General features: G+C 61.9%; 105 protein-coding genes. 43 read left to right on the top strand and 62 right to left on the bottom strand.

Annotated features, from left to right (window positions below):
* Positions 1-150 precede the first annotated feature (150 nt).
* Positions 151-1,029 (top strand): helix-turn-helix transcriptional regulator, encoded by an 879-nt coding sequence (locus tag QD208_RS06630; RefSeq protein WP_225347976.1) that lies wholly within the window; start codon positions 151-153, stop codon positions 1,027-1,029.
* Between the two features lie 9 nt (positions 1,030-1,038).
* Here QD208_RS06630 and QD208_RS06625 read toward each other — a convergent pair whose 3' ends face one another.
* The 7 genes from QD208_RS06625 to QD208_RS06595 form a co-directional block, all read right to left on the bottom strand.
* Positions 1,039-1,758 (bottom strand): amino acid racemase, encoded by a 720-nt coding sequence (locus tag QD208_RS06625; protein WP_225347975.1) that lies wholly within the window; start codon positions 1,756-1,758, stop codon positions 1,039-1,041.
* Positions 1,759-1,899: 141 nt separating this feature from the next.
* A complete protein-coding gene (locus QD208_RS06620; protein WP_043332797.1) occupies positions 1,900-3,180 on the bottom strand; it encodes a TRAP transporter large permease in 1,281 nt (426 codons plus the stop codon).
* Between the two features lie 4 nt (positions 3,181-3,184).
* Positions 3,185-3,742, bottom strand: coding sequence for a TRAP transporter small permease (locus QD208_RS06615; protein WP_153635640.1), 558 nt, complete (start codon positions 3,740-3,742; stop codon positions 3,185-3,187).
* Between the two features lie 135 nt (positions 3,743-3,877).
* A complete protein-coding gene (locus QD208_RS06610; protein WP_213114127.1) occupies positions 3,878-4,816 on the bottom strand; it encodes a TRAP transporter substrate-binding protein in 939 nt (312 codons plus the stop codon).
* 168 nt (positions 4,817-4,984) lie between these two features.
* Positions 4,985-6,193, bottom strand: a complete 1,209-nt coding sequence (locus tag QD208_RS06605) for an aminotransferase class I/II-fold pyridoxal phosphate-dependent enzyme (protein ID WP_153635638.1) — start codon at positions 6,191-6,193, stop codon at positions 4,985-4,987.
* A gap of 9 nt (positions 6,194-6,202) precedes the next feature.
* Positions 6,203-7,519: a histidinol dehydrogenase gene (hisD, locus tag QD208_RS06600; protein ID WP_153635637.1), complete on the bottom strand. Its 1,317-nt coding sequence runs from the start codon at positions 7,517-7,519 to the stop codon at positions 6,203-6,205.
* Positions 7,520-7,647: 128 nt separating this feature from the next.
* A complete protein-coding gene (locus QD208_RS06595; RefSeq protein WP_054556003.1) occupies positions 7,648-8,661 on the bottom strand; it encodes a D-cysteine desulfhydrase in 1,014 nt (337 codons plus the stop codon).
* Positions 8,662-9,068: 407 nt separating this feature from the next.
* Here QD208_RS06595 and QD208_RS06590 point away from each other — a divergent pair, with 407 nt between their 5' ends.
* Positions 9,069-9,974 carry a LysR family transcriptional regulator gene (locus QD208_RS06590; protein WP_043332806.1) on the top strand — a complete coding sequence of 302 codons (906 nt, stop codon included), beginning with the start codon at positions 9,069-9,071 and terminating at the stop codon, positions 9,972-9,974.
* A gap of 108 nt (positions 9,975-10,082) precedes the next feature.
* Entirely contained in the window at positions 10,083-10,301 is a 219-nt protein-coding gene (locus QD208_RS06585; protein WP_043332808.1) for a TIGR02450 family Trp-rich protein, read from the top strand.
* 178 nt (positions 10,302-10,479) lie between these two features.
* Here the strand turns inward: QD208_RS06585 and QD208_RS06580 are convergent, their stop codons facing one another.
* The 14 genes from QD208_RS06580 to QD208_RS06515 form a co-directional block, all read right to left on the bottom strand.
* On the bottom strand, positions 10,480-11,664 hold the full coding sequence (locus QD208_RS06580) for a pyridoxal phosphate-dependent aminotransferase (protein WP_043332811.1): 1,185 nt from the start codon (positions 11,662-11,664) through the stop codon (positions 10,480-10,482).
* Between the two features lie 2 nt (positions 11,665-11,666).
* Positions 11,667-12,341, bottom strand: a complete 675-nt coding sequence (locus tag QD208_RS06575) for a TetR family transcriptional regulator C-terminal domain-containing protein (protein ID WP_225347973.1) — start codon at positions 12,339-12,341, stop codon at positions 11,667-11,669.
* Positions 12,342-12,443: 102 nt separating this feature from the next.
* The gene (locus QD208_RS06570) at positions 12,444-13,193 is read right to left on the bottom strand and encodes a class II aldolase/adducin family protein (RefSeq protein ID WP_197738731.1); all 750 of its coding nucleotides are present in this window, start codon (positions 13,191-13,193) and stop codon (positions 12,444-12,446) included.
* Between the two features lie 124 nt (positions 13,194-13,317).
* Positions 13,318-14,274 (bottom strand): NAD(P)-dependent oxidoreductase, encoded by a 957-nt coding sequence (locus QD208_RS06565; protein WP_043332815.1) that lies wholly within the window; start codon positions 14,272-14,274, stop codon positions 13,318-13,320.
* Positions 14,275-14,576: 302 nt separating this feature from the next.
* Complete coding sequence (locus QD208_RS06560) at positions 14,577-15,449, bottom strand: DMT family transporter (RefSeq protein ID WP_209443786.1); 873 nt, start codon at positions 15,447-15,449, stop codon at positions 14,577-14,579.
* A gap of 434 nt (positions 15,450-15,883) precedes the next feature.
* On the bottom strand, positions 15,884-16,990 hold the full coding sequence (locus tag QD208_RS06555) for an NADH:flavin oxidoreductase/NADH oxidase (protein WP_043332817.1): 1,107 nt from the start codon (positions 16,988-16,990) through the stop codon (positions 15,884-15,886).
* Between the two features lie 215 nt (positions 16,991-17,205).
* A complete protein-coding gene (gene bla, locus QD208_RS06550) occupies positions 17,206-18,183 on the bottom strand; it encodes a class A beta-lactamase (RefSeq protein WP_084589318.1) in 978 nt (325 codons plus the stop codon).
* 167 nt (positions 18,184-18,350) lie between these two features.
* Entirely contained in the window at positions 18,351-18,632 is a 282-nt protein-coding gene (locus tag QD208_RS06545) for an amphi-Trp domain-containing protein (protein ID WP_054555998.1), read from the bottom strand.
* 20 nt (positions 18,633-18,652) lie between these two features.
* On the bottom strand, positions 18,653-19,945 hold the full coding sequence (locus QD208_RS06540) for a metallophosphoesterase (RefSeq protein WP_279836263.1): 1,293 nt from the start codon (positions 19,943-19,945) through the stop codon (positions 18,653-18,655).
* 279 nt (positions 19,946-20,224) lie between these two features.
* Complete coding sequence (locus tag QD208_RS06535) at positions 20,225-20,965, bottom strand: histidine phosphatase family protein (protein WP_225347971.1); 741 nt, start codon at positions 20,963-20,965, stop codon at positions 20,225-20,227.
* A 135-nt stretch (positions 20,966-21,100) separates the two neighbouring features.
* Positions 21,101-22,093, bottom strand: a complete 993-nt coding sequence (locus QD208_RS06530) for an NUDIX domain-containing protein (protein WP_052384349.1) — start codon at positions 22,091-22,093, stop codon at positions 21,101-21,103.
* A 2-nt stretch (positions 22,094-22,095) separates the two neighbouring features.
* The gene (locus tag QD208_RS06525; protein ID WP_052384350.1) at positions 22,096-23,289 is read right to left on the bottom strand and encodes an HprK-related kinase B; all 1,194 of its coding nucleotides are present in this window, start codon (positions 23,287-23,289) and stop codon (positions 22,096-22,098) included.
* Positions 23,286-24,188 carry a GAK system ATP-grasp enzyme gene (locus tag QD208_RS06520; RefSeq protein ID WP_043332107.1) on the bottom strand — a complete coding sequence of 301 codons (903 nt, stop codon included), beginning with the start codon at positions 24,186-24,188 and terminating at the stop codon, positions 23,286-23,288. Before QD208_RS06520 ends, QD208_RS06525 begins: the two co-directional genes overlap by 4 nt.
* Positions 24,181-25,980 carry an aminoglycoside phosphotransferase family protein gene (locus tag QD208_RS06515; protein WP_043332109.1) on the bottom strand — a complete coding sequence of 600 codons (1,800 nt, stop codon included), beginning with the start codon at positions 25,978-25,980 and terminating at the stop codon, positions 24,181-24,183. Before QD208_RS06515 ends, QD208_RS06520 begins: the two co-directional genes overlap by 8 nt.
* 258 nt (positions 25,981-26,238) lie before the next feature.
* Between QD208_RS06515 and QD208_RS06510 the strand changes: the two genes are divergently transcribed.
* Positions 26,239-27,465 carry an alpha-hydroxy acid oxidase gene (locus tag QD208_RS06510; protein WP_279836260.1) on the top strand — a complete coding sequence of 409 codons (1,227 nt, stop codon included), beginning with the start codon at positions 26,239-26,241 and terminating at the stop codon, positions 27,463-27,465.
* Positions 27,466-27,654: 189 nt separating this feature from the next.
* Here QD208_RS06510 and QD208_RS06505 read toward each other — a convergent pair whose 3' ends face one another.
* Positions 27,655-29,088, bottom strand: coding sequence for an FAD-dependent oxidoreductase (locus QD208_RS06505; RefSeq protein WP_225347970.1), 1,434 nt, complete (start codon positions 29,086-29,088; stop codon positions 27,655-27,657).
* 230 nt (positions 29,089-29,318) lie between these two features.
* On the opposite strand from QD208_RS06505, the gene QD208_RS06500 reads away from it, so the two are divergent.
* Together QD208_RS06500 and QD208_RS06495 are read left to right on the top strand one after the other, a co-directional pair.
* Positions 29,319-30,155: an FCD domain-containing protein gene (locus tag QD208_RS06500; RefSeq protein ID WP_225347969.1), complete on the top strand. Its 837-nt coding sequence runs from the start codon at positions 29,319-29,321 to the stop codon at positions 30,153-30,155.
* Between the two features lie 93 nt (positions 30,156-30,248).
* A complete protein-coding gene (locus tag QD208_RS06495; RefSeq protein ID WP_225347968.1) occupies positions 30,249-31,526 on the top strand; it encodes a Zn-dependent hydrolase in 1,278 nt (425 codons plus the stop codon).
* A 126-nt stretch (positions 31,527-31,652) separates the two neighbouring features.
* Here QD208_RS06495 and QD208_RS06490 read toward each other — a convergent pair whose 3' ends face one another.
* The 5 genes from QD208_RS06490 to QD208_RS06470 all read right to left on the bottom strand — a co-directional run bounded on the left by QD208_RS06490 (position 31,653) and on the right by QD208_RS06470 (position 36,884).
* Positions 31,653-32,414 carry a M15 family metallopeptidase gene (locus QD208_RS06490; RefSeq protein ID WP_225347967.1) on the bottom strand — a complete coding sequence of 254 codons (762 nt, stop codon included), beginning with the start codon at positions 32,412-32,414 and terminating at the stop codon, positions 31,653-31,655.
* 6 nt (positions 32,415-32,420) lie between these two features.
* Entirely contained in the window at positions 32,421-33,698 is a 1,278-nt protein-coding gene (locus QD208_RS06485) for a TRAP transporter large permease (protein ID WP_107334940.1), read from the bottom strand.
* Positions 33,695-34,261 (bottom strand): TRAP transporter small permease, encoded by a 567-nt coding sequence (locus QD208_RS06480; RefSeq protein ID WP_225347965.1) that lies wholly within the window; start codon positions 34,259-34,261, stop codon positions 33,695-33,697. Before QD208_RS06480 ends, QD208_RS06485 begins: the two co-directional genes overlap by 4 nt.
* Positions 34,262-34,478: 217 nt before the next feature.
* The gene (dctP, locus tag QD208_RS06475) at positions 34,479-35,507 is read right to left on the bottom strand and encodes a TRAP transporter substrate-binding protein DctP (protein ID WP_043332119.1); all 1,029 of its coding nucleotides are present in this window, start codon (positions 35,505-35,507) and stop codon (positions 34,479-34,481) included.
* A 408-nt stretch (positions 35,508-35,915) separates the two neighbouring features.
* Positions 35,916-36,884 (bottom strand): LysR family transcriptional regulator, encoded by a 969-nt coding sequence (locus QD208_RS06470; RefSeq protein WP_244995109.1) that lies wholly within the window; start codon positions 36,882-36,884, stop codon positions 35,916-35,918.
* A gap of 437 nt (positions 36,885-37,321) precedes the next feature.
* Between QD208_RS06470 and QD208_RS06465 the strand changes: the two genes are divergently transcribed.
* The 7 genes from QD208_RS06465 to QD208_RS06435 all read left to right on the top strand — a co-directional run bounded on the left by QD208_RS06465 (position 37,322) and on the right by QD208_RS06435 (position 44,719).
* Positions 37,322-38,224, top strand: coding sequence for a LysR family transcriptional regulator (locus tag QD208_RS06465; protein WP_064503238.1), 903 nt, complete (start codon positions 37,322-37,324; stop codon positions 38,222-38,224).
* A gap of 176 nt (positions 38,225-38,400) precedes the next feature.
* Positions 38,401-39,201 carry a putative hydro-lyase gene (locus QD208_RS06460; protein WP_279836258.1) on the top strand — a complete coding sequence of 267 codons (801 nt, stop codon included), beginning with the start codon at positions 38,401-38,403 and terminating at the stop codon, positions 39,199-39,201.
* Positions 39,202-39,394: 193 nt separating this feature from the next.
* Complete coding sequence (locus tag QD208_RS06455) at positions 39,395-40,441, top strand: TRAP transporter substrate-binding protein (RefSeq protein ID WP_225347963.1); 1,047 nt, start codon at positions 39,395-39,397, stop codon at positions 40,439-40,441.
* A 206-nt stretch (positions 40,442-40,647) separates the two neighbouring features.
* The gene (locus tag QD208_RS06450; RefSeq protein ID WP_054555982.1) at positions 40,648-41,253 is read left to right on the top strand and encodes a TRAP transporter small permease; all 606 of its coding nucleotides are present in this window, start codon (positions 40,648-40,650) and stop codon (positions 41,251-41,253) included.
* Entirely contained in the window at positions 41,253-42,533 is a 1,281-nt protein-coding gene (locus QD208_RS06445; protein WP_043332137.1) for a TRAP transporter large permease, read from the top strand. The genes QD208_RS06450 and QD208_RS06445 overlap by 1 nt, the downstream gene beginning before the upstream one ends.
* 114 nt (positions 42,534-42,647) lie before the next feature.
* Complete coding sequence (locus QD208_RS06440; RefSeq protein WP_052384353.1) at positions 42,648-43,331, top strand: DUF2848 domain-containing protein; 684 nt, start codon at positions 42,648-42,650, stop codon at positions 43,329-43,331.
* Positions 43,328-44,719 (top strand): amidase family protein, encoded by a 1,392-nt coding sequence (locus QD208_RS06435; RefSeq protein WP_279836256.1) that lies wholly within the window; start codon positions 43,328-43,330, stop codon positions 44,717-44,719. Before QD208_RS06440 ends, QD208_RS06435 begins: the two co-directional genes overlap by 4 nt.
* A 129-nt stretch (positions 44,720-44,848) precedes the next feature.
* On the opposite strand, the gene QD208_RS06430 is transcribed toward QD208_RS06435, so the two are convergent.
* From QD208_RS06430 to QD208_RS06400, 7 genes are all read right to left on the bottom strand, one after another.
* Positions 44,849-45,277 (bottom strand): RcnB family protein, encoded by a 429-nt coding sequence (locus tag QD208_RS06430; RefSeq protein WP_175090282.1) that lies wholly within the window; start codon positions 45,275-45,277, stop codon positions 44,849-44,851.
* A gap of 417 nt (positions 45,278-45,694) precedes the next feature.
* Complete coding sequence (locus tag QD208_RS06425) at positions 45,695-46,132, bottom strand: RcnB family protein (RefSeq protein WP_279836255.1); 438 nt, start codon at positions 46,130-46,132, stop codon at positions 45,695-45,697.
* A gap of 215 nt (positions 46,133-46,347) precedes the next feature.
* Positions 46,348-46,743 carry a VOC family protein gene (locus QD208_RS06420; RefSeq protein WP_279836254.1) on the bottom strand — a complete coding sequence of 132 codons (396 nt, stop codon included), beginning with the start codon at positions 46,741-46,743 and terminating at the stop codon, positions 46,348-46,350.
* Positions 46,744-46,900: 157 nt separating this feature from the next.
* Positions 46,901-47,914 carry a zinc-binding alcohol dehydrogenase family protein gene (locus QD208_RS06415; RefSeq protein WP_175090284.1) on the bottom strand — a complete coding sequence of 338 codons (1,014 nt, stop codon included), beginning with the start codon at positions 47,912-47,914 and terminating at the stop codon, positions 46,901-46,903.
* A 336-nt stretch (positions 47,915-48,250) separates the two neighbouring features.
* Positions 48,251-49,417 carry an L-dopachrome tautomerase-related protein gene (locus tag QD208_RS06410; RefSeq protein ID WP_279836253.1) on the bottom strand — a complete coding sequence of 389 codons (1,167 nt, stop codon included), beginning with the start codon at positions 49,415-49,417 and terminating at the stop codon, positions 48,251-48,253.
* 138 nt (positions 49,418-49,555) lie between these two features.
* Positions 49,556-50,284 carry a glycine betaine ABC transporter substrate-binding protein gene (locus QD208_RS06405; RefSeq protein WP_175090286.1) on the bottom strand — a complete coding sequence of 243 codons (729 nt, stop codon included), beginning with the start codon at positions 50,282-50,284 and terminating at the stop codon, positions 49,556-49,558.
* A 118-nt stretch (positions 50,285-50,402) separates the two neighbouring features.
* Positions 50,403-50,693: a putative quinol monooxygenase gene (locus tag QD208_RS06400; protein ID WP_175090287.1), complete on the bottom strand. Its 291-nt coding sequence runs from the start codon at positions 50,691-50,693 to the stop codon at positions 50,403-50,405.
* Positions 50,694-50,815: 122 nt separating this feature from the next.
* Here QD208_RS06400 and QD208_RS06395 point away from each other — a divergent pair, with 122 nt between their 5' ends.
* Entirely contained in the window at positions 50,816-51,718 is a 903-nt protein-coding gene (locus QD208_RS06395; protein WP_043332149.1) for a LysR family transcriptional regulator, read from the top strand.
* 151 nt (positions 51,719-51,869) lie between these two features.
* On the opposite strand, the gene QD208_RS06390 is transcribed toward QD208_RS06395, so the two are convergent.
* Positions 51,870-52,856: a LysR family transcriptional regulator gene (locus QD208_RS06390; RefSeq protein WP_279836251.1), complete on the bottom strand. Its 987-nt coding sequence runs from the start codon at positions 52,854-52,856 to the stop codon at positions 51,870-51,872.
* A 201-nt stretch (positions 52,857-53,057) separates the two neighbouring features.
* Here QD208_RS06390 and QD208_RS06385 point away from each other — a divergent pair, with 201 nt between their 5' ends.
* The 3 genes from QD208_RS06385 to QD208_RS06375 all read left to right on the top strand — a co-directional run bounded on the left by QD208_RS06385 (position 53,058) and on the right by QD208_RS06375 (position 56,577).
* A complete protein-coding gene (locus QD208_RS06385; protein WP_192838113.1) occupies positions 53,058-54,407 on the top strand; it encodes an aspartate aminotransferase family protein in 1,350 nt (449 codons plus the stop codon).
* Positions 54,408-54,548: 141 nt separating this feature from the next.
* A complete protein-coding gene (locus QD208_RS06380; RefSeq protein WP_043332153.1) occupies positions 54,549-56,039 on the top strand; it encodes a CoA-acylating methylmalonate-semialdehyde dehydrogenase in 1,491 nt (496 codons plus the stop codon).
* A 226-nt stretch (positions 56,040-56,265) separates the two neighbouring features.
* The gene (locus QD208_RS06375; RefSeq protein WP_043332154.1) at positions 56,266-56,577 is read left to right on the top strand and encodes a putative quinol monooxygenase; all 312 of its coding nucleotides are present in this window, start codon (positions 56,266-56,268) and stop codon (positions 56,575-56,577) included.
* Positions 56,578-56,689: 112 nt separating this feature from the next.
* Here the strand turns inward: QD208_RS06375 and QD208_RS06370 are convergent, their stop codons facing one another.
* Entirely contained in the window at positions 56,690-57,898 is a 1,209-nt protein-coding gene (locus tag QD208_RS06370; protein WP_279836249.1) for a glutamate carboxypeptidase, read from the bottom strand.
* Between the two features lie 288 nt (positions 57,899-58,186).
* On the opposite strand from QD208_RS06370, the gene umuD reads away from it, so the two are divergent.
* The 3 genes from umuD to QD208_RS06355 all read left to right on the top strand — a co-directional run bounded on the left by umuD (position 58,187) and on the right by QD208_RS06355 (position 60,761).
* Complete coding sequence (gene umuD / locus QD208_RS06365; RefSeq protein ID WP_043332158.1) at positions 58,187-58,648, top strand: translesion error-prone DNA polymerase V autoproteolytic subunit; 462 nt, start codon at positions 58,187-58,189, stop codon at positions 58,646-58,648.
* 8 nt (positions 58,649-58,656) lie between these two features.
* A complete protein-coding gene (locus tag QD208_RS06360) occupies positions 58,657-59,931 on the top strand; it encodes a Y-family DNA polymerase (RefSeq protein ID WP_043332341.1) in 1,275 nt (424 codons plus the stop codon).
* A gap of 245 nt (positions 59,932-60,176) precedes the next feature.
* Positions 60,177-60,761, top strand: coding sequence for an NAD(P)H-dependent oxidoreductase (locus tag QD208_RS06355; RefSeq protein ID WP_043332160.1), 585 nt, complete (start codon positions 60,177-60,179; stop codon positions 60,759-60,761).
* Positions 60,762-60,907: 146 nt separating this feature from the next.
* Here QD208_RS06355 and QD208_RS06350 read toward each other — a convergent pair whose 3' ends face one another.
* From QD208_RS06350 to QD208_RS06340, 3 genes are all read right to left on the bottom strand, one after another.
* Positions 60,908-61,750, bottom strand: coding sequence for a helix-turn-helix transcriptional regulator (locus QD208_RS06350; RefSeq protein ID WP_043332162.1), 843 nt, complete (start codon positions 61,748-61,750; stop codon positions 60,908-60,910).
* A gap of 182 nt (positions 61,751-61,932) precedes the next feature.
* Positions 61,933-63,423 carry an aldehyde dehydrogenase gene (locus QD208_RS06345; RefSeq protein WP_279836248.1) on the bottom strand — a complete coding sequence of 497 codons (1,491 nt, stop codon included), beginning with the start codon at positions 63,421-63,423 and terminating at the stop codon, positions 61,933-61,935.
* A gap of 65 nt (positions 63,424-63,488) precedes the next feature.
* Positions 63,489-64,745, bottom strand: coding sequence for a Zn-dependent hydrolase (locus QD208_RS06340; RefSeq protein WP_052384357.1), 1,257 nt, complete (start codon positions 64,743-64,745; stop codon positions 63,489-63,491).
* Between the two features lie 284 nt (positions 64,746-65,029).
* On the opposite strand from QD208_RS06340, the gene QD208_RS06335 reads away from it, so the two are divergent.
* The 3 genes from QD208_RS06335 (at position 65,030) to aguA (ending at position 69,116) form a co-directional block, all read left to right on the top strand.
* Complete coding sequence (locus QD208_RS06335; protein WP_082388492.1) at positions 65,030-66,478, top strand: aminotransferase; 1,449 nt, start codon at positions 65,030-65,032, stop codon at positions 66,476-66,478.
* A 162-nt stretch (positions 66,479-66,640) separates the two neighbouring features.
* A complete protein-coding gene (locus QD208_RS06330) occupies positions 66,641-67,969 on the top strand; it encodes a Na+/H+ antiporter NhaC family protein (RefSeq protein WP_225996407.1) in 1,329 nt (442 codons plus the stop codon).
* Positions 67,970-67,979: 10 nt separating this feature from the next.
* A complete protein-coding gene (gene aguA, locus QD208_RS06325; RefSeq protein WP_052384358.1) occupies positions 67,980-69,116 on the top strand; it encodes an agmatine deiminase in 1,137 nt (378 codons plus the stop codon).
* Positions 69,117-69,226: 110 nt separating this feature from the next.
* Here aguA and QD208_RS06320 read toward each other — a convergent pair whose 3' ends face one another.
* The 4 genes from QD208_RS06320 to QD208_RS06305 all read right to left on the bottom strand — a co-directional run bounded on the left by QD208_RS06320 (position 69,227) and on the right by QD208_RS06305 (position 74,225).
* A complete protein-coding gene (locus QD208_RS06320; protein ID WP_215824300.1) occupies positions 69,227-71,392 on the bottom strand; it encodes a TonB-dependent receptor in 2,166 nt (721 codons plus the stop codon).
* On the bottom strand, positions 71,389-72,918 hold the full coding sequence (locus QD208_RS06315) for a PepSY domain-containing protein (protein WP_279836245.1): 1,530 nt from the start codon (positions 72,916-72,918) through the stop codon (positions 71,389-71,391). The genes QD208_RS06320 and QD208_RS06315 overlap by 4 nt, the downstream gene beginning before the upstream one ends.
* A gap of 108 nt (positions 72,919-73,026) precedes the next feature.
* A complete protein-coding gene (locus QD208_RS06310; protein ID WP_279836244.1) occupies positions 73,027-73,503 on the bottom strand; it encodes a hypothetical protein in 477 nt (158 codons plus the stop codon).
* Entirely contained in the window at positions 73,500-74,225 is a 726-nt protein-coding gene (locus tag QD208_RS06305) for an SCO family protein (RefSeq protein ID WP_279836243.1), read from the bottom strand. The genes QD208_RS06310 and QD208_RS06305 overlap by 4 nt, the downstream gene beginning before the upstream one ends.
* Positions 74,226-74,503: 278 nt before the next feature.
* Between QD208_RS06305 and QD208_RS06300 the strand changes: the two genes are divergently transcribed.
* Positions 74,504-74,926, top strand: coding sequence for a glyoxalase/bleomycin resistance/dioxygenase family protein (locus tag QD208_RS06300; protein WP_043332174.1), 423 nt, complete (start codon positions 74,504-74,506; stop codon positions 74,924-74,926).
* A 152-nt stretch (positions 74,927-75,078) separates the two neighbouring features.
* Here QD208_RS06300 and QD208_RS06295 read toward each other — a convergent pair whose 3' ends face one another.
* Positions 75,079-75,516, bottom strand: a complete 438-nt coding sequence (locus QD208_RS06295; RefSeq protein WP_279836242.1) for an Sbal_3080 family lipoprotein — start codon at positions 75,514-75,516, stop codon at positions 75,079-75,081.
* A gap of 285 nt (positions 75,517-75,801) precedes the next feature.
* A complete protein-coding gene (locus QD208_RS06290) occupies positions 75,802-76,569 on the bottom strand; it encodes an extensin family protein (RefSeq protein WP_240548748.1) in 768 nt (255 codons plus the stop codon).
* Between the two features lie 288 nt (positions 76,570-76,857).
* Here QD208_RS06290 and QD208_RS06285 point away from each other — a divergent pair, with 288 nt between their 5' ends.
* Positions 76,858-77,889, top strand: a complete 1,032-nt coding sequence (locus QD208_RS06285) for an LLM class flavin-dependent oxidoreductase (RefSeq protein ID WP_043332177.1) — start codon at positions 76,858-76,860, stop codon at positions 77,887-77,889.
* 172 nt (positions 77,890-78,061) lie between these two features.
* Here the strand turns inward: QD208_RS06285 and QD208_RS06280 are convergent, their stop codons facing one another.
* On the bottom strand, positions 78,062-79,693 hold the full coding sequence (locus tag QD208_RS06280; RefSeq protein ID WP_043332179.1) for a BCCT family transporter: 1,632 nt from the start codon (positions 79,691-79,693) through the stop codon (positions 78,062-78,064).
* Positions 79,694-80,249: 556 nt separating this feature from the next.
* Here QD208_RS06280 and QD208_RS06275 point away from each other — a divergent pair.
* Positions 80,250-80,561, top strand: coding sequence for a hypothetical protein (locus QD208_RS06275; protein ID WP_043332181.1), 312 nt, complete (start codon positions 80,250-80,252; stop codon positions 80,559-80,561).
* Positions 80,562-80,735: 174 nt separating this feature from the next.
* Here the strand turns inward: QD208_RS06275 and QD208_RS06270 are convergent, their stop codons facing one another.
* A complete protein-coding gene (locus QD208_RS06270; protein WP_279836240.1) occupies positions 80,736-81,473 on the bottom strand; it encodes an HAD family phosphatase in 738 nt (245 codons plus the stop codon).
* Positions 81,474-81,745: 272 nt separating this feature from the next.
* On the opposite strand from QD208_RS06270, the gene QD208_RS06265 reads away from it, so the two are divergent.
* Positions 81,746-82,534, top strand: a complete 789-nt coding sequence (locus QD208_RS06265) for an OBAP family protein (RefSeq protein WP_279836239.1) — start codon at positions 81,746-81,748, stop codon at positions 82,532-82,534.
* A 153-nt stretch (positions 82,535-82,687) separates the two neighbouring features.
* On the opposite strand, the gene QD208_RS06260 is transcribed toward QD208_RS06265, so the two are convergent.
* The gene (locus QD208_RS06260) at positions 82,688-82,876 is read right to left on the bottom strand and encodes a DUF3008 family protein (RefSeq protein ID WP_043332182.1); all 189 of its coding nucleotides are present in this window, start codon (positions 82,874-82,876) and stop codon (positions 82,688-82,690) included.
* 218 nt (positions 82,877-83,094) lie between these two features.
* Here QD208_RS06260 and QD208_RS06255 point away from each other — a divergent pair, with 218 nt between their 5' ends.
* Entirely contained in the window at positions 83,095-84,543 is a 1,449-nt protein-coding gene (locus tag QD208_RS06255) for an amidase (protein WP_279836238.1), read from the top strand.
* Positions 84,544-84,769: 226 nt separating this feature from the next.
* Here the strand turns inward: QD208_RS06255 and QD208_RS06250 are convergent, their stop codons facing one another.
* Both QD208_RS06250 and QD208_RS06245 read right to left on the bottom strand, forming a co-directional pair.
* Positions 84,770-86,611, bottom strand: a complete 1,842-nt coding sequence (locus QD208_RS06250; RefSeq protein WP_240548746.1) for a dipeptidase — start codon at positions 86,609-86,611, stop codon at positions 84,770-84,772.
* A gap of 261 nt (positions 86,612-86,872) precedes the next feature.
* Positions 86,873-87,763 carry a LysR family transcriptional regulator gene (locus QD208_RS06245; protein WP_043332186.1) on the bottom strand — a complete coding sequence of 297 codons (891 nt, stop codon included), beginning with the start codon at positions 87,761-87,763 and terminating at the stop codon, positions 86,873-86,875.
* 134 nt (positions 87,764-87,897) lie between these two features.
* Here QD208_RS06245 and QD208_RS06240 point away from each other — a divergent pair, with 134 nt between their 5' ends.
* The 3 genes from QD208_RS06240 (at position 87,898) to QD208_RS06230 (ending at position 92,485) form a co-directional block, all read left to right on the top strand.
* Complete coding sequence (locus QD208_RS06240) at positions 87,898-89,013, top strand: 4-oxalomesaconate tautomerase (RefSeq protein ID WP_043332189.1); 1,116 nt, start codon at positions 87,898-87,900, stop codon at positions 89,011-89,013.
* A gap of 183 nt (positions 89,014-89,196) precedes the next feature.
* On the top strand, positions 89,197-90,330 hold the full coding sequence (locus QD208_RS06235) for a tricarboxylate transporter (protein ID WP_240548745.1): 1,134 nt from the start codon (positions 89,197-89,199) through the stop codon (positions 90,328-90,330).
* Between the two features lie 175 nt (positions 90,331-90,505).
* Entirely contained in the window at positions 90,506-92,485 is a 1,980-nt protein-coding gene (locus tag QD208_RS06230) for a tripartite tricarboxylate transporter permease (RefSeq protein ID WP_043332191.1), read from the top strand.
* A 125-nt stretch (positions 92,486-92,610) separates the two neighbouring features.
* Here the strand turns inward: QD208_RS06230 and QD208_RS06225 are convergent, their stop codons facing one another.
* Complete coding sequence (locus QD208_RS06225) at positions 92,611-93,558, bottom strand: helix-turn-helix transcriptional regulator (protein ID WP_279836236.1); 948 nt, start codon at positions 93,556-93,558, stop codon at positions 92,611-92,613.
* Positions 93,559-94,078: 520 nt separating this feature from the next.
* Here QD208_RS06225 and QD208_RS06220 point away from each other — a divergent pair.
* The 3 genes from QD208_RS06220 to QD208_RS06210 all read left to right on the top strand — a co-directional run bounded on the left by QD208_RS06220 (position 94,079) and on the right by QD208_RS06210 (position 96,727).
* Entirely contained in the window at positions 94,079-95,266 is a 1,188-nt protein-coding gene (locus tag QD208_RS06220) for a CNNM domain-containing protein (protein ID WP_064503239.1), read from the top strand.
* 252 nt (positions 95,267-95,518) lie between these two features.
* Complete coding sequence (locus tag QD208_RS06215) at positions 95,519-96,364, top strand: enoyl-CoA hydratase/isomerase family protein (protein WP_043332193.1); 846 nt, start codon at positions 95,519-95,521, stop codon at positions 96,362-96,364.
* Between the two features lie 120 nt (positions 96,365-96,484).
* The gene (locus tag QD208_RS06210) at positions 96,485-96,727 is read left to right on the top strand and encodes a YdcH family protein (RefSeq protein ID WP_043332194.1); all 243 of its coding nucleotides are present in this window, start codon (positions 96,485-96,487) and stop codon (positions 96,725-96,727) included.
* Positions 96,728-96,815: 88 nt separating this feature from the next.
* Here QD208_RS06210 and QD208_RS06205 read toward each other — a convergent pair whose 3' ends face one another.
* A complete protein-coding gene (locus QD208_RS06205; protein ID WP_043332362.1) occupies positions 96,816-97,595 on the bottom strand; it encodes an NYN domain-containing protein in 780 nt (259 codons plus the stop codon).
* A gap of 110 nt (positions 97,596-97,705) precedes the next feature.
* Positions 97,706-98,584, bottom strand: coding sequence for a LysR family transcriptional regulator (locus tag QD208_RS06200; protein WP_215824299.1), 879 nt, complete (start codon positions 98,582-98,584; stop codon positions 97,706-97,708).
* Here QD208_RS06200 and QD208_RS06195 point away from each other — a divergent pair.
* Positions 98,559-99,953 carry an oxidoreductase gene (locus tag QD208_RS06195; protein ID WP_346428202.1) on the top strand — a complete coding sequence of 465 codons (1,395 nt, stop codon included), beginning with the start codon at positions 98,559-98,561 and terminating at the stop codon, positions 99,951-99,953. The genes QD208_RS06200 and QD208_RS06195 overlap by 26 nt on opposite strands.
* A gap of 133 nt (positions 99,954-100,086) precedes the next feature.
* On the opposite strand, the gene arfA is transcribed toward QD208_RS06195, so the two are convergent.
* The 6 genes from arfA to QD208_RS06165 form a co-directional block, all read right to left on the bottom strand.
* Positions 100,087-100,266, bottom strand: a complete 180-nt coding sequence (arfA, locus tag QD208_RS06190) for an alternative ribosome rescue factor ArfA (RefSeq protein ID WP_215824297.1) — start codon at positions 100,264-100,266, stop codon at positions 100,087-100,089.
* A 137-nt stretch (positions 100,267-100,403) separates the two neighbouring features.
* Entirely contained in the window at positions 100,404-101,060 is a 657-nt protein-coding gene (locus QD208_RS06185) for an HAD family hydrolase (RefSeq protein ID WP_215824296.1), read from the bottom strand.
* Positions 101,057-101,989 (bottom strand): phosphodiesterase, encoded by a 933-nt coding sequence (locus tag QD208_RS06180; RefSeq protein WP_215824295.1) that lies wholly within the window; start codon positions 101,987-101,989, stop codon positions 101,057-101,059. Before QD208_RS06180 ends, QD208_RS06185 begins: the two co-directional genes overlap by 4 nt.
* Positions 101,990-102,172: 183 nt before the next feature.
* Positions 102,173-102,340: a hypothetical protein gene (locus QD208_RS06175; protein WP_153635554.1), complete on the bottom strand. Its 168-nt coding sequence runs from the start codon at positions 102,338-102,340 to the stop codon at positions 102,173-102,175.
* Positions 102,341-102,518: 178 nt separating this feature from the next.
* Entirely contained in the window at positions 102,519-103,877 is a 1,359-nt protein-coding gene (locus QD208_RS06170; RefSeq protein WP_279836232.1) for an ammonium transporter, read from the bottom strand.
* Positions 103,878-104,229: 352 nt separating this feature from the next.
* On the bottom strand, positions 104,230-106,671 hold the full coding sequence (locus tag QD208_RS06165) for an aminomethyltransferase family protein (RefSeq protein WP_279836229.1): 2,442 nt from the start codon (positions 106,669-106,671) through the stop codon (positions 104,230-104,232).
* 266 nt (positions 106,672-106,937) lie between these two features.
* Between QD208_RS06165 and QD208_RS06160 the strand changes: the two genes are divergently transcribed.
* Entirely contained in the window at positions 106,938-107,870 is a 933-nt protein-coding gene (locus QD208_RS06160; protein ID WP_052384365.1) for a histidine kinase, read from the top strand.
* Between the two features lie 42 nt (positions 107,871-107,912).
* On the opposite strand, the gene QD208_RS06155 is transcribed toward QD208_RS06160, so the two are convergent.
* Genes QD208_RS06155 through QD208_RS06145 form a run of 3 tightly spaced genes read right to left on the bottom strand, consistent with a single transcriptional unit; the run spans position 107,913 to position 110,636 of the window.
* Positions 107,913-109,202: an ISL3-like element ISPpu12 family transposase gene (locus QD208_RS06155; protein WP_004574636.1), complete on the bottom strand. Its 1,290-nt coding sequence runs from the start codon at positions 109,200-109,202 to the stop codon at positions 107,913-107,915.
* Between the two features lie 21 nt (positions 109,203-109,223).
* Positions 109,224-109,736 carry a signal peptidase II gene (lspA, locus tag QD208_RS06150; protein WP_003821921.1) on the bottom strand — a complete coding sequence of 171 codons (513 nt, stop codon included), beginning with the start codon at positions 109,734-109,736 and terminating at the stop codon, positions 109,224-109,226.
* Between the two features lie 3 nt (positions 109,737-109,739).
* Positions 109,740-110,636: a cation transporter gene (locus QD208_RS06145; RefSeq protein WP_004364974.1), complete on the bottom strand. Its 897-nt coding sequence runs from the start codon at positions 110,634-110,636 to the stop codon at positions 109,740-109,742.
* Positions 110,637-110,731: 95 nt separating this feature from the next.
* On the opposite strand from QD208_RS06145, the gene cadR reads away from it, so the two are divergent.
* The 7 genes from cadR (at position 110,732) to QD208_RS06110 (ending at position 115,050) form a co-directional block, all read left to right on the top strand.
* A complete protein-coding gene (cadR, locus tag QD208_RS06140) occupies positions 110,732-111,139 on the top strand; it encodes a Cd(II)/Pb(II)-responsive transcriptional regulator (protein WP_007148576.1) in 408 nt (135 codons plus the stop codon).
* 93 nt (positions 111,140-111,232) lie between these two features.
* Positions 111,233-111,634 carry an ATP-binding protein gene (locus tag QD208_RS06135; RefSeq protein ID WP_279836227.1) on the top strand — a complete coding sequence of 134 codons (402 nt, stop codon included), beginning with the start codon at positions 111,233-111,235 and terminating at the stop codon, positions 111,632-111,634.
* A complete protein-coding gene (locus QD208_RS06130; RefSeq protein ID WP_279836225.1) occupies positions 111,631-111,915 on the top strand; it encodes a response regulator transcription factor in 285 nt (94 codons plus the stop codon). Before QD208_RS06135 ends, QD208_RS06130 begins: the two co-directional genes overlap by 4 nt.
* The gene (locus QD208_RS17665; protein ID WP_347881992.1) at positions 111,915-112,595 is read left to right on the top strand and encodes a LuxR C-terminal-related transcriptional regulator; all 681 of its coding nucleotides are present in this window, start codon (positions 111,915-111,917) and stop codon (positions 112,593-112,595) included. The genes QD208_RS06130 and QD208_RS17665 overlap by 1 nt, the downstream gene beginning before the upstream one ends.
* Complete coding sequence (locus QD208_RS06120; protein WP_279836223.1) at positions 112,592-112,912, top strand: hypothetical protein; 321 nt, start codon at positions 112,592-112,594, stop codon at positions 112,910-112,912. The genes QD208_RS17665 and QD208_RS06120 overlap by 4 nt, the downstream gene beginning before the upstream one ends.
* A complete protein-coding gene (locus tag QD208_RS06115; protein ID WP_279836220.1) occupies positions 112,875-113,465 on the top strand; it encodes a PAS domain-containing protein in 591 nt (196 codons plus the stop codon). Before QD208_RS06120 ends, QD208_RS06115 begins: the two co-directional genes overlap by 38 nt.
* Before the next feature lie 175 nt (positions 113,466-113,640).
* Positions 113,641-115,050: an NAD(P)/FAD-dependent oxidoreductase gene (locus tag QD208_RS06110; RefSeq protein WP_279836218.1), complete on the top strand. Its 1,410-nt coding sequence runs from the start codon at positions 113,641-113,643 to the stop codon at positions 115,048-115,050.
* Positions 115,051-115,343: the final 293 nt, after the last annotated feature.

Genomic DNA, 115,343 nt, shown 5'->3' with positions numbered 1-115,343 from the left:
CTCGCAGCGATCGTGAAATGGGGTAATGGCGGGACGACACCCAAGAGATGAGTCCGCGCACAGAGTGAGGCTAGCTTAATCCCCTCGCCCACTGCAGAATTGAGCCATCATGACATCAGATCACTGAAATCAGACAATCTGCGAGCCGCCATGTCAGTGACCACACCCGCCCTACCGTCATCGCCCGGGGTCAGCACCCGTGGCCCCGATCAGGTGCCCTTCTCCAGCAGCGTCTGCGAGCACGACCCGGACATCTACGAGATTCCGGCCAGCGCACTGCATGTCGAGACCGGCCAGCAGGTGATGGAGGTGCCGATCCACCAGCATCGCAAGGGACAGCTGGTGATCGCCCTGCATGGCGTGGTGACCAGTCGCGTACCGGAAGGTCTGTGGATGGTGCCGCCGCACAGCGGGGTCTGGATTCCCGGCAACCTGCCCCACAGCAACCACCTGACCCGTGGCGGCCGCGTCTGCCACCTGTTCATCGAGCCCGGTGCGCTCGAGATGCCAAGCCACAGCTGCACGCTGTCGATCTCGCCCCTGCTGCGTGAGCTGGTGTTGCGCCTGGCGGAGCTGCCCCAGCCGTATCCTGAACAGGGGCCGACCGCGCGGCTGGTCGGTGTGCTGCTGGAAGAGCTGGCCTGCATGCCCAGCGAACGTCTGCACCTGCCCTTGCCCGAAGACCCGCGGCTGACCCGCATCAGCGATGCCCTGATCAAGACCCCGGACGACCGACGCACCCTGGCCGAGTGGGCAGGCGAACTGGCGATGAGCGAACGCACCCTCGCCCGGCTTATCCAGCGTGACACCGGCCTGAGCTTCAGCCGCTGGCGTCAGCAACTGCACCTGGTGGTGGCGATTCGCCTGCTGGCCGAAGGCATGAGCGTGCAGCGCGTCTCGGAAGACGTCGGCTATCAGTCCGTCAACGCCTTCATCAGCATGTTCAAGAAGCTGCTCGGCACCACGCCCGCCCGCTACCTGCAGGAACGCGAGCAACGCCGCTCGGGCAGTGGCATGGGCGGCGCGTGACGGCGTCGCTTACTGAGTGGCCGCCTGTGCCACGCTGACGGCCAGCGCTTCGACGGAATCCACGATCGGCAGCCGGTCATCGAGCAGATGGCTGATAATGGAGAGCTCGGTGCAGGCCAGCACCAGCACATCGGCTTTCTGCGCCACCAGGTCAGCAGCTGCCTGACGGAAGGCTCCCCCGACGGCGTCATCACTCACCTGGCCTTTCTTGACGCTGCGGATCACCTCCAGCATCGCGTCCTCATCCTGGGGATAGGCCAGCGACAGGCCACGCGTCGCGATGAAGCCTTCGTAAAGGCCAATCTTGCGCAGTGCCGGGGAACACAGCATGCCGACACGTGCGCCCGGCCACTGCGCCGCCACCCGGTCCAGGGTGCGCTCGACGATATGCCACACCGGAATCGAGACGGCGTCCTGCGCATCCTGCCAGTAGTAGTGGGCGGTGTTGCAGGGCATGACCAGAAAATCACACCCGGACTGCTCCAGTCGCTGGGCCATTTCCGCGATGGCAGGCCCCGGAGAGACATCGCCCCCTTCCAGCAGAGCCTTGATGCGCGACGGCACCTTGGGATTGTTGTCGACCACCATGTGTACATGGTCGATGTCATCCTCGGCCGGTGTGGCCTGGATCACCTGCTGCATGAAGGCCACCGTGGCATCCGGCCCCATGCCGCCCAACACGCCCACGACGATATGTTCTGCGCCCGAGGCGTCATGCGAGCTGCTCATTGGTCGTTCTCCGACAAAACTCTCACTGAAGATCAAGGCTCGAGAGGATGGCGACGTGGCCGGCATCCTCTCGAGAAACTGTTTCATGAGGCACTGTTCACGAAGGGCTGTGTTTACGAGCCACAGCCCTCCGCTGCGCCGCTAGAAGCCCATCATGTCCGGCAGCCACATCGTCAGCTGCGGCACGAAGGCCAGCAGCAAGGCGATCAGCACCATGGTGCCGACCAGCGGCAGCGCCCGCACCGAGATCTTCTCGATGGACACATTGGCGATGCTGGAGCTGATGAACATGTTCTCGCCCAGCGGCGGGGTCGAGAAGCCGATCCCGAGACTCACCACCAGCACGATCCCGAAGTGCACCGGGTCGACGCCCAGCTCCACCATCACCGGCAGCAACACTGGCGTGACGATCATGATGGTGGCCAGAATCTCGATGAACATGCCGACGATCAGCAGGAAGGCGATCACCAGCACCCACACCAGCCACAGGCTGTCGGTGATGTTGAGGATGCCCTGGGCGATCATGGCCGGAATGTGGTGCTCCACCAGGATGCGACCGAAGGCGGTGGCGGTGAACATGATGATCAGCACGCGACCGGTCAGCCAGGTCGTGTTCTGGAAGGCTTCATTCAAGCCCAGCAGCGAGGACTCCTTGTGAATGAAGACACCGACGAACAGCGCATAGAAGATCGAGACGACGGCGGCTTCGGTCGGTGTGAAGAGGCCGCTGTAGATGCCGCCGAGGATGACCACCGGTGCCATCAGTGACCAGAAGCCTTCCTTGAGCACCTTGAAGACACGCGCCTTGTCGTACGGCTCGCCCTGGGCCTGATAGCCGTTGCGCTTGGCGGTGATGTAGTTGGCGATCATCAGGGCCGCCCCCAGCATGATGCCCGGGATGACACCCGCCATGAACAGCGCCGAGATCGACTCGTTGGCGGTCACCCCGTAGATGACCAACGGCATGCTGGGCGGAATCACGACGCCCAGTCCGCCAGCAGTGGCGGTGATCGCCGCCGGATAGCTGCGGCCGTAGCCACGTTCGATCATCGCCGGGATCACCAGCATGCCCACGGCCGCCGTGGTCGCCGGCCCCGAGCCGGAAATGGCACCGAAGAACATGCAGGCCATCACCGCCGCCGCCCCCAGGCCACCTGCGGCCGGGCCCGCCAGCTCTTCAGCGATACGAATCAGACGCCGCGCGATGCCGGCGTCGCCCATCAGGGCGCCCGCCAGAATGAAGGACGGCAGTGCCATCAGCGGGAAGGAGTTGATCGCCGAGAACGCCAGCTCCACCAGCGAGGTGATGTCATCACCACTGACGACATAGACCGCCATGGACGCCACCCCAAGGGCAACGACGATGGGTGAGCCCAGAAACAGCAGTGCACCGAACAGAGAGAACAGAATAGTCGCGGCCATGGCATCAGCCTCCCATCTTGGCGGTGCGGGTGTCATCGGCGGCATCCGGGGCCGCTTCCGTGATGCGCTTCACTTCCTCGTCGTCCACGTTGCCGGGCTCGATGCCTCTGACCAGCTTGAGGAACTGCACCTGCACTACGCGAAAGGCCATCAAGGTGAAGGCCACGGGGAAGATGTAATAGACGTAGGCGAGTGACCAGCCGAGCGCCGGTGACTCATAGGGAAACTCGGTGAGAAGCCCGATCAGATCCAGGCTCTTGTAGGCGATGATCAGGCTGAAGAGCGCCCAGATGAGGTCGACGAACAGCAGGATGGCGTTGGCCACCTTGCGCGGCAGCAGATTGATATGGGTCTGCAGCCGATTGTGGGCACTCAGGTGAGCCGCGTGCGCAGCCCCCAGGAAGACGAACCAGACGAAGGCGTAGCGTGCCAGCTCTTCCATCCATGCCATGCCGATACCGAACACGACACGCAATACCACTTGGGAAAACAGCAGGAGTACGAAGACCGCGAGCAGAAAGCGGCAGGCGTAATCCTCGATATTGTTCAATCTGGCCAACATGCGAGCCTCCTTCACGATGAACTGTGAGAGGGATACCAGCACTGTCTGGTATCCCTGCTCGATAGCATTGAACGCAGCGGGGGTCGCTCAGGCGTCATTCACGCTGACGCCGCGAGCGACCCCGCCCACTCGGGCTCAGTGGCCCAATGCTTTCTGCAATTCGTCGAAGGATTCCTTGCCGCCGATCTCTTCATAGAACTGCGGCCAGACTTCTTCCTTGGCAATGCTGATCCACTTGTCCTCGTCGGTCAGCTGGGCGGACTGCACCCCTTCAGCTTCCATGGCAGCACGCGCCTGAGAGGCCTCGGTCAGCTGGAATTGAAGCGCATAGAGCTGGGCTTCCAGGCCGGCGCGATCGATGATCTCGCGCTCCTCGTCAGAGAGCTTGTTGTAGGTACGCACCCCCATGACGATCGGCTGCAGGGAGTACTGGTAGTGGACCTCGGTCAGATACTTCTGCACTTCCTGGAACTTCATCGTGTAGTTGACGATGTCCGGGTTGTCCTGGCCATCGATCACGCCCTGCTGCAGACCGGTGAAGACTTCCGGCCACGACATGCTGATCGGGCTGGCGCCCCAGGCCTGATAGGTGGCGAGCATGATCTTGTTCTGCGGCACACGGATCTTCATGCCTTCAAGGTCTTCCAGCGACGTCACCGGACGCTTGGAGTTGGTCAGATAACGGAAGTTGGAATACAGCCAGCTGACGATGTGGACGCCGGCCTGTTTCTCGGCGATCTGGTTCCATTCATCCGCCAGCGGGCCGGTGGTGGCCTTGACGGCATCCGCATGGCTACGCAGTGCATAGGGCATGGTGAGCGCGCCGAGGCGCGGCGCGTAGGGCGTCAGATTGCCGACGCCGATCAGCGCGAAGTCCAGCTTGCCGATGCGCGTGTCCTGGATCATGCCGGTCTCGGAGCCCAGCTGACCGCCCGGGAACAACTCCACCTGCATCTCGCCATCGGAAAGGTCCTCGACCAGTTCCTCGAAGCGCTGTGCAAGCGCGCCCTGATCCGAATCCATCGGATCGCCCATGCCGACCTTGAAGGTCTTCGCCTGAGCGGTCGCTGACATCGCCAACATCACTGCGGTTGCCAAGAGAGCTTTATTGAACATTGTTATTACTCCACTGGTTGCGGGTCCGCATGGCCTGTCATCAGGACATGCGGATTGAAGATCATGTGGCTTTCAAAGCGTTATCGTTATGGGTTCATCCCCGTCACGTGCTGCCGCCGGGCATAGTCACGCGACGGTCGAGACAGGTCGTGCACTGTGCAGAGCGTCCAGGATCAAGTCCGCGATGACCTCACAGTCCTGCACGTCAAAGGTCAGCGGGAGACGCAGATCACACAGCGTCGCCAGCACCCGGTCGGCATTGGGCACTGCACGATGGCTGCCCAGATAGGCCCAGCTGTCGTAGCGGCTGGTGTAATCCTCCGGCAGCGGCTTGCCGTACCATTTCACCGGCAGCCCACGCGCTTCACAGCCTGTGATGAAGGCGGCGATCTGCTCGTGGGAGCACTGCGCCAGCGTGAACTGGATGGAGCTTCCGACGTAGCCTTCCAGCGGGCCACGCAGGATGGGCGTGACGCCCTCCATGGCCGCGAGCCGGTCCTGCATGCGGGCATAGAGGGCATTCCAGCGCTCACGACGCTCTGCCAGCTCCCCCAGTTGCGGGCGCAGGATGGCGGCACGCAGATTGTCCATGCGACCACTCATGTTGGGGGTCTGCAGGCGCGCCTCAGCAAAGCTCTCCGCGGCCGGCGCCGCCAGGTGGCGGTCGTACAGCATGTAAGAGCCCGACAGGATGATGGCGCGTCGCATCACCTCGTCATCGGCGGTCGCCAGCAGGCCACCCTCACCGGAATTGACGTGCTTGTAGGTCTGGGTGCTGTAGCAGCCGACCTTGCCGAAGGTGCCGCTGGGCTTGCCGTCGTAGCTCGCGCCCATGGTATGCGCGCAATCCTCGATCACCGTGATGCCGCGGCTGTCGCAGACCTGCATGATCGCGTGCATGTCGCCGATATGGCCGCGCATGTGCGAGAGCATGAAGAAGCGGGCCCCGCTCTGATCGGCCGCGCGTGCCAGATCCTCCGGATCGACCGTGGTGTCCTCGAGGATGTCCACCAGCACCGGCTCGCCACCGGCGGCGACGATGCTGCCGGGCACCGGGGACAGGGTGAAGGCGTTGCACAGCACCTTGTCACCGGCCTCGAGTCCACAGGCGCGCAGCGCCAGCTGCAGGGCATAGCCGCCGGAGGCACAGGCCAGCGCATGGGGAATGCCCAGACTCGCCGCGAATTCCTGTTCCAGCAGCGCCGTTTCGCCCTGCTCGCCTTCCGCCAGGTTGTAGCGATGCAGGCGACCACTGCGCATCACGGCAACGGCAGCCTCGATGGCGGTGTCGGAGATGGCTTCCTGCTGGGTGAATGACTTGGCAAAACGACGCATGTGGCCTCCTCAATAACGCTTCTGGGCATAGACGGGGAAATCCCAATCCTGCTCGGGGAAGTATTTGGTGAGGCGCCAGTCACAGGCACGCGCATGGCCTTCCATCCCTTCGGTGCGCGAGATGCGCGAACCGATGGCACTGAACTTGAGGTTGGCTTCGGCACTGAGCTGTTGCGTGGTCAGTACCTTCATGAACTTGTGGACATTAAGACCGCCGGAGTAGCGACCGGCGCGCTTGGTCGGCAGGATGTGGTTGGTGCCGGAACACTTGTCACCGTGGGTGACGGTGCTGCCTTCGCCCAGGAACAGAGAGCCGTAGTTGCTGAGGTTCTGCTTCCACCATTCAAGGTCCTCACACAGCACCTGCAGGTGTTCGCAGGCGTACTGATCACTGACCTGGACCACTTCTTCGCGGGTGTCGCACAGGATGACTTCGCCGTAGTCGCGCCAGGCGGCGTGGATGACCTCGGCGTTGGGCATGTCGTTGCCGACCAGCGGCACCAGCTCGATGACGCGGCGCGCGACCTCTTCACTGGTGGTGAACAGCCAGACCGGTGAGTTCGGGCCGTGCTCCGCCTGGGAGACGAGATCCACCGCGATGGTCATCGGGTCTGCGGTGTGATCGGCGATCACCGCCGATTCGGTGGGGCCGGCGAAGACGTCGATGCCGACCTGCCCGAACAGCAGGCGCTTGGCTTCAGCCACGAAGGCGTTGCCCGGGCCGACGAGGATGTCGGCTTCGCGCCCGCCGAACAGACCGAAGGCCATGCTGGCGACCGCGTGAACGCCGCCCATCTCCAGGATGCGGTCGGCACCGGCCACATGCATGGCGTAGGCCACCGCCGGATTGATGCTGTCACCGCGCGGTGGCGAACAGGCTGTGATGTACTTGACGCCGGCGGCCTTGGCCGTGGCGACGCTCATCAGCGCCGAGGCGGCATGCGCGTAGCGTCCGCCCGGCACGTAGCAACCCGCGGCATCGATGGGCAGCACGCGCTGCCCCAGCACGACACCCGGCTCGGTCTCGATCTCGAAGGATGTCAGGCTGTCGCGCTGCGCTTCGGCGAAACGACGGATCTGGCGATGGGCGAAATCGATATCGTCCTTGACGCTCTGCGGCACGCTTTCGATCAGCGTGGCCAGCTTTTCCTCGCTGAGGACGAAATCGCCGCTCCAGTTGTCGAACTTCTCGGCATACATGCGCACGGCGTCTTCACCACGCGAGCGAATGTCCTGCAGCATGTCCTGGACGATGGCCGTGGTGCGCTGATCTTCCTCTGCCACGCCGTCGGCTGCTTCAGCCAGCTTGAGGTGTCTGATTGTCATTGTGATTCCCCGAAAACTGCTGTGATCATCACGCTCCCCTGCCAGCTGGGCCGGGGAGCGTGTCGTTACGGGATGCGTCAGTCACGCCGCTGTCGACAGGCGGGACGCATCACTGGCCGCAAACGCTATCAGGCCTGGTAATCCGCGAAGTTGAAGGCATCCGGGTAGCCGAACAGAGCCACGGCACCGCCGGTGTGCAGGAAGACCACGTTCTCGCCTTCCTTGAAGTGCCCCTTGCGCACCAGGTCGATCAGACCGGCCATGCCCTTGCCGGAGTAGACCGGGTCCAGCAGGATGCCTTCCTGCTGAGCCAGCAGCGTGACGGCCTCGACCATGCTTTCGGTCGGAATGCCGTAGCCTTCACCGACGTAATCGCAGTTGGCGACGACATCTTCACGCTTGACCACATCAGACAGGCCCAGCTTGGCTTCGGTCTTCTGTGCCAGCGCGAAGACATTGCCTTCCTGCTTGTCCTTCGGGGCCCGCACGCCGATGCCGAGCACCGGAATGCCGGAGTTGCAGGCGGTCAGGCCCGTCACCAGACCCGCCTGGGTCCCGGCGCTGCCGGTGGCGTGCACGAGGTGATCGATCTTGAGGCCCATGTCGTTGGCCTGGGACAGTAGTTCGAGGGCGGCATTCACGTAACCCAGCGCGCCGATCTCGTTGGAGCCGCCACCCGGGATGATGTAGGGCTTCTTGCCCTTGCCGATCAGCTTGTCGGCCAGCGCTTCCATCTCGGCGGCCATGTCGGCACCGCCTTCACGCTTGGCGACCGTCGCGCCATGCAGCTGGTCGAGGAAGACGTTGCCGTTGTAGTTGTAGCTGCGGTCGTCGCTGCCGGTACGGTCTTCCAGCAGGATGTGGCACTCAAGGCCCAGCTTGCAGGCAGCGGCAGCGGTCTGACGCGCATGGTTGGACTGGGTAGCGCCCTGGGTGATGATGGTGTCGGCGCCCTGCTCCAGCGCGTCTGCCATCAGGAATTCCAGCTTGCGAGTCTTGTTGCCACCGGTGGAAAGCCCGGTGCAGTCATCACGTTTGATCCAGAGACGCGGCCCACCCAACAGCTTGCTCAGGTTGTCCATCGGCTCCAGCGGAGTCGAGAGGTGACCAAGGCGAACACGGGGAAAACGGGACAGATGCATACGAGCCTCCAGGCGAGTCATTGTTGTCATAGGGGGTTACTCTCATAACGACGTTCGTCGAATGTGTGACATCACTCCGGCACGCCGCCGAGCGGTCTTCTCAACAGTAAGCCGCGATTCTCGCCAGTCCCAATGCCATGTTTCTCAAAGTTTGTTACTTTTCTGCATGACCAGCTCTTTGCTCTTGTCCGACTCAGGCATCCAGAAGATCGTCATGCCCGCGACGCCGACCGGCAGTCATATCCATTGCCTGTGGCCTGTGGCCCCTGGCCCTTCGGCGCTGCCCTACCATTGACGAACCATGGATGGTCCATGCTCCGGGGGTGTGCGTGCGGGCTTCACCCCAACAAGCACTCGGTGCATGATGGCCGACCTCCAACAACAACCGACATCTCCTCAGGCGACGCATGAAGATCGAATGGATCGAAGACTTTCTCGCATTGATCGAGGCCGGAACCTTCTCGCTGGCAGCCGAGAGACGCAACGTGACGCAACCCGCCTTCTCGCGCCGGATACGGCAGCTGGAAGAGTGGCTGGGCGTCGAGCTGGTCTATCGTCAGTCGCAGCGCATGATCCTCACCGAGCACGCGCTGGAATATGAGCAGGAAATGCGGGAATGGCTGGCGCGGCTCTACACGTTGCGCAGCCGCCTGCGCAGCGAGGCCCGCCAGGGGCCGAAGGCAATCATCACCACCCAGCACACCCTCACCGTCAGCTATCTGCCGCGGTTGCTGCGCTATTTCCGGCACAACTCCCCCGAAGCCGGACTGCAGGTGAAATCACTGGATCGCAGCGAATGCCTGCAACTGTTCGAGCATGATCAGGCAGACCTGCTGCTGTGCTCAGAACTGCAGGGCGCGCCGATCTTCGATGACAACGGCGACACCCAGCGCATCTCGCTGGGGCTGGAGCGGCTGCTGCCGGTGTGTGCTCCGGACGCCCAGGGGCGCCCCCTGCACCTGCCGCGCAGTGACCAGCGCCTGCCCTTGATCGCCTATGATCCGGAGAGTTTTCTGGGCCAGATTCTGGCCTCGCCCTACCTGATGGACCTGCAGCGCGCCCAGGACATCGACATCATCTGCGAGACGTCCTTTACGCTGGGCATTCGTGAACTGGTGATGGCCGGATTGGGAGTCGGTTGGCTGCCCCACGGCCTGATCGAGGATGATCTGGAGAGCGGCAGACTGGTCTCGCTATTGGATGATCTGGGCGGCCCGACCCTCGAGGTGGCCTGCTATTGTCGCCGTGGCAAGCACAGCGCGGCGACCGAGTCGCTGTGGCAACTGCTCAACGAGAGCCCACCTTCGGTGTAAGCCCACCTGGCGCTCACCTGTCTGCTGGGCTCTGACTTGACCAGCACTGACTTGACTGGCACTGACTCGAGCAGCACGCAGCTGCCAACCGTTTCTTGAGGAACCAGCATGAATCGCATCAACCCCGACAAGCTGTTGCAGAGCAAATGGACCGCCGTGTCGCCCCGGGAGCGTGAGCGCCATTTCATCGTCACACGCTTGATTCGTGATGAGCAGGACGAACATGTGGTCGAGGTCGTGTTGCAGGCGGTGCTGACACGCAGGGATTACACCCTCGCCTGGCGCGAGCTCAAGGCAGATGATGTCTGGCAGATGGGCTGGAAATGACGGGCTGGAAATGATGACCTGACTTGAGCATCGCTGAACGCAGAAACGCCGCCCTCGGGCGGCGTTTCTGCGTCTACGCAACAGAGGGTGAGACGGATTGAAGCCTGATCTTGACTGGCCTTGCCTTGCCTGGCCTTGCCTGGCCTTGAGACTGACCGAAAGTCACTGAGAAAAGATCTCAGGCCACGACCTCGGCTTCCAGCTGGTCACACAGCAGCGCCATGCGCTGCACCGCTTCCAGCAGGCTGTCGTCCGGCACGGTCAGGGCGACACGTACCAGCGGCGTACCGCAATCACCGAAGACGCTGCCGGGCATCACCGCCACCTGCTGCTGTTCCAGCAGCCGCCAGGCGAATTGCTCACCGTTCAGGCCGGTGCGTGAGACATCGACCATCAGGAACATGCCGCCCTGGGGCAGGCTGGAGGACAGCTGCGGGATGGCCGCCAGCGCCTCGTGGACCAGACGCGCGCGGCGCCCGAGAGAGTCGCGCAGACGCTCGGTGGTATCGAAATCCCCGCGCAGCGCGGCCTCGGTCATGTCGGCGATGAAGGGCTGGTTGCCGAACAGCATGGTTTCCGAGACAGGCAACAGCCGACGGCAGAATTCCGCCGAGCCGATGGCCCAGCCACTGCGAAAACCGGTGGCAGCGTGACTCTTGGAGATCGAGGACACCACCACGGTGCGCTCACGCAGTGCCTCGATTTCCAGCGGCGAGACGAATTCGCCCGTGAAGATCAGCGCTTCATAGACCTCATCGCAGACGATCCACAGATCATGCTCGCGACATAGCGCGCCGATATGCTCGAGGGTCGTTCGGTCCATCACCGCCCCGGTGGGGTTGTGCGGCGTATTGAGCAGCAACACACGGCTCTGCGGCGTGATGGCCGCGGCCAGATCGTCTGGCTGCAACACGAAGCCATGCTCCATGCGCAGCGGTACCGGCTGCAGGTCACCGCCGGCGCCGCGGATCACGCCCTCATAGGTCGCGTAGTAGGGGTCGCCGGTCAGTACGCCGGCCCCCTCCTCCACCAGCGCCAGCATCACCGCGAACAGCGCCGTCTGCGTGCCGGGGAAACACAGCACGTTGTCTGCACTGATCTCGGGCATGCGCGCGGCGTAGCGCTCGGCCAGTGCCGCGACCAGCCCCGGTTCACCACGGCTATCGGAGTAGCGGGTACGGCCAGCCCGCAGCGCCTCGACACAGTGCTCGACCAGGGCCGGGTGCGTGGCGATATCCGGCTCCCCGATGGTCAGCTCGATGATCGGCTCGCCGGCCTGGATACGCTGGCGGGCGGCGCTGTGAACGGCCCATTTGTCACCGCCCAGATCACTCAGTCGTTCGGTAATGGTGGCGTAGCGCATGCTCAACTCCTGTGAGGTGGGGGTGATGTCGTGATAGCGACGTGCTCAAGCAAGGTGCCCTGTGGCAGCCGCAGAATGCCCTCTGCCGCCCGCATGGCGATCGCGGGCAGCCGCTCGACCGGATAGAGGCCGTGTTCCAGCCCGCCTTCCAGCCACAGGCCATCGATCAAGCCATTGAGGGCGATCGCCTGCTCCTGACATTCGCTCTCGGTGGCGGGCAGCGCGTGGGCACTCAACACCGGCTGGACCAGCTGTGCGAGCAGATCGAGAAACTCGCGATAGGTTTCCTGGTGCACCGCCGAATAGCTGGCATCGTGGCGTACCCGGCCGATGAAGGTCGCCCACAGGGAGATCTTGTGGGCGGCCAGGTTGGGCTGCGTGAGACTCGCCGCAATGAAGCGCGCCAGACGACACGCCGGGGATTCATCACTGGCCGGGCTGGCATCGGCGATATCGGAGGTCAGCTGGCCCATCATGTAGGCGTAGGCGGCCCGCACCATGTCGTCCTTGGTGCCGAAATGGTGGCGTATCAGTCCGGGCGAGACCCCGGCAGCCTCCGCCACGCGGCGCACGCTGGCGCCGGCCAGACCGTGCTGCGCGACACAGCTCAAGGTGGCTTCCAGCAGGTCGCGACGACGCTGATCCTGGGAAAGCCGCTGGAATGCCTTGCGACTCATCGTGATGTCTCCCGTCCGGTCGCGGGCCCGCGCATCAGGCACGCGATGGCCTCTCGAACGACGATGCCTTCCACGACGATGCCTTCAACAGCGCGCCTGCTATTAACAACGATAATCACAGCCAAGGCTCTCCAGCAGTCGCAGATGAGACTCCCACTCCAGCGCCAGATCTCCCTCCTCGTGGATGGCCATGTCGTACTGGCCGACCACATGCTCACAGATCTCCGGCGAGAGGCGGCGCACCGGCTGGCCCATGGACAGAGTCGCGACCTGGATCTCGCAGCTGCGCTCGAGATAGAACATGTTGTTGAACATCTCGGCGGCAGAGGCACCGGTGGTCAGCAGGCCATGATTGCGCAGGATCAGCGCCGGATTGTCGCCAAGGCTCGCCACGATGCGCTCGCGCTCATCCAGATCCAGCGCGATACCCTCGTAATCGTGGTAGGAGACGCGGCCATGGAACTGCAGGGCGATCTGATTCAGAGGCAAGAGCCCTTCTTCCAGACTCGACACCGCCACACCGGCGCGGGTATGGGTATGCATGATCCAGCTGGCTGAGTGACTTGCCGCATGAATCGCCGAGTGAATGGTGAAACCGGCCGGATTGACCCGCGCGGCGCTGTCATCAACCTTCTGGCCGTTGACGTCGATCTTGACCAGCGAGGACGCCGTGATTTCCTCCCAGCGCCAGCCGTAGGGATTGATCAGAAAATGTCCTTCCTCATCCGGCACCCGCGCCGTGATGTGGGTGTAGATCAGGTCGGTCATGCGATAGTGCGCTGCCAACCGGTAGCAGGCCGCCAGGTCCAGGCGTGCTTGCCACTCCGCGTCACTCATGGTCGATGCCGGCATGTTGCTGTCTCCTGTGGTCACGATGTCGCTGTCTGGGGTCGGGAAAGGCTCGGCTGAGCCTTGAGAGGCATTGAAGCGTCCACCTTTGGGCCTCAATCGCTGCGGGTTTCAAGCGCTGCGGCCCTCAATAGCCGCGCTGGCGATCCACGCCCAGCGTGAGCGGCAGGCCATCGCGCAACTCACGCGCCGTGGCCACCACCTGTTCGGCCACCACCTCGGGGAGCGAGTCACTGGCCACGTGCGGCGTGATGCGCAGGCGCGCGTCCTGCCACCAGCGGTGAGTGGGCGCCAGCGGCTCCTCGCGGAAGACATCCAGCGTCGCGCCTGCCAGTTGCCCCGCGTCGAGGGCGGCTTCAAGGTCCGCTTCCACCAGGTGCTCGCCGCGACCGATCTGCACCAGCCAGGCGCCACGGCGCAGTTGAGCAAACAAGGCAGCATTCAGCACGTTCTCGGTCACCGGGGTCAGCGGCAGGATATTGATCAGGTAATCGGCACCGTCGGCCGCCGCCATGACGGCAGCGTCACCGGTCAGGTAACGCACACCCGACACCGGCGCGGCTGGTTCGCTGCGACAGGCGACCGTCACCGAGAATCCCAGGGTCGACAGCGAAGTGACCACGGCGCGCCCCATGCTGCCGTGGCCCAGCACTGCCACCTGTGCCTTCTCTGGCGCACGCATTGCCAACGGCTGCCATTCGCCACGCGTGGCATTGTCGGCCATGACGGCAAATTCGCGCTCGCGATGCAGTACCTCGTGAGCGGCGAAACCGGCCATCAGATACGCCTGATGCGGGTCGCGCACCCGTGCGACCTGAACCTCGGCCGAGAGCCCCGGATGCCCCAGCAGGGCATCCACCCCCGCCGCGATCGACATGGCAAGCCGAAGATTCGGGTACGGCGCGAAGGCGTCCTCCCCCGGCTGCCAGCAGATGGCGAACCGCACCTCGCTCGGGTCCTCGATCTCATGCGGATGACGCAGTACGACATCGTCGCCCAGCTGGCGCAGTGCTTCACCGTAGACGCTGTCCAGGTCCAGGGATTCACTCAGATAGACACCCAGAATCGGGGCTTGGCTTGGCATTGGCTCTCCTTGTGACACGACTGGCAGCGAGTGGGTTGCCATGGATTTATCCTCACTATTACACACTCGTATAACTACTGCCAACCGTCACGTGCTCCCCTGCTCTCTCATCGCCTTGCCAATGCCTTGATCGACGGGGTGTTGCCGTCACCGCACTGTTCTGGAGGAAACATGCGCGCCACAACGACAAAAGGAGAGGCGCAAGCGCCTCTCCTTTCTCATGTGTCATCTGGTCGATGGTGCAAGCTGGCATCAGCGGTGATGACAGCCTGCCGCTGCCAGCCTGATGGCAGCGAGGGGATTCACAACGAGGCCACCTTCGCCACTGGCGGGCGCTGCTTGCCCTGGGTGACGATGTAGATACCGCTTGCGACCACGATGGCGGCGCCCAGCAGGGTCATGGCATCGAGGCTTTCCCCCAGCACCATGACGCCGAGCGCCAAGGCAAACAGGACGCGGGTATAGCGAAATGGCGTGACCACCGAGACCTCGCCCTTGCGCATGGCAATCGTCAAGGCGTTGTAGGCGATGACCCCGAGTATCACGGCACCCACGATCAGCCAGGTCGCCTCGGGCGCATACGCAAGCGGGGTCTGCTGGTAGAGAGCGATCAGCCCCCCCGCCGGAATCAGGGCGAGAAAGCCATAGATGCCGAGCTGGACGTTGGACAACGACGCCGGCGCGCCGCGCGTCGCCAGGTCCCGTCCGGCGAAGCCGATCGTGCTGATCACCGCAAACAGTGAGGTCATGTTGAAGCTGTCGAGGCCTGGGCGCACGATCAGCAGCACGCCAATGAAGCCGACACCGATTGCCAGCCAGCGCTTGCGGCTGACGCGCTCCCCGAAGAACAGTGCCGCCCCGGCCACCACGACCAGCGGCGTCGCCTGCAGGATGGTGGAGGCAGTGGAAAGCGGCATCAGGGTGATGGCGAGGGCGAAGCTGCTGCGGGCGATGATTTCACAGATGACACGCACCAGAATCGGACGCGAGAAGATCGCCGCAGGCATGAGGGACTCACCGCGCAGGCAGGTCAACAGCATGAAGACCAGCATGCCGCCGAGACCGAACAGCATCAGGGTGATACCGGTCGAGGTATGCCCCGCCGCCAACTTGAACAACAGATCCTCCACCGCGAATGCTGCCATCGCGATGACCATGAAAACACTACCACGCATATTGTCCACTCACGCCCCCTTGGTCTTTCAAGTCACATTCACCAGACGGTCTGGCGGCCAGGATCAAGCGCGTATCGCGCTGCAACATCACCCCACGGCAGGCAGCGGGTCCGCTTGATCATCGGTGGCATCGTCCCACCATCACGCCATCAAGTCTTGCACCCTGCGCGTGAGGAGAAACAGGCGCGATTGCCGCAAAGACGCGTTTCAGACCCCCCCATGATGGCGCAAGGCCACGCTATCCGGCACTCGAGTGATGCGCTGGCAGCGCTCTTGTTAGACGAAAGATATGGCGTCAGGCGCCCGGCGCGCTCGAATCTGAACGTCAAGGAAAGCCAGAACTTCACGGCAAGCCTCGCACAGCAAGACGCCCGCGATCAGCGAGCGGGAGCTCGTGAACGCGGGCGTCAATCCTCAATGTCTCTTCACACGGCTCAGTCCTGTTGATTCTCCAGCAGCGACTTCAGGCCATGCGGCTGGCAACGCAGGTACTGGGGCGCAGCCTTGACGGTGTCACCCAGCGCAGCGGCCGCGTGCCACGGCCAGCGCGGGTCGTAGAGGATGCCACGCGCCAGCGCGATGGCATCGGCACGCTCGTTTGCCAGCAGGTCTTCGGCCTGCTGCGGCTCGGTGATCAGGCCAACGGCAATCACCGGCATCTTCACCTGCGCCTTCAGGGCCTCGGCGTGCGGCACCTGATAGTTGGGCGCTACCGGAATCTGCTGCTGCGCGCTGAGCCCGCCACTGGAGACATGCAGATAGTGGCAGCCACGACGGTCCAGCGCCTTGGCAAGTTCGATGCTCTGCTCGAGGTCCCAGCCGCCCTCGACCCAGTCCGTCGCGCTGATCCGGATGCCCAGCATCACGTACTGCGGGATCGCGGCCCGCACGGCGTCAAAGACCTCTAGCGTCAGACGCATGCGGTTCTCGAGTGAGCCACCGTAGTCATCGTCGCGCTGATTGCTCAACGGCGACAGGAATTCGTGCAGCAGATAACCATGCGCCGCATGCAGCTCGATGCCGTCCAGGCCGATGTCGACGGCGCGCTGTGCCGCCGCCACGAAGTCCGCGATGGTGCGGCGGATCTGCTCGCCACTCATCGACTCGGGGAGCGGCCCGCCTTCGCTGAAGGGAATCGCGCTGGGGGCAAGTACCTGCCAGCCATTGTCGTTGCCGGGCGCGATGGCAGCACCGCCCTCCCAGGGCTTCTGGCAGGATGCCTTGCGTCCCGCATGACCGATCTGCACCGCCAGCGGCATCGGTGAATAGCGGCGGATACGCTCGACAACTCCCTGCATGGCTTGCTGGCATGCCTCATCGTAGAGTCCGACATCGCCATGGGTGATGCGCCCTTCCGGGGCAACGGCGCTGGCTTCGAAGATCAGAAGCCCAGCTCCGGACTGGGCGAGATTGCCAAGATGCTGATCATGCCAGGCCTGCATCTGGCCCTCCTCGGCGGAGTACTGACACATGGGCGCGATGATGATGCGATTGTCCAGCGTGAGCGGGCCGAGGGTGAGAGGTGAAAACAGTGTGGACATGGAGTTCCTCTGGAGGCAGACAGGGCGGGTTCGGCAAGGCGCAGGCGCGAACATGGCGAGAAGGTCCGTGCTGCCAAAGCCGATGCAGTGCAAGCACAATGCGGGCACCGGGCAAGCGCCACAAGCGCAAGCTGGCCGTGATGACGGCAACGCTGAGTTGCCCATGCTTCACGCACGCCCTGCCAGCGCCCCACCATCAGCGACTCGCCTCAGCATCAGCGACTCGCCTCATCCTCCAGCACTTCCTTGACCAGCAGACGCCCGACATCGGCAATCGCGGCATTGCGTGCTGCCAGTTCCGCCTCGCTTTCGGTCAGATAGACCGCCACGATCAACGGGGCACGCAACGGCGGCCACAGGATGGCAACGTCATTGTTGGTGCCATACCCCCCGCCGCCGGTCTTGTCCGCGATCTGCCAGTCATCGGGCAAGGCCGCCCGCAGCTTGTCATCACCGGTGGTGTTGGCCAGCATCCAGCCCTGCAGAGCCAGGCGCGATGGCTCGCTCAGCGCATCCCCCACCAGCAGTCGCTGCAGGGTAGCCGCCATCGCGTGCGGCGTGGTGGTATCGCGCGGGTCACCGGGAGTGGCCTCATTGAGCGCCGTTTCACGTCTATCCAGCCGCGTGCTGTCATCGTCCAGGCGCCGCAGATAGGCCGTCAGTGCGGCAGGACCGCCAAGGGTGTCGAGAATCAGGTTGCCCGCGGTATTGTCGCTGGTCGTGATGGTGGCATGGCACAACGCCTCGAGCGTCAGGCCTCCATCCCGGGTGTGGTTCTCGGTGATGGGGGAATAGGTCACGAGGTCCGCCGGGCGAATCTCCACCTTGCGTGACAACGATTCCTGGCCTTCGTCCACCCGGGAGAGCATATGACCACAGGCCAGCACCTTGAAGGTGCTGCTCATGGGGAAGCGCTCATCCCCCCGCCAGCTGAAACGGGTGCCATCGGCGGTATCCAGAACGGTGACACCGATTCGCGCGCCGACCTCTGATTCGATGGCCTGAATGGCCGACGCCGAGAGCGGCTTGTCAGCGGCCTGTGCGCCCAGCGGCAGACAGGCAAGCGCGGCGGCGGCCAGCCACTGTTTCCAGCACCTTGAAGGCCTGACAGCAAGCTTTACCGCAAGGCTGGAAGAGTGCAATGGAGACGAGCGGTGATCGGCACCGCACAGGCGCTGAGGGGATGAAGGCATCAATGACATGTCCTGATCATGGGGAGCGGTCGTGTCGCAGCAGACACAACCAATATGCAGCATGCTACATGTACCATAGCCGCTTAAGCGCGGGTATGCCGGCCATCTCACTACGGGCCGCGGACTGGCAGAGACTTGATCTGGATCAATGCCAGCGCACGCTGCCCTCACTCATCGAGAACCTTGAGCGTCTTGTTGCGCTTGGCGCCGGGCTTGGCATGCCATGACAGGCGAATATCGAGGCGATGATGATCATCCTCTCGCCGCGCCGTGACCTTGAGGGTCATCAGGCCGCGCGGTGCCAGCCGAATCTCGCCGTCCTCATCGCGAAATGACAGCAGCCCCTTGCCCAGCCCCTTGATGATGGCCTTGAGAATGTCCTGAACGCCATCGATGGACTGCAATGATTCATGTCGGAACAGCGACTTGTCCTGCTTGTCGTCTTTCACCTGCCTCTCCTGTGCGTGTTTCAGGGCGCGTAGACCTTGACCTCGGGATGGTCATTGCTGATGCCGACGATGCGTCCACAGGCTTCTATCAGCGTCGCCCCCATGCCCACGCCATCCAGCCCTTCCTTGCGGCGTGAATTACGATCCAGGGTGACGTCGCCCTCGATATGCAGAAGGCCGTGGCGCCAGCCCAGCTGCTGGCCCGCCTGATGATTGACGTGACCATGCATCACGGCACGAATGCCAACCTTGTGCAGGCGCTTGACGCCTGCGGCGCTCAGCACCATGTCGCTCTTGCGATATTTGGTGCGCAGTACATTGGCCAGCTCACCGTAATAGAAGGTGAACGGGTCTTCGCGCAGGATGCGCCGGAATTCCTGATTGACCTGCGAGACCTTCTGGCGGCCGAGTCGTCTGGCGAAGGCATCATCCACGCCTGCATGGACATGCAGGAAGGCGCCACTGCGATAGGCAAGGCGCATCTCGTCGAAGAACCAGGCAAAGCGCCCGCCGGGCTTGAGAAACAGCTCGTGGGCCTTGAGCGCGGCGGCATAGGTCTGGCGCAACGAGAGACCGTGTTTCTCACAGGCATGCTCGAAGCCATCGGCCTTGGCGCTCAGGCGAGTGATCTCCTTCTCCAGCGCCTCCCCCTTGAGCACATGGCCTGCCGATTTGCGAAACTGCTCCGCCCAGTCCGGCCCCGGGTACAGGCACCGACGACACTCACTTCGCGAGGGAATGCTCTTCATCGCCCGCGGTCTGTCCGCCAGGTAGTGATCGAAGACTTCCTTGAGCAGCGCCAGCCCCTTGGCGCCCATGCGCACGAACAGATGATCAGTACGCGCCGAATCATCATGACTCAGCCGCATCAGCGCCAGCATCAGCCGCATGTCGTGATTGCCCGCCAGCAACTTGAGACGCGCCCCGCTGCGCATCAAGGTGCGCAGGGCTTCCAGCAGCTCCAGATTGCTGGGGCCCTTGTCGAGGCAATCACCGCCGATGACGAAGACGCTGCGCTTGCCCCGCGCCGTCAATACCAGGTGGTCCCGCGAGGTCAGGCGCACACCGCCACTGGCCACCAGAGATGCGATGAAGGCTTCCGCGTCGGCATGCGCATCGGAGATGAAGATGACATCGCGGCGTGGCCAGTCCTTGCTGCCCAGCTTGCGAGCGGCGCGGGACACCTTGTCACCGGCGCGCAGGTGCTGATGTGTCTCGGGCCACTGAGCCGCGTGACTGGGTAGCGCCTTGAGATAACGCGTCGGGCCTCGGTAACGCGGTACGGCGTCGCTCATGGGGGGACTGAGGGTCATTGGGCTATCTCCTTGTGGCATCTGCTTGCCTCGTTGAACTCACCGGCTTGTGGCAAGCAAGCGCCTTGCCGCTCCTTGGGGCCCATCCGGGGGAATGTGGAATGAGGTCACGGGCACAGGGCGACAAGCTTATGACCGTTTGATCACAGAAAGATGACAGGCCCGTATCACGCTGATGCGCTGGCCTGCTTCTCTGCTGTCAATGACTCCGCCCATCCCCTGCTCTCCAGCACCCCGCCCGCTCTCTGCACTTCAGTACCCCGCCGGCTGGCCGCCAACTCAGTCCTGCGCGGGCTCGTGACGCTGGCGCACCTTCCACTCGCCAGCCACATGCCGCCATGACCCAGGCGGAGTTTCCTCGATGACCACCGGCCGCGCATGGTGCATGCTCAGCCCGGCAATCTGGTCGAAGTCCAGCACGCCCAGCAGATGCGCCGCATGGCGCAGCGCTGCGCCATGGCCGACGACCAGCGTCAGCGTGGCGCCCGATGTGGGGGGGGATGTGGGAGCCGAGACAGAAGGTGTTGAGGAAGCCGGTAGCGAAGCAATGAAGTCGGCCACCCGCTGACCGGCCTGCATCAGGGATTCAGCTCCCGGCAGCGGCAGGCGAAAGTGGCTGTTGGATTTCCAGTCGGCCGGCAGGAAATCCACGCGCGGGTCATGACGCACCGCTTCGGCGATCTGTGCCGTGGTCAGATTGGCGGCGCTGCCCAGACTGCGCTCCCACAGGGCATCATGTGCCATGAGCGAGAACTCACGCTCTGTCCTGTCACCCATGACCTCGTTCATCACCTGCGCCGTCTGCCAGGCACGCAACAGGCTGGAGGCATGTACCGTGCTGGCCGGTTGCCAGCCATGTGCCTGACACAGCGTCAGCACTTCCTCGGCTCCCTCACGCGCCTGACGCTCACCGCGACGGGTCAAGGGAAACGGCTGCAGCGCGCTCGGGGTATCAATCTGCTGGTGATAATCGGCATGACGAATCAATGCCACACGTCGAATTGTCGGTTCATCAGTCATCGGCCGTCGCTCTTCCCGTCTTCACTCGGTATTGATTCATGCTGGCGGTCCTCGCCATGCGTCGCCTCGTACGGTGCTAGTGGCGCCAATGGAGCTTATGGAGCTGATGGAGCTAAAGGCGCCAGTCTCCCGCACTCACGTCGCCTGGCGCGACTGCTCAAGCCGTGCCAGCAGCGCCATGGCGGCGTGCCCCATCTCGTGGTTCTTCAACAGGCTCGGCACGACCTCCGCCGCCACCCAGCGCCGACTGCGATGCGGCTCCTCCCGCTCGCTCTCTTCCTGCTCATGCACGACTCTCACGGCGTGCAGACTAGCGGCGACAGGAGCGCCCCACTTCTCGTAACTGAATTCCAGCGCTGCGTGGTCCAGCGCCTCCGCCTCAATGCCCGCTTCCTCGCGGGCTTCCTTGAGCGCGGACTCAAGCGGACTCATGCCCGGCTCGACGATCCCCTTGGGCAGGCTCCAGTGACGATTGGAGGAAGAGCCGATCAGCAGCACCTCCCACTGGGCATCTTCGCCTTCCCCCTGCAGACGACAGGGCAGGACGGCCGATTGACGGTAGTAATAGGCGGGGCGTTCGCGGCGCTCCTCACCGGCCGGGAATGGCCAGGGGAAGCCATCCGGCAAGGCACGCACGCGCTGGATCAGCTCCAGGCTCATCTGACCGGAGCGCAGGTCTTCCCAGCGCCCCTCGAAGGTCAGCTTGACCACCGCCGCCGTCGGCAGCAGCTTGGTCTCCTTGGGCGGACGCGGCCGCTTGCCGGTCAGCCAGACCAGCGCATCTTCCAATGCCGGGTTATGGCCGATGATCATCAGTCGCTGCACGCTGTCCGGGCAGGCGCGCACCGTCTTGAGCAGCGGCGCCTCGTCCTCGCAGTAAAGCGCAGGCTTGAGCTCGATCATGTCGACGCCGAGGCCCATCGACTTCACGCACTTTTCAGCCGTGGCGCGCGCGCGAAGGGCCGGCGAGCTCAGGATGGCATCCGGTACCAGCGCCTCCTGGGCAAGCCAGGCCCCCATGCGCTGGGCGCCGCGCTTGCCGCGCTCCTTGAGGGGTCGATGGAAGTCGTCAGCTGCCACTGACCAGTCCGACTTTCCGTGGCGCATCAACAGCAGTTCACGACGCATGTTCAAGCCTCCAGCAAGGGGGTCAGGTGGTTCTCGACCAGCGCGGCGAAGTCCACGCGCCCGGTCACCTCAAGCACGCGGGTTGCCGCCAGGCGCTCCAGATACGGCGCGGGATCAAGGCTTGCGCCATTGGGCACGAAACGGCCATCCCGCTGCTGGTGGAAGGGCCCCGGTGTCTTCATCACCGCGCGTATCAGCGCTTCGCTGCGGCTGACCTCGACCTCGCGCACCTCGAGTGGCGCCTCGCTGCCGCGCGTCCAGTTGAGTATCACCATGGCTGCAAGCTCGCCACTGGCGCGGATACGCCCGGGGCCGTAGACGTCCTCGATGATCAGATCGTGCTTCTCTTCGAGATCCCACAGCGCTTCTTGCGGCATCGCTTCATAGCCTGCGATACGTGCGGGGTCCAGCAGCGGGCGCAGACGCGGATTGTTGAGCATGGTGCCGGGATTGATGCGTGGCAACTTGGCGACGCCGCGGGCACGCAGCGTTCCCTCCCGCCCGGGGCGGTCCAGGAACAGCCGGTCATTGCTGATGAAGTCGAACTCGGGATTGTCGAGCGCCTTCACCATGGTGGTGGACTTGCCGCCGCCGGAGAAGGCGGCGATGGCCACCGCGCGATCGCCCTTCGACAGCGCCGATGCGTGACAGATCAAGCCGTCATTCTGCTGCAGATGCGACATGTGCAGATTGAGCAGGAAGTTGATCACCTGGCTTTCATTGTCTTCACAGGGCCCGAACGCCAGGTTGTGGTCGTTGCTGCGCAGAAAGGCCATGCCCGTGCGCACCTTGTGAATCAGGCGCCCGTCGGCCAGGTCGATAATGGCGTCCTTGCGGCGTGTCTTGCCGGGCTCCGGCATCCAATCGACGAAGGCCTCGGGCACGATGCCGAGTCTCGCTGCCGCTGGCGTGTCCTTGAGGGCCGGCGCCTCGAGCACATGCACGAGCCTGGCTCCCCTCGGCACATTGTCGAGCGCCACAATGCGCGCGCAATGGCGAAAATATGTCGCCAGACGTTGCAGCAGCCGTGGCATGTCCGTCTTCACGCACAGGCGAAAGTCATCCACCTCGAACAGTAGCGCCTCGCTCAGGCACTGGCGCGACGGCGTCAGCGCCGTGAAGCAGGCGGCGGCCGTCCACTCTGCAAAGGGCAGCGTGGCAAGGCTGGCCGGGCTGTCACAGGTCGTCGCGCTCATGCCAGACACTCCATCACGTGATCGAGATAGGCGGTGGCCGCATCGACACCGGCACCTTCCAGCGCGCCGCGGAAGCCGCCGAAGGCCGAGACTTCGAAGATGATCGGGCCATCGTCGGTCAGCGCGACATCGACGGTGGTGAAGTCGAGCTTGAACGGCGCCTGGGCACGCTGCGCCAGCGCGATCAGCTCCTCGGAGGGCTCGAAGGGCGCGTACTTGCCACCGGCGTGGATGGTGGTATTCCAGGCATCGCCCCCACTGACGCGGGCGTAGCTGCACAGATAACGGCCCCCGACGAAGACCATGCCGTAATCCTGCCCCGGCAGGTCGAGGCGCTGCTGCAGATACATCATCGGGTGCTCGGCGGCGAACTCACGCACGGCAGCTTCCAGCGCGGCATCATCGCCGGTGTCCTCGATGATGCACATGCCCCGTGCCTTGGTGGAGAAAAGCGGCTTGAAGACGGCGGCCTTGAAGTGCTTGACGGCCTCGCAGGCCGTCGCCACGTCTTCGGTGACCAGTGTGGCCGGCATCGGGATATCGGCATTGGCCAGCGTGACGGTGCAGCTCAGGCGGTCGATCAGGCGAATCATGCTCTCCGCGCTGCTGAAGACGCGCACGCCCCTGGCTTCGGCGACGCGCAGCAGCTCCAGGCGGTCCAGGCTGCCCGGGGAATATTCCGCGCTGATCTTCTTGACGATCAGGGCATCCAGCTCGGTCAGGTCATGACGCACCCCGGCAGAGTCACGGAATTCGAGGCAGTTGCGGGACAGGTCCAGCGAGACGGCCGCCATGTCGATCACGAGACGAAAGCCCGTCCGTGCTTCGATGGCATCCGCCAGCACCTCGGTCGACCACTTGCCGGGAATACCCACGACGCCAATCTTGAAATCAGTCAACGAACAACTCCTCCAGGGGAATACGGTAATCGGCCGGCCGTTCAGGGTCGGCGCCAAGCACATGCTCGAGTATAAAGCGTGCGCGGTTGAACATGCGCCCTGCCAGCCCGGCATCGAGGATGAAACGTGTCGAGGTGGCAAAGGAGCGCGCCAGGCCAAGTGCCAGACGCCATTCAAAGGTGGTATCGCCCTGCTCATGGGCAAAGCGACGCATCTGCTGACCGAAACTCAGGGCCAGCGCCAGAATACGGGCCCGCAGCGCCGCATCCGTCAATTGCAGACGGTAATGGGACACCATGTGCACGGACACATCCTGCACATAGTCCTGATAGGCCGAGCGGTGAAGATCGATGAAGCGGATGCTCTGCTTCGCCGGATCGAAGAGGATGTTGTCGACATTGAAGTCGCCGTGGATATAGACGGCGAAGGGAGCCTCGAGCGAACGTTCCCTACCTGCGGCCTGCTCGATCAACGCTTCCAGCGAGGGCATCTCGCGCCCACACAGCGAGGCACCGCAGTGGCGAAATTCCGGATGGATCTGATAGACATCACTCAGCCGCTTGAGCAGCTGGCGCATGTGCCCTGCAGTGACCGGCTTGTCGCGGCGGGTGGTGGTCCACACCGAGTGCAGCGTCTCGACCAGCGCCTGCTGGGCGGTACGATTGAGGCGTGACGATTCGTTGATCAACAGATGCTCGAGGGTCATGCCCGGCAGGTGCTCGATCAAGAGTGCCGCGCTGTCGCCCTGCTGATGATGCGAGAGGATGCGGGGGGCGATGCCGGGATAGATGTCGTGCCAGCGCTCGACGCCCTGACGCTCCTCCTCGACCTTGCGCCCCAGGCCATCCTTGAAGATGGCCAGATACTCCGGCGAGGTCAGCGGCAGATCGCCGGTTGGCTTGCGGTCCCTGGATTTGCGGTCCTTGGACTTGCTGCCATTGGACTCGCTCGCCTTGTTCTTGCTGCCCTGTTGCTTGTCGTTGGCCGGCTTGCCCTTGTCACTGACCTTCTCAACAGCCCTCCCACTGGGCTTCTCGCTGGCAATCCCCGAGATCCGGCTGCCGGAGCGTGTCTCGGCCAAAGTGTCGACGCGCATCTCGCCCGCCGTCTGACTGCCATCACCGAGTTCATTGACCAGGTGCGTCAGCGAGGCATAGCGCTCGAAGTTGAGTGACTGACCGAGGGTTGCCGAGATGACCGCCTCACCCAACTGCCCCAGCACCTCGCCCATCTGGCTGATTTCCCGGGCCACGAACAGCAGATGTGTCAGGTCTTCGGCGGGAGCGCGCTTCTTCTTGAGCTGGCCAGTGAGTGCCCGGATGCGGCCTTCACTGTCCCGCTTCAGCTTCTCGCGACTGCGCGCAAGCTTCAGGGCCAGGGACAGGGAGCCGTTCTCCAGCGACATCTCGCTGCGCAGAATGCCGCGACGCACACGGCGCAGCGACTTGACCAGCACGATATCATCGACCAGCTGGACATCATCGACGCGAATCAGCTGCTCCAGACAACTGCGCGCCAGCTCACTGAGCCGTGCCAGACCACTGGCGACCTCGACCAGGCTCTGCTGGAAGCGGGCCCGCGCGTGCGAGCGCTTGTGGTTTCGGGCTTCAGGGCATGCCTGTTCGATACGCTGGCAGAGGTTCTCGGCGTACCCCTGGCGCTCCAGCAGCTTGCGCGCCATGGCCGCCGTCGGCGCGGACACGAACGCCTGCAGCCAGCCATATTGGCTATCCACTTCCGAACACAGAAATCGAAGGTTGTCGCGCGTGCTTTCAGGCCAGGCCTGATCCATGCCATCTCTCCATCCACTCGGAAATCATCCCAATGCCATAGTATTCCACTCAAAGATGACAATCCGCGACACGCGCTGGAGGAATCGACTGTCTTGTGGGTGGTCGGCCGGGCTGAAGCGCGGTTTTTTCATTGAATTCCACCACCCGAACGCCTCCCCCTAGACGTATCGCCTATAGCTGGACAAGACCGGATTCGGTGACAGTAGCGCAAGCGACCCTGCCAACCCCCGCGCGACCCACCACGGATGGAGACCCGCATGACCATCACCTGCATCAATGACCTGCAACGCCTGGCGAAACGCCGCGTGCCGAAGATGTTCTACGACTATGCCGATTCCGGCTCGTGGACGGAGTCCACCTATCGGGCCAACGAGGCCGATTTCGCCGCGATCGGACTGCGCCAACGGGTGATGGTCGACATGGACAATCGCACTCTGCGCACGAAGATGCTCGGCGAGGAGGTGGCCATGCCGGTGGCGATCGCACCGACTGGCCTGACCGGCATGCAGCATGCCGATGGCGAGATGCTGGCCGCGCGCGCGGCGAGTGACTTCGGTATCCCCTTCACGCTCTCGACCATGAGCATCTGTTCCATCGAGGACGTCGCATCCGTCAGCTCACGGCCCTTCTGGTTCCAGCTTTACGTGATGCGCGACAAGGATTACATCGGACGACTGATCGATCGCGCCAAGGCCGCGGAGTGTTCCGCGCTGGTACTCACCGCTGACCTGCAGATCATCGGCCAGCGCCACAAGGACCTGATCAACGGCCTGAGCGTGCCCCCTCGCCCCACCGTGGCGACCGTGCTCGATCTGGCCACCAAGTGGCGCTGGTGTGCCGGCATGCTCAAGACCAGGCGCCACACCTTCGGCAATATCGCCGGCCACGTGAAGGATGCCGAGAATCTGAGTTCCCTCTCGAAATGGACCGCCAGCCAGTTCGATCCGAGCCTGAGCTGGGACGACATCAAGTGGATCAAGGACCGCTGGGGCGGCAAGCTGATCATCAAGGGCATCATGGAGCCGGAAGATGCCGAGCTGGCCGTGCAGGCAGGCGCCGATGCGGTGATCGTCTCCAACCACGGCGGACGACAGCTGGATGGTGCCGCCTCCTCCATCTCCGCCCTGCCGGACATTCTCGCGGCAGTCGGCGACAGGACAGAGGTCCACATGGACGGGGGTATCCGCTCCGGACAGGATGTGCTCAAGGCGGTGGCGATGGGCGCCAAGGGCGTCTATCTGGGGCGCGCCTTCCTCTATGGGCTCGGCGCCATGGGCGAACAAGGCGTAACCAAGTCCCTGGAGATCATCCACAAGGAACTCGACACCACGCTAGCCCTGTGCGGACTGCGTGATATCCACGACGTGGACACGCGGATTCTCAGGCCCGGCACCTATCCGGTGGCCAGCTCGCAGAGCGAAGCCGAAGCAGCGCGAGAATCACGCCGCCAGGAACCTCATGACGCGCTGGGCGCGACCTCCTGAACACGACGGCGGGGCAATAACGCCCTGAAAAAGCACAAGGCCGACATGCGCCAGTGGAATCCACCACGGCGCATGTCGGCCTGTCATCACTGGGTGGCGACTCTCTCAAGGCTCACTCAAGCGCCTCTCCAGAATCACTCAAGAGCCTCTCAATACCCGCTCAAGGCACACTCAAGATCCGCTCAAGACTCAGTGCACCTTGAGGCGCGGCCCCATGCTTCGGCGCAGCACGTCACTGACCACCTCGGCGGAGCCCTTCAGCGGCCCCAGCAGCAGGAACTGGTGCTGGCGCTGCAGCCCTTGATAGGCGGCGCGCGCGAAGCGTCCTCTCACCTGCAGATCATCATTGCCCTTGTTGCCCTGGGCATTGCCCAGCTTGTCACTCAACTTGCCGCTGAGCTCACCGACGCTGCCGGCACTGGAGAGTGACAGCAAGGTACCGCGGTCCTTGAACTCGAAGGCCTGAGCCGGCTCACCCTGCTGGCGACGCGGCAGTTCATCGGCGAGAAACTCGGCCTGCTCGCTGGCCACCTGAGCGGTGGGCGGCAGCGGTGCCTCATCGATGTTGGCACAATCGCCCAGCGCGAAGATGCTGTCGTGGCCGAGGCATTGCAGCCCGGGCGTCACCGTGAATTGACGCTTCTTGTTGCTTTCCAGGGCATCGATTTCCTCGACGATGGCAGGCCCGACACGCCCTGCTGCCCAGACCACCAGATCCGCGTCCCGCGTCACCGACTCGTCGCCTTCACTGATCTCGACACTGCCGGGGGACACCTTGGCGACCTGACGCGACAGTTCGATCTTGATGCCCTGCTCCTCGAGTCGCTGATGGATCGACTCGCGCAGTTCCTGTGAGACACTGGGCATGAAGGTCTCGGTGGCCTCGAGAATCGTGATCTCGACCTTCGCGCCCTTGGGTGCAGGGGCGTCATGCATGCCACGCGCCTCATGCAGGTAGGCGGCCAGTTCGACACCGGTGGCGCCGGAGCCGACGATCACCACCTGATACGGCCGCCCCGGGGACTCCTTGGCACTATCTTGCGTGCCTCCCTCAGTGCCAACCTGAGCGCCGCCCTGGGTGGCTGACAGGCCAGCATCGCCTGTCGGTGCTCTTTCCATCGCCACATGATTGGCCAGCAGGCCACGCGAGAACTGCTGGGCGATGCGCTCGGCGTCATCAGGGGAATCCAGCAGGCAGGCATGCTCCAGCACACCCTCGACCCCCATGTCCGGCGTCACACCGCCCAGGGCCAGCACCAGCTGACGATAGCCCCTGACGCGCGCCGGCACCTCGGCGCTCGCGTGGTCTTCCCTGCCCGGGATCGCCGCCAGGGTGATCTGGCGCTGTTCAGGGTCCACGCTTTCGAGTGTGCCGCACTCATAGCGGAACCCCCACTGCTCGGCCAGACCGGAATACCCCAGCTCATCGACCTGACGCCGCCCGAGGCCCGCCGCTATCTCATGCAGTCGTGGCTTCCATACGTGACTGGTGTCGCGGTCTATCAGCAAGACGTCCTTGTGGCCTGCCTTGGCAAGGCGAACCGCCAGCTCGAGTCCGCCGGCACCGCCACCGACAATGACGATATCGGCGTCGCGCGTTGGCTGAGGATCATGCGTTTCCATAGAGGCCTCCTTTAGCGGGGTCGAATATAGAAACCTTATGTCAGACCAGGTGCTTTTCAAGACTGACACGCATGACTTCGCCAATGCGCTGCCTTTGATGCGACGCATCATTGGCGTGATCGCCTGCGCAACGCTTGAGGCCACCTTGGGGTTTGACAGCGCTCGAGTCCGCGACTAAAGCTTATTTATACGAATAAATATAACTGACTCGCTGCCGCTCAGGACATCGCATGCCGACATCGCCCTCCCCCCTAGACACTTCACGTGCCAGCACCAGTGCCAACGCCTCCGGCGCCCACCTGCCCAAGCGCCAGAAGCTGGCCGAGCTGATCAGTGATGATCTGAGGCGCAGCATCGTGCTCGATGGATTGAGCGAAGGCGACCGGCTGCCCAATGAGAAGGCGCTGATGGCCCAGTACGGCTGCGCCAAGGGCACGCTGCGCGAAGCCCTCAAGATTCTCGAGGTCGAGGGCTTGATCACCCTGAAGACGGGGCCCAATGGCGGCGCCGTGCTCAATGCGCCGAGCATGGAACCGGCCAGCCGCATGCTGAGGAGCTTCCTGCATTTCAAGACGCTCAATGGCGCTCAGGTCTATCAGCTACGCCGACTGCTGGAAGTCGAGATGGCGGTCTCGGTGGTGGGCCTGCTCAGCGAAGAGGACCTGGTGACGCTCGAGAACAATGTCCATGACTGCAGCTGTCACCAGCCACAGGACGAGGACCAGCGGCGCCAGCGCTTCCTGGAAATCGAATTCCATCAGGTGCTGGCCCGCGCCTGCCCCAACCCGCTGCTCAGCTTCATGTGCCAGTTCCTCAACGACATGCTGCATGAGCTGGTCGTCATCAAGAAGGCCTACCTGCCGGAGCGCAAGCAGTTCGACCAGGCCAATCAGCATTACCACTCCGGCCTGATCACGGCGTTTCGCCACGAGGACCATGAGCAGGTCAGACAGCTCATGACAGAACACATGCAGGATGCCGAGCACCACATGACGGCACTCGAGGTGGAAATGGCCGACCAGTTGCTCGTCACCCCCGCGCAGCTGATGGCCGACAGCAGAGCCTGACCCGAAGCCGAAGTCTGGACCGAAACAGGAGCGGAATTGATACAAGAGCAGAACCGGAAGCACAACAACAATATCCACGAGAGGATGAAGCCGATGACCACTGCCCAGATGGACACATCGCCCGCGAATACCCTGAGCGAGCTGCGCACCGACAGCGATCGCCTGTGGCAATCACTGATGACCCTGGCCGAGCTGGGCGCCACGCCCAAGGGCGGCGTCAACCGCCAGGCGCTGACCAAGCTGGACCGCCAGGCGCGCGACCTCTTCATTCAGTGGTGCAAGGCCGAGGGTTGCACGATCCGTATCGATGCCATCGGCAACATCTTCGCGCGCCGCGCCGGCACCGATCCGGACGCACCGGCGGTGATGACCGGCAGCCACATCGACACCCAGCCGACCGGCGGCAAGTTCGATGGCTGCTTCGGGGTGATGGCCGGGCTTGAGGTCCTGCGCAGCCTCAACCAGCACGACATCAAGACCCGCTGCCCGGTGGAAGTGGTGGTCTGGACCAATGAAGAAGGCTGTCGCTTCGCGCCCTGCATGATGGGGTCCGGCGTGCATACCGGCCAGTTGTCACTGCACGAGATGCTCGCCCAGAAGGACAGCGACGGCGTGACCGCCGGCGAGGCACTGGATTCCATCGGCTATCGCGGCAGCGATGAGATCCCCCGCGAGAACGTGCGCGCCTTCTTCGAGAGCCACATCGAGCAGGGCCCGATTCTGGAAGATGAAGCGACCACCATCGGCGTGGTGATGGGCGCGCTGGGTCAGCGCTGGTTCGATCTGACCCTCACCGGTCAGGAGGCGCACGCGGGCCCTACGCCCATGTCACTGCGCCAGGACGCCATGCTTGGCGCGGCCGAGATCACCGTCGCCGTCAATCGCATCGCCATCGATCACGCGCCGCATGGCCGCGGTACCGTGGGCGTGATGCAGGTCCACCCGGGCTCGCGCAACGTCATCCCCGGGCAGGTCAACATGACCATCGACCTGCGCTCGCTGGAACCCGACTCCCTCACCGCGATGGTCGCGGAGCTGAAAGAGGTCGTCGAAGCCGTCAGTCAGCGGCATCGCCTGACCTACGAGCTCACCCCCACCGCCGACTTCGTGCCGGAACACTTCGCCGACAACTGCGTGAACGCGGTGCGCAATGCCGCCAGCCAGCTCGGCTACTCGCATCTCGACATCGTCAGCGGCGCCGGCCACGACGCCATCTTCATGGGCCGTATCGCCCCCGCCGGCATGATCTTCGTGCCCTGCGAAGGCGGCATCAGCCACAACGAGATCGAGAACGCCGCGCCCAAGGACCTGCACGCCGGCTGCAACGTGCTCTTCCATGCCATGCTCGATCAGGCCGAGATCGTCAGCTGAGCATCAGGCACGGCCCGCTGAACGCTGATCGCATAAGCTGCTGAAACGAAAGCCCCGCTCGAGTCGCCATCGAGCGGGGCTTTCGTGTCTTGCAGGCCAGCGGCTGTCAGGCATGCTCTGACACCTTCACGCCAGTGAGCGTTTCCAGAGACTCTCGATGCTGTCCATCTCCGCCGGACCGAACAGCGCCTCGGGTTCGCCGCGGTACCAGGCCCAGAGCTGATCACCGAAATCGAAGTGCCACCATTCGCTGGGCAGATTGGTGAAACCGGCCTCGGTCATGACGTGATAGAGCAGACGCCGATTGTCGCGTGCTTCGGCCTGGGGCGTATCGCCGGCAGGCGGATGACGCTCGAAATGATCCGCGTGGGACTCGGGGGTCGCCTCGTCAAACAGCGTCCCCATCTCGAGCAGCAAGCCATCGGCGTCACACAGGGTGACATCGACGGCGCCGCCGGTGAGATGCGGACTCGGCGCGTCCGGGTCACGGCTGGGCAGCGAGACGAATTCGCGCGTACGCGCCAGCAGCTGGGCCTCATCAAGCTCGGGGTCATGCGTCTTGAGCGACTGATACAGCGTCTCGAACAGATACTGCTGCACCCGCCAGGGACGCCAGCCATCCATCACCACCAACGACAGCCCTTGCGGCAAGGCGCGCGCGGCCTGCAACAGGCGCTGATACACCGCACGCCGCACCAGACATTCATTGACCGCCCCGGGGATACCGAGGCGCGCGTAGGCGGGATAGACCTTCAGACATGACGGCCCGAGGCTGGTCGGCACCAGAGTACTGTCACAGCCCTTGACGGGAATTCGGGTGACCTGGGTCCAGTCCGGCTCATCATGACTCGGGATGGGGGGAATTGGGCGCTTCAATGTTGACGTCATGAGTTGTTATCCAGACAGGGTCGGCAACCACAGGGTAAGAGGCGGGAAGATGATCAGCATCAGCAGCACCGCGACCGCCACCAGCACGAACGGCCAGATGGTGCGAAACAGCGAGGTGATCTCGAGCTTGCTGACCGCGGCGGCCACGAACACGCAGGCGCCCATCGGCGGCGTGATCAGCGCGATGGTGATATTGAGCGTGATGATGACACCCAGGTGCACGGGGTCGATGCCGGCGGCCATGGCCACAGGCACGAAGATTGGCGTCAGCAGCATCAAGGCCGAGACTTCCTCCATGAACATGCCGGTGACGAAGGTGATGGCGCTGAGCAGCAACAGGATCAGGATCGGGCTGTCGATATAAGGCGTCAGCAATGCCACGAACTGATTGGGCACCTGGGCATAGGACAGCAGCCAGCTGACGATGGACGACACCGCCATGATCACGAAGATGGCGCTGGTCAGACGCGCCGTGTCCTTGATGGCACCCCACACATCAACAAGCTTGAGCGGCCCCTGGCACAAGCCGCAGAGCAGCACATAGGCCACGATCAAGGCGCCGGATTCGGTCGGGGTCACGATGCCCAGCACGATACCGGAGACGATGATCACCGGTGCCACCAGCGCAGGCAGTGCCCCGATGACCGCCGCGATCACTTCGCGACGTGCCGGTGCCTGGCCACGTGCCTGCAGACCATGACGCCGGGCATACCAGGCATTCATCGCCATGAATGCCACCGCCAGCACCAGACCGGGTACGACACCGGCCAGGAACAGGCTGCCCACGGAGGTGTTGGTCAGCGAAGCGTAGAGGATCATGAAGATGCTGGGCGGGATGATCGGCCCGATCAACGAGCTGCCCGCCGTCAGACCTGCGGCAAAGGAAGTCGAATAGCCCTCCTTGCGCATGGCCGGCACCAGTAGCGAGCCCAGCGCGGAAGTATCGGCGACCGCCGAACCATTGACGCCAGCGAAGAACACGCTGGAGACGACATTGACATGGCCCATGCCACCGCGCAGATGTCCGACCATCAGGCGTGCAAGACGCATGAGGCGTTCGGTCAGGCCACTGATGTTCATCAGGTTGCCGGCGAGAATGAACAGCGGAATCGCCATCAGCGAGAAGGCATTGATGCCACCGAAGAACTGCTGTGGCCCGAGGCGCTCCAGCATCGAAATATCGACGAACAGGAAGCCGGTCACGGCGGTGACGAGCAGGGAGAGAAACAGCGGCAGGCCCAGCAGCACGTGCACGACGAAGATGGCCAACATTGCCCAGATCATGTGCGTGGCCCTCCATTCCTGTCATCGTGTGTCGCAGGCTCGTCGACCTCCTCGTCCGGCGCGATCTCAAGCGCCGGGGATGTCAGTGGCCGTGGGCCATGCAGCAGCACCTGGGCCGTGATCAGCGCGAAGCCGATCGGCATCGACAGCATCGGCACGCTGCGGCTGACGCCCAGCCCCATGGTGCGGAACATGCTTGCCGACATGGCGTAGTGCCAGGTCATCCAGGTCGCGCCCGCCATCAGCACGAGCGTCAGCCACCACTGGTAATGGACCAACGCCGTGGCCATGCGCGGAGGCAGACGCCGTTCCAGCAGCGCCACGCGCATATGCGCCCCTTCCGCCCAGACGACGCCGATCGCCAGCATGACACTGGCGATGATGAGATAGCGGGTCAGCTCATCGACCCAGATGGGAGCGCCGCCCAGTACATAGCGCATCACCACGCCGTAAAGCATGATCAGCACCGTGGAAGCCAGCAGTACTGCCGCTATCGCCAGTGTCACACGGCCACAGGCAAGCAGCAGGCCTTCCCGCAGGGAAGGCTGTCGTGAAGGAGTCATGGAAGTCATTTACCGCAATCCACCAGCAAGGAGGGAAATTCAGAGCCTCGATGCCCGGACTGTCACTGCCCGGGCACCGGGTACCGCAGCGGGATGCTCGCTGATACTTGAGCGTCACTCGCCTTTCACCGAGTCAGCGTGTCAGCGTGTCAGCGTGTCAGGTCATCGCAACAGACCATCGCAACAAGCCATCTCGAAAGACCATCGCGACAGGCCATCACGAGGACAGGCCAGCATCCTTCATGGCGGTGTCGATCAGCTCTGGCGCGATGTCCTGGCTCTTGAGCCATTCGAGGTAGGCCGGCTGGCCCTTGCTGCGAAATGCCTCGAGATCAGCCTCACTGGGACGGATCACTTGCATGCCCTGCTCTTCCAGCGAGGCGATACGTGACTCGACCTGGTTCTGGTTGTCCTGACGGGCCTGGGCATTGGCTTCCTGAACCGCCTCGAGAAGTGCCGTGCGCTCCTCGTCCGACAGGCTCTCGAGCAGCTGACCATTGGCCACCAGGAACTGATCGGAATACTGGATGTTGGCCAGTGTCAGGTACTTCTGCACTTCCTGCAGACTGCCAAGCAGGATGTACATCGGCGGGTTCATCTGGCCATCCGCCACCCCCGTGCGCAGCGCCATGTAGACCTCCGTCCACGGAATCGGCGTGCCCGAGGCACCGAAGGCCTCGTAGAGCGCTACCTGGCTTGGGTCCATCGCGCGAAAACGCAGGCCTTCGAAATCATCAGGGCTGGTGATCGGGCGCTTGTCGTTGGTGAAGGCCAGAAAGCCCCCTTCCTCGACGACGGCCAGAATCTCGGCGCCATTGGTGCGCTCGCTGAACAGTTGCTGCACCTGCTGCCAGTACTGCCCCTCATCGAAGAAACGGCGCGCCTCATCAAAGCCGTCGAACATGAACGGCGTCGCGCTGACATAGACTTCTGGCACGATGGGGGCCATGCCCGCGAAGGAGGCGATGTTCAGGTTCGGGGCGCTGATCACCTGCTCCATGCGCTCCTGCTCCTCGCCCAGCATGCTGTTGGGATAGAGCTTGAGTTCCAGCTCGCCGTCGGTCTTCTCTTCCACCAGGGTCTTCAGATTGCTGGCGAAGACATGCACCGCATTCTTGTCGGCATCCGGCGCACCGTTGTAGCTGAGGTTGATGGTCTGGGCCTGCACGCTGGCCGCCAGCAGGCTGAGCGCCAGAGTGGAACCGGTGAGCGTCTTGCGCAGCAGAGATGTCTTGGACAAGGACATGTGGATTCCCTTTTGTTGTTGTAAATATTCGTTGTATGCGGCGGGAGTGACGCCGCCTTTGTCAGTGTGGCCCTGCGGCCAGTCAAGGTGAGGGACTTTCGCCTTCACACATCGAAAGTAGCGTTGCCGCTGTAGACTAATCAATCGCCTGAGTGTTGTTTTTTCGTCCACACCTGAAAAAGCGCCTGAATAGTGCCCTTCCTGACGACGACTGCCCCGCCAGCATGGGCTGTACGGGGCAGTCGGGACGTTCTGTGAAATGCTGCACTGAGCGAGAGAATGGCCTGTGCAATGGGACAGCCGTGTGAGGAGATAGAGCTGAACAAGCGCCCGTCAGCACCGATACCCTGACCTGTGCGTCGAGCGACGCTGCTTGAATATCACGTGGCGAACATCACATGGCGAACGTCACTTGCCCAGCAGGCGTGGCGCATCCGCGGTAAAGAATCGCAGGCCCTGCTGAAGATGGGTGACGCAGGCCTCGACGGCGACGGTCATCTCGCGCCCACGCCGCGTACACATCTGCGCACGGGTCGTCGCCAGCGCGGGGTGCTGCATCGGCAACAGGCAGATATCGCCGCGCCGCAGCTCCTCCACCACGCTCAACTCCGGCATGAAGGTCACGCCGATCCCCGAACGCACGAAATTCTTGAGCACCGACACGGAATTGGTGCGCAACTGCGCGCGCAGCGAGACGCGCTCCTGCTGCGCCGCCTGATTGACCATCTGACGCATACCGGTGCATTCATCGATCAACGCCAGCGGCCATTGTGCCACCTGCGAAAGCGTCAACGGCTCTGCAATCTCGAGTAGCGGATGCTCCGCCGGCACGATCAGATCCAGCGGCTGACAGGTCTCTACATGACAGCAAAGAATCGGATCGACAGGCGGGGCGTAGAGCAGCGCGATATCCACCTCGAAGTCGCGCAACAGCTCAGTCGCCTCATTCACCCCCGCCATGCGCACCACGACCTCGATGCCGGGATGACGTGCCATGAAGCTCTGCAACGGCAGCGAGATCAGATCGGCAATGAAGCCTTCGCCCACCGCGATTCTCACCTCACCACTGCGCAGGCCCTGCAAGGCGCTCAGCTGCGAGAGCGCTGCCGCCTCCGCCGCCTGCTGGCGATGAAAGTGATCCAGCAGCAACACCCCGGCCTGGGTGGCGCGCATGCCCGTCTCGCTGCGCTCGCACAGCGCGACACCCACCTCTTCTTCCAGCTGCTTGATCTGGCGGCTCACCGCTGAAGGGTCGAGATTCAGATGTCGCGCCGCTCGGCGCAGTGAGCCCCGGCGGATGATTTCATTCAGCGCCGTCAGCGCCTTGGGATTGAGCATGGAGACAGTACCCGCCAGCAGCAGTGGAGGAAGAGGCAAGACTCGGATCACGCAGGATATCCTTGCAGACCGAGCGACTCCAGAGGCCCATATCGGGAAGCGATCGACAACGAAAAAGGAGCCGCATGAGCGGCTCCTTCTGGTTCGGCGTGATCAGCAGTTACCTTTCTTGGCCTGCCCCGGCGGGCAGAAGCCGCCGCCTCCACGCTTGTGGTCATGGTGTCCATCACCGATCTCGATGATAGGCTCGGCATCGATCCGCGCCGGTGTATAACTGCACCCTGCCATGAAAAGGGCACTCAGCATCACCAGACTGACAACTCGCACGCTAGACTTCATCATCATTCCTTTTCATGAAAATACACATTTCTCGATGCCCCATATCGTACCGGAATACACGCCATCGAGAACGCAATTTCTCAACGAGTGGTAATGTTAGCCCAAGCTTGCGGCATCAATCACGACAGGATCTGGCCATGTTCGATTTCAAGGAAGTGGAAGCCTTCGTGTGGATCACGCGCCTGGGGTCGTTCCGACTGGCCGCCCAGCATCTGCATCTGACCCAGCCCTCGATTTCCGAACGTATCAACAAGCTGGAAACCACGCTGGAGACCCGCCTGCTGGAGCGCACTCGCCGACCGGTACAGCCGACGCTCAAGGGGCGCGAATTCTATCGCCACGCCGAGGCGTTGCTGGAGGCGCGCCAGAAAGCGCTATCCATGATGGAGTTGAATACGCCCTTCCAGGGCGTGCTGCGACTGGGCGTCGTCGAGACCGTCGCGCATAGCTGGCTGCCCGGCTTTCTGGCCGAACTGGCGCGCCGCTACCCGGACCTCACGCTGGAACTCGAGGTCGACAGCTCCCCCGGGCTTGCCGCCATGCTCACCGCCGGCGATATCGACCTCGCCTTTCTGATGGGGCCGGTGACGGCAGAGAGCGTGCTCAATCGTTTTCTCTGCAACTACACGATGGGCTTCGTGATCAGTCCCGCGCTGGGCTTCACCGAAGACAATTTCTCGTTGCGGCGCCTGAATTCTCTGCCGCTGATCTCGTTTGCCCGCAACAGCCGACCCCACCATGAGCTCGGCTCCATGCTCCATCAGATGGGGCTGGATGACGTGAAGCTGCATTGCTCAAGCTCGCTATGGACCATCGTGCGCATGACCCTGGATGGCCTGGGCGTCGGCGCCATCCCGCCACGCATCGTCGCCGAGGAAATCCGCCAGGGCACCCTGCTCAGCCTGCCCTGCGACCTGCCCGAACTGACCTTCACCGCCTCCTGGCCGACCCATATGGAAAGCGCCCTCGCCGAAGGCGTGTGTGAACTCGCCATCGAGATCGCCCGCCAGGATCAGGAGGCGCATTCACGAATCGCCTGATCTTATCGGGCTTTCATACCCTGCATAGCGTCCCTTTCGGCCATGATGTTTCTACTGACCCGCGCCACATGAAAGGAATTTCCGATGGCTTAACTCGATAAAAATCGATTGGATTTATCTGAGTGCGCTTCTTATGGTGAAGACAGACAACAACAACTTCACAAGAAGCTCCAACGATGCCCCAGACACTTCTCAGTGCCGCGTCGTCCCCCCGCGAGGCGCGCGAGCAGATCCGCAGCGGTCATTGGGCCAGCCACACCAGCGGTATCGCTGCCGGCTACGCCCAGACCAACCTGATCATCCTGCCAGCCGAGGCTGCCGGCGAATTCCTGCAATTCTGCCAGGCCAACCCCAAGGCCTGCCCGTTGCTGGATGTCACGGCCGTCGGTTCTCCCGCCCCGACAGGGCTCGGTGATAACATCGACCTGCGCCACGACCTGCCGGCCTACCACATCTATCGTCACGGCAAGCTTGAGGAAACGCGCGAGGATATCGCCGCCCTGTGGCAGGACGATTTCGTGGCGTTTTCCATCGGCTGCTCGTTCTCGTTCGAAGAGGCACTGCTCAACGAGGGTGTCGAGGTTCGCCATGCGCGCCTGAAGCGCAACGTGCCGATGTATCGCACCAATATTCCGCTGATCAGTGCCGGTCGTTTCCACGGCAACCTGGTGGTATCCCTGCGCCCGATGTCGGCGGCGCACGCCATTCGCGCGATCCAGATCACCACCGACATGCCTCGTGTGCACGGTGCCCCCGTCCATCTGGGCGACCCCGCCTTGATCGGTATTTCCGATATCGAAAGCCCCGACTTCGGCGATGCGCCTACGCTTGAGACAGGTGACATGCCGGTATTCTGGGCCTGTGGCGTCACACCACAACTGGCGCTGGAGAATGCCCGACTGCCATTGGCGATCGCGCATAGCCCGGGGCACATGCTGATTACCGACATTCCCAATCATCGCCTCAAGTACGGATGACCTGCTGCCAGGCGTACTGCCGGGCATGAGAGAAATCCGCACTCATCACGCCCGGCGCAGTGCAGGGACGCACCGCGAATCGAAACACAGCACAGCAACGCACAGGACAGCAGCGGGAAAGACACACCCCGCAAAGATGCAGCCAACAAGCTTTTCCGATAACACCAGATGCACAACAACAATGGTGATTCCCATGAAGACACGTTTTGCCCTCTCCGCCCTTGGTCTCGCACTCGCCGCCGCCGGTAGCGCCAATGCTGCCGATACCCTCAACGTGGTAGGCAGCTGGAGCAGCCTGGAGCTCAACCGTCAGTTCGAGAAGCCGTTCTGGAGCGAGACCCTCCCGGCCGCCAGCAACGGTGAACTCAGCACCCAGGTGACCACCTTCGACCAGATGGGCATCCCCGGCTCCGACGTCTATCGCTATCTGGGCGATGGTGTCTTCGATGTCGGCATGACCGTGGCCGACTACACCGTGTCCGATGCGCCGGAACTCGAAGGGCTGGACCTGCCGATGATGGCCCCCACTGCCGAGGAAGCGCAGCAGGTCGCCGAGGCCTTCCGCCCCCTGGCGGAGTCCACCATGAACAAGCGCTTCAACAGCCACGTGCTGGCCATCGTGCCGTATCCGGCTCAGGTGCTGTTCTGCAACACCCCGATCGAAGGGCTCGATGGCCTGCAGGACAAGAAGGTGCGTGCCAGCGGCCGCTCCACCGGTGAGTTCATCGAGGCGCTGGGCGCACAGAGCCTCAACATCGCCTTCAACGAGGTGCCCGGCTCCCTGGAGCGTGGCGTCATCGACTGCGCCGTCACCGGTTCGCTCTCCGGCTACAGCGCCGGCTGGCATGAAGTGTCCAGCCACCTGATGCCGCTGCCGCTGGGTGGCTGGGATTACGTGATCACCGCCATCAATCAGGACAAGTGGCAGGGCCTGGGCGCCGAGACCCAGACTCTGATCCAGCAACAGGTGGATAGCGAGTTCACCGCGCCGGTGTGGGAAAACGCGCGTGGCGAGACCGCGCGTGGCGTGGCCTGCCTGACCGGTGAAGGCGATTGCCCGCTGGGCAAGAGCGCCGACATGACGCTGGTCGACTTCAGCGACGACGACGCCAAGCGCGCACGTGCGGCGCTCGAAGACACCGTCCTGCCTGCCTGGGCGGCGCGTGTCGATGCCGAGACGCGCAAGACCTGGAACGAGAGCGTCGGCAAGGTCGTCGGCCTGACCGCCAGCGCGGAGTGATCCAGCGGCACCTGCTCACCGAAGCCTGTTCGCGAGCAGGTGCCGATAGCCCCGCCCTGTCCCGACGTGGCAGACATGTTCCCCAGAGACGTAGCGCTGAACGACTCGCGCCTGTGTATTCAAGCGCAAGCTTTCAAAAGCAGGCTTCATAAGCAGGCTTTCTCGAGAAAGCGGCCTTCGTTCAGCGCCCCAGCAGGACCCGACTCATGAACTCCTTCCTTCACGCACTCGATGTCCTCGTGTCACTGACACGCGCGATATCACGCCACGCCGCACGCCTGATGGGCCTGTTGCTGCTGGCCGTCGTGGTCTTCATCGGCGCCGAGATCCTGATGCGCCAACTGTTCAATCATCCGCTGCCCGGCGTGCACGAATATGCCGGGTATGTGCTGGCGATGCTCTCGGCGTGGGGCCTTTCCCACACCCTGATGGAGCGCGCCCACATCCGTATCGATGTCGTGCACGGCAAGCTGCCGGCCTTCTCGCGCCACACCCTTGATATCCTCGCGATGCTGGCGCTGAACCTGGTGGCCTGGGTGATTCTGATCAATGCCTGGCCGGTGCTCGGCAAGTCGTTGAGCAACGGCTCCACCGCCAACACCCCGCTGGCGACACCGCTGTGGATTCCGCAGCTGCTGTGGCTGTCCGGTTATGCCTGGTTCGCGATCACCACCAGCGTGCTGGGACTGCGCGTTCTCGTTGCCGCCTGTCTGCGTGATACCACCACGCTCGAGACACTGGCCGGCCCCGATCACGGAGAAAGCGAAGGGGCTCTGGCCCAGGCTGCCTCCACGACCAAGGAGACTCGCTGATGTTGGGCTTTCTTTCGGTGGGTATCCTCACCCTGCTGCTGGCCGGCATTCCCGTTGCGGTCACCCTCTTCCTGCTCGCCTTCGGGATCGACCAGTTCTATTCCTTCTTCCCGCTGACCAAGGCGCTGGGCCAGAACCTGTGGTCTGCCGCGGACTCCTTCCTGCTGATCGCGATTCCGCTGTTCGTGCTGATGGGCGAGATCATCGTGCGCGCCGGCATCGCCGAGAAGGCCTACCGCGCCATGGACCACTGGCTGTCGTGGCTGCCGGGCGGCCTGCTGCACGCCAACATCACCACCTCGGCGCTGTTCTCGGCGACCTCCGGCTCCTCGGTAGCGACGGCGGCGACGGTCTCGACCGTGGCCTTGCCCCAGGGCAAGAAGCTCGGCTATGACGCCAAGCTGTTCTGCGGCAGCATCGCCGCGGGCGGCACCCTGGGCATCCTGATTCCCCCGTCGATCAACCTGATCGTCTATGGCTTCCTGACCGAGACGTCCATCCCGAAGCTGTTCATGGCCGGCCTCGTGCCGGGCCTCGGCCTGGCGGCGCTGTTCATGCTGGCCTCGCTGCTGCTGTGTGTCTGGAAGCCGTCACTGGGCGGCCCGCGTCAGAGCGCCAGCTGGAGCACCCGCATCAAGAGCCTGTCATTCCTGCTGCCGTTGCTGGTGCTGTTCATCGTCATCGTCGGCTCCATCTATCTGGGCTGGGCGACCCCGACCGAAGCCGCCGCCATCGGTGTGCTGGCCTCGCTGGGCCTCGCCGCCATCAACCGCTCGCTGAATATGGCGATGATCAGCCGCGCGCTGGACGGCACCGTCAAGACCACCTCGATGATCCTGTTCATCATCATGGCGGCCTCCTTCCTCAACTTCGCGCTGGCCTCCTCCGGCATGGTCCAGCAGGTCACCGGCCTGCTCGAAGCCTATGACCTGGGACCCTTCGCGCTTCTGATGGCGGTGATCGCACTGTTCATCGTGCTCGGTTTCTTCATCGAGACCCTGTCGCTGATGGTCATCACCATTCCCATCGTCACTCCGCTGATCGCGGCGGCCGGTTACGACAAGGTATGGTTCGGCATCGTGATGATCCTGTTCGTCGAGCTGGCACTGATCACCCCGCCAGTCGGCCTGAACCTCTACATCGTGCAGGCCTCACGACGTGGTGAAGCCTTCTCGGACGTCATCATCGGCACCCTGCCGTATCTGGGCGCGATGCTGGTGATGGCCGCGCTGCTGGTGGCCTTCCCACAGATCGCGCTGTGGCTGCCTTCGGCGCTGTAAAGCCGCTTTTGCCTGACACCTGCTGGCAAGCCGGCAGGTGTCATTGACGCAACACCGTTCACTCAAGACTTCCTGCACAGAACAACGACAACCCCCGATAACGGAGCGATTCCCATGCTGACCTTTACCCATGACAACGGCGAATTCACCCTTGATGTCCAGCGCGTCGCGATTGCCGGCTGGGCCGGACGCGACCAGGCGGGCGTGCAGCACCATATCGACGAGCTCAAGCTGCTGGGCGTGGCGCCGCCCTCCCAGACCCCGCTGTTTTACCGCGTGACCCGCGAGACCCTGACCCAGGCCTCTCAGGTCGCGATGCTCGGCGGCGAAGGCTCCGGTGAGGTCGAGACCTGTCTGGTCAGCGACGCCGAGGGCACCCTGTGGGTGACGATCGCCTCGGACCACACCGACCGCAAGCTCGAAGCCGTCGGCGTCGCCGAATCCAAGCAGCTGTGCGCCAAGCCGATTGCCCGCCATGCCTGGAAGCTCAGTGAGGTCATCGACCACTGGGACAGCCTCGAGATCGAAAGCGAGATCGAAGACGCCGGCAAGACCGTGCGCTATCAGCAGGGCACCCTCGCCGAGCTGCTGCCGGTCGCCACCCTGATGGAGCGCCTGCCGGCCGGCATCGCCAAGGACGGCAGCCTGGCCCCCAACAGCGTGCTGCTGTGCGGCACCGTGCCGGCGATCGGTGGCATCCGCCCCAGCCCGAGCTTTACCATGCGCCTGATCGACCCGCAGACCGGTCGTCGCATCGAGCACCGTTACGAGGTGGAAGAACTTGAGGTGGTGGCATGAGTGATGAGAACAAGCGCCTTGAACAGGCGCGTGAATTCTGGGCACGCCCGCCCCGCCAGCGCACGTTGACGCAGTTGCTGGCCGCCTATCAGACAGGCAGTTTCGGCCCCGAGCAGACCGCCACGGTGCTTGCCGAGCGCCATCAGGCCCTGGGCGAGAGCGCAAGCCACAGCATCATCAGCCGCGATGATGCTGGCATGAGCGTGCAGGCCGCCGCACAGCAGCAACTCAAGGCGGCTGCGACGTTGTTGCCGCTGGGGGGTGTTCCGGTCTCGATCAAGGACCTCTTCGACGAGACCGGCATGACGACGCTGGCAGGCTCGCGGGCACTGGCAGGAAGCCAACCAGCCGATCAGGACGCTGTGGCGCTGAGCCGCCTGAAAGCCGCCGGTATCCTGCATGCCGGCCGCACCAGCATGAGTGAGTTCGCGTTCTCTGGCCTGGGCCTGAACCCGCATGTCGGCACGCCGCCCAACCCCTTCGACGGCGAGCGCATCACCGGCGGCTCGACCTCCGGCGGTGCCGCCTCCGTCGCCTTCGGACTGGCAGCCGCGACCCTGGGCAGCGATACCGGCGGCTCGCTGCGGATTCCGGCGGCCTTCTGTGGCCTGACCGGCTTCAAGCCGTCACAGGCCAGCGTGCCGGGAGATGGCGCCTTCCCGCTGTCACCCAGCCTGGACTGCATCGGCCCTATCGCGCCCAGCGTCGCCTGCTGTCGCCGCCTGTGGGAAGTCCTGAGCGGTGAGGCCGCTGACGCGACGCCGCTCACTCGCCCGCTGACGCTGCTGGTGCCGGAGAGCGAGCTGGTCAGTGAAGTGGACGCCGATGTGGCCGCCGACTTCGCCGCCCTGCTGGAACGGCTCGAGGGGCTGGGGGTTCGCCTCCAGCGTGCACCGGTCGAGGCCATCGAGGCCGCTTACGCCATCAATCAGCGCGGCGGCCTGGTCATTCCGGAAGCGGCCGCCGTGCATCACGAACTGCTGGCCGCCCACGAAGCCCAGTATGATCCGCTGATCGCCGAACGCCTGAACGGCGGGCGCGACATCACCTCCAGCGAGTATCTGGCACGCCTGTGGCCGCGCACCGCCATCCAGCAACGCTTCGCTCAGCAGGTGCAGGACGTCGATGCGGTGCTGATGCCGACCGTTGCCATGCGTGCCCCGCGTCGTGACCTGCTGGAGCAGGATGGCGCGCTCTTCGCCCAGCTCAACAAGCGCGCGCTGCGCAACACCAGCGTCTTCAACTACCTGGATGCCAGCTCGATCTCGATTCCGGCGCCGGCACCACAGAACGAAGAACCGCTGGGCCTGATGCTGTCGCGCCCTCAGGGTCAGGATGTGGCGCTGCTGCGCGTCGCCCAGGCGCTGGAGACACTGCTCGCGCAATAGTGCTGTGCCGGCTGAGCGCAGCAATGGCTGCCACAGCAATGGCTTAGCTCAGCGACGGCCGAGCGCAAAACGCAAAAGGGGCCTCCAGATGGAGGCCCCTTTTTCATGACGCGGACAGTCTGACTGTCCTCAATGATTTAGAATGATCGCGGTAATGGCACCGCCCGCCACGGCCGCCAGCACATAGCGACCATCGATGTTCAACCAGCGATGCCCCTGCGGCGGCGCAGACAGCTTGTGAGCACGCCAGTCACTCACCCAGTAACGCTTGTTGGAGTAGTAGCTGCGCGGCACATGGTCACCGCGACGCCAGTTGTGTGACTTCTGACCTTGATGCCTGGCCTGCGCCTGATGCTTTTGCTGATTATGGCGCTGAGACTGGTCGTGACGCGTCTGCTGCTTTTTCTTCTGATGCCCATTGCCGTGGCTGTTGTGCTGATTGCCTTGGCTGTTGTGTTGACCGCCACGATTATCGCGGTCGTTGGGCGATGCCTGCGCCAGCGACGCGGTCATCAAGGTGAAGATCATCATCATTACGGTCAGGGTGCGATTGCGCATGTCTGGCCTCCTCGTCGTACTCGGCATCAAGGGATGCCGAGGCTGTGAATCAGGGTCATGAAACGGAGTCATGAGACAGGGTCATGAAACGGGGTCATGAAACAGAGTTAAGAAACAGTGTTAACAAACGGTATGAGAGAACACTATCGCCTCGTGTTCGCCACGGCAAGCCAGCGTGCCAACCTCCACTTTTGCGCACAATTCGCAACGAATTGTCGCCATTTGACGCATCCTTGTTGCGCAATGACGACATCGAGAAGCAGATATTCGTAATGGCTGATATGGCACGCCATGGCGCGTGGCAAGCATTGGTGCCTGCGCATTCCATGGTCGCAAGGGGGTGGGTGCCCCATCAGAGCGTCGCCAGATGAGGACAGCTTGCATCAGTGATAGGTAATGTCATCGCTATCCGCGGCATCACTGCTCGAGCACGATCTCATCGATGACTTGGCTTTCGGTATTCATCAGCACGAAGGCATTCTTGAGCTGCAGCCAGCGCTGGTTGGCGCCGGGTTCCGAGAGGTTGTGCTGCTGCCAGTTCTCGACCCGCAGGCCATCATCCCGGGCGACAGTGTCCGGCACCTTGCCGCCCCGCTTCCAGACATGTGCCGGCGAAGCCTCTGCCACCGCTTTCTTCTCAGCCAGCTTTTCCTGGTGCTGAATCTTCTTCAATTCCCGCATCTGTTGCGCCTGAACGCGCTGCGCCTTTACCTGACCTTCCAGATCATGATGCTTCTGGCGCAGACGCTCCTCGTCCTTGTCATCATTGCCATCACCCGCCGAGTCAGCCTGCACGAGGCCAGCACCCAGCAACGACAACACCAGGGTCAGTACCGCAAATGACCGCTTCGCCATGTTGGCCTCCTCGGCAGATTGCGTATGCGTGCGATGTGCTGAGTCCAGCTCAGGCCATGTTGCTGGCGGCTGGGTACCCTGCGTTCCAGATCGCCATTCCCTACCATCAGCTTATCGCGTCAGCGGCGCAATTTGCGGTTGGATAACACACGATCTACACGCTTTCCTCAAGTCTGGCAGCCACTTGGCGCCAGATATGACCTCCAAGAGCCAGATCAGGCCACGGCGCGGCAGGGTGCGGTGGCAAAATCGAGATGCAGATGATTGCCGTCCGGGTCTCGCATGTGCAGTTGCACAAGCCCGCCACCCGCGAGCGCGATCCGCTGATAGTGCGTACGGGACGCCACCAGGCGCGCCTCGAATGCCTCGATATCCGTGGCGGCAAGCGAGAAATGCTCAAGCCGGAGACTGGCATCACTGCTGATCGCTGGCCGGCAACCGATGTCGATGAGATGGATGACCGCCACCTCCCCGGCGTAAAGCCAGGCACCGGCGAAGGGGAAATCGGGTCGCAGCCCGCTGTGCAGCCCCAGCACATCGCCATACCACTGGAGCATGGCACTCAGCTGTCCGGTTCGCAGGTTCACATGATCAAGGCGCTGTATGCCCATGACAGGGTTCCATCATTGTATCAGCCACCCGGCACTCCCCAGCAGACAAGGCGGCTTGTGAGTGCCGGGTGGCAATGAGAGTGTCTTTCACGAAAAGGAGTGCGACCGGTTGCCCGGCCGCACTCCTTTCACATCACCGCCTCGACAGTGGCTTCGATCAGAAGCCTTCGAGGACGATCTTGCCCTTGGCCTTGCCGCTTTCCAGCAAGGCATGCGCGCGCTTGAGGTTCTCGGCGTTGATGGTGCCGAAGGTTTCCGTCGCGGTGGAGGTGATTCTGCCAGTGTCCAGCAGACCCGCCACCTTGGTGAGAATCTCGCCCTGACGCGTGATATCGGCGGTAGTGAACAGTGAACGAGTGAACATCAGCTCCCAATGGATGGAAACGGCCTTGGGCTTGAACGGCACCACATCGAGGGTCTCCGGGTCATCGATCATGCCGAAACGGCCCTGCGGCGCGATCAATTCGGCGACCTGCGGCGCGTAGTGCTCGGAGAAGTTGGTCGAGAACACGAAGGCCGGTGCACCGATGCCCAGCGCCTCGATCTGGGCCGGCAGCGGCTGGCTGTGGTCGATGACGTGATGCGCGCCCAGTGACTTCACCCACTCGCGGGTCTGGGGACGTGACGCCGTGGCGATGATGGTCAGGTCGGTCAGCTCACGCAGCAGCTGGATGGTGATGGAGCCCACGCCACCGGCCCCGCCGATGATCAGGATGGCACGTGCAGCACCCGGCACCGGCTCGGTGACACGCAGACGATCGAACAGCATCTCGAAGCCGGTCAGCGTGGTCAGCGGCAGCGCAGCCGCCTCATGGGCCGCCACGGATTTGGGCGCATGGCCGACGATGCGCTCATCCACCAGGTGGAATTCGCTGTTGGTGCCGGCGCGGGTGAGATCACCGGCATACCAGACCTTGTCGCCCGGGGCGAAGGCCGTGACCTGGTCACCGATGGCGACGACTTCGCCCACGGCGTCCCATCCGATGACGGCGGCTTCGCCGGCGGCCGGCTCGCGGCTCTCACGAATCTTGTAATCCACCGGATTCACAGACACCGCGGCAACCTTGACCAGCAGGTCGTGACCGGTGGCGACCGGTGTCTCGAGTTCGATATCAACCAGGGCGTCGTCACGATCAACGGAACCGGCAACGTAGTAACCAATGGCTTTCATCAGAGTCTCTCCTAAAGATCATGTCAGTCACGGCAGCACTGAAAGGCCGTGCCGTGATGCGATGACAGCATGTTAACTCTCTGGCCTTGGCGTAAAAACAGCCCATGACCGCAAGGTTAATCCGGATAAAGCGGATAATGTATCGCGAGTTTGCGTGTTGCGTGCAGGGAGACGCCGACGGGTCATCGGCTTGCGATGCGAGATGCGCCGGCCAGACACAAAAACGACAACGCAGGACGGTCGTGAGACACGTCCTGCGCAGATCACAGGTTAGCGAGGCAGCCATGACGCCAAGGCAATGAGTTGCCCGAGGACCAAGTCCCAAGGGAGCAAGGGTCAGTTGGCGGGTGTCAGCTTGAGCAGGTAGTAATGCTTGTCACTGCCATCCACGCCCTGATTGAGTGCCGGATGGGCGTTCAGCTGGTTGGTGGTGAGGTAGAGACTGCCATCCGGCGCGAAGGCGAAGCCATCCGGCCAGCGCAGACGCTCGTCATCCTGGGCGATCACCGACATGCCCTCCGGCGATGAGAAGGTAAGTGCGTTGTGCTCTGCGTCACCGGCGATGATGCCGCCGCGCTTGGCATCGAAGATGAAGCCATCATTGGGGCGCTTGGGGGCGTAAGGCGTGATGGCGCGAGCCAGTTCCGCCTCAGTGGCAGTGTCATCGGCCAGCTCAGCCGCCGGCAGGCGATAGATCTCACTGCCGTTCACGCCACCGAAATAGACGACGTCGTCCGCCGGATCGAAGGCGATGGCGTTCAAGCCCAGGTACCAGGGCTTCGGCTCACCATTCTTGTCGCCCTTGGCCGCCATCAGATGGCCATTGATGACCATGTCGTGTTCCACCGGTATCAGCCTTTCATCGCTCTGCAGCACGCGACGCGTCTTGCCGCTGGCGATATCCACCACCACGAAGGCCGGTTTCATGCTGGAGGCCGGAGCGGTAAAGGTCATGTCAGCGATATAGATCTTGCCGCGCTGCTCATCGATGACGAAATCCTGCAGGAAGGAGATCGGCAGCACGCTGTCACCGGCAAGCGAAATCACCTTCTGGAGCGAATCACTGCGGGTATCCCAGCCCACCAGCTTGGGCGCACTGTCCTGGCTGCCCATGTCGAGCATCCACACCACGCCCTGACTGTCGGAGTGCACGCCGATAATCGAGGCGATGCCGACCTCGCCCTTTTCCGGGCCATCGGCCCAGTCCAGGTTCGGGAACGGCACACGCTTGCCGTCCTGGGTGATCTCGACCACGCGCAGCGCCGGTGCATCGAGAGGCTGCTGGGACATGATCAAGCGGCCATCCGGCGTGAAGGTGATGTTGCCGGGGCGGGTGTCCGAATATTCGGCGACGGTGGTCAGCGTGCCGTCGCGCAGGGAGGCGGCTTGCGCATTCTGGGGGGGCACGGCCGTGCTGTCAGCGGCCGCCTGCGCGGCGCCGGCGACAGTGGCAACGCCCAGCGAGGCGATGAGAATGGCTGTCTTGAGGCGAGAAAACGGCATGGGGGCTCCTTGCCCGCCGGTTGGCGCTGTGCGCTGCACCGGCAGGGTCGATGATGATGAGATGAAGAGACTGGGCGGTGACGTGGCCATCGCCCGGGATTTGTCGAGATTCAGGCGAGATAAATCAGGTGCGATAAATCAGGCGCGGCGACGCAGGTCGTCTTCCAGTTCGCTCAAGCGAGGATTGCCGATGTAGAGCTGAGAGAGGTCCTTGAGGGCCGCGGCGCCGATGCGCATGCGAGCCTCCTTGCGCACCACCAGCGTGGCGTCATCCTGGGTACCCAGAAGCCCCTTGGGCTCCTTGAGGGCGCGAATCCGGTAGCGGTGATGCAGAAACTGCGGATGCCACAGCGGCACCACGACCCAACGTCCCTGCACCACCGCCGCTTCGTAACGATCGAAGCAGTCCGCTTCGCTGCCGGTGCGGAAGACATACCCGGCGGCGTCCAGACCATATTGCTTGATCATCTCGGCCGAGAAGCGACTGATGCCGGCCCCCGGATTGATGCCCTGGATGATCAGCTCCATCTTGCTGAGCGCCGGTTCCCGCAGCAGGTCCGTGACGCTTGCCACCGCGCTTTGTGGCACGTAATCCGGCACTCCCCAGATGCAATACGGCTCATAGATGACGGCGATCTTGTCGACGTCATCCAGCATGGGGGCCAGGTAGGTCTCATGACTCGACGGCAACCAGGCGGAGGCCAGAATGTCGACCTCCCCTCGCCCCAGCATCGCGAAGGCCTCTTCGTGGGGAGCAGAGGCGAAGGTCACCTCATGGCCGTGGCTCTCCAGAACACGCGCCACTTCCCGAGCACTGGCCTCATGGAAGGACAACGCGATATGGCCGATACGGATGGGGTCTGTCATGACTGCCTCGAGTGGGTTGTTGAAAGAGAAAGAAAGCGAGCAGGCCTGCATGGCCGCGGTGGTAAGCCAGGGCCTTTATCCAGGGCCAGAGCCCATATCCAGGGCCCAGGCCCGCCTCTCAGTCGAAGGCCGTCATTTCATGCAGGGTGAATTCGCTGACCGCGCCTTCGGTCGCTGCCACATACTTTTCCAGGTGTGGGGCCTGCATGTGCTGCTGCCAGAGTTCCCGCGAGGCCCAATTCTCATGAAAGGTGAAATGCGCCGGGTTATCGTTGTTCTGGTGCAGGGTGTAGCCAAGGCAGCCTTCCTCGGCACGGGTGATGGGCACCAGTGCCAGAAGCGCTGCCTTGACCTGCTCGATCTGGTCCGGCTTGGCATGGATATTGGCGATGACGGTCAGCTGGGTCATGAAAGACACTCCGTGGCGTGATCGGGAAGCTTGAGTTGCGCAAGCGATGTGGTCATCCTAGCCACAAGCCTCATCCGTATAAACATCCAACTTACGCAAAGATAATTCGGAAAAACCGTACAATGCTGCTGGATAATATCGCCCTGTTCCTGACCATCATCGAGAAAGGCAGTCTGACCGCCGCAGGACGCGAGACGGGGCTGTCGCCCACCACCGTGTCCGAGCGCCTCGCCGCGCTGGAAGCCCATTACGGGGTGGTGCTGCTCAACCGCACCACGCGCGCCATCAGCCTGACCGAAGAAGGCCGGACACTGATGGAAGAAGCTCGCGGCCTGCTCGACAGCGTCTCGGAACTGGAGACCCGCATCCGCCTGGGCGCCCAGACTCTCACCGGCCGCATTCGCGTCAGTGCGCCGAGCGACCTGGGCCGCAATGCCCTGTCACGCGCCATCACCGAATTCCAGCATCTGCACCCCACCATCGAGATAGAACTGCTGCTGTCAGACAGCTACGTGGATATCGTCGGCCAGGGGATCGATCTTGCCCTGCGCTTCGGCACCATCATGGACAGTACGCTGCGCGTGCGGCATCTGGGCCAGAAACGCCGCCTGCTATGCGCCTCCCCCGCCTATCTGGCGCAGCATCCTGCGCCGCTGACGCCGGTGGACCTCAAGCACCACAACTGCCTGGTGATGCGCTTCGGCAAGAGCCTCGACAACGAGTGGCGCTTCGGCAGCCACAAGGTGCCGCAGATCGTCACCGTCAGTGGCAACCGGATCGCCAATGACGGCGAACTGGTGCGCCAGTGGTGCCTGGAAGGGTTGGGCATCGCCCTGAAATCGGAAGTCGATGTGAAGGAGGATCTGCGTGCGGGTCGCCTGATCGAACTGCTGCCGGAACATGCCGCGCCGCCCTCGCCGCTGCAGCTGCTGTTTCCGCCGGCGCGCGCCCAACCTCGTCGCGTGCAGGCATTTGCCCAGCACCTGGTCGAGACCTTCAGCGAATCACTATCGCATCCGCAATAGCCTGAAACGCAAAAGCCCCCGGCAACCAAAGGCTGCGGGGGGAGCTTTCATCATCCGGCACCCTACACTAGCCACCGTCTCCTTAAGAGCGTATAGCTGCTTCCACCCGCCAGCTGGGCGACTTCTCTGACCCCGGCACGCCTGGGCTTGTTCATGGTTTGCTCTCCCTCGCCGCCTGCGTTCTTCGGGCCGGTTTCGCCTGGCGCAGGGCATCCAGCTCCGTCAGATAACGCTCCAGCACCAGATTGGGCGGGCGGCTCTTGCGCGTGATGGCGCTGTAATAGGTGACATAGGAGTTGGCCACCGGGCTGAGCGCCTGCATCTGGCCATCGCGCACCCAGCGCTCGGCATAGTGGGTGGGCAGATAGCCGAGATAGCGCCCGGAAAGCACCAGGAAGGCGATGCCCTCGCGGTCAGTCGCGGAAGCGGCGGCTTTGAGCGGCTCGTGCAGCGCCTTGATCGCAGGCGTCTGCGCGTAGGCCGGCAGCACCGCATCATGCTGGCGAATCTCTTCCTCGCCCACCGGACGTCCCCGCGCGAGGGTATCGCCCGCCTGGGGTTCACGAAACAGCACATGGCCCCGCGCGCAGTAAAGGCAGGAGGTTTCCTCGTAGAGCGAGCGATACTCGAGCCCCGGCAGCGTCTTGAGCGTCGGGATCACCCCGGTATGCAGGCGGCCATCCAGCACGGCACGCTCGATCTCGTTGGGGGGAATCATGCGGATGTTGATCATCACCTCCGGGCCGTGCCCTTTCAGCGCACTCAGCGCATCCGTGATGTGCATCTCGGGCATGGTGACCAGATTGTCGGTGATGCCGATGTTCAGCTCGCCCTTGAGCCAGGCATGCAGGCCATTGATGCGTGTGCGAAAGCCCTCTGCCGCCGCCAGCATCTGCATCGCGGCCTCGTGGACTTCCCGCCCCTCATTGGTGAGAGCAAACCCGCTGCGCCCGCGCTGACAGAGCTTGAGGCCCAGCCGCGTCTCCAGGTCACTCATCGCCATGCTGATGGCGGAGCGACTGATGTTGAGCTCGATCTCGGCCGCCGAGAAGCCACCGCACTCCACTACCTTGCGAAAGATACGCAGCAGACGCAGGTCGGTATCGCCGAGCTGCCCCCGCATGACCTCACCTCGCATAGGCCCGCGCCTCCTGTTGTTGAACGGTTCCGCGCCAGACGGCGCCTGACTGCGCCGAGATGGCGTAGCGAACGCCAGCGGAAAGTTAAGTAAATGCTTTCCTGAAGGTAAAGACAATGGCATTTATCTTACCAAAAGGACTTCCTAATCTATTTGGACAGGAGCCGAGAACCAACAACAACACACTCTGTGGGAGACATCATGACCGCCTTCGATACATCCCCTTCCGCCCAGGCAGGCTTGAGCCAGGAGCAGCTCGATGCCTACTGGATGCCCTACACGGCCAACCGCCAGTTCAAGCAGGACCCGCGCATCATCACCAAGGCGCAGGGGGCCTACTTCACGGACTCCCGGGGCCGCCAGATCTTCGATGGCCTGTCAGGCCTCTGGACCTGCGGTGCCGGCCATTGCCGCCCGGAAATCGCCGAGGCGGTCAGCGCGCAGCTGCGCGAGCTGGATTACGCGCCCGCCTTCCAGTACGGCCATCCCAAGGCCTTCGAGCTGGCGCATCGCATCAAGACGCTGATGCCCGAGGGGCTGGATCACGTCTTCTTCACCGGCTCCGGCTCCGAGAGTGCCGACACCTCACTGAAGATCGCGCGTGCCTACTGGCGCAAGAAAGGCAAGCCGACCAAGACCAAGCTGATCGGGCGCAGCAAGGGTTATCACGGCGTCAACTTCGGGGGCTTCAGCGTCGGTGGCATCGGGGCCAACCGCTCGCTCTACGGTCAGGGGGTCGATGCCGATCACCTACCGCATACCCTGCTCAAGGAAAATGTCTTCACGCCCGGCATGCCCAGGACCGGTGCCGAGCGCGCCGATGAGCTTCTGGAGCTGATCGCGCTGCATGATGCCTCCAACATCGCCGCTGTCATCGTCGAGCCGATGGCAGGCTCCGCCGGCGTGCTGCCACCGCCAGTAGGCTATCTCAAGCGCCTGCGCGAGATATGCGACCAGCACGACATCCTGTTGATCTTCGATGAGGTCATCACCGGCTTCGGACGCATGGGCGCCATGAGCGGCGCCGAGGAATTCGGGGTCACGCCGGACATCCTCAACGTCGCCAAGCAGATCACCAATGGCGCGGTGCCGATGGGCGCCGTGGTCGTCAAGGGCGACATCTACCAGACCTTCATGGACAACGGCGGCCCCGATTACATGATGGAGATTCCCCACGGCTACACCTATTCCGGTCACCCGGTGGCGTGTGCCGCGGCGCTGGCAGCCCTCGACGTGCTCGAGAACGACCAGCTCATCTCCCGCGTCCGCGAGCTGAGTCCGGTATTCGAGAAGAAGCTGCACGAGCTCAAGGGCACGCGCTACATCAGCGACATCCGCAACTACGGCCTGGCCGGTGCCCTGCAGGTCGAGGCCTATCCCGGCGAGCCGGCGCGGCGCCCGTATGAGATTGCCATGCACTGCTGGAAGGCCGGTTTCTATGTCCGTTACGGCGGCGACACCATCCAGCTGGGCCTGCCGTTCATCACCGAACACGACGAGCTGGACCGCCTGATCAATGCCCTCGGCGATGCCTTCGCCGCCCAGGACTGACGGCCACCGCTCAAGACTGACGGTCGACGCTCAAGGCTGGTGATCGACGTTCAAGACTGACCATCAACATTCAGAACTGACGATCAACACCACTTCATTCATCGCCATTCATTTCACAAGTCATCTCAGGGAGCCCACCCAATGAAGACGCTCGGACACCTCATCAACGGCAACATCGATCACAGCGAAGGCCGTACCCAGGACATCTTCAATCCCTCCACCGGCGAAGTCGGCGGTCAGGTGCGCCTGGCCAGCAAGGCGACGGTCGAGGAAGCCATCGCGGCCGCCGAGGCCGCCTTCCCGGAGTGGCGCAATACGCCGCCGATCAAGCGCGCCCGGGTGATGTTCCGCTTCAAGCAGCTGCTGGAAGAACACGCCGACGAGATCGCCCGCCTGATCGGTCAGGAGCACGGCAAGATCTGTCACGATGCGCTGGGCGAATTGCAGCGCGGCATCGAGAATGTCGAATATGCCTGCAGCGCCCCGGAACTGCTCAAGGGCGAGCACAGCCGCAATACCGGCCCGGGCATCGATTCCTGGAGCGAATTCCAGCCGCTGGGCGTGGTTGCCGGCATCACGCCGTTCAACTTCCCGGCCATGGTACCGCTGTGGATGTACCCGATGGCGATCGCCTGCGGCAATACCTTCGTCCTCAAGCCCTCCGAGCGCGACCCGACCTCCACACTGTTCATCGCTGAGCTGCTGATGGAGGCCGGTCTGCCGGCCGGCGTCATGAATGTCGTCAATGGCGACAAGGAAGCCGTCGATACGCTGCTGGACGACCCGCGCATCCAGGCGGTCAGCTTCGTCGGCTCCACCCCGATCGCTGAATACATCTACAGCCGCGCCGCGGCCAACGGCAAGCGCTGCCAGGCCCTCGGTGGCGCCAAGAACCACGCCATCGTGATGCCGGACGCCGACATGGAATACGTGGCCAACTCACTGAATGGCGCCGCCTTCGGCTCCTCCGGTGAGCGTTGCATGGCACTATCCGTCGCGGTAGCCGTGGGCGATGACGCCGCCGACAAGCTGATCGCGCAGATGAAGCAGCAGATGGAAGGCCTCAAGGTCGGCATCTACAGCGACAAGGGCAATGATTTCGGCCCGCTGATCACCGCGGCCCATCGTGACAAGGTGGTCGGCTACATCGACAGCGCCGAGCAGCAAGGCGCGACGGTGGTGGTCGATGGCCGCAATCCGCAGGTCGAAGGCGGCGAGAACGGCTTCTTCGTCGGCGGCACCCTGATCGATGGCGTCACCCCGGAGATGACCTGCTACCAGGAAGAGATCTTCGGCCCGGTGCTGCTGGTCGTGCGCGCCGATTCGATGGAAGCCGCCATGCAGCTGATCAATGATCACGAATACGGCAATGGCACCTGCATCTATACCCGCGATGGCGAAGCCGCCCGCTACTTCAGTGATCACATCCAGGTCGGCATGGTCGGCATCAACGTGCCGCTGCCGGTACCGGTCGCCTATCACAGCTTCGGGGGCTGGAAGCGCTCGCTGTTCGGCGATCTGTCCGCCTACGGCCCGGATGCGGTGCGCTTCTACACTCGCCGCAAGACCATCACTCAGCGCTGGCCTTCCGCCGGTCTGCGTGAAGGCGCCCAGTTCGCCTTCCCGTCCTGATCCATCGCCTTCTTATTCTGATCCATCACGAACGCGGATCATCGTCTGATGACAACTGCGCCGGACAGCCCTGCTGTCCGGCGCTTTCGTGTGCTAATCATGCAGGGTCATGCCGGCAGTCAGCCCCTGCCCCTTGCAGTGGCCAGAAACGGCTCCACATAGTCAGGACATCTCATCACGAGAATTCCGACAACATCGGCGGTCAGTACCGTCACAAGGAGCCAAGATGATCTGGGTAATCGCCACCGTTACCGCCAAGGAAGGCCACGTTCAGGATGTCTTCAATGAACTCTGCGCCGTCGCGCCCACCGTGCGCGAGGAAGATGGCTGCCACGCCTACCACCCGTGTCTGGACTCCGAACGCGCCGCCGACAAGGACAACGACCCACGCCCCGACACCATCACCGTGGTGGAAGCCTGGGAATCCCACGATGCGCTGCAGGCCCACCGTGAGACCGAACACATGCAGCGCTTCCGCGACAACGCCGGTGACTGGATCGCCGATGGCGATATCCGCATCCTGAGCCCGGCGGGCTGATAGACAGAACAGCACTGGGAAAGCCCCAAAAAAGCCCGGCCTCCAGGAGGCCGGGCTTTTTTATCGGGTTTGCTGCCATGACGGCATATCATTTACCGCTACAGCCCCGGTTTCACTCCTGCGGCTGATCCTCGGACAACTGCATGATCATTCGTGTCGTCAGGTAAAGGCGTGGCACGACGCTATCGACCAGCACGAACTCCTGATCGCTGTGGTAGCCGCCGCCGACGAGACCCAGGGATTCGAGCACTGCTGGTTTATCGGAATCTGCATGATAGGCGTAGGCTGCATCGGTGCCGCCACCGATCTCGACCGCTTGCAGTGTCTGCCCCAACTCCTGATAGATCTTCTGGGCCTGCTCGGCCAGCTGCTGACTCTGCGGATTGTCAGGCAGCGGCGGACGCCCCTTCTCGAGGTGGAACTCCACTTCGGTATCATCGATCAACTGGTTCTTCGTGATGGCCTGCGCTTCTTCCAGGACACGCTGATACTCGCTGCTATCGAAGTAGCGCATATCACCTTCCGCCCTGGCATGCTCCGGAATCACGTTGCGCTTGACGCCGCCCTCGACGATCGTCCAGTTGAGCGTCGTCTCCTTGTCCGCATCATCAAGCTCATCCAACTGCAGCAGCTGATGAGACAGCTCCATGATGGCGTTGCGCCCTTCCTCTGGTGCGCCACCGGCATGGGAAGCACGGCCCTTCACCTCGAGAAACGCATAGTTGATGCCCTTGGTGACGATGGTGACGGCATCGACTCCCGGGTCAGCGAAGGTAGGCTCGAATACCAGCACGGCATCCTGATCTGCCGATAGCTCATGAATCAGGTCATGCGAGCCCGGCGAGCCCTTCTCCTCATCAGGATTGAAGACAACCGTCACCTGGCCATAGTCATCAAACCCGAGCGACTTCAGCGCCTCGAGACTGTGCAGAATAACGGCTGCGCCACCCTTGGCATCGCCCACGCCCGGGCCATAGGCACGCCCATCCTCGATACGGAAGGCACGCTCCGTGGCGGCGCCTTCATCGAAGACGGTGTCGTAGTGAATCATCAACATTATCTTGCGACTGCCATCTCCCTGCAGGCGACCGACAATCGTATTGCCGCCATAGGTCTTGGCAGGGTGCGTTTCCACCTGTGCGCCAAGCGCTTCGAGATGCTGGGTCAGCATTGCCTCAACGTCATTCAAGCCTTCACGGTAGCCCGTTCCCGAATCCAAGTTGACCAGTGATTCCAGCGTCTCCAGCAGAGGCGCTCGCTGTTGCTCGACGGCATCCTGCACATCCTGATAGTCCGCCGCTTGCGCACTGGCACTGCACATACCGCATGCCAAACCCACCGCCAACATCGGAAGCCGCATTTTCCACCTCTAATATTGTTATATAAGGAATAACGAAGGTAAGGCGGATATCAGGCAAACGCAAACGCGAGGCCTACCGGGAAATTTTTTCTGCTAGCAGCTTTACCTGCCGTCCACCATTGAACACAGGTGCACTTCATCTGATCTGCGTCTCGTGAATGTGCAGCACTCGCAGGGATTATCGGTTGCCTGAGGGCTTCTCAGCGCCGATACTGTATATGAATACAGTATCGAAAGGAGACCCCACCCATGACCGTATCTGCCGCTCAACCGTCCCACGCCTCGCTGGCTCGCCCTCATCCAGCGCCGGAGCCCTGTGCGCTGCCGCACCCTCACATCACGGGGCGCGCTGGCATTTCCGGCTTCCCCTCGCCGGCCGAGGATTACGCGGGGCGCACGCTGGACCTCAACGAGCGGCTGATCAAGCGCCCGGCAGCGACCTTCTTCATGACGGTGGCGGGTGACAGCATGGAAGGCTTCGGCATCTATGAGGGTGACACCCTGGTGGTAGACCGCTCCATCGATGCCCGCCCCGGGCATATCGTGGTGGCACTGGTCGAGGGTGAGGTGGTGGTCAAGCGTTATGAGCTGATCGGTCAGCGCCCCTATCTGAGCTCCGGCAATGCTCTGTATCCGCCGGTCGCGATCTTCGACCTCGAATGCCAGGTCTGGGGGGTGGTGCGTTCCGTCATCCACGAATACGCGGTATGAAGACGCCGATGATCGGACTGGTCGACTGCAACAACTTCTACGCCAGCTGCGAGCGAGTGTTCGACCCGCGCCTGGAGGGCCGCCCTGTCGGCGTGATGTCCAACAATGACGGCTGCGTGATCGCGCGCTCCAACGAACTCAAGGCGCTGGGCGTGGAGATGGGCACCCCCGCCTTCCAGCTACAGTCACTCGTCCGTGAGGGGCGCATCCACCTGCTCTCCTCCAACTATGAGCTGTATGGCGACATGTCGGCGCGCGTGCGTGAGGTGCTGGAGGAATATTCCGCCGGGGTCGAGCCCTACTCCATCGATGAGATGTTCGTGCGTTTCGATGGCTTTGATCGCAACTCGATGCTGACATTGAGCCGCACCCTGCACCGTAATGTCCGCAAGTTCACCGGCATTCCCGTATGTGTCGGGGTCGCGCCAACTCGAACGCTGGCCAAGTTGGCCAATCGCGCTGCCAAGAAACGTCCGGAATTCGGCGGTGTCTGCGTGCTGGAACCCGATGAAGTCGGCACCCAGCGCCTGCTGGCCGATACGCCACTGGGCGATGTCTGGGGCGTGGGCCGACGATTGGTCGAACGCCTGGCACTGCAAGGCCTGCACACTGCTTGGGACCTGCGCTGCGCCGACCCGCGCGCCATCGGCCAGCGGTATTCCGTGGTACTGGAACGCACCGCGCGCGAACTGCAAGGCACGCCCTGCTTCGAGATGAATGATGCCGATGACGCTCGCCAGCGCATCATGACCTCGCGCTCCTTCGGGCGCATGACCGGTGACTTGAATGAACTCAGGGACGCCATCCGCCAACATGCCCAGCGCGGCGCCGAGAAGCTGCGCCATCAAGGCAGCCTGACACGCGCCGTGCTGGTCTTCCTCAAGAGCAATCGCCACCGACCCGACCTGCCGCAATACTCACCCAGCACCATCGTCGAGCTGCCCGCCCCCACCAATGACAGCCGCGAGATACTCGCCGCCGCGCAACAGGCGCTGGAGCATATCTACCTGCGCGGTTATCGCTTCATGAAGGCTGGCGTGATGCTGCTCGACCTCATCGACCAGCCACGCGAGCAACTCTCGTTGCTCGACGACGAAGCGGATATCGCCAGGCGTGAACGCAGTCAGCAGCTGATGGCGACACTGGACGCCATGAATCAGAAGATGGGCCGCGGCACCGTGCGTCTGGGCGTCGCACGCCCCGACGCCGCCTGGCAACTGCGCTGCGCCCACCGCAGCGCCCGCTACACCACCAACTGGCAGGAATTGAAGCGGTTGCGTTAGTGGACTTGGCCGAAAGCTCTGAGCGCAATTCCGAGTGCCCCAACCATCAGCAATACAATCCCTTTCCTCGGCGCTCATACCGCAGAAGGCATGAAGGGAGTGAATGCGTAGATATCGCGCGCAACCTGATCGGATTGTTGCACCCACAGCAAAGGTGTTTTACGCCAGCGCCGCTTTATCAATGACTTGCGAACACTCATGCTGTGCGCCATTGCTGAAAAGCCAACAGTTGTGGAGTACCCGGCATGAAGATTCTACTGATCAACGGCGGCAAGGCCTTTGCCCATTCCAATGGCGAGCTGAACGCGACGCTGCATGAGCTGGCGCGCGGTGAGCTGGCCGAGCTGGGTCATGAAGTGCGTGAAACCGTCATCGAGGAAGGCTTCGAGGCCAAGGCGGAAATCGAGAAGCAGCTGTGGGCGGACCTGATCATCTATCAGACCCCAGGTTGGTGGATGGGTCTGCCGTGGACCGTGAAGAAGTATCTCGATGACATCCTGACTGAGGGCCACGGCTCTCTATATGCCAGCGATGGGCGTCATCGCACCAGTCCGACCCAGGGCTATGGCACTGGCGGCTTGATGCAGGGCCGCCAGTACATGCTGTCACTGACCTGGAATGCGCCACTTGAGGCCTTTGATGAAGAAGGCAACTTCTTCGAGGGCAAGGGCATCGATGGCGTCTACTTCCCGGTGCACAAGGCGATGGAATTCCTCGGCATGACGGCCTTGCCGACCTACCTGGCCACTGATGTAATCAAGAATCCTGACCTGGCAGCCTACACCCAGGCCTACCGCACGCACCTGCGCGAGCACGTCGGCCGCGCCTGAAGGCTCGGGGCGTCATACAGTCTGAGCTGATGACGCCTCTCCCAAGCTCTCGAATACACGAAAGGCTGCCCATGGGCAGCCTTTCGTCGTTGAGTAGCCGTCATTCAGCCATCAAGTAGCGATAATCCGGCGCTCGAGGAAACCTATCAAGGCCCGACCTGGCTCAGTGCCCCGCTCTGGCGAGAGACGAGCGAGACGTGATCCAGAAACAGGCGGAACATCTGGGCCTGGCTCGAAACGGCCAGACGCTGATAGATATGCTTGCGATGTACCTTGACGGTGCCATCGCTGATTGCGAGTTCACGCGCGGCAGATTTGGTGGAGTGTCCGGCCAGCAACAACTTGACGATGTCCTGCTCACGCTGCGTCAGAAGACCATCACCAAAGCTATCGAAGGCGGCCTCTACCGGCTCATGATGCTCCAGGCGATCCACGAAACTGACGCCCTGCCACTTCCAATACTCGCGCGCGAGGGGCTCGATGATCGGTTGCAGGTTCTTGAGCGCCAGCAGTGATTTTCGAGTCAGCGGCAGAGAGGTCTCATGCAATCCCAGCGAAAACACCATCACGATGTCGCCGGGCAGTTGTATGAAGATGCCAATTTCATCCTTGAGTCCCAACGCGCCGTAATAATGCTTGTAGTACTCACTGTCTTCGAAGCAATCAGGCGCCAGCTCACTCAGGCGGTAGACGCCGGGACGACAGCTTTGCTGGGTCGAGGTATAGAAGGGATCCAATATGTAGGCATCGCCAATATAACGTTCTACCCCCTGCTGCCGACGCTCAGGAGGATAATTGTCGTAGATCAGGATGGGTGCGCACCCTTGCTTGTAGGTGCTGACCAGTATCGTGTCAAAAGGCAGAATGTCGTGGAAGACGTCCTGCAGCAAGCGAGGGAATTCCGCCGAAGATGCCGATGTCATCAGCTTCGCCAGCACGCAATGCCAGCTCGATAGTTCTGGAGCGCACAACAACTCTTTGTGAATCATGAGCCGACCCTGGTGACGTATCGAGACATCCTAGCATAGCCAACGAAGGTATAACGCTGGCGCATCCGGAGCCATCACGCCCCGAACGCCAATGAAAGCGCCAGGCATGAGCCTGGCGCTTTCATTGCAAGACGCTTGTTCGTGTCAGAACGTCCAGCACGGATCATCCCCGCCACCACCATTCAGGTAATGGCCAACCAGATGGACTTCGTCTCGGTATATTCACCGAGTGTCTGCAGTGACTTGTCGCGGCCATTGCCGGACTGCTTCACACCACCAAAGGGCATCGTCATGTCCGGCCCTGCCCAGTTGTTGATATAGACCTGTCCAGACTGCAATCGGCGCGCGACACGAATCACCCGGTTGACGTCCTGACTCCAGAGCCCTGCTGCCAACCCATAGTCAGAGTCATTGGCGATCGCAATCGCTTCTTCCTCATCATCAAACCCCATGACGGCGAGAACCGGGCCAAAGATTTCCTCGTTGGCGATGGCCATGTCTGCCGTCACGCCAGTGAAGATGATCGGCGCTATGAAACAGCCCTCAACCTGGCGATTGTCATCCGTGATGATCGCCTCACGTCTTGCCCCTTGCTGCTCACCGAGCGCAATGTAGCTGGCAATCTTGTCGTACTGTTCCTGATCGACGATGGCGCCCATGAAGCTTTGCGGGTCCAATGGGTCCCCCGGCTGCATGCTCCTGGCAGCTTCACACAGCGCACGAACGAATGGCTCGCGAATACGGTTATGCACCAACAGGCGAGAACCTGCGATGCAAACCTCTCCCTGATTATGGAAGATGGCGGCAGCGGCCTGACGTGCAACGCACGGGATGTCAGCACAGTCTTCGAACACGATATTCGGGCTCTTGCCACCACACTCGAGGAAAGTCCGTTTCAGATTCGACTGACCCGCATATTGCGTCAGAAGCTTGCCCACCTGAGTCGAGCCAGTAAAGGCAATGGCATCGACCTGCATCGAAAGCGCCAGCGCCTTACCGACATCTGTGCCGAAGCCTGGCAGTACCTGAAAGACTCCCTTGGGTATCTCCGTCAGCGCGATCAGTTGCGCCAGGCGCAGCGCCGAGAGCGATGACTTCTCGGAGGGTTTGAGAATGACACTGTTGCCAGTCGCCAAGGCTGGAGCAATCTTCCAGATCGTCATCATCAGCGGGAAGTTCCAGGGCACGATGGAGACGACCACGCCCAGGGGTTCACGCACGATCAGTCCCAACGCCTCTTCGCCGGTCGGCGCGACCTGACCATAGAGCTTGTCCAGGGACTCCGCGGTATAGCGTAGACATTCAATGGCAGAGGCCACATCGCCCAGCGCACTGGTGATCGGCTTGCCCATGTCGAGTGTATCGAGCAGTGCGAGCTCCTGCTGATGCTCGGCGATGAGTTCTGCCAGATGCAGCAAGGTGCGCTTGCGGGCTGCCGGTGCCAGCCGCGACCAATCGCCCTTGTCGAAGGCAGCTCTGGCACAAGCCACGGCGCGTTCTGCCTCGGGCGCCTCGCAGCGGGCCACCTGCGCCAGAGTGTCGCCCGTCGCAGGATTGAGAGAGGGAAAGGTCTTGCCACTGGCGGCGTGTGTGAACTCGCCATCGAGATAGGCGCGAGTTTCAAAGGACAGCTGGCTGGCACGTTGCTGCCATTGGGCATGAGTGAGTGGCATGGTATGGCTCCGAGGGATGACTGTGGCGGAAAAGACGTGAGAACGGGATGGCAACGGTGGAGAAATCAGCGACCCGCACGCGCCAGCACGGATTCCAGCAGTACCTGGCAGCCGAGGGCACAGTCTTCAGGTGAAGCATATTCCGCCTCGTTGTGGCTGATGCCATCGAGACACGGCACGAAGATCATTGCCGTCGGCGCCACGCGCGAAACATAGACGGCGTCATGGCCAGCACCGCTCATCATCTCTCGTGAGGGCGCATCCTGATTGGCGACGGCCTGCCTGACGACCTCGATGCATGCCTCATCGAAGTCGACGACTTCTGACTTCCAGATGCGCTCCTGCGTCACACTGACACCATATTCCTCCGACACCTTCTCAAGCATCGACATGAACGTGGCTTCCAGTGTCTCAAGCTCGGCTTCTTTCACATGGCGCAGGTCCACCGTCATGCTGACCTCGCCCGGAATGACGTTGCGCGAGGCGGAGGGAATATTCAGGGTGCCCACCGTGACACGTGCATTCCCTGTCGGGTCTGATTGCACATGCTGGTGGATCTGATCCATCAAGCGCGCAGCCGCCATCATCGCATCACGGCGGTAACGCATCGGCGTCGGCCCTGCATGTGCCGCGACACCAGAAATCGTGACATCAAACCAGCGAATTCCCTGAACGCCGGTGACAACCCCCAGTGACTTGCCTTCCTGTTCCAGCACCGGCCCCTGTTCAATGTGGAGCTCAAAATAACTGTCCAACCTGGGGCCCGTCTTGAAATCTGGCGTGCGCAGTCCGGTGCTCGCCAGCGCTTCGCCATAGGTAATGCCTGCGCTGTCTTCACGCGCCAGGGTATAAGTCGGCTCAAAGACGCCCGCATAGGTGCCGGACGCTACCATCGCCGGGGAGAAGCGACTGCCTTCTTCATTGCCCCATACGATCAATTCCAGTGGCCGGCGCGTGACAATGCCCTGCGCATCCAGCACTCGAAAAACCTCAAGTCCTGCCAGTACACCGAGAATGCCATCAAAACGTCCGCCCTTGGGCTGAGTGTCCAGGTGGCTGCCGGTCGAGACCGGGGCCAGCGACGGCTCGCTGCCCTCACGACGAATGAACAGGTTTCCGACCTCATCGACACGCATCTCGCAACCAAGTGCCTCGCACCACTGCATCAGCAGGCGGCGCCCCTGGGTATCCTCCTCGCTGAACGCAAGACGACAGGAGCCGCCCTTGGCCGTGGCCCCGATCTTCGCCATATCCATCAGGCTATCCCAGAGACGTTGCTGGTCGATCCTGAACGGCTGAACCTCTTGTGCAACTGCCTGCATGCTTGCGTCCTCTTGTTCTTGTGTCCGTATGTCGATGGGCGTGTACCGACCTGTCACTCAGCACCCCGCCGTCACATCGTGTAGACCGTCACCTTAGAAACTCACGCACCAGGAGCGGAATACCCCCATTGGGATATACCGGGCGGCTATCCGATCTGGATACGCTGGTTCCAGTGAACGATTGCAGCGAGAGCGACAGTGAAGAGCGCTTGGCACGCTGCATGACACCAGACCCCAGACAATCGCTGGCTCTCCGCCATCACCAACAACAAGAGACAACACTGATGACCACCAACACTCTGGATCACACCTCATCTATCGATGCACCATCCGAACATTCTGCCCATGGCCTGAGCGGCGATGCTCAAGCTGTCTGGGAGAAGGACAGAGATCACTTCATCCACCCCTTCACTGACTTCTCGACCTTCCACGAGCAGGGTTGCGACATCATCAGTGATAGCGACGGTATCTACGTGTCAGATATCGAAGGCAACCGTTTCATCGATGGTATTGCGGGGCTGTGGTGCGTGAACGTGGGGCATGGTCGCAAGGAAATTGGTGACGCGATGGCGGAACAGGCCACACGCATGGCCTACTTCTCTACCTTCAACAATCTGACCAATATTCCGGCAGCGGAATTATCGGCCAAGCTTGCCAGTCTGGCACCGGCACACCTCAACCACGTCTTCTATACCTGTGGAGGCTCCACCGCGAATGATGTCGCCATTCGTCTGGTGCATTACTACTACAACCGTATCGGAAAGCCGCAGAAGAAGAAGATCATCTCCCGCAAGAATGCCTATCACGGTACCACCTACATGGCGGCCACCCTGACAGGCATCGAAAGCAACAACTGGATGTTCGATACCCTGGACTCCCATGTCAGCTATCTCAGCGAAGCCAACTGTTATCGTCGTCCGAAGGGCATGAGTGAAGCTGACTATTGCGACCAACTGGTGAATGAATTCGAGAACAGAATCGAAACACTGGGCGCTGACAATATCGCCGCTTTCATCATGGAGCCCATCATGGGCGCAGGCGGTGTTCTCGTCGCTCCCGAGGGTTACCACACTCGCATGCAGGCCCTCTGCCGCCAGCACGACATCCTGTTGATCGTCGATGAAGTCGTGACAGCCTTCGGACGTCTCGGCCACTTCTTCAGCAGCGAAAAGGTCTTCGGTCTCAGCCCGGACATCATTACCTGCGCCAAGGGACTTTCCTCAGGCTATGTGCCGCTTGGCGCAACGCTGATTTCAGACTCCCTCTATGAGGTGCTGGGTACTCCCCAGGGTAAAGGTGGTGTATTGAGTACAGGGTTTACCTATTCAGGCCATCCGGTCAGCTGTGCCGCCGCGCTCAAGAACATCGAGATCATGGAAAGAGAAGCGCTGTGCGAAAACATCCAGCGAGTCGGCCCCTATCTTGAGGCGCAGTTGAAAACCCTGAAGCATCACGCTACCGTTGGCGACGTTCGCGGCAGTAACTTCATGATGTGCTTGGAAAATGTGGCAGACAAGACAACCGGCGAGCTCTTGCCACTGGAAGCACGTGTCGGGGATAGGGTCGCTGCAGAAGCACAGAAGCGAGGCTTGATCATTCGCCCTGTCGGCCACCTCAACATCATCTCTCCGCCGTTGATCTGGGATGAAGCCGTGATCGATCAGGTCGTGGCCATCCTCGATGCCTCATTCTCGGCAGTCACCGAATCACTCACGCAAGACGGTTATCTGTAACAGTCCAGAAAATGGATTGATGTGACGCGGCCTCGCCCAGGTTATCGCGTGTTGCCGACATTGCCGCTGGCCCTTGAACTTCGCTGCGCCAGCGGCATCGGCCGTCACATATGTATAAAAAATTATAATGACAAAAGGTATGTTATGGACAATTTTGGATACATGAGCCTGATCCCCACAGGCATCGTGCTCATCATGGCGCTCATTACACGCAGGACAATCGAATCACTCATGACAGGGGCAATCGTCGGCTTGTTGATGATTGACCCTTACAATGCCATTTCAGATGGCGCAGATACCATGCTGACGGTGCTGGCCAACGATACCGTCACCTGGATCATTCTCGTATGTGGTCTATTTGGCAGCTTCATCGCCTTGTTGGTAAAGACAGGCGGTGTACTCAGCTTCGGGGCAGCACTTGGCAGCCGAATCCGGACCAGGAATCAAAGCTTGCTGGCAACCTGGGTGCTGGGCCTGGTGATCTTCGTCGATGACTATCTGAATGCGCTGACCATCAGCGCCTCGATGAAGAAGATTACCGATAGATTCAACATCTCACGCGAAAAACTCGCCTACATCGTCGACTCCACCGCTGCACCAGTCTGTGTATTGGTACCCTTCTCGACCTGGGCAGTCTTCTTTTCGGGCCTGCTGGAAGAAAATGGCATCCCGGGAAATGGCATATCCATGTATATCGAAGCCATTCCTTACATGTTCTACGCCTGGGTAGCGGCAGCTATCGTACCGATGGTCGCCATGGGCTGGATTCCCAATATCGGCCCGATGAAAGCCGCCGAACTGCGTGCCGCCTCTGGGCAGACCATCCCCGATGACAGCACTGACACGACACTGGAAGTCGAAGATACCGGCAAGACACCGCCACACCTGCTCAACTTCCTGGTGCCGATGTTCGCGCTGGTCTTCTTCACCTGGTATTTCGACACTGACATTCTACGCGGCGTGATAGTGGCACTGCTGGTACTGTTCGTGATGATCTTTGCGCAGCGTCTGCTCAGCTTCAATGACACCTTCGACACGGCACTGGAAGGTTTCAAATCGATGCTGCTGCCTCTGGGAACACTGGTTGCCGGCTTCTTCCTGAAAGAGGTCAATGACACCCTGGGGCTGACCACATTCGTCATCACTCATGTGCAACCCATCATGACGCCGGGGCTGCTGCCGATGGTCATCTTCCTGACCATGGCCTTGCTGGCCTTTGCAACCGCCTCTTTCTGGGGCCTCTTTGCGGTGGCAATGCCGATCGTCTTGCCGCTCGCCATGAGCATGGATGCCAACATGCCACTGGTCGTGGGCGCACTGATCTCGGCCAGCGCCTTCGGCAGTCACGCCTGCTTCTATGGTGACTCCACAGTGCTCTCGGCACAGGGCAGTGGCTGCTCTCCCATGTCGCATGCCTTGACCCAACTGCCTTACGTCTTGATCGCGGCATCGATATCCGCGCTTATCTTCCTTGCCGCCGGCTACCTGTGAGACGAACATCATGACCCGCTTCTCCCCCTCTCATTCTCTTGATGTCTTCACTCCAGGCTCACCTGCTGCCAAGGGCTTCTTCATGCCTGCCGAATATGCCAGACATGATGCCTGCTGGATGCTGTGGCCACAGCGGCCGGACACCTGGCGTTACGGTGCCAAGCCTGCCCAACAGGCTTTCGTGGATGTCGCCACGGCCATCGCCGGCAGCGAGACCGTCATCGTCGGCGTCAATGATGAGCAGTACGAAAACGCACGCAATGAGCTGCCCGCGCATGTGCGTGTCGTCGAGATATCCAGCAACGACGCCTGGATGCGCGATGTCGGCCCAACCTTCCTGACTCATCCGGATGGCCGTATTGCCATGATCGACTGGGAGTTCAATGCCTGGGGCGGCCTCAATGGAGGACTCTATTTCCCCTGGGACAAGGACCGCAGAATCCGCACCAAGATCTCGCAGATTCTGGATGTTCCGCGCTTTGATGCCTCGATCATGCTGGAAGGCGGTGCCATTCATGTCGACGGCGAAGGGACGCTGATCACGACTGAAGAGTGCCTGCTCAACGCCAATCGCAACCCTGATCTGAGTCGCGAGCAGATAGAGCAGATCCTCAAGGACCATCTCGGTGTCACCACCATCATCTGGCTTCCCAATGGCTGCCATCTGGATGAGACCGATGGCCACGTGGATAACCTGTGCTGCTTCGTCGGGCCTGCAGAAGTCGCCCTCAATTGGAGCGATGATCCCCAGGACCCACAGCATTCGATCTCCAAGGCGGCGCTTGAGGTTCTCGAGAACTCCGTGGATGCCAGAGGGCGTGCCTTCAAGGTGCATCTGCTCCCACAGCCCGGCCCTCTGTATATCCAGGAAGATGAAGCCAATGGCCTGGACCGCCTGGGTAGCTCACACCCGAGACGCCCCGGCGACCGGATGGCGGGTTCCTACGTGAACTTCTACATCGCCAACGAAGCCATCGTCATGCCATTGCTTGACCCGGCGCTGGATGATGTCGCGCGCGAGAAACTGCAAGCCATCTTCCCGACTCGGCAGATTCTTGGCGTCAATGCTCGTGAAATTCTGCTGGGGGGTGGCAACATCCACTGCATTACCCAACAGCAACCCAAGCGCCTGACTGAACGACACTGACGCCTGTTGGCGTAAAAAGAAGCCCGCCACCGGTGACATGACCGATGGCGGGCTTCTTGCGTTCTAACGAATAGCGGCGACCAGCGCTCACTATTGAGAGGGTACAGGTCTCAGAAGCTCCAGCTGGCGTGCGTCCAGAAGATACGCCCCGGCTCATTGACCTGTACATCGCCCTGCAACGGATCGTCGTAGAAGCGATTGACGTGGTAGGCGTAGGCCTTGTCGAACAGGTTGGAGATGCCGGCGCTCAACTCGATGGCGTCAGTGACATGGTACCCACCTTCCAGGCCGACGATGCCGAAGCCTGCCGTCGCGTCTTCACTGTCGGAAATACGCGACTGACGTGCGGCCGCATCGAATCGGGCACCTGCCCACCAACGATCCGCGTCATAGCGTGTCGCCAGATAGCCATTGAAGGGGGCGACCTGTGACAGGGGCGTCCCATCGCTCAGGTTGGTGCCGTGCGTGGCGGCAACGCCTGCGGAATGCCGCCAGCCGTGTTGCCGCCAACTGGCTTCCAGCTCGATACCGTAGATCTCGGCCTCGACATTGTCGTAGGTGGTCAGCGAGTCGCCTTCGGTCAGCTCGATCCAGTCATGCACCCGGTTGTAGTAGGTGTCCGCCGAATAACGCCAGGCGCCCTGCCTGACCGCCACCCCAAGCTCGAGCTGCTGATGGATCTCGGGATCAAGCTCTGGATTACCCAACCAACCATCGGAGTCGGACTGGCGGTTGTAATAGCGCTCACTGGCCGTCGGGAAGCGTACGCTGCGACTGAGCGCCGCATAGCCTTTCACCGCCTCATTGACGCGATGCTCCAGACGCGCCAGTGCACTGAGTTCGCCATCACGCTGTTTGGCGTCAACATCATCGCCATACTGGGCACGCCAGGCGGAGATGGCCGAGGCATTGCTACCCACCACCTCATTGGCATCTCGCGCATCACTGATGGAGACGTCATAGCGCGCACCGGTCACGAGTCGGTTGTCGGCATCAAGGATGGTATCCAGTTCCGCGAATACCCCACCGCGCGTCCGCACGACATCCGGCCAGGTCTGGCTATCCGACAGGCTATCCAGTGACATGCCCATCCGGGAGTTGGTATTGCTCTCGAGCCGTTCGGCATCGGCACCCAGCGTCAATATCGCGTCATGTCCGCCGACAGTCAGCGGAATATCGCCCTGGGTGCTGGCATACCAGGTCTCGGTGGTCGCGCTGGAGAACATGGCCATGTCGCTCATGTCCATATCTGAGCTCATATCCATGCCCGAGCTCATATCCATGCCCGAGCTCATGTCCATGCTCATCGAGTTGGCGCTGGAATCATCAAAGTCACGCAGGGTGACGTTATCCATGTCGTGCACGACGCGAGCATGGTTGACCTGTGTCTCGGTGTGCGAGAACGGCCCGACGTTGTCGATGGTCAGCTTGAGATACTGGCGGTCCATATCGCTGCGTGGCGCATCCATGGTGGGATACAGGGCATCATCGATGCGCACCACGGCGAAACCCGCCTCGATGGCGACATCCTCGGTGGCGAAGGCGCCAATGCGGATACTGCCATTGTCGCTGCGATACGCGCCTGACTGAGTATCGCCATTGCCATCCTCGTAGTTGTTGCGCTCGGAATGCTCGAAGTCCAGTGCGGCCCAGAAATCGCCCTGCTTGGCGGTCAGTGACAGAGTCTCGCTGGTGGCGTCATCATTGCTGCGCCAGCCAGCCCCCAAGGTACCCTGGACGCCATCATCATCGCTGCGCGAGGGCGTCTGACGCGTCACCTCGATGCTGCCCGCGGCAAAGTTGGGGCCGCGACTGACGGTCTGCGCGCCCTTGTAAAGCGTGAGGTCCGACTGACTGCCGGCAGTGGCGTAACCCAGTGTGGTGTCCATGCCCCCCGGACAGGCGGGATAAAGCGATGCGCCATCCACCTCCTGGATGAGGCGCTCACCGCCCTGCGCACGGAAGATGGCCGAAACACCGTGACTACCCAAGCGCGAGCCACTGACACCATTGACCTCGCGCAGCTGTTCGCCAAGGTCCATGTCGCCCTTGGCATGCCCCGCATGCACGTCGTGGACGGGGCTGGCCATGGGCGCCTGAGCCTCGATACGGATCAACGGCAATACGCTGGTGGTGTCAGCATCGGCGTAAACCGGCAGCGTGCCACTACCCGCGATCGCGGCGGCAATGGCCATTGGCAGACGACCACGCGATGCGCTCACTGGCGATGACAAACGACGCGCACGAATCGGGAAATTGGCGAGAGACAGTGTCATGCGCTGGCCTCCTGCAGGTCATCCCCTCGCTTGTGCGTGGCGCGAATCCACAGCCAATCCAGCAGCCCCATCACGATCAGCGAGAGGCCGACCAGCGGGAAGATGACACCGATGATCATCATCAAGCCCCAGACACCGGCGATACGCTTGCGCTCCTTGGGCAGCGGCGGGATACCGATACCGCCCACCGGACGACGCTTCCACCACATCACGCCCGCACCGACGCTCATCATCACCATCGCGATACAGGCCAGTACCAGCACCAGCTGGTTGATCAGCCCGTACTGCTGCCCCAGGTGAACATTGATGCCCCACTCCAGCGCTCGACCCAGCGGGCCATAATCGGCGTAATGCATGTCCAGCAGCACATCGCCGGAATAGCGATCCACATGCACCACCTGCTGGCGCTCCAGCGCATCCGGATAGATAGAGCCGGTGTAGACGCCCTGCGGCGAGCCCGGCAGATTAATGGCATAGCCCGGCGCCAGGCCTTCGCGAGCGAAGATGCGCTCAGCCTGATCGAGGCCGATATCGGCATGGGCAATCGCGGCGGCACTCAGCGGCACGGCCGCGGCGGCGGAGGCCTGCTCGGCACCAGACTTGGTGCTACCACCGCCATGCCCGGCATGCTCTCCCTCGTCCACCACGTGGCTTGTCGCTGCAGCTGGCAAGGAAGATAACGGGATAATGGCCTGTTCGAGCGACCAGGTCGTCCGCTCCTGGTCCACCAGACGGGTATCCGACATCGGCGTATTCACGCGCACGCCATCGGGATACCCGAAGTTATGCCCGTTGGCCAACTCGTTGACCTTGGCACCCCACACCATTGACCACGGCATGCCGGTCACGGCGAGAAACAGGATGAAACCAGCGGCGAAGATGCCACACACGGCATGCAGGTCGCGCCACCACAGACGGCGCGCAGGCGTGGTACGCAGCGTGACGACGCCACCCTTCTGGCCCCGCGGCCACCACAGATACAGGCCGCTGAGTACCAGCAGAATGCTCCAGCCGGCGGCGATCTCGATCGCGGCATTGCCGATGGGACCGGTGATGGCGAGGCTGTGCAGATTGCGCACCGTCCACATGATGCTGTCACGGTAGGCCATCTGCCCCTGCACTTCACCGCTGTAGGGGTTGACGTAGACCGCCTGCTTGCCACTGCCATCGGCTGCCACGATATCGACTTCCGTGGTCAAGTCACTGGCCGCAGGCGGCACGACACGCACAGCCTTGCCGGGCAGACTTTGCACGGCGACACGCACCTGCTCGCTCAGCGGGACACTCGCCTGTGCCTGGCCATTGACCTGTTGAACCACCGGCGTGTTGACCTTCATCAGGTCGGCATGCACGAAGTGGTCGATCTCTTCACGGAACAGATAAAGACCGCCGGTGACGGCCAGCAAGGTCAGGAAAGGCAGCACCAGCAGGCCGGCATAGAAATGCCAGCGCCACACGGCGCGGTAGATATCGCTGAAACCGCGAGCGGCGCGACCCGCGGAGTCGGTATTGGTTGTTGAACTCATCTCGATTACCCATCGACAGGTGCCACGACGCGCGACGGATGCTTTGTCCGCCGGTCAACGTGAGGTCACCAAACACTATGGAGAGCCACCGCGAGGTGGCCCAGCAATTCATGGCGCGAGGGAATCGTGGGGTGGCGCGCGCCCGGGCGGACGCAGATAGACATTGATGTCGCGGAACGCGACAAGGCAGGGACGCGGGGCAGCGTCGCGAGACAACCGCCCCAACGCCAGCAACAGGGCAGCGGCGACCAATGCCAGCGTGAAGGCCGCCATGCTGGCCAACGGACAATCCGAGGCAGCAGAACTATGGGTGATCTGCGCCTGCGAACCGCTTTCGCGAGCGGCACGCGTTATCCAGTCGCTATCGGCACTCACCCAACGCCCGGTGCCGACGCTCTCGAAGACGGCATGGTCGTTAACCATCACCACTCGCGGGGCCGCCAGCGGCATGACCAGCATGGCGGCCAACGCGATCAGCATCACGAAGACGACATGCCCATTGGCCGCGGTCAGTCGCGACAGGGCGCGATGATAGGAGACGGATTCACGCCTGGCGTGGCGAGTCGAGGGACAAGTCACTGTCATGCGCCCCCCGTGACCGGCACGTTCGCGTTTGCGCTCGTGTTGACGGTCGCAACACTGTCAGAGGACGGCGCTGCGGCCACGGACTGGAGCAGGAACGTCAGGCGATCAGCAAGCTGCGCAGGCGTCTGACTGAGCGGCAGGGTGTCACGCAGCCGGCCCTGCTCGTCGATCACGAAGATCGCCACGCTGTGGTCGATCATGTAATCGGCCTCGCCCGCCGACGCCTGCGCTTGCGCGTGTTCAGGGGGATGACTCTGCTCGGGTTCTCGCCGCTGAAACTGGATACCGAGGCGCTGGGTGAATTCCTCCAGACGCGTGTCGTCCTGTGACGGGAGGCGAAGGCCGGTCACCGGCAGGCTGAAGGCAGACAGATAACGTGACAGCACGGGCAGGGTGTCGCGCGCCGGATCCAGCGTCAGAAACATCGGATGCAGATGCGCGCGTGAAGTCTCGTCAAGGCGTTGCCAGGCCATCTGCAGCCGGGCAAGCGACAACGGACAGATGTCCGGGCAATGCGTAAAGCCGGGAATCAGCACGCTCAGGTGACCCGCTTCCCCCCGAGACAGGGTGTCCGCGTGCAGCAGTCCCCGCGTGGAAGGCAGCTCGAGCGTCGTCGGCCACGCATCACGCGGTTGATGCGAGGCAGAAAGCCCCGTGATCAACGCGATAGCGACGAGGGCAAAAGCACTGAGTCCCATCAGGATCAGCTTGCGCGGCGACATGAACACTCCAGCGTGGCGTGCAGAGAAGGTAAAGGCAGCAGGGTCGATGACAGGGATGCTAACCATTCACACCCGTGAAACCACTAATGCGACAAGTTGCCACAGCGATTGCCCCGGGCCTTCGCGAGCGCGACAAGCCCCCAGATAGCGTAAAGCCATCACCACCATCATCAGATTCAAAGTGCGTCTCACCCGGACGGGCACGACACTGTCTCCATGCTCACGCAATTGAGCCAGTCCCCCAACCCCTTCTTCCCCTCACGCCATGAGGCTTCGCCATGATTCAGCGCCTTTCCCTGCACCCAGCCATCCTTGAAGTGCGCGACCTCGATGCCGCTTGCCGTTTCTTCACCGAAACACTCGCCCTGCCCATCCTGTTGCGCAACGCCACCAGCGCGACCCTGGAGCTGAACCATCGCCGAGACAAGCAGACCAGCGTATTGCTGTTGCAGCGCAGTGCCGAGCAACCCGACAGCCGCCAGCTGACGCTTGAGATCGAGCGAACGGATTTTGCCCGCTTCCGCGAACAATGGCAGGCCCAGGGAGCGCATCTGATCGAGAGTCACGGCAGCAGCGCCCCCGGCTGTGCCTGGCAGGTGCTCGATTGCGTGCTCCCCGATGGGCATCGCCTACGCGTGGTCAGCATCAACCCCGAGCGCTGCGCCCCGACGATCAGCCGAGGCATGGGCATGGCACCCTGAGATTCCAGCACACCAGATGGCTCGAGAGTCTCCGCTGGGCCGGCGCAAGACACAAGCGCCGGCCCCGCTATCAAGTGCGCCATCATGGCGAGAAATGACGTACCGGTGAGGCGTACAAGAAGATGGCTTGAATGCCCATCACGGCTGAGGCGTCAGTAGTTGACCAGCAAGTCATCGATGACCGGGTTCATCTTGGTTTCGACCCCGGCAAACTTGGAGAACGTCAGACCACCCTTTGCGACAAGATGATATTGCGCATAGGCGATTTCATCGCCATATGGATCATTGAGCCAGAGTTCTGCGTGTGACAGATAGGTCGTGAAATCCCATGAGCGCAAAGCGGTATACGTCAATATCACTTCACAATGGCCAGGGGCCGGAGCGTCATAGACTCGCGTATTCAAGCCATTGCGACTGAAGCCCCGTTTGATCACACTCAGGAAGCCGGGCACGATCACGGCCTCATTGCGCTCGATGCACACGGTATCCAGATAGGACATGCGCTCCAGAGGCTGAACCTGCACCGAGGTACAGCCGGCCATCACGAAGGTGATGGAAGCTGCCAATAACGCCTTCGTCATCCCTGTCATTCTTGACTCCCTGTCATTGAACAAGAGGCTTTATCGCGAGATATGCCATGGAAGGCATGCTTGTCCGCAGGGTATTAGTGAAAACAAATAAATGCGAGGAATCTGCCCGTGATCAGGCGTAATTCCCCCATGCAAGCGCGAGTCTCCTACAGAGACACCGACAAATGATGACAGGCGTGGCAAACATGAGTCCCCTTTATCACGCCGAGCCAATAATGCCCCACTGACAGCGTGCGCGGATGTCCGCATTGCCGCACTCTTGCCCGACGCAGCATTAAGTATTGCTCAGCGACAGAATCGCCAGCCCCGCGTGCCGAGGTGGAAGTGATCACGATGGGCGGCGTTGTAATCCGGCCCCAGCACGGTACCGAAACTCTCACAGGCGGCGTCCTGCACGGCACGCAGGAAGCGGCCCGGGGCATCTTCATCCTCGGGCGCCGTCCAGTCGCGCGGCAGGCGAACCTGACGGCCGTCCGCCAGCGTGAAGCCTGTGACATCCAGCGCATCCGCAGTGGCATGTTCACTGCGGCGTGCGTTCTCTCGTCCGTAGATGTTGCGACAGGCGTAGCTGCCAACATGGAACACTTGCGTCACCTCGCTCCCCATGACCTTTTGCGCCGCTGACCTGAGCCCATGACGCTCGAAGCGCAGCCAGCTCACCGCCAGCGGGCAGCTGGCAATGAAGGACTGATTGAAGCGAACACCCTGCTCACCACTCGCGCCTGACGCCGAATGCATGCGTACGCTATTGATGAGGTCACAGCCGTTGTTGCTGGGGCGGTCCGGCAGGAAGGTCACCCGTTGCGGGGCTTCCCGCGCGAGAAATGCGCGACAGGCGGCCGGGTTCTCGTTCAAGCGTGAGAGCTTCCAGCCGGTCACCATGCCGGGCGGGTCCTCCAATTGCAGTGGCGCCCACGGGAGATAGTGAGCGGGTATCCAGCGCTCCAGCACGATGATATCGCGCTGGACCGCAACGCCCAGGCCGATGAGCACCAGGCATATCAATGTGAGCCCCATGCCTTTGCGGCGCTGCTTGTGCTGCAAACCGTTCATGTCCGCCTCCTGTACACGTTGCAGGCCCTCACCTGCCCCGGGCTTCGCCTGCATTGGACTTCACCTGCCCTGGGCTTCACCTGCCCCAGGGTGACTGACCACCGTGAATGGCATGACGTATCGACCGCCTCATATATGCCATATCAGAAACAGTGAAATGAAGGGGCGAGGCGCTGTCAGAGACGCGGTTGTCCACTATGCTGGACGCCATTCAGCAGACCAGCCACATGCCTATAGGGGCCACGCCCCAGCTGCTCTCTGCACGCCAATCCGCTATCAGGAGCGCACATGACGACAGCCCCTACCTCACGCCTGGGCACGATCCCGCTCTCGGTGCTGGACCTTGCCCCCATCCGCGATACCGGCAGTGTTGCTGAAACCTTCCACAATAGCGTCAGTCTCGCCCAGCATGTCGAAGCGCTGGGCTTTCATCGCCTGTGGCTGGCCGAGCATCACAACATCGATGGCATCGCCAGTGCCGCCACCTCGGTGCTGATCGGCCATGTGGCGGGCAAGACCTCCCGCCTGCGGGTCGGCTCGGGCGGCATCATGCTACCCAACCATCCCCCACTGGTGGTGGCGGAGCAGTTCGGCACCCTGGCCACGCTCTACCCGGACAGGATCGATCTCGGGCTTGGCCGCGCGCCGGGCTCCGATGGCATCACCATGCAGGCGATGCGCCGCGACCCTTCCGCCGGCGTGAATGACTTCCCCCAGCGGCTGGCCGAACTCGAGCAGTATCTGGGCGAGGCTTCACCTGGTCAGCGCATCAAGGCCATGCCGGGACAAGGCACTCATGTCCCCCTGTGGCTATTGGGTTCCAGCGACTACAGCGCACGCCTGGCAGCGAAAAAAGGTCTGCCCTTCGCCTTCGCCGGTCAGTTCGCCCCCGGCTACATGCTGGAGGCCATCAAGCTCTATCGCGAGAACTTCACGCCCTCCGAGGTGCTGGATGCGCCCTATGTGATGCTCGGCCTGCCCCTGATCGCCGCCGACAACGATGAACGCGCCCGTTTCCTGGCCAGCACCCAGCAACAGAAATTCCTCAATCTGATCCGTGGCAAGAGCACGCGCGCCCTGCCCCCACGCGAGACACTGGACTGGTCAGCACGCGAGGAAGCCATGGTCGGCCAGAATCTGGCCGCTGCCATCATCGGCGGGCCAGAGCGCATTCGCAGCGAACTCGAGCATCTGCTGGAGGTGACGCAGGCCGACGAATTGATGTTCAACTCGGATTTCTATGAGCATGCCGACCGCCTGAAGAGCTACGAGATACTCGCCGAGGTCGCCGGCCGCCGGACGCCGGCCGCCAGTCAATGACGTGAGCCCCTTCACGCTGACTGGCTTGCCAAGACAAGACGCCGCTCACATCCCCTGTGAGCGGCGTCTGTCGTTCTGAGCCTGCTGTGAAGACACGCACTGACGTCATGAGCTGAAGGCGATGAACTTAAAACGATGAGCTTAAGGCGATAAGTTCATGCCACGACTCGTCTCAATGATGGTCGCGCGGGTTCACGCGACGATTCTTGACGTCCGGCGCACGGCGGATGCGATCTTCCTCCGCCAGGCTGTCAGCCTCGAAGATATCCGCACCGACCGGTGTCTCACCATGACGGCGATACAGCTGACTGAGCATCTGGCGACGATCAGCCCGCAGCTCCTTCACCAGTACCACGATCATGCCGTAGATGATGAAGGTGAACGGCAAGGCCGAGAGTACCGAGGCTGACTGCAAGCCCTTGAGACCGCCCGTCGAGATCAGCGTCAAGCAGATGGCCGCGATCAGCACGCCCCAGGCGATACGCTTGTAGAGCGGCGGATTGATCGAGCCGCCGTCGGTCATCTGCGCCACGATGTAGGACGCCGAATCGGCGGAGGTCACCAGGAAGATGAAGATCAGCATGATCGCGACCACCGACAGCACGCTGCTGAAGGGCATCAGGTCGAACATCTCGAACAAGGCAGACGTGATGTTGGCATCCGTCGCGGCCGCCAGACCGACATCACTGGCCAGCTCCATGTTGATCGCCGCGCCACCGAAGACACCGATCCACAGGCACGCCAGCAGCGGCGGCACGATCAGCACGCCCACCACATACTCCTTGATGGTGCGGCCACGCGAGACACGCGCGACGAAGGTCCCGACGAACGGCGACCAGGCGATGACCCATGCCCAATAGAAGACGGTCCAGGAGCTGTTCCAGTCATTACCGTCATAGGGCGACATGCGCAGGCTCATGCCGATGAAGTTCTGCAGATAATCGCCGATGCCCAGGGTGATCGTCTTGAGAATGTCCAGCGTCGGGCCAGTGAACAGCACATACAGCATCAGCGCGATGCAGATGCTCATGTTGAGGTTGGACAGGCGCTTGATGCCCTTGTCGAGCCCGGACCAGGTCGAGGCCATGTAGGCACAGAACATCACGCCCATGATGATGAACTGCCATTGCCAGCCTTCTTCCACGCCGAAGACGAAGTGCAGCCCCCCATTCATCTGCAACACGCCCAGGCCCAGCGATGTCGCGACCCCCATCACGGTCGCCACCACCGCAAAGACATCCAGAATCGGGCCGTAGCGGCGCGCCTTGGGATGCTTGGCCGTCACGGAAGACAGCACCGAGGACACCAGCCCCGCCTGTCCCTTGCGGAACTGGAAATAGGCAATGATCAGGCCGACCACCGAGAAGGCAGCCCACTGATGGACGCCCCAGTTGAAGAAGGCATATTGAATGGCATAGCGCGCAGACTCTGGCGTCTCGCCCGGCATATCGGCGAACGGCGGCTTCAGATAGTGCTGCATGGGTTCCGCCATCCCATAGAACACCAGTCCGACGCCGAACCCTGCTGCCAACAGCATGCTGACCCAGGAAAAGAAGGTATAGGAAGGCCGGCTATCCTGCGGGCCGAGCCGGATCTTGCCGTACTTGCTCAACGCGAGACTGATGAGAAAGATCACGAAACCAAACACGGATATCAGATAGAACCAGCCGAACATGCTGGTCACGGCGCCGAGCGCCTGATCTGCCAATTCACCGAAACGGGTGGGGAATCCTGCCCCCAATGCGACCAGCCCCAGAATGATGATGACCGACGCGCTGAATACGCGCTTTCCTCCAGATGTCATAAATCGCTACTCCCTGTGAGCTGTGACAGCGGTGAGGTGGATCGCGCACCAGCGAGAAACGAGTAGCGTATCGCCAACGAATATTCGCAGTGCCTTCTAGACATGAACCTGATTCCCCATAACTTCAAGGGCAGACGACGTCAGCAGCACAGGAAAATTTGTCACTGTCTGTACATGTAAGCGTTTGCCCCAGCCGGGCCACAGCCTCCGCGTGGAAGGAGAAAGCCGGTTTTGAAAGGACAGTGCAGGCCTTGGAGAGACAGCGCAGGCCTTGGAAGGACAGTGACGAAGGAGCAGAGAGACCGGAAGTCCCGGGCAAGCTGGCCAGTCACGATGGCGAGATCGCCAGATAACCTCTACATTACTTGTACGATAGTTATAAAACGCGATTCACCGCCGACATGACATCCCACTGAGGGTATTCCCGATGCCTGCACATACCACTGCAACACACCCGCCACGCACCGCTGTGACCCCCACCCACGCGTCGCCTGCTACCCCACTGCAACAGAGCCCCCTAGCCGATCAGACGACCGCCCATCAGGACGAGACCAGCATGACACTCGAGTCGCTGGCACGCGCACTGCAGCACGGCATGGTGCCGGTGGTCGAGGTCATGTCACTGGATGGCATCTACAAGGTGAGAATCCATCATTGCCACGGCATCTCGGACCTGACGCGCAATGATCACAGCGCACTATGGTTCAAGGGTACCGGTGAGATACGCGACTTGATGGGCGCACGCGGCATCAGCCACGGCGTGCTGACCTGGGCAGATCAATGGGGAGATGAAATGATCGGGGTCGAATCGCGCAGCCTCAATCAGGAAGAACTGCTCGCCTGGGGTACGCGTATCTGTTTCAAGTGATACCCGAGAGATAGTCCCCCACGGGGATGTCCGCCCAGACACACAAAAGCCGCCCCTGCCGAGGGCGGCTTTTGTGTGTTGTTGTGCCATATCCAAGGTCATCTATCCGGCCAGCTCTCAGCAGAATACAGCTGGCTCAAGCTCTGTCGAGAACGCGAAGAGTTTGAAAGAGCCTCACTGGCTGACGGCTTCTTCATTGGCCACGAAACCGGCATCAGCGCACAGGCGGCTGAATTCATCCCAGTGCTTCATGACCTGCCAGGCGCCCGTGGTCCGCAGTACCTCGGCGTGACCCGGCGGAATGTGGCTGGCGCCCAGATGGCCGACGACCTTGAGGCCCGCGGCCACGGCTGCCTGCATTCCCGTACGGCTGTCTTCCACCACCAGACATTCCTCGGCGGAGCGTCCCAGCGTCTTGAGGGCGAGCAGATAGAGGTCCGGCGCCGGCTTGGGATTCATGACCTCATCGGAGGTGAAGATCGGCAGCTGCTCGTCGCCATTGGCCGCGGCAATCTCATCGAGAATGCCACGCAGCCCCGAGCTCTCGAGATTGATCTTCATGCGCTGCTCAGAGCTGTTGGACACGATCGCCAACGGCAGACGCTGATCGCGAATCCACTCCAGCGTCTCCCGCACCCCGGGCATGGCCTTGAGCGAGTCGGCCAGGCGGGCATCGACGAGATGACGTACCTGGTCGAGCGCATCCACGGGCAGCGTGTGCTGACTGCGGGCTTCCAGGTCCAGCAGGATATCGCGCGTCATCATGCCCAGACAGCGGTCCAGCTCATGCTCGATCTGCTCTGCACTCCCCAGGTCTGGCAGCCAGATGGGAAGTTTTTCCTTGAGCACGCCATCAGCGATGATCTCGCTATCCACCAATACACCGTCACAATCAAAGATAAGTTGCTTCATGCGAGCTCCAATTCGAGAAAAGATGGCCGAAACACGTGATGAACAAGACGCCTTGTCGCGCAAGGCATTGAGCGGCCACAAGAAGTGATATCCCTCATTGATGAGGGCAGAAAACTGAAAAGCAATCCCGACATTTTGCAGCAGACCTAGGCGAGGATTTTTCGAGGCAAGGCTGTCGGTAGGTGACTTGACGCGCTCAAGGGTAATGCACTGCAATGGCAACGTCATGACAGGAATTCTTGCCTTATCAAGACACCCATGCAGGAGGAAGTATGCGACATCGCCATTCCCGCAAATGTTCACATCCCTCACACTCGTCCGGCTTCGGCACGGGCCTTCTGGCCGGCGCCGCCGCGGCGACCGCCTTCTTTCTGGGCCGACGCCTCAACAGTGCTCGCAAGGTCAGTAGCGGCCATCCGCTGAAGCATCAGGTACTCGATGCGGCCTCGCAGGTCATGCAGCGCAAGTATCCGATGGAAGCGATGAGTACCTATCTCAACGGCTTCCACCATTACGCCGATGACATGGGGCGACAGGTGGAGGCCAGCCACTTCTGCATCCACCTGGAACATGATCTGCACCAATGCGTAATCTTCGATTCCAATCGCAGTGATGCCCGCTTGATCGGGATCGAATACATCATCAGCGCCGAGCGCTACGAGCAGTTGCCCGAGGAAGAGAAGCCGCTCTGGCACAGCCATCACTATGAAGTGAAGTCCGGCATCCTGGTGGCCCCGGGAATTCCGGAACTGGCGGAGCGCAGCTACTTCGAGGACCTCGTCACCACCTACGGCAAGACCTTCCACACCTGGCAGATCGACCGCGACGACTTCCCCTACGGTATCCCGCAGCTGATGATGGCCTTCACCCGTGACGGTCAGATCGATGAGGAGCTGATGAAGCGCCGTGATGAGCGCCTGGGCATCAGCACCGAGGAGCGCCGCCGGAAGCGCGCCGAGATTCCGCTGCCCGATGTCAGCCCCAAGGCCAACGGTGGCCCGACCCCGCCCGACAACGAGTCCCACCAGCCGCCGCATGAGAGCCTGAACGACAGCCGCTGAGGCCAGCGGCGAATCAGCGACACAAGCCACGACACGCACCAACGACATGCAGCTACGACATGCATCTACGACAAGGCGCTTGGCAATCAATTGCCAGGCGCCTTGTCGTTTCAGCTATCGCGTCAGGAAGCCGCAATGGGCATCCCGCAGGGCTCAGCTCTGATTGTCGTGGCGCGGCTTGTCTTCACGTGATGTCGAGGCCATCTTCTCGAGCTCCTCCTCACTCATGGAGTCATACATCGAGCGAGCGGCCCCATCCAGTTCGCTGACCTTCTGCTCGCCACGACGTGCTGACAGTGCTGCCCCGGCTGCCATCTGCTGTGCCTTGGACTTGGCTGGCATGATTGTCCTCCCTCTGGGCGAATATCGTGAACCATGGTCGGCTGCCATGAGCTCGACCATGTCGCTTGCTGTCACTCTCCATAGGCCATGCGGCCCTCCTTCGCCCTTTTCAAGCCTCGCGATGCCTTGAGTTTCCCCTCTCTGACCCAAGGCCATGCAGGAGAGACAGATGACTGTCCTCAACAATAATATCGCCATCCAGCAGCAGGAGAGCCGCCATGCGTGACGTCGAATTTCCTCAACATCTTTCGCCCTATACTGCCAAGGATGACCTGACGGCGCTGGACGCCGAGCAACTGGCACGCGGGTATCAACGCGGTGAGTTCGACCCGCTACAGGTGACCCGAGCGGTGCTCGATCGTATCGAGCGACTCAACCCGCTCGTCAATGCCTATGTGCATGTCGCGCATGACACGGCGCTGAAGGAGGCGCGTGAATCCACGCAGCGATGGCAGGCCGGCAAGCCATTGGGTCCGCTCGATGGCATTCCGACCTCACTGAAAGGCCTGACGGATGTTGCCGGCATGCCAGCGAGAGCAGGCTCCCTGATCACACCGGCTACGCCATGCCAGCAGGATGCGCCTCCGGTCAGGCGCTTGCGTGAGGCAGGCGCGATTCTACTGGGCAAGACCAACACCCCCGAGTTCGGCTGGAAGGCCGTCACCGACAACCTCGTGCATGGCACCACCAGCAATGCCTGGAATACCGAACTGACACCCGGTGGCTCTTCCGGTGGCGCGGCTACCGCCGCCGCCCTCAATCTGGGCGTGCTGCATCAGGGCGGTGATTCCGGTGGGTCGATCCGTATCCCTGCCGCCTTCAGTGGCATCTTCGGCTTCAAGCCCACCTTCGGCTGGACACCGCAGTGGCCACCCTCCAAGGCTGCCTTCCTGTCCAGTATCGGGCCCATGACCCGCAGCCCCCGTGACGCCGCCGCCATGCTCAATGTCATCGGCCGTCACGATGCCCAGGACCCTTACGCCAATCGCGGCCAACCCGAGGATTGGGGCGCGGATATCGGCAAGTCGCTGGCAGGACTGCGTATCGCCTACTCGCCATGTTTCGGGTCTGTCGAGGTCGACCCCGAGATCGCAAGCCTGGTGGAGCGCGCCGCACAGCGTCTGGCGAACCTTGGCGCGGACATCGTGGCGGTCGATCCCCCGGTCGAGACAAGCCTCGAGACGTTTCGCAAGATCTGGTTCACCGCCTCGCTGGGGCTCTGGGATGACTGCGATGCCGAGCAGCGTGAACAGCTCGACCCCGGGCTGGTCGAGAATGCCATGTGTGCACGCGAATGGTCGTCGCTGGATCTGTTCAAGGCACTCGAGGAGCGCTACCGGATCACCCAGGCGCTGGAACAATTCAACCAGGATTTCCACCTGTTGCTGACACCCAGCGTCGCCGTCACCCCCTTCGCCCTGAATCATCAGGTACCCCCGGATAGCCAGATGCATGACTGGGAGGAATGGGCGCCGTTCTCGTATCCCTTCAACCTGAGCGGCCAACCTGCGGCGTCAGTGCCCTGTGGCTTCACGTCTCAGGGGCTGCCCGTCGGCTTTCAGCTGGCAGGCGGCAAGCACGATGATGTGCGACTGCTGCGGGCAGCCGCTGCCTATATGGATGCCTACCCTACCGCGCATCCCGCCGAGCCCTACCGCCCGAGGTGAAATCGCGGCCGCACTGTCTGACCGGCGGCCTGCACATACGACAACGCCCGCCACTGCCCCTTCATCAGGGCGGTGGCGGGCGTTGGCTGTGATGCCTGTCATCCAGGCAACAGGCTATTTCCAGGAACTATTTTCAAGGACTATTTCAAAAAGCGATCAAAGGGGCTATTTCAATACGCCTTGCAAAAGGCGATTCATATGAACGCAGCCCCGTGAGCCGGCCCCGTTACTTGAGCGAATCCTGATTGCCGATGCGCGCCATCATCTCGGTGAACATCTGGATGTCGAGCATCAGGTTATCGACCCGCTTGAACTCCTCGGAGGTATGCCCGGTATAGGTCTCGCCCGGCATGGACGGGCCGAAGTTGATCGCATTGGGCAACAGCTTAGCGGTAGTGCTGCCCGCGGAGGAGCGCGGCTCGGCCTTCATGCCGGTGGTATCCCCGAAGATATTGAGCAGCGTCTGCAGCCAGGCACCGCTGGGATCACGCAGCATCCAGTCGCGAATCTCGACGTTCAGCGTCATGTCCATGCCCTGCTCGCTGGCATAGGCGCTCAGCTTGTCCTGAATCGTCTGGCTCAATTCCTCAGGTGATTTCTCACCGGCGGGCGCACGCACATTGACCGCGACCCGCAGCGCATCGTCCTCCCTGGCGAAGAAGGTCGGCGTCACCTTGAGCGGCCCCATGAAATCATGGGAATACGCGATGCCCAGCTGCTTGCCGTGATAGTCCAGTCCGTAGTTGTCGTTCAGGTAATGGATGGCATCTTCATAAGCATTGTCATGGAAATCGATGCCGGAGGTGGCGAGCAGGCCCGCCAGCCGTGTGACAGGATTGACGCCGTTGGCCGGCGCCGAGGAGTGGGCCGACTTGCCGGTCACCGTCACGCTGACCTCTTCGCCTTCCACCTCACTGGCGACGCTGAAGTCCTGGCCATGCTCCTTAACGTAGCGGCTGCCGAGCGTCTCAAGCTTGTGGCTGAGCGCCTTGGCGCCCGCTGCGTCAGCCGCGTGCAGCGTGGCAGTGGAGCGCTCCGGAATCTGGTTGGTCGCCAGGCCACCCTGGAAGTTGGTGATCGTCGGCAGAGCGTCGACTGCCTGATCAGATGACGCCTCGCCCGCCTTGGGCGTCAAGGGGAAATGCGCATCGATGGTGCCGAAACCATTCTCGGCCGTGATCGCCGGATAACCGCTATCGAGCACGATGTTGTATTCCGGCAGGTCATTTCTGGCCTTGTAGTACTTGAAGCCATCACCGCCGGTCTCTTCCGTGGTCTCGATCATCAGGCGAATGGTGCGCTTGAGCGGCACCTCATTCTCCTTGAGCGACTTCATGGCATACAGCGCCGCGGCGATAGAGGCCTTGTCATCTTCGGTGCCGCGCCCGTAGAGCTTGCCGTCGATCTCGGTCATCGCGAACGGGTCAAGATGGGTGCCGTCGTCGAGTGTCCAGCCCTCCTCGCCTGCCGGCACCACATCGCCGTGGGTCAGAATGCCGAACACGTCATCGCCAGTTCCCTCGAGCTCAACCTCGAAGACGCGGTTGTCGACGTTACGGAACGTCAGGCCGAACGCCTCGGCGCGCGCCTTGATCAACTCACCGAAGCGCGCGATTTCCGGGTTCTCGAATTGCGGCTTCTCCCCCACCTTGGCGGTCGGGATCGCGACCATTTCCTTGAGCAGCGCCTGGACATCATCGCCGTACTGCAGACGGTTGTAGACCCCCAGCAGACGATAGATGTTGACGAAGGCGTCACCTTCCAGCGTCTCACCAGCCTGATACTGCTCGATGGCGGCCCTGACGGCCGTGTCCTGGGAATTGCGTTCGGCTACCTGGGTCAAAAAGCCATTGAAGTCCGGCGCCAGCTCCTGCCGGCCCTGTTCGATCAAGCTGACCAGCTGGGCACGCTTGAGCGTATGTTCACCCTGCGGTGCGCGCTTGCCCGTGTCATCGGCCGCCATCGGCTCGTCTGCGCTGGCAGGCAGTGCGCTGCCGAGCCCGAGTGCCAGACCCAGCGCGAGGGCCGTCTGACGAGAGGTGGCGTGAGTGGCTGTGCGGGTACTCATGGGCATGTACATCCTTGTGTTAGGCAAGACGCCACGTCGTCAATGGCCGCAGAGACAAGCGATGAGGAGAAGACCCTCACCGACGCCCGGCGGCAGCTGACCACGCGACATCAAGACGGTTTCATCGGCCTTGCCGTGAAACATGAATGTCTTATACACAACCATCTTATGTACTAGGCCACGCCACGCCAACCCTGGCGAGAGATGCCTGCCACTCTGCGCTCCATTGTGGCCTTGGCCCCCTCACTCCAGACGAGCGACTCAGTTCCAGCGCTTGAGCAGAATCTCGATGAACAGCTCCGCAATCGGCGAAAGGGATTCACCGCGCCGCCGCAGCAGGCCAATGGTGCGATCGATGCGCGGTTCGGGCAGTTCACGCTGACACAGCACCTCGTGTTCCGGCCCCGGCATGGCCATCGACGGCAGGATGGCGACGCCCAGCCCGCTCTCGACCAGACCCAATGACGTCGAAAGGTGCTGCACTTCGTAGAAGCCATCCAGATGCAGGCCGGCGGACAGCAGAGTGTTGTCGAGCAGAATGCGATTGCCGCTGTCACGCGAGACCGTGATCAGGCGCACATCGTCCAGGTCACTCCATTCCACGCGCTGTTTCTGTGCAAGAGGATGGTCACGCCGCAGGGCCAGCACGAAGGGATCACGATAGATGGAGGTGAAATCCACCGCCGGATGGTGGGCACTGACCATATTGATACCAAAGTCTGCCTCCCCCGAAACCACCCTTTCGACCCCTTCATTGGCACTGACATCCAGGATGCGAATCCGGATACCGGGATAGGCGGTATTGAATTCGCGCACCACGCTGGGCAGGAAGTAGAAGGCTGCCGTGGGCAGGCAGGCGATGGTCAGCACCCCCTTGCGGTGGGTGGCAAGCTCGCGGACGCCGACCAGAGACGACTCATAATCTTCGAGCAACTTGCGGGCTTTGGGCAGGAAATCACGCCCAACTGGCGTCAATCGACTTCTTCGCGTGGTGCGCTCGAGCACCTTGGCGCCCAGAATCTCCTCCAGTTTCTGGATGCGGCGCGACAACGCCGGCTGCGAAATATGCAGCCGTTCTGCCGCCTCATTGAAGGAATGATTCTCGGCGACCTCGACGAACGCCGACAGATCCAGAAACTCCAATCTATGCATGCAACTACCTTATTGTTTCAGTTTTCGGATTAATGCGCACAATGATGACAGTATAGGTTTTATTTGCATTTGATGCATAGATCATCGGCTGTGATGCTTCACGAAGGCGCAAACAGACAGGAGCGCGTTCCAACATGATGCATTCACTTCCTTGCATGATCCTACGTGGCGGTACCTCTCGGGGTCCCTTCCTGCGTCTGGATCACCTCCCCGCCGATGACGAAGGCCGTCGCGAAGTTCTGCGTCAGGTCATGGGCTCCGGCCACGTACTGCAGATCGATGGCCTGGGCGGCGGCAATTCGTTGACCAGCAAGGTCGCCCTCGTCGGGCCGCCCAGTCATCCTGAAGCTGATGTCGATTACCTGTTCGCTCAGGTCGACGTAGAAGGCGACAAGGTCGACTTCTCGCCCAACTGCGGCAACATGCTGGCCGCCGTCGGCCCCTACGCCATCGAGACCGGCATGATTGCGCCGCAGGGCGACCTGACGCGTCTGCGGATTCACAACCTCAACACCCGCACGCTGATCGATAGCCAGGTGCCGACGCCCGGCGGCGCGGTGGCCTACCAGGGTGACACGCGCATCAGTGGTGTACCCGGCGCCGGCAGCGCCATCAAGCTGGGCTTCCTCGGCGCGGTGGGCGCCAAGACCGGCAAGATGCTGCCCAGCGGCCAGGTCATCGACGTGATTGATGGCGTCGAGGTGACCTGTCTCGACTCCGCCACGCCGGTGGTGCTGATCGAAGCGGCAAGTCTGGGCTGGGCAGGCAACGAAGCGCCGGCCGAGATGGATGCCAACCGCGAGGCGATGGCACGTCTCGAGCAGATTCGCCTCAAGGCGGGGGAATTGATGGGCATGGGCGACGTCAGCGGCTCGGTGCTGCCCAAGCCGGTGATTCTCTCCGCCCCGCGCACCCAGGACGGTTCTCTGTGCGCCCGCTACTTCGTGCCGCATCGCTGCCATGGCGCCCTGGCCGTCACGGGTGCCATCACGCTGGCCGTTGCGACCAGCATCCCGGGCACCCTGGCCAATCGTGTGGCACTCGCGGCCGGCACTCTGGCACCGGATAGCCTGGCGGCAAACGTTCATCTGGAACATCCCGCCGGATTTCTGGATGTCGAGGTCGAGCATGCCAATGCCGACCCGATGACCCCCAGCCGAGTGTCTCTGCTGCGCACGGCACGCAAGATCATGAGTGGCGAGGTGTTCTTGAACCTCCCCGACTCGGTGGAGATGCCTGGGCGTGCATGACACGCCAGACGACCGCGCTGGCAAGCGCCAGAGGCGAAGAGTTCGTCGACAGGCAACGAGCTGGTACTGCAGTATATTGATTTACAATGAATTTTCGCTAAACGAAATAGCCTTACTGCGCCGCCATGCAGATAGCGCATCACTGATCGACAACGCATTCCAACAATAATCAGGAGTCAGACCATGTCCATCATCGTGTCTACCCCCAAGCGCCAGACCCTCAAGCGTCATGCCCGTACCACCGCATTGGCCTTCATGCTGCCCGTCATGGGCCTGATGCCACTGTCCTCAGCCGTTCACGCCGCGGCGGAAGTCCCCGACACCCTGACCTGGACCGTCCCGTTCGGTGTCGGGGGCGGCACGGACGTCTGGGCACGCTTCATGTCCAACTGGGTGACCAAGGACCTGCCGGGCAACCCGGCTGTCGTCATCGACAACGTCCCGGGCGGTGGTTCCATCACCGGCGTCAACCTGTTCAGCAAGCGTGCAGGCGATGACGGCGACGAGATGGTCGTCACCTCGGCCTCTACCCAGTATCCGGCCATGCTGCGCGACCGTCGCGTGCGCTATGACTATGCCGACTGGGAGCCGATCTTCGCCGCACCGACAGGGGGTATCGTCTACGCCTCAAGCTCGCTGGGCAAGGACAGCGCCAGTGCGCTCGAGGCCCTCGCCTCCCAAGAAGTGAAGTTCGCCGGTCAGAACCCGACCGGGCTCGAGATGCCGGTGCTGATGGCCTTCGATCTGCTCGATTTCCAGGTCGACCCGGTCTTCGGCATGAAGAGCCGTGGTGAAGGCCGTCTGGCCTTCGAGCGTGGCGAAGTCGCCCTCGACTTCCAGACCACCTCCGCCTACAAGAGCAACGTCACGCCGCTGGTCGACGCCGGCCAGGCCGTACCGCTGTTCAGCCTTGGCGTGATGGATGACGAAGGCCATATCGAGCGCGATCCGTCCTTCCCGGACCTGCCGACCTTCTCCGAGCTGTATCTGGCCCAGAAAGGCCATTCACGTGACGACGAGGCCTACCAGATCTTCCACAAGTTCTTCGCCTCCGGTTACGCCATGCAGAAAATGCTGCTGGTGCCGAAGGACGTGGACCCGGAACTGCTGGAGCTTTACCGCCAGGCCGCGCGTGATCTGGCCAAGGACCCCGAGTTCCTCAAGGAGGCCGCCGAGAAGGTCGGGCCCTATGGCCTGATGGTCGGCAAGGCCGCCGCGACCCAGCTTCAGGAAGCCATGCAGCTGAGCGAAGCCGAGCACGAATGGGTCAAGAACTGGCTGATGGAACGCCACAATATCCGCCTGCAATCTCGTTGAGGCGCGCAATCACACCCGTAACGGCCTGATCCCCGGGTGTGATGGGGACCCACTCACGGGGCTGCCGACCAGCAGCCCCGTGAGCCTTTCACTCCCTGCCTCACCATGCTCTCCCCGGCACCGCCTCTGAGTGTTAGAGAAGCATCTAGAGAAGAACAAGAGGTTGAGTAACGCCATGATCGACACTCTCCTGTCCAGCATTGGACACGTCTTCACGCTGACGCATCTGCTGTTCATGATGATCGGCATCTTCGTCGGCCTGCTGGTCGGTATCATTCCCGGCCTGGGCGGCATCGCCGGCATGGCCCTGCTGCTGCCCTTCCTCTATGGACTGGACCCGGGCTACGCCCTGGGCATGCTGATGGGCATGGTCGCGGTCATTCCTACCGGCGATACCTTCGCCTCTGTCCTGATGGGCATTCCCGGTTCCAGCGCGTCGCAAGCCACGGTGCTGGATGGCTTCCCGCTGGCCAAGAAGGGCCAGGCAGCCCGCGCGCTGACCAGTGCCTTCCTGTCTTCTCTGTGTGGTGGCGTGATCGGCGCCATCATCCTGACCGGCTTCATCCTCGTCGCACGCCCCCTCGTACTGGCCTTCTCGTCAGCCGAATTGTTCGTGTTGACCTTGCTGGGCCTGACGATGGTGGCGGTGTTGTCCGGCAAGAACCTGTTCAAGGGCACCGCAGCCTGCGGCCTCGGCCTGCTGGTCGGTGCCATCGGCGCCGCACCGGCGACCGGCGAGTACCGCATGAACCTGGATATCGACTATCTGTACGACGGCGTGCCACTGATTGTGCTGGGTCTGGGCATCTTCGCCCTGCCGGAAATCGTCGAGCTGCTGCTGGGACGTGGCAGTATCGCCAAGAACGGGAACACCGACCTGGGCAAGGGCTGGTCTGCCGGCATCAAGGATGTGGTCAAGAACAAGTGGCTGGTCGCGCGCTGTGCCGGTATCGGCAGCCTGATCGGGACCATTCCGGGTCTGGCGGGTTCCGTGGTCGACTGGATCACCTACGGCTTCGCGGTCAAGACCGCCAAGGACCCGAGCCAGTTCGGCAAGGGTGACATCCGCGGCGTCATCGCGCCGGAATCCGCCAACAATGCCTGCGCCTGCGGTGCCATGGTGCCGACACTGCTGTTCGGGGTGCCAGGTTCCGGCACGGCGGCGGTCTTCCTGGGTGGGCTGTTGCTGCTGGGTCTGGAACCCGGTGTGTCGATGATCACCACCAATCTGGACATGACCTACACCATCATCTGGTCACTGGCGCTGGCCAATATCCTGGGCGCGGGCCTGTGTCTGATGCTGGCGCGTCCGGTCGCGCAGCTGACGCGTGTGCCCTTCGCCATTCTGGCCCCTGCCATCACCGTGCTGATCCTGTTCGCTGCCTATCAGGCCAGCCGCTCGCTGGGTGACTGGGCCGCGCTGGGCATGATCGGCATGATCGGTGTGCTGTTCAAGAGTGCTGGCTGGTCGCGTCCGGCCTTCCTGATCGGCTTCGTGCTGGCACCGGGTGCCGAGAACTACTTCTACCAGAGCATGCAGTTCCACGGCGCCGAAGCCTTCCTGCGTCCGGGCGTACTGATCATCCTCGGCCTGATCCTGCTGGCCTTCTTCCTGCCGGTGATCCGCAAGGCGATCATGCGTCGTCGCCAGACCCATGAAGTGGTCGAGACTGCGCCGTCGCCGGAAGAGGATGTGCTGGAATCGCGTGGCTTCGGTGGCGTCGACTTCCTGCTGCTGTTGATGATGGGCGCAGCCGCCCTGTGGGCGCTCTACGACGTCAGGGACCTGATGCCGCTGGGCAAGGCCTTCCCGACGCTGGCCGCCTTCATCACGCTGCTCTCGGTGATCGCCGTGGTCTTCAACGGCTGGCGTCGCGGCATGATTCGCGTCAAGCAACCGGCCTTCAAGGCAGTGGGTGTGGTTCTTGGCTTCTTCGTGCTGATAGGCGTCAGTGCGCTGCTGGGCTTCGTCTCTACCGCCGTGCTGTTCTGCCTGGGCTTCCAGCTCACCATCGCGCGCAAGTCGCCTCTGTTCGCAGGGCTCTTCGCGCTGGGCGTGGCAGTCTTCCTGCTCGGCATGCAGGCGGCGATGAACCTGCACTACCCGACGGGTCTGCTGGATGACGTGGTGCTGCCGATGATTCCCTTCCTGTAAGGCCAGCGGGCATCACCAGCACTCAACTCTCGAGTACGACATACGCAAGCGGGCACCCATTGGGTGCCCGCTTGCGTATTGTGACAACCCCAAGCCCATTGTCAGGTGCTCGCCGCCATCACGGCTCACTCAACGCGATGAAACCTGGCTCGTGCCACCTGTGGCGACACCCCGAAATGACGCCGGTAGGCCGTGGCGAAGTTGCAGGCATGGGCATACCCCACCTGATGCGCCACCTGCTGAATGCTCACCCCGCGCCGCAGAGCCTGCTCGGCACACCGCATGCGACATTCACGCTGATAACTGCCCAGTGACTGCCCGAAGGCCTGGCGAAACTTGTGGCGCAAACCGGAGGGGCTCATGCAGGCCAGCCGCGCCAGTTCCTCCAGCGAGTGTGTGCCATGCGGCACGGCGGCAAGACACTGGCGCACCGCCTCCAGATGTCGACAGGCACCGTGGGGTCCCGATGGGGACGCTAATGGCGATGCAGGGGGTGCAGGAGCTGCGGAGAACGCCGGCACCTCCTGCGCCTCACCAGCGCGGCGCTTGAGTGCCGCCCCCAACAACTGCAGCGCGATCCCCTGCCACTCCAGCATATCACCCTCGCAGGCGGGGGTCGCTGGCGTCTCGCACTCTCCTCGTACGCCCTCACCATCAGGGACCCTGACACGCTCATCCAGTTGCTGATGAAGCCAGCGCCCCGGCGTCCAGCCCAGCGGGCTGGAATGACGCGCGCACGGTAATGCATCCCAGTTCGCCAGCCCCCACCGTACCTGCAGGCTCTGGCTGGACTCGCCCTCCAGATGCAAGCTGATACAGCGCAGGCGGCCTTGAGGGTGATAGCTCTTCAGCGTCGGCGGCGCAGACTGCGTTCTCGCCGGGCGAAATATCCCTCCTTGCCCCGCGGACAAGTCGATCCCCGCGCCGTCCACGCCTGATAGCGTCAATCGCCCTTCCAGCACCAGGCAGAGATAGAGGCCCTCATGAAACTGATGCTGGCCATGATAGGCGCGTGACACCTCTAGATCACACAGCGTCAGATGCGCATCCCGCCAGGGATGCAGGTCATGCATCTGCCCCTCGCAATGCGGATATTTCGCTGCTCGCCAGCCTCGCCGCTCGCTGAGCGATGAAGGGCGCTGTTGAGGTGGGGCCATGACGCGGCGAGTGGCCCGACTGTCGGCTATGTCTCCAAGCGGCTGTGACATGACGCTGCAAATCCCTGCAAGGTGAATCCTGGTGAAGGCCTATCGCCTGCTGCGGGTCGCACTGACGGCTGAAGGGTCGCACGATGCTACTCAGCGGCCACGCCAGGCCGCGGCTTGCGAATACGGCTGGCGACCACAAAATACAATGATTACCGAAAGCAAAACAATCTCATTATCATATAAGTATTGCATCTTGTCTCATGTAAAGCCCTGTTCTCTCTCCCAGTCCTCTCACAGCCCTCTTGCATCCCTCGAGTCAACGGCACTTTGCGACACAGGCTGGCAAGCTTGGCCAGCAGGCTGAAAACTCTGCGAGAATTCACGGGTTTGACAGTGCTGCGCCTTATGTCACTAATGGATGCCTTTCCCCCAAGGAGCACGCCTCATGTTTCTGTTGATCCTGTTCGCTGCCATCGCGATTGGCATCTCATTCATCTGCTCCGTGCTCGAGGCGGCGCTGCTGTCGCTCTCTCCCAGCTATGTGGCAAGCCTGAGAGACCAGCACCCCAAGCGCCACGCCGCTCTGGCCAAGCTCAAGGACAATATCGACAAGCCGCTGGCCGCCATCCTGACGCTCAACACCATCGCGCATACCGTCGGTGCCACGGGGGTGGGCGCGCAGGTATCGGTCGTCTTCGGGGAAGCCTGGGTCGGCGTAGCCTCGGCGGTGATGACGCTGCTGATCCTGGTGGCCTCGGAAATCATCCCCAAGACCATCGGTGCCACCTACTGGCGTCAGCTGTCGCCGATGCTGCCCGGCGTGCTCAATGCCATGGTCATCGCGCTCAAGCCACTGATCTGGCTGTCGGAGTTGATCACCTCGCGCATCGGCAAGGATGCCCATGACATCGATGTGCGTGGCGAGATCAAGGCACTGGCCCAGATGGGGCTCGACAAGAAAGCCCTGGAAAATGATGAACAGCGCGTCATCACCAACATCCTCAATCTGCATGAGATGAAGGTGCGTGACGTTCTGACGCCGCGCCCTGTCTGCCAGACGGTCAGTCCCGAGATGAGCGTGGCCGAGTTCAATGACCAGCTGACGATCTGGCCCTTCAGCCGCTACCCGGTGATGACCGACGATGAGCGAACGCTGGGCATGATCCATCGGGCCGATGCCCATCAGGCAGAGCCCACCACGCCGCTCAAGGATCTGATGCGCCCGATCAGCGAGCTGCACGCCGAAGACAACGTCGAACATGCCTTTGGGCTCATGCAGCGCGAACGACAGCATCTGTGCGTGGTCTACGACAACCTCGGCAACTGGCTGGGTGTCATCACGCTGGAAGACGTGATGGAGACGATTCTGGGCGAGGACATCATCGACGAGACGGACAACGTGGCCAATCTGCGCCGCTTTGCCCGCCAGCGCTGGACCAAGCGTATCGGTGCCAACACCTCAAGCACCCAGCCTTCCGCTGAAACGGCGGCTGGTGAAGGTGCTGTCTCGGGCGATGAAGCTGGCTCTGGTGAAGGTGCTTTACCCGTCTACGAGCAAACCGAGCAAGAGGCGGGCTCAGCCAATAACTCTGCCAAAGGGCCTGCCAAGAGCGCCGATGACAGCAAGGGCTAGGCTCGTCCCTCCACGCTTGTGACCCGCTCGCAGGCAAAAGTCCCGTGAAAGTCGTTGCCAGATACGACTATCGCGGGACTTTTTTTATTGGCGGCTGTTGATACCGCCTGATAACCCATTGATTCCTCTTGCGAACCCCGACTCTCAATCAATCGAATAATTTCTTTCTTCCAATCTCTCGGTAATCAATCCCCGGACTCGGTGCTAACGTTAATCACACACGACGGGCAGCGAACGAACCGAGATAACATAATGATATACAAGAAATTTACGACGTTCCGCACTGAACAGAAAGGCGCCATTCTGTATGTGACCTTCGATTATCCGCCGGTCAATATTCAGGACATTCCCATGCTGGCCGACCTGACCATGCTGTCGCAGAAGCTCGAGCGTGACAGCGACACCAAGGTGGTGGTCTTCCAGTCAGCCCATCCGGAAATCTTTGTCGCCCATGCAGACGTGGACTTCCTCAAGGACATGTCGACTCATGCGGTCCACCAGTGTGAGGTCAAGCTGCTGGACCTGCAGGTGGTCCTCGAGCGCGTAAGCCGCCTGCCCCAGGCGACCATCGCCAAGATTGAGGGTTTTGCCCGCGGCGGTGGTCACGAATTTGCCCTGGCCTGTGACATGCGCTTCGCCGCACGTGGCAAGGCCCGTTTCATGCAGATGGAAGTCGCGATGGGCATTCTGCCCTGCGGGGGTGGTGCCTCACGCATGGCACGTCAGGCAGGCCTTGGCCGAGCGCTGGAAATCATCCTCAGCGCCAAGGACTTCGATGCCGATCAGGCCGCCGAATACGGCACCATCAATCGTGCGCTGGACCCGCAGGAGATCGGCCCCTTCGTCGACTCGCTGGCCGAGCGAATCTCCTTGTGGCCATCAGCCGCCATCAACGCCTGCAAACAGGCCGTCTACGCCTCCATCGACAAGCCCATCGAAGACGCCTTGAAGGAAGAGGCCTATTGGCTCTATCAGGCCACCAGCCAGACCGCCGCCATCAAGCGCTTCCAGAATGCCTATGACAGCGATGTCGAAAACGACATGACCGCCCAGCGCAACTGGGACCAGATCGTGATCGACGTCCAGTCCATCGTTTGAGAATACGTCCTGCAACGTAAGCAAGGATGCCCTTTAAGGGAGTGGCGACACTCCCTCTTTTTGAATTCTCCCACCCCCTTTCTCTTTTTGGATTCTCCCACCCTATTTCGGAGCCACACCATGCATATCGATGACCACTCCCTGTGCAACGACTTCCCTCAGCAACGTGAACTCATTCTGCGCCTGATCAATGGCAATGAAGAGTTTGCCCGCATCGCGGAAGCCTATACCCGTATCGATATCGAGATTCACGCCCTGGAAGTCGATGAATCGCCGATCGGCGATGACTCCATGCACCAGCTCAAGCACCAGCGCAGCCTGCTCAAGGATGGTCTGTACGAGCGAATGATGGCGGCTAAGTAAAGCGACGACTGCGCATTACCTGGAAATAGCGGCCGATTATTATCCATCGGCTTGTGTGACTGACTACCTCTATCATTAGATTGCCTGATCAGCTGGCCTTTGCAGGCTGGCTACTCTTTTTTCGGATATAGAAATGCATACTTCCCCCTTTAACAGGCCTACGGCATACATCCAGATAATCCAGTTTCTGAATCATCGCTCCAAGCTTGCTGGCGCCATGATCAGACGGTTTCAAGTCGGGCATCTTCTTCTTTAGATATCCACCAACTGCTGACAAAGGAGCCCAACCATCAACTTGTTGCAGTTCATTCACCGCATTCAAGATATGCGACCTCAACTGCCTCTGTGCCTTGGTCGGCTTGACGAGGGTTACCGGCTCAGCAGCCGGCTTGCTGACTGACATGGCCGGGACAGGCTTCTCAGCCACCTTGCGCAGTCCTTCGCTGTAGATGAACTTGTCGCAGGCAGACACGAATGGCTGCGGTGTCTTGTCTTCACCGAAGCCATATACCAGCATGCCGCTCTCTCTCAAACGAGCCGCCAGCCGTGTAAAGTCGCTGTCCGAAGAGATGAGGCAGAACCCCTCCACGTTCCCCGAGTACAGCAAGTCCATGGCATCGATGATCAACGCAGAGTCAGTTGCATTCTTGCCCTGGGTATAGCTGAACTGCTGAACCGGATGAATGGCATGACGCAGAAGATGCTCTTTCCATGGCGCAAGGTTCGGCGTCGTCCAGTCTCCGTAAGCCCGCTTGATGGTGCTGACCCCCAGCTTTGAAATCTCTGCCAGCAGCGCTTCGCAGATAGCAGCCTGCGCATTGTCAGCATCAATAAGTACCGCCAATCTATTGCGTCCTATCTGTGACATGTATCGCTCCATGATGTACGTCACTGAAATCCTGTTATCTCTCCTGGAGATAATATGTCATGTAATGACCATGATGATCACCAGATAAGTCATGCCCTTGGCAAACGCCCCTAGCCGGTTTCAAATCCCTCTATCAAGGCATCCATCAGCACCCTCACTCGCCGAGGAAGAATCTGCGTCTCCGGGCGGACGATGTAGATGCTGGTATCTGCGCCGTCCCCACGTATGTCTTCCAGCAGCGGGATCAAGCGTCCAGAAGTCAGGTCATCGGCGATCAGGTAGTGCGGCAGACAGGCAATGCCGCGGCTGCCCAGGCAGGCGGCGTGCAGGGTTTCCAGGGAATTGGAGAGGAAGCCGCAACGCATGTCGGGCAGTGACTTGAGCCCCCAGGCATTGAAGCCGCCGGGGAGATTCAGGATCAGGCTGACATGCTCCGCCAGCTCCGGCACTGAGCGCGGCGTGCCGTGGCTTGCCAGATAGTCCGGTGATGCACAGATGACGCGATGGTTGGTGGCCAACCGTCTGGCGATCAGGCCGAGCTCGGGCTGTGCGGTGCTGCGTATCGCCAGATCCATCCCTTCATGGACCAGGTCGACCACCGCGTCCGACAGCGTCAGGTCCACGATCACCTCGGGATAGCGCTCCATGAAGCGCAACAGCAGGGGCATCACCTGCAGCTTGCCCAAGGCATTGGAACACGAGAGGCGAATGCGGCCCCTGAGCGCGCCGCTGCCTTCGGCGATCTCCTGCTCCACATTGCGCAGGCGCTCCTGCAACTCGCGCGTCTCCAGGGCATAGAGCTGCCCCGCTTCACTCAAGCGCATCTGCCGAGTGGAGCGAATCAACAGCTGGGCACCAAGGCGCTGTTCCAGCTGCGCGATGCGCTTGCTGATCGCGGAGTGGGTAATGCCAAGCTGGCGCGCCGCCCCGGTGAAGGTGCCGGCGTCGACGACGGCGTGAAAGATGTCGAGGTCCGTATGCGTTTTCATATGTTCCATTTGCTCACGGATACTGTGCGCGCACAACGGATTATCTCCGTCCGCAAGGCATGTCACCCTGTCATCAGTTCCTGAAATGACAGATTCAGTGCCACATTGCTCAGCATATTCCTTGCCACATCTTTTTTACTCAACCCGCACCAAGAGAGACATCGCCGCCATGACAGACCAGCCGACAGCCTCCGCCCTGTTTACCCCTCTCACGTTGCCAAGCGGCCGGGTGCTCGCCAACCGAATCGTCAAGGCTGCGATGTCGGATTCTCTCGGCGATGGCACGGGGCATCCCAGTGAGGCACAGCTGCGCCTTTACGAGCGCTGGGCAGAGGGTGGCGTGGCGGCGTCGCTGGTCGGTGAGGTACAGCCTGACCACCACCATGCCGAGAAACCGGGCAATCTGGTGCTCAACGCGCAATCCGATCTCGCGGCCTTCACGCAACTGGCCCAGCGCGGTCAACAGCACGGTGCAGACCTCTGGCTGCAGCTCGGCCACGCCGGTGCGATGGCCTACCCACCGACCAGCACGGCGCACGGCCCCAGTGCACTGGATATTCCCGGGCTACGTTGCGAGGCCATGAGTCTGGCGGCCATCAAGGCACTGCCTGGCGCCATGGCAATGACGGCTCGCCTGGCGCGTGAAGCCGGGTTTGGCGGGGTACAGGTGCATGCGGCACACGGCTTCCTGCTCAGCCAGTTTCTGTCTCCCCTCTTCAACCAGCGCACGGATGACTACGGCGGCAGCCTCGAAAACCGCATGCGCCTGATGCGTGAGGTGATCATTGCCGTGCGTGAGGCCGTTGGCCACGACTACCCGGTACTGGTGAAGCTCAACTCCAGCGACCAACTGCAAGGCGGTTTCGAGGAAGCCGAAGCGCTGCAGGTAATAGCAGCGCTCGATGAGCTGCCCATCGACCTGATCGATATCAGTGGCGGCACCTACTTCCCCGGCGCGAGCTCGGCGTCGGATGCCAGCGCCAGCGGCCCCTACTTCGTCGAATTCGCCAAGCGTGCACGCGAGGTAACGACCCTGCCCCTGATGGCAACCGGCGGCTTCAAGACACTCGCCCAGGCCGAAGACGCCGTGGCACAGGGCGCCGTCGACCTCGTCGGCCTGGCCCGCCCACTGGCGCTGCACCCATCGCTGCCCACACTCTGGCAGGCCGGAGAATGCCCCACGCCAGAATTCCCGCGCTTCAGCGCGCCGCCTGAAGGCGGGGTGACAGCCTGGTATACCCTGCGTCTGACCCAGCTGGGCGAGGATCGTGAGCATGAATCACTGGGCGAACTGGAGACGGTGCTGGCCGACTATGAGGCCCGCGACGCCGCACGCGCCGAGACCTGGAATGCGCACTTCTCGAGCTGAGTCGCTCTCAGTAGGTCAGACGAAAAAATAGAAAAGACGCAAAACGCCGCAGCGCTGACGCTGCGGCGTTCATGTTTCAGTCCCTTGCAGTGATGCATGTCAGGTCGTGGGAAACCGCACCAATGAAGCGTCTTCAGGCAGCGTTGTGCACAATGACTGAAGGCGCTTCACTGCCGCCCTTGTTTCCCTGCGACTTGCCCTGGCGCTGATAGCTGCCCTTGCCCTTGCGCGCCTTTACCACGCGTTGCTTGAACATCGGGGTACGCAGCACCGCCTTGAGCGCGTTGTCCTGCACCTTTCGCTTGTGGGTCATCGTGATGATCTCCTGTCGTCGATGAATCAACATCGCGACTATAGACCTCGCCAAGCACAAATCAATCCTTGGCGAGGGGCTGAGCACTGAAAATACAGCGTCGCCGACTCAACGCCATGGGTCGTGTTTCCAGCGACTCAAACGTGAGTCAATGACGGGGTCATGCTCGGGTCACTCAGCATCATCAGCGCCTGAGGCTGCGCGATGACCCGCTCCGGTGCCATGCTGGCCAGCCGCTCGGGGCTCTGCCATCCCCAGCTGACCGCAGCGGCACGACACCCAGCCTCGTGCGCGGCGCGAATGTCGCTGACGGCGTCGCCCACCATCCAGCTGCGCTCCACCGCCACTTGCGGCGCTGCCAACAGACCCGCCAGCTTGGCCCCCTTGCTACCCGCGATCTCACCGCCCAGCACCTGTGACACGCAATCCGCCAGGCCGGCGGCGGCCAGCGTGGCACGAATCATCTCGCTGTGATTGGCCGACAGCACCATGACGTCGCCCTGTTCGGCGAGTGCCGACAAGGCCTCGCGCATGCCGGTGAAGACCGCCGGCGGCGTCGCCTGGCGGGTATAGGAAAAGACATGTGCGGCAAAGCGCGCGACGGCCTCGCCCGTGAAGCCCTGCACACGCGCCATCTCCTCGAAGGTCACGTTGTCCAGCGACTCCCAGCTATCGCGTTCCAGCACGATCGTCCGCCCTTCCAGGTACGCCGCATGTGCACAGGCCTTGAGGCACAGTGTCAGGCTGTCGGCAATCACACCATCAAAATCAAAGACATATAACGCTTTGTTCATTCTTTTGCTGCCTCAGCTGCCTGCAAGGTATTGCTCAACGGCTCGCGCTCGCGAGTCGGAATCCGCTCATCGCGCTGCAGAGCGATCAATTCATCGAGCGCCTCCAGCGACTGGGCGGCCTCGAGCGTGTCGTGGAAGAAATAGCGGCGACTGTCATCCATGTAGAGGTGCAGGTGATTGACGATCTGCTCCTCGCCTATCATCAGCACGCCATAGGCCGGCGGCTCATGACTGCCGGCGAGACAATCCGCCGCGGAGACCAGATCCAGCCCGACCTGGTGATTGACGCCCGGCAGGGTCGAGAACGAGAGCCCTCGCCAGACACCGCTGGCCGGACGATGCACATGCCCGAACAGCAAGTGCTCGACGTTGCCATGCCGCTGGATCACGTCATGCAGCGCCTGTGAATTCTGCAAGCGGATGTCGTCCATGTAGCGGATGCCGAGGGCCATGGGCGGATGATGCAGCGCCAGCAGAATACGGCGATCGTGATGCGCAGCCAGACAGGCATCCAGCCACGCCAGGCGAGACTCACACAGCAGACCGCCATGCTCCCCCGCGACGGCCGAATCAAGCATCACCAGCACGCAATCATCGGCGTCGGGGCCGAAGGCATGCGCATACTGCACGAAGCCTCCGTCATCACAGGGCAGCTCCGGGAAGGCGGCCTGCAGAGCCTCACGCGCATCGTGATTGCCCATGCCGAGGAAATACGGCATCGACAGTTCTTCCAGTACCTCACGCAGTGCCTGGAAGGCGGCCGGCTCACCGCGATCGGTCAGGTCACCACTGATGATCACGCCCTGAGCATCGCCGTAGTGCAGATTGATATCGGCGACGGCAGCCGCCAGCCGTGCACGTGGGTCCAGCCCGTAAAGTCGCTTGTCAGGGGCGACCAGATGGGTATCGGTCAGATGAATCAGTTTCATGCTATCGCGCGTTCCATGAGTGCCACCTTGAGGGGCCGCCATTATCAAGCTCTCAGGTGACGACTGCGTGACGCACGCCACACTCTCTTCGCGCAAAGCCAATCGGGTGCAATGGCACCTATCAAAAACGCCGCAGCGCTGAGCGCTGCGGCGTTTGATGTGCCGGTCATGATGCCCGGAGGGTCACGGCGTCTTCTTGCTCTCGAAGGACGCTTTCTCGTGGCGCAGGATGTTGGCGCTCAGCGCAATGCAGACGCCAGCGGCGACCAGCAGGCACACTGCCACGGCGCCAGAGTTGCTGAAGAAGAAGGCGTAGTTGCCAGCGTGTACCACAGTATCGACAGTTTCCATTGCAAGACTCCTTGCGAAAGCGGATATCGGTTGGGTCTACCAGTACTGCAATAACGGGGCCAGTCAGCGCTTATCTCGACATCATCTTGACAGACCGGCCCCTTCAGGATGTGCGCCGAGGCTCAGCTACCAGGGCTCAGCTACCAGGGCTCAGCTACCAGGGCTCAGCTACCAGGACTCAGCTGATGTCAGGACGCTTGTCCATCGGCGCCGCGACCACCCCACCGGAACGTGCCGGCACGCTGGAGCTCGTCTCGGAGGACAGGCTTTCCGGGTAGGCCTTGGCCGGGACTTCGAACAGGTCCAGCCCCAGTACTTCGACATGCGGCGGCACGCGCAGCAGGTTGAACTTCTTGAGCAGATAGGCCACGCCCCAGCCCGGAATGAAGCCCGTCAGTGCCATCACCACCGCGCCGGTCAGCTGGCCGGTGAAGGAGACGTCCGGCACGCCTTCGCCGACATTCGGGAAGCCGGCCGCGAAGATGCCCACCAGTACCACGCCGTAGAAGCCGCAGAAGCCATGCACCGCGAAGGCGCCGACGGAGTCATCCAGACCACGCTTCTCGAGCAGTGCGCCGATCTTCGGCATCAGGGCGCCACCGGTGACCGCCAGCACGAAGGCCAGGCCCGGGTTGTAGAGATCCAGCCCCGCCGCGACGGTGATGATGCCGCCCAGCGCACCGGACATGGTCCAGAAGGGATCACGCGAGGACAGATAGGCACCGATCACGCCGCCACCGAAGCCCATCAGGGTATTGAAGGCGAAGGCAGAAAGGTTGGTGCGATTACCGTAGATGGTGGTCCAGCCGATGTCACCGGTGTTGAAGATGATGCAGCCACCGAGGAAGCCGAAGAAACCGACGATGATCAGCATCAGGCCGATCAGGGTCATCGGCATGTTGTGCGGCGCGATCACCTGCGGCTTGCCATCGTCACTGTACTTGCCGATGCGCGCGCCCAGATTGAGCAGCACCCCCAGCGCGAAGAAGCCGGCCACGGCGTGCACCACACCGGCGGCGCCGACATCGTGGTAGCCCAGCTTGTGCAGCATCCAGCCATCCGGATGCCAGCCCCAGGCGCCCGCCATGATCCAGACACCGGCACCGAGAATCACCGCCAGAATCAGGAAGGCCCCCAGGCGGATGCGTTCGATCACCGCCCCCGACAGGATGGAGCCGGTAGTCGCGCCGAACAGCGCAAAGGCGGCGAAGAAGATGCCGGTGCCCATGTCATCGGCGTCCGGACGCATGCTCGCGCTCCACGGCAGAGCGGCGGACGCCTCGATGGGGATCAGCCCATTGGGGAAGGCGTTGTAGTTCCACCAGCCCACGAAGTAGAAGGCGGGGATGATCGAGGCCAGCGTCAGCACGTTCTTCATGCCGGATGCCAACGCATTCTTGGAACGGGAGGCACCGATCTCATAGGCCAGAAAGCCTGCATGGATCAGGAACATGATGGCGGTACACCACCAGTAGAACACCTCGATGTTCATCGCCTGATGCATATCCAATATGCTTTGCAACGTCTTTTCATCCATCGTCTTTTCTCCTTTACCGGAGCCTGTGGATCAGCGCGCTTCACTGTGCAAGCGGCACTGCCCGTCCGGGGGTTGTTGTTGTTTTTCAAGGGGACCTGCTGGATAAAGCAAGCGACATGCCAGATGACCCTGATTGGCCACCCTCAGCAATTCGTTGTTTTTACTGCATCATTCTTGAAACCGAGGACTCCTCTTCAGATATGAAGCCCGCAAAGCCTTCCCTGCGAGGAGGATGGGCGTTATTGAGGCATGCCGGCCACGGCATGCACCGTGAGATGACTTGCAGGGCGCTGCATATACGCAAGTCATTGCGCGCGACACACCTCTCATGCTTCCCCTCCTGGCAGTGAGATCAGCTACGCACCTTGAGGCGCTCCGGGTCATGGAAGGGCAATGTCACCACCTCGGCGGCGAGGCGCTTCTGATGGCCATCCAGCTGGCCGATCTCAAGCTGGGTTCCCGGGCTTGCGAAGTCCGGTGCCAGGCGGCACATCGCGATGGAGCGATCGAGCAGCGGCGACTGGGTGGCACTGGTGACCACGCCCACCGGATAGCGGCCGTGGTAGACGAGATCGCCATGGCTGACCAACTCGCTGCTGTGCATCTTCAGGCCCATCACGCGATGCCGTGATTCCGGCGCCTCGCGTTGCAGCGCTGCCCGCCCGACGAAATCATCCTCCTTGCTCTTCATCGGCACGGTGAAGCCGATGCCCGCCTCATAGGGGGAGGTCTGCGGGCAGAATTCATGACCGGCGAAGATCAGCCCCGCCTCGATTCTCAGCATGTCGAGGGCATCCAGTCCCAGCGGCGCGATGCCATGGGGCTCACCCGCCGCCCAGATCGACTCCCATACGGCCGGGGCGTCCTTGGGATGACACCAGATTTCATAACCGAGCTCGCCGGTATAGCCGGTACGCGACACCATCAGCGGAATGCCATCCGGCCCCGACAGACGACCGATCATGAAGCGGAACCAGCCCAGCCCCTGAACATCTGGCTGGGTACGCGCATTCCAGATCAGCGGTGCCAGCACCTCGCGGCTCTTCGGGCCCTCCAGCGCGATGTTGTACAGCTGATGAGTGGAGTCACGCACCGTGACGCGATAGCCCTGGCGCTGGGCAAGCTCCCTGAGCCACTGGCCGCTGGCCGGGTCACCGCAGATCCAGCGGAAGGTCTGTTCGCCCATGCGGAACAAGGTGCCGTCATCGAGCATGCCGCCGGTTTCCTGACACATGGCCGAGTACACCACCTCGCCGATGGAGAGCCGTCGTACATTGCGGGTCAATGCGTATTGCAGCAGGCGTTCGGCATCGGGACCGGCGACCTCGAACTTGCGCAGCGCCGAGAGATCCATCATCGCGACCCGCTCGCGGCAGGCCAGATATTCGGCCCGCGCGCCCCACCCTTCGTAATGCGTGGCCAGCCAGTAGCCGTGGTAGTCGATGAACTGCTTGGTCAAGGCGGAGGTGCAGGGATGAAAGGCGGTGGGCAGTGTCATGCGCGGCAATTCCTCGGGCCGATTGCGATAGGCGATCCCACGGGGGAAATCATGTTCAGCGGCGTAGATGCGCACCTGGATATCGGTCGGCACCCAGCCATTGGCGGCGTCGATGTCATCCGGACAGGCCGATGAGGCGCAGATGAGGTCACGGTCGGCGCGCAGCAGCACGTAGTCGCCGGGGCGCGACCAGGGCTCATCCACCGCCAGGGTGCCGCAGGGCTCTGCATAGGCATTGAAGAAGAAGTTGATCGCCGGCCAGCTGGCACGCTGTTGAATGCCATGCGACGCCGACAGGGCGTTATTGAAGTTGATCGTGCAGCTATCGTGGCCGAAGTAGCCGTGGTGTTCGTAATACTGCGGCGAACAGGCGAGCATGAAGCTGTCATGGCGCCCCACCGTGTCCTGCACGACCTCAAGCATCGGATGCAGGTGCTGATCGAAGAACACGGAGTAGAGCCCCGGGTTGGGCATGCAGTGGCCGGACAGGCTGCGCGTGGCGCCGGCGTCCAGCCCCAGCTCTTCCTCTTGCGCCCAGGCATTGGCATCGAAGGCCACGAAATCGGAGCACTGGCGGCCCGCCACATCGATGATCTGGATCCACTCGCCCTGCTTGACCTCATAGACCTCGACCGTGCCCGCCGCGACTCGCCGCTCCTGCTTGATCGACGCCAGGGGGGCGGGTAACTGCTCCTGATCGGGCACGCTCTGAAAGTGCGCGACCTCAAGCTCGGTGGCCAGATGCTCACCATCGATCGACATGTCATCACCGGGGGCCAACAGAATCAGGCGCGCGGCAGGCGCTTCCAGCGGCCAGCGAATCTCGGCCGGCAACCCGGCCACTGACAAGCGCTGCCACTGCGACAGTGGCACCTGCGCGACTCCCAGCGCTGCCAGACGCTGCTGGGTGAACGGGCTTCGCACCTGCTCGGCCTTACCCTCTTCTGCCCCTTGTGGCTGGCTGGCAAAGGCATGTTCTTCCAGACAGGTGATGCTGGCGTAGCGCGCGAGTGTCAGTCCATCGACTGCGTTTGCAAGCTCTCCAGCTTCTGCCTCTGCAACTTCTGCCCCTCCAGCTTGTGCCACCCCGTGCTCTCCCTCCCGGCCCCCTGGCGGCAATAACAGCCACTCGCAGGCCTGGGCACCATCGACGGATGACACCTGCACGCTGTCCCCCGGCGACAGCTCAAGCGCCAGCGCATCCAGCCCGGGTATTCGATAACGATACGGCTGGCACGGCGTGGCAGCGGGTATCTCGACTGCAAGCTCCATCGTGGTGATACCTCTTGTGGTCATGGCAAGTGGGTCCGGCGTTGCACGCGTGATGGGGTGAAGCAGCTCCCCGATGTGCCTGGATGGTGCATATCCCCTTCTGCGACGCACCACGTTCTTCATGGTGAATTAAATTTACTCACAGTGGAGATCGCGAAAATCCATCAAGAGAGGTACCCATGAAGGGGTAAGCCGTTCACTGGCATGAAGCTTGCTCATCAAGCTTGCTGACGCGACATCGCAAGCCCGAAGAAAGAACCCCGAAGCAGGAAGTAGAGAGAGGAGCTCGCATGCAAGTCATTCTCGGCGCAGGGAAGGAAGGCAAGGTGCCTGCTGCACGAACGGCGGCCGCCCTGGTTGATGTACGCCGAGCCGACGACCCACTGCACTCCTCCCCCGGCGATGCGAGACGCGAGACGCCCAAGCTCGACGCCATCACCCTGCGCATCGCCACCTGCGCTGACCTCACGGAGACGCTGCCATCATTGCTGGGAGAGCTGCTGCGAGAGCTTTGGGGGGAACTTCAGGGAGAGAGGATGGGCCTCTTCAGCCAGCAGATTGCCGGCACTCAGGCTTGCTCACGTCCTGTCGAGAGCTGCGTGCTGCATCGCGGGGTCGATCAGCAACGCCATGAGGTGATCGCGCCGACTGGCCTCGCCCTGCCCGCAAAGACGCGTCAGACCCTGCTGGAGATCGTCAGCCAGATTGCTCACGACGCGCACGTCAGCCGTCAGCCGCTAGCTGTCTCGGGCAAGCCCCACGGGGTATTGATCGCCCTCACGCACACCACTGACAGCCAGGCGACAGGCGATGACTGGTTGTGGCTTGGAGAGCCGGCCGCCGAAGCCCTCGAATCGAGGCTCGCGAGCGCCGCCATCGATGCCCTGAGCCGTGGCCTGGCACTGCATCAGCAGCAACAGGCGCGTCACGCTGAAGACAGGAAGGCAGCGGTGGATCAGGCACTGAAGAACGAACGTCGACATCTGGCGGCGGAACTGCACGACACCCTCGCCCAGGAATTGAGTTATCTGCAGATGCAGAGCGCACGCCTGACTCGCGCCGCTCGTCATGCGCCACAGGAAGTGCAGGCACTGGCCGAGGACGTGCATACCCAGTCCCGGCGCGCCTTGCGCCAGACCCGGGAGCTGATCAACGGCGCGCACGCCACCTGGGGAGACGCGCCGCTGGCCTGTGTGCTGGACAACTTGGGTATACGGATTTAATGGTTGATGGGGCACCTTCACCCCATCAATCTGATACCACCCTCAGATGGTTGATAGATCGACTCCGTAGTTGAGTTCCTCTGCGAAGTCCGGCAGTCCGTAACCGATGGTTTTCTTGTAGAAAGGAGAGACCTTCGCAGTCGGTGCCTTCTTCTTGTGCTTCGTGGTGTAGAGCATTCGTGCCCGCATCACCTCGAAGGAGTAACCGCGCCCTTCACGGTTCTTGTCCTTGGCCAGTCGGTTGATGGACTCCGTGTAAGCGTTGGTGACGGGCATGTCCGTCTCGAAGTAGGTCATGGTCTCTTCGCGCCAGTTTCCCACTGCCCTGACCAGATCGCTCCAGACTTCCTTTTGGCCCTTCGGGATGGTGGCTATCCACTCGTCCAGGGCGGCTTCTGCCTGGAGCCGTGTGGTGGCGTCCCAGATGCCGTAGAAGCGCTCCTTGTGCTCGTAGGCGGCCAGCAGTTGCGGGAACGCGCCTGTCCAGGTCTCCATGATGAGGCGCTCCCGGTCTGAGACTTCGTGAGCGCGTTTCAGCAGGATTTTCCGGTCTCCCTTGAGAGTCCGGCTCTGGGACGGTTTCAGCTCCTTTCTGAGGCCCTTGCGCACTCTCTCTAGGGCATCGTTGGCCATGCGCACCACATGGAACTTATCGACCACGATACGGGCCTGGGGCAGCACAGCCTTGACCGCTGCCCGGTAGGGGTTCCACATGTCCATGCTGACGATCTCGACCTTCTGCCGGTCTTTCAGCTTCATCAGGTAGTTGGTCACCACGTCCTGGCGGCGGGTGGCCAGCAGGTCGAGCAGGGTTCGCTCCTCAATGTTGGTCAGAATGCAGCGGTAGCGCTTGTTCAGGTATAGCTCGTCAATGCCCAGGATGCGGGGCGTCTCGAAGCGGTGCCAGCGCCCCAGGAACTCGGCGCGGGCGTTGAAGATGTCGCGCACCGTCTTCTCGTCCAGGCCGGTCTGTGCCGCCACAAAGGTGTAGGGGTGGTTGAAGGATTCCTTCTCCACGTACTCATGCAGCCGCAGTGTCATACGGAATCCGTCCACCATCTCCGGTAGCTGGGGCCTGAATGTTGTCTTGCAGGCCCGGCAGGTGTATCGGCGGCGGACCACCCAGAGAGTGACCCGCTTGCCGTGGATGGGCAGATCACGATAGGGAACGTCACGCTTGCCGAACCGTACGAACTCACCCTGCACGCCGCATTCCTCGCAGGCGATGGGATCGGGCACGTCCACCTGGAAGTGCATTTCGTCGTCGGTTGATTTGCAGCCCAGTACTTGGTATTGCGGCAGGTGAAGAATGTTGTCGGGAAGTTCGGTCATGGTGTTGTATAGGCGTAGGTGTCAGTCAGATCCATCCGACTCGGCATTGGTGTTTGCTTTTTTACCCAACAAGCTGCTGGAAACGAAAAGTAAGGCACCGAGGACAATTGCAATATCAGCCAGGTTGAAGGCCGGCCAATGCCAGTCTCGCCAATAGAAATCAAAGGAATCCACAACATAGCCGCGAAAGACCCGGTCAATCAGGTTGCCCATGGCGCCACCGAGGATAAGACTGTAAGCGATGGCTTCTCCTTTATGACGATTTTCAAGGATCAGCTTGATCAGAAAAATCGAGACCACTACCGCGATTCCGATAAAAAAGTAGCGCTGCCAGCCTCCACCATTCGCAAAAAGACTGAATGCGGCACCGGTGTTCCATAGGTGCACCCAGTTAAAGAACGGGGTCACCGAAACATACTCGCCATAGGCCATTGATTGCTGCACCAGCCACTTTACAGCCTGATCAGACGCTGCCAGCAGGCCCGATATGGACAATAGGGCATACGGCGAGAGCTTTTTGCCAATAATGAGCATTATTTAACCCTTCAACGCCAAAATGCGTCTGGCACCGTTAAGTACAATGCCCCCCGCGATGGTGCCGATAATCAGATCCGGATAATTGGAACCGGTCCACGCGACCAGGGCGCCGGCGGTGATGACCCCCAGGTTGATCACCACGTCGTTGGCCGAGAATATCCAGCTTGCCTTCATGTGCGCCCCGCCTTCCCGATGTTTGGATATGAGCAGCAGACAACTGGTATTGGCAATCAATGCGACGAATGCGATAGCCATCATCACCAGCGATTCAGGCTCACTACCGAATACAAAGCGTCTCACCACCTCTACGAGCACGCCCACAGCCAAGATCAGTTGCAGTACACCAGCAAGATGCGCGGCACGTACCTGCATTTTCACGCTATGTCCAACCGCATAAAGGGCAAGCCCGTACACCGCCGCATCGGCAAAATTGTCCAGGGATTCTCCAATCAGGCCGGTGGACCGGGCGATCAGACCGGCAGTCATTTCCACCACGAACAGAAGTGCATTGATGCCGAGCAACCAGCGCAGGGTCCCGGATTCTTGCTTAGCAGAAGCTGCCGAAAACTCGGCGGCCTTGATGGTCTCCGGATTTGCAGCGACGGTTTCCTGAAGCGAGGCGCCTAGCCCCAAGGTCTTCAGTTTCGAGGTGACGGGCTCGACCTCGCCATCATGCACGACCTTCAGCCGGCGGTTCGACAAGTCGAAGGACAGCGCCCGAATCTCCTCAAAGCCGTTCAGGGCTAGGCGAATCATTCGTTCTTCTGATGGACAGTCCATCTTCGGCACGGCATAAACACTGACCCATCTCCCTGGCGCCTCGGAGGAGGCCTGTATATCGGTATCCGCTGCGGACGTTGCATCACCGCCACAGGCGCCACCACAGGATTTGCTCATGATACGACTCCACTTGAACAATGTTGTGGTACCATTTAAAACTATAAAGCTACTATAAGGTCAATAGAGTAAAGAATCCGTTGGGGAGGAGGCTGATGCGCATTGGTCAGTTGGCGCAGTTGGTAGGGGTCGAAACACAGACGATCCGCTTCTATGAACAGCAGGGCTTGTTGCCGCCGCCTGATCGGCAGGACAACGGTTACCGTGTCTATACCGAGAAGCATGGTGAGGGGCTGGCCTTCATCCGTCGCTGCAGAATCCTGGGCCTGTCACTGGCTGAGATTCACGAACTACAGAGCTATCAGGACGACCCTCATCAGCCTTGTACCGCCGTCAACACCTTGCTCGATGATCACATCTCTCATGTGCGGTCGCAGATAACCGCTCTGCAAGCGCTTGAGAAACAACTCGTTTCACTGAGAGCGAGTTGCAACGATGACCGGGAAGTTGAGGCGTGTGGGGTTCTTGCTGGAATTAGCGAAGGAAACATGCACCAGCAGTAGGTGAAGCATCAACCAGATAATCCGATGAGATGCCGGTCTGTCTCACTCTCATGCAAAGGTAAGATCAACCATTTAATCCGCTTACCCGACAACTTGATCGAGGAATTCGAGACACGCTCAGGCATGGTGTTCGAGCTCGACAACCGCATCCAGTCGCTGCACCTCCCCGATGCCCAGGCCCTGCAGGTGATGTTCATCGTGCGCGAAGCGATGACCAACAGCGTGCGCCATGCTCGAGCCCCCCACCTGCGCCTGCAATTGCTCTATCATTCTTCAGGGCCTCATCAATCTTCAGGGCCTCAGCCAGCGGAGCGGGTGTTGCTGACCATCGAGGACAACGGCTGCGGCTTTGACCCCGCCGACGTCGCCCCCGCCCATTTCGGGCTGGGCACCATGCAGGATCGCGCACGCCAGCTCGGGGCCGACTTCGCCATCACCCAACCCCGCCATGGCGGTACCCGCGTGACACTGAGCTGGGAGCGCCACGACACATGACCGTGACTCGCCAGATGCCCTCGACACACCAGACACCCTCGACACCCCCGACACGAGTCGTGCTCGTCGACGACCATCCGCTGTTTCGGCGTGGGCTGGCTGAGCTTTTGAGTGAAGGTGGCCTGTTCGAGGTCGTGGCCGACTTCGATGACGGCACCGATCTGCTCGACGCCCTGCCCACCCTGGCCCCGGAGCTGGTGATCGTCGACTGGCAGATGCCGCAGCTCGATGGCCTGACCCTGATGCGCCATCTCAGCAGCGTGATGCCACTCTCAAGGTAGTGCTGCTGACCGCCTCCGATGACAGCCGCCACCTGTTGGATGCCATCCAGCAAGGGGCGGATGGCTACCTGATGAAGGACACCGACCCCGAACGCATTCTCGAGCGCCTGCAGGCCGTGATCGACGGCAAGCTGGGGCTGGAGGAAGAGACCTTGCTGCTGCTCGCCCGGCGTCTGCAGCAGGACCACCGCCAGCGCGAACAACACTCGCAAGCACAGACACATAAACAGCAGCATAAACAGGAGCAGGAGCAGACTGAGGCGCTGCCAGCTGTGGCGAATCCCCCTGCTGGCCCCACGCTCGACGGGGCCGCCGCTCTCGACCGACCCACGACACCTGACTGGCCCACGGCAGCTGACTGGCCCAAGGCACCTGACTGGCCCACGGCACCTGAATGGTACGAAGGCCTGACCGAGCGTGAACGCGATACCCTCAAATGGATCGGGCGCGGCCTCAGCAACAAGCTGATTGCCCGCGAGCTGGGCATCAGTGACAGCACGGTGAAGGTCTACGTCAAGAATCTGCTGCGCAAGCTGAACCTGCATTCGCGACTGGAGCTGGCCGCCTGGGTCTACGCTCACCCGCTGACGCCCGCGAGCGATGCCAGCCGAGCGCTCGCCGAGGACGCGACAGGCGCCGAACAGGATACGACCCGGGCCGAAAAGGAGAGCCTGCGATGATGCGCTTTCTCGAACAGTTCGCCTCCGCCTCGATTGCCTCGCCCGCCTCGACTGCCTCGCCCTTCAGCGCACAGGCGATTCTCGATGGGCTGAGTGATGCCGTGCTGGTGGTGAATGCCGACAGTACGCTGCTGTATGCCTCGCGCGGCTGGCAGTCCCTGAGCGGACACGAATCGCGCGACCCACGGGAAGACATGCCACCCGCCACTCGAGCGGACGGGCACGGCACGGCAGCGCCTGCGCGATGCCCTGCACCCCGCGGATCAATCGCGCTGGGACATGCTCGCCCGCCACGTTTCGCGCCGCGAACGCCCTGACTGCTGGCGATTGCGCATCATGGGGGCGGACCACCACTATCGCTGGTGTGAAGTGCGCAGCCAGTCGCTCTCGCTGGCCTCGCCCTGGCCCGCCACGCTCACCCTGCATGACATCAGCGAGCGCGTGCAGCAGGAGCAGATCGACGCCGCCAACCTGCGCAGCCTGACACGGCTGATCAAGGGGCTGCCCGCGATGGTCTATCGCGCGCGCAACAACCGCCACTGGTCGATGGAATACATCAGTGACGGCTGCCTGGCCATCACCGGCCTCAGCCCCCAGCAACTGCTCGACCATCCCTCCCTCACCTACGGCGAGATGATCCATCCCGAAGATGCCGACCGCGTGTGGGATCAGGTGCAGGCAGCCCTTGAGGCCCGCACTCCCTTCACCCTTGCCTACCGCATTCGCCATCGCAAAGGCGAGGTCATCCGGGTGCAGGAAAAGGGCCATGGCATCTATTCACCGGATGGCACGCCCTTGGCGGTGGAGGGCATCATCTTCGCCGTCGACACCTCGGATATTCCAGGCGTACCGCCATCGACTGACGCATGAAATGAGACATGAACTGAGACATGAACTGATGTACCCCTTTATGGCTACCCTTTCCGAGCAATGTGCAGCCGGAGCACATCTCGCTAGCCTGTTTCGTTGTCAGTGTTTCACGAAGTCACCACGTCCTGAAGCCTCGGATAACGCATGAAGACACAACAAGAACAGGAAGGTATCCATGACCCAACGTATCGCGATCATCGGTGCAGGACCCAGTGGCCTGGCTCAATTGCGTGCCTTTCAATCCGCCGCCGACAAGGGCATCGAGATTCCCGAGATTGTCTGTTACGAAAAGCAGGATGACTGGGGCGGTCTGTGGAATTACAGCTGGCGTACCGGACTGGATGCCCACGGCGAGCCGGTCCACGGCAGCATGTATCGCTACCTGTGGTCGAATGGCCCCAAGGAATGTCTCGAATTCGCCGACTACTCCTTTGAAGAACATTTCGGGCGCCCTATCGCCTCCTATCCGCCGCGCGCGGTGCTGTTCGACTACATCAAGGGTCGCGTCGAGAAGGCCGGCGTGCGCAAGTACATCCGCTTCGGTTGCCCGGTGCGCCAGGTCACCTTCGATGATGCCAGCCAGCAATTCACGGTCAGCGTGCATGACCAGGCGCTCGATCTGGTGACCAGCGAAAGATTCGATCACGTCATCGTGGCCTCCGGGCATTTCTCGACGCCTAATGTGCCGGAATTCCCCGGTTTCTCGAGCTTCAATGGCCGCATTCTGCATGCCCATGACTTCCGTGATGCACTGGAATTCAAGGGCAAGGACCTGCTGTTGCTCGGCAGCAGCTATTCCGCCGAGGACATCGGCTCGCAGTGCTACAAGTATGGTGCGCGCAGCATCACCACCAGCTATCGCACCGCCCCGATGGGCTTCAAATGGCCGGACAACTGGGAAGAGAAGCCGCTGCTGGTGAAGGTCGATCGCGATACCGCCTATTTCAGTGACGGCAGACACAAGCGCGTCGATGCCATCATCCTGTGCACCGGCTATCTGCACCACTTCCCGTTCCTCGAGGAGTCGCTGCGCCTCAAGACCCAGAACCGCATGTGGCCGCGGGGGCTCTACAAGGGGGTGGCGTGGGAAGAGAATCCGCGCCTGTTCTATCTCGGCATGCAGGACCAGTGGTACACCTTCAACATGTTCGATGCCCAGGCCTGGTGGGTGCGTGATGCGATTCTCGGCACCCTGCCCCTGCCGTCATTGGACGCGATGCGTGCAGACAGTCTGGCGTGGCGGGCCCGCAAGGAAACGCTGGAAAGTGATGAGGACATGATTCTCTTCCAGGGCGATTACGTGAAATCGCTGATCGAGGAGACCGACTACCCGAGCTTCGATATCGATGGCGTGAATCGTACCTTCCTGGAATGGGAGCATCACAAGCACGAGAACATCATGACCTTCCGCGATCACGGCTATCGCTCCTTGATGACCGGCACTCTGGCGCCCAGGTATCACACGCCGTGGCTGGAGGCGATGGATGACTCGCTGGAAGCCTATCTGGCCCAGCCGGCCGAGGCCGCGACACCATCCGATGCGGAATCAGACATTCAGGCGACGACCACGCCGCTGGCCTCCTGACGCTCCTGGTCACCAGGGCTCGTGTTCAAAGGGGCTCTTGTTCAAAGGAGCTCTGGCCAAACAAGGCTGCGCCAACGACTTGCCAGGCAGCAGGTGGAGGGACAACAGGCGGAGGGGCTCCCTCCGCCTTTTCCTGCATCAAAACATCAACAAAAACTCATATAGACTGGTATTGGTTGTTGGATATTGATGAAACGCAGGTCTCTCACAGGTAATGAAACGCCGTATTTCTCGACACTGTCCCGTCCTGAATATAGTTGACACGTTCTGACCTATCTTTAGGGAGAGCGTGA

This window comes from Cobetia sp. 29-18-1 (genome assembly GCF_029846405.1).
Classification (GTDB): domain Bacteria; phylum Pseudomonadota; class Gammaproteobacteria; order Pseudomonadales; family Halomonadaceae; genus Cobetia; species Cobetia amphilecti.
Note: the sequence above shows the minus strand (reverse complement) of the source record. Positions and strands in the feature narration are given on the sequence as shown.

Coding starts and splice junctions, on each gene's coding strand:
- QD208_RS06630 (WP_225347976.1), top strand. CDS start 151: ATGTCAGTGACCACACCCGCCCTACCGTCATCGCCCGGGGTCAGCACC.
- QD208_RS06625 (WP_225347975.1), bottom strand. CDS start 1,758: ATGAGCAGCTCGCATGACGCCTCGGGCGCAGAACATATCGTCGTGGGC.
- QD208_RS06620 (WP_043332797.1), bottom strand. CDS start 3,180: ATGGCCGCGACTATTCTGTTCTCTCTGTTCGGTGCACTGCTGTTTCTG.
- QD208_RS06615 (WP_153635640.1), bottom strand. CDS start 3,742: ATGTTGGCCAGATTGAACAATATCGAGGATTACGCCTGCCGCTTTCTG.
- QD208_RS06610 (WP_213114127.1), bottom strand. CDS start 4,816: ATGTCAGCGACCGCTCAGGCGAAGACCTTCAAGGTCGGCATGGGCGAT.
- QD208_RS06605 (WP_153635638.1), bottom strand. CDS start 6,193: ATGCGTCGTTTTGCCAAGTCATTCACCCAGCAGGAAGCCATCTCCGAC.
- hisD (WP_153635637.1), bottom strand. CDS start 7,519: ATGACAATCAGACACCTCAAGCTGGCTGAAGCAGCCGACGGCGTGGCA.
- QD208_RS06595 (WP_054556003.1), bottom strand. CDS start 8,661: ATGCATCTGTCCCGTTTTCCCCGTGTTCGCCTTGGTCACCTCTCGACT.
- QD208_RS06590 (WP_043332806.1), top strand. CDS start 9,069: ATGAAGATCGAATGGATCGAAGACTTTCTCGCATTGATCGAGGCCGGA.
- QD208_RS06585 (WP_043332808.1), top strand. CDS start 10,083: ATGAATCGCATCAACCCCGACAAGCTGTTGCAGAGCAAATGGACCGCC.
- QD208_RS06580 (WP_043332811.1), bottom strand. CDS start 11,664: ATGCGCTACGCCACCATTACCGAACGACTGAGTGATCTGGGCGGTGAC.
- QD208_RS06575 (WP_225347973.1), bottom strand. CDS start 12,341: ATGAGTCGCAAGGCATTCCAGCGGCTTTCCCAGGATCAGCGTCGTCGC.
- QD208_RS06570 (WP_197738731.1), bottom strand. CDS start 13,193: ATGCCGGCATCGACCATGAGTGACGCGGAGTGGCAAGCACGCCTGGAC.
- QD208_RS06565 (WP_043332815.1), bottom strand. CDS start 14,274: ATGCCAAGCCAAGCCCCGATTCTGGGTGTCTATCTGAGTGAATCCCTG.
- QD208_RS06560 (WP_209443786.1), bottom strand. CDS start 15,449: ATGCGTGGTAGTGTTTTCATGGTCATCGCGATGGCAGCATTCGCGGTG.
- QD208_RS06555 (WP_043332817.1), bottom strand. CDS start 16,990: ATGTCCACACTGTTTTCACCTCTCACCCTCGGCCCGCTCACGCTGGAC.
- bla (WP_084589318.1), bottom strand. CDS start 18,183: ATGCCTTCATCCCCTCAGCGCCTGTGCGGTGCCGATCACCGCTCGTCT.
- QD208_RS06540 (WP_279836263.1), bottom strand. CDS start 19,945: ATGACCCTCAGTCCCCCCATGAGCGACGCCGTACCGCGTTACCGAGGC.
- QD208_RS06535 (WP_225347971.1), bottom strand. CDS start 20,965: ATGACTGATGAACCGACAATTCGACGTGTGGCATTGATTCGTCATGCC.
- QD208_RS06530 (WP_052384349.1), bottom strand. CDS start 22,093: ATGCGTCGTGAACTGCTGTTGATGCGCCACGGAAAGTCGGACTGGTCA.
- QD208_RS06525 (WP_052384350.1), bottom strand. CDS start 23,289: ATGAGCGCGACGACCTGTGACAGCCCGGCCAGCCTTGCCACGCTGCCC.
- QD208_RS06515 (WP_043332109.1), bottom strand. CDS start 25,980: ATGGATCAGGCCTGGCCTGAAAGCACGCGCGACAACCTTCGATTTCTG.
- QD208_RS06510 (WP_279836260.1), top strand. CDS start 26,239: ATGACCATCACCTGCATCAATGACCTGCAACGCCTGGCGAAACGCCGC.
- QD208_RS06505 (WP_225347970.1), bottom strand. CDS start 29,088: ATGGAAACGCATGATCCTCAGCCAACGCGCGACGCCGATATCGTCATT.
- QD208_RS06500 (WP_225347969.1), top strand. CDS start 29,319: ATGCCGACATCGCCCTCCCCCCTAGACACTTCACGTGCCAGCACCAGT.
- QD208_RS06495 (WP_225347968.1), top strand. CDS start 30,249: ATGACCACTGCCCAGATGGACACATCGCCCGCGAATACCCTGAGCGAG.
- QD208_RS06490 (WP_225347967.1), bottom strand. CDS start 32,414: ATGACGTCAACATTGAAGCGCCCAATTCCCCCCATCCCGAGTCATGAT.
- QD208_RS06485 (WP_107334940.1), bottom strand. CDS start 33,698: ATGATCTGGGCAATGTTGGCCATCTTCGTCGTGCACGTGCTGCTGGGC.
- QD208_RS06480 (WP_225347965.1), bottom strand. CDS start 34,261: ATGACTCCTTCACGACAGCCTTCCCTGCGGGAAGGCCTGCTGCTTGCC.
- dctP (WP_043332119.1), bottom strand. CDS start 35,507: ATGTCCTTGTCCAAGACATCTCTGCTGCGCAAGACGCTCACCGGTTCC.
- QD208_RS06465 (WP_064503238.1), top strand. CDS start 37,322: ATGTTCGATTTCAAGGAAGTGGAAGCCTTCGTGTGGATCACGCGCCTG.
- QD208_RS06460 (WP_279836258.1), top strand. CDS start 38,401: ATGCCCCAGACACTTCTCAGTGCCGCGTCGTCCCCCCGCGAGGCGCGC.
- QD208_RS06455 (WP_225347963.1), top strand. CDS start 39,395: ATGAAGACACGTTTTGCCCTCTCCGCCCTTGGTCTCGCACTCGCCGCC.
- QD208_RS06450 (WP_054555982.1), top strand. CDS start 40,648: ATGAACTCCTTCCTTCACGCACTCGATGTCCTCGTGTCACTGACACGC.
- QD208_RS06445 (WP_043332137.1), top strand. CDS start 41,253: ATGTTGGGCTTTCTTTCGGTGGGTATCCTCACCCTGCTGCTGGCCGGC.
- QD208_RS06440 (WP_052384353.1), top strand. CDS start 42,648: ATGCTGACCTTTACCCATGACAACGGCGAATTCACCCTTGATGTCCAG.
- QD208_RS06435 (WP_279836256.1), top strand. CDS start 43,328: ATGAGTGATGAGAACAAGCGCCTTGAACAGGCGCGTGAATTCTGGGCA.
- QD208_RS06430 (WP_175090282.1), bottom strand. CDS start 45,277: ATGCGCAATCGCACCCTGACCGTAATGATGATGATCTTCACCTTGATG.
- QD208_RS06425 (WP_279836255.1), bottom strand. CDS start 46,132: ATGGCGAAGCGGTCATTTGCGGTACTGACCCTGGTGTTGTCGTTGCTG.
- QD208_RS06420 (WP_279836254.1), bottom strand. CDS start 46,743: ATGGGCATACAGCGCCTTGATCATGTGAACCTGCGAACCGGACAGCTG.
- QD208_RS06415 (WP_175090284.1), bottom strand. CDS start 47,914: ATGAAAGCCATTGGTTACTACGTTGCCGGTTCCGTTGATCGTGACGAC.
- QD208_RS06410 (WP_279836253.1), bottom strand. CDS start 49,417: ATGCCGTTTTCTCGCCTCAAGACAGCCATTCTCATCGCCTCGCTGGGC.
- QD208_RS06405 (WP_175090286.1), bottom strand. CDS start 50,284: ATGACAGACCCCATCCGTATCGGCCATATCGCGTTGTCCTTCCATGAG.
- QD208_RS06400 (WP_175090287.1), bottom strand. CDS start 50,693: ATGACCCAGCTGACCGTCATCGCCAATATCCATGCCAAGCCGGACCAG.
- QD208_RS06395 (WP_043332149.1), top strand. CDS start 50,816: ATGCTGCTGGATAATATCGCCCTGTTCCTGACCATCATCGAGAAAGGC.
- QD208_RS06390 (WP_279836251.1), bottom strand. CDS start 52,856: ATGCGAGGTGAGGTCATGCGGGGGCAGCTCGGCGATACCGACCTGCGT.
- QD208_RS06385 (WP_192838113.1), top strand. CDS start 53,058: ATGACCGCCTTCGATACATCCCCTTCCGCCCAGGCAGGCTTGAGCCAG.
- QD208_RS06380 (WP_043332153.1), top strand. CDS start 54,549: ATGAAGACGCTCGGACACCTCATCAACGGCAACATCGATCACAGCGAA.
- QD208_RS06375 (WP_043332154.1), top strand. CDS start 56,266: ATGATCTGGGTAATCGCCACCGTTACCGCCAAGGAAGGCCACGTTCAG.
- QD208_RS06370 (WP_279836249.1), bottom strand. CDS start 57,898: ATGTGCAGTGCCAGTGCGCAAGCGGCGGACTATCAGGATGTGCAGGAT.
- umuD (WP_043332158.1), top strand. CDS start 58,187: ATGACCGTATCTGCCGCTCAACCGTCCCACGCCTCGCTGGCTCGCCCT.
- QD208_RS06360 (WP_043332341.1), top strand. CDS start 58,657: ATGATCGGACTGGTCGACTGCAACAACTTCTACGCCAGCTGCGAGCGA.
- QD208_RS06355 (WP_043332160.1), top strand. CDS start 60,177: ATGAAGATTCTACTGATCAACGGCGGCAAGGCCTTTGCCCATTCCAAT.
- QD208_RS06350 (WP_043332162.1), bottom strand. CDS start 61,750: ATGATTCACAAAGAGTTGTTGTGCGCTCCAGAACTATCGAGCTGGCAT.
- QD208_RS06345 (WP_279836248.1), bottom strand. CDS start 63,423: ATGCCACTCACTCATGCCCAATGGCAGCAACGTGCCAGCCAGCTGTCC.
- QD208_RS06340 (WP_052384357.1), bottom strand. CDS start 64,745: ATGCAGGCAGTTGCACAAGAGGTTCAGCCGTTCAGGATCGACCAGCAA.
- QD208_RS06335 (WP_082388492.1), top strand. CDS start 65,030: ATGACCACCAACACTCTGGATCACACCTCATCTATCGATGCACCATCC.
- QD208_RS06330 (WP_225996407.1), top strand. CDS start 66,641: ATGAGCCTGATCCCCACAGGCATCGTGCTCATCATGGCGCTCATTACA.
- aguA (WP_052384358.1), top strand. CDS start 67,980: ATGACCCGCTTCTCCCCCTCTCATTCTCTTGATGTCTTCACTCCAGGC.
- QD208_RS06320 (WP_215824300.1), bottom strand. CDS start 71,392: ATGACACTGTCTCTCGCCAATTTCCCGATTCGTGCGCGTCGTTTGTCA.
- QD208_RS06315 (WP_279836245.1), bottom strand. CDS start 72,918: ATGAGTTCAACAACCAATACCGACTCCGCGGGTCGCGCCGCTCGCGGT.
- QD208_RS06310 (WP_279836244.1), bottom strand. CDS start 73,503: ATGACAGTGACTTGTCCCTCGACTCGCCACGCCAGGCGTGAATCCGTC.
- QD208_RS06305 (WP_279836243.1), bottom strand. CDS start 74,225: ATGTCGCCGCGCAAGCTGATCCTGATGGGACTCAGTGCTTTTGCCCTC.
- QD208_RS06300 (WP_043332174.1), top strand. CDS start 74,504: ATGATTCAGCGCCTTTCCCTGCACCCAGCCATCCTTGAAGTGCGCGAC.
- QD208_RS06295 (WP_279836242.1), bottom strand. CDS start 75,516: ATGACAGGGATGACGAAGGCGTTATTGGCAGCTTCCATCACCTTCGTG.
- QD208_RS06290 (WP_240548748.1), bottom strand. CDS start 76,569: ATGAACGGTTTGCAGCACAAGCAGCGCCGCAAAGGCATGGGGCTCACA.
- QD208_RS06285 (WP_043332177.1), top strand. CDS start 76,858: ATGACGACAGCCCCTACCTCACGCCTGGGCACGATCCCGCTCTCGGTG.
- QD208_RS06280 (WP_043332179.1), bottom strand. CDS start 79,693: ATGACATCTGGAGGAAAGCGCGTATTCAGCGCGTCGGTCATCATCATT.
- QD208_RS06275 (WP_043332181.1), top strand. CDS start 80,250: ATGACACTCGAGTCGCTGGCACGCGCACTGCAGCACGGCATGGTGCCG.
- QD208_RS06270 (WP_279836240.1), bottom strand. CDS start 81,473: ATGAAGCAACTTATCTTTGATTGTGACGGTGTATTGGTGGATAGCGAG.
- QD208_RS06265 (WP_279836239.1), top strand. CDS start 81,746: ATGCGACATCGCCATTCCCGCAAATGTTCACATCCCTCACACTCGTCC.
- QD208_RS06260 (WP_043332182.1), bottom strand. CDS start 82,876: ATGCCAGCCAAGTCCAAGGCACAGCAGATGGCAGCCGGGGCAGCACTG.
- QD208_RS06255 (WP_279836238.1), top strand. CDS start 83,095: ATGCGTGACGTCGAATTTCCTCAACATCTTTCGCCCTATACTGCCAAG.
- QD208_RS06250 (WP_240548746.1), bottom strand. CDS start 86,611: ATGAGTACCCGCACAGCCACTCACGCCACCTCTCGTCAGACGGCCCTC.
- QD208_RS06245 (WP_043332186.1), bottom strand. CDS start 87,763: ATGCATAGATTGGAGTTTCTGGATCTGTCGGCGTTCGTCGAGGTCGCC.
- QD208_RS06240 (WP_043332189.1), top strand. CDS start 87,898: ATGATGCATTCACTTCCTTGCATGATCCTACGTGGCGGTACCTCTCGG.
- QD208_RS06235 (WP_240548745.1), top strand. CDS start 89,197: ATGTCCATCATCGTGTCTACCCCCAAGCGCCAGACCCTCAAGCGTCAT.
- QD208_RS06230 (WP_043332191.1), top strand. CDS start 90,506: ATGATCGACACTCTCCTGTCCAGCATTGGACACGTCTTCACGCTGACG.
- QD208_RS06225 (WP_279836236.1), bottom strand. CDS start 93,558: ATGCATGACCTGCATCCCTGGCGGGATGCGCATCTGACGCTGTGTGAT.
- QD208_RS06220 (WP_064503239.1), top strand. CDS start 94,079: ATGTTTCTGTTGATCCTGTTCGCTGCCATCGCGATTGGCATCTCATTC.
- QD208_RS06215 (WP_043332193.1), top strand. CDS start 95,519: ATGATATACAAGAAATTTACGACGTTCCGCACTGAACAGAAAGGCGCC.
- QD208_RS06210 (WP_043332194.1), top strand. CDS start 96,485: ATGCATATCGATGACCACTCCCTGTGCAACGACTTCCCTCAGCAACGT.
- QD208_RS06205 (WP_043332362.1), bottom strand. CDS start 97,595: ATGTCACAGATAGGACGCAATAGATTGGCGGTACTTATTGATGCTGAC.
- QD208_RS06195 (WP_346428202.1), top strand. CDS start 98,559: ATGTCGAGGTCCGTATGCGTTTTCATATGTTCCATTTGCTCACGGATA.
- QD208_RS06200 (WP_215824299.1), bottom strand. CDS start 98,584: ATGAAAACGCATACGGACCTCGACATCTTTCACGCCGTCGTCGACGCC.
- arfA (WP_215824297.1), bottom strand. CDS start 100,266: ATGACCCACAAGCGAAAGGTGCAGGACAACGCGCTCAAGGCGGTGCTG.
- QD208_RS06185 (WP_215824296.1), bottom strand. CDS start 101,060: ATGAACAAAGCGTTATATGTCTTTGATTTTGATGGTGTGATTGCCGAC.
- QD208_RS06180 (WP_215824295.1), bottom strand. CDS start 101,989: ATGAAACTGATTCATCTGACCGATACCCATCTGGTCGCCCCTGACAAG.
- QD208_RS06175 (WP_153635554.1), bottom strand. CDS start 102,340: ATGGAAACTGTCGATACTGTGGTACACGCTGGCAACTACGCCTTCTTC.
- QD208_RS06170 (WP_279836232.1), bottom strand. CDS start 103,877: ATGGATGAAAAGACGTTGCAAAGCATATTGGATATGCATCAGGCGATG.
- QD208_RS06165 (WP_279836229.1), bottom strand. CDS start 106,671: ATGACCACAAGAGGTATCACCACGATGGAGCTTGCAGTCGAGATACCC.
- QD208_RS06160 (WP_052384365.1), top strand. CDS start 106,938: ATGCAAGTCATTCTCGGCGCAGGGAAGGAAGGCAAGGTGCCTGCTGCA.
- QD208_RS06155 (WP_004574636.1), bottom strand. CDS start 109,202: ATGACCGAACTTCCCGACAACATTCTTCACCTGCCGCAATACCAAGTA.
- lspA (WP_003821921.1), bottom strand. CDS start 109,736: ATGCTCATTATTGGCAAAAAGCTCTCGCCGTATGCCCTATTGTCCATA.
- QD208_RS06145 (WP_004364974.1), bottom strand. CDS start 110,636: ATGAGCAAATCCTGTGGTGGCGCCTGTGGCGGTGATGCAACGTCCGCA.
- cadR (WP_007148576.1), top strand. CDS start 110,732: ATGCGCATTGGTCAGTTGGCGCAGTTGGTAGGGGTCGAAACACAGACG.
- QD208_RS06130 (WP_279836225.1), top strand. CDS start 111,631: ATGACCGTGACTCGCCAGATGCCCTCGACACACCAGACACCCTCGACA.
- QD208_RS06120 (WP_279836223.1), top strand. CDS start 112,592: ATGATGCGCTTTCTCGAACAGTTCGCCTCCGCCTCGATTGCCTCGCCC.
- QD208_RS06115 (WP_279836220.1), top strand. CDS start 112,875: ATGCTCGCCCGCCACGTTTCGCGCCGCGAACGCCCTGACTGCTGGCGA.
- QD208_RS06110 (WP_279836218.1), top strand. CDS start 113,641: ATGACCCAACGTATCGCGATCATCGGTGCAGGACCCAGTGGCCTGGCT.